Consider the following 114,422-nt stretch of genomic DNA (forward strand, 5'->3'; position numbering starts at 1 on the left):
TACCGGCTCCGGGGGTCGAAGTGCATGCTGTGCAGCAGGTCGCGGGCCGCGGCGCCGCCGCCGAACAGCAGGGCCCGGGTCTTGAGGCCGGCGGACGGCCGGGACCGCCATCGCTCGTACCGCGTGGCGAGCATGTAGAGCAGATTCTCCCCGCCGGTCACAGAAGCACCCTAAGGCGGCAGGAGGGGACGCCGCGCAAGTTTCTGATAATGCTTCGCGTTAACGACCGGCAATTTAGATTCACAAGAGTGGAACTGCGTGACTACCTCCGGGTAGCGAGACGGCAGTGGTGGGTGGTCGCACTCACCGTTGTCGCCGCCATGGGGATAGCGACGCTGTACACGGCCCACACCACGCCCTTGTACGCGTCGGCCGCGCAGTATTTCGTCGCCACCGCCAACGCGGAGGGTTCCAGCGCACTCGAGGGGTCGATGTTCGCCACGAACCGGTTGAAGACGTACGAGGCGGTTCTCAAAGGGGAACGCCTCGCGAAGCTGATCGCCGCCAACGACGACCTGAGCCTGACCCCGGCGCAGATCCAGGACCGCATCTCGGTCGTCACCGATTCGGCCACCGTATTGATCGATGTGACTGTCGAGGACGCCGTTCCGGAACGCGCGCAGGCGGTCGCCGAGGAATTGGCCGTGCAGTTCCCGGCGCTCGTGAAGCAGCTCGAACTGCCCGACAACGGCAAGACCGCGGCGGCCACGATCGAGACGATGGTGCCGCCGAAGCTCGGCGAGAACCCGGTCGTGCCGCGCCCCATGCACAACCTCGCCCTGGGTGTCGCCATGGGCCTGCTGATCGGCACCGCCCTCGGCGTGGTCCGCGAGATCGCCGACAGTTCCGTGCGGGAGCCCGGCCAGCTGCGGGAGCTGGCCGGGGCGCCCGTGCTGGCCTGCATCCCGGTCGACCGCAAGGCGGCCCGGCGCCGCGGCGGCGGCCCGTTCCTGTCCGACCGTGACTCCAGGCGGGCCGAGGCGCTGCGCCAGCTGCGCACCTCGGTGCAGTACGCGAACCGGGACCGGCCGGTGAAGACGCTGGCCGTCACCAGCGCGATGCCCGGCGAGGGCCGCTCGTCCACCGCGTGCGGGCTGGCCATCTTGTTCGCCGAGGCCGGTCAGCAGGTGCTGATCGTCGACGCCGAGCTGCGCCGCCCACGGCTGGCCGCCTTCCTGGGCCGGGAGGGCTCGGCCGGGCTGACCACGGTGCTGGTCGGGGCGGCCTCGCTCGACCAGGTGCTCCAGCCGTGGGGTACGGGGCTGTGGCTGCTCTCCAGCGGCCACCCGCCGCCCAACCCGAGCGAGCTGCTCGGCTCGCAGCGCATGGGCGACCTGCTGGACGAGCTGCGCGCCCGCTTCGACCTGGTCATCCTCGACTCGCCCCCGCTGCTGCCGGTGGCCGACGGGGCGGTCGTCGCGGCCCGTACGGACGGGGCTCTTCTCCTCGTCCGGTCCCGCAAGACCACGAGCGCTCAGGTCACCGGCGCCGTGCGCGCGCTCAAGCAGGTCGACGCGCGCCTGCTCGGCTGCGTCTTCACCATGGTCAAGTCCCGGCAGGCCTGCTATGCAGCCTAGGCCGACGGAAAAGCCCGGCCGTCTTCAGACCGAGGCCGAGCAGCGGGTTCCGCAGCGGATCGCCGAGGTGTTCGCGAACAGCCCGGACGACCTGCCGACCCGGCTCGCCACCATGGCCCGCTACGCGCGCCGGGCCCAGGTCACCCGCTTCGCCGCCCTGTACGAGCTGTTCAAGCTGGCCCTGCCGGTCAAGGGCTCGATCGTCGAGTGCGGCGTCTTCCGCGGCGCCAGCTTCATGACCTTCGCCCAGCTCAGCGCGGCCCTGGAGCCGACCAACCTGACCCGGCGGCTGTACGGGTTCGACTCGTTCGGCGGGTTCCCGTCGGTCTCGGCCGACGACCGCCCCGACCAGACCGGCGCCCGCACCGGCGACCTGGCCGCCGACAGCTACGACGAACTGTCGAAACTGCTGGAGATCTACGACACCGACCGCTTCCTCGGGCATCTGCCCAAGGCCCGGCTGATCCGCGGCGACGTCACCGAGACCATCCCCGCCTTCGTCGCCGACAACCAGCATCTGATGGTCAGCCTGCTCTTCCTCGACCTCGACCTGTACGAGCCCACCCGCACCGCGCTGCGGCACTTCCTGCCCCGCATGCCCAGGGGCGCGGTCCTCGCCTTCGATGAGCTCGACAACCCCTTGTGGCCCGGCGAGACGAAGGCGGCCCTGGACGAGGTGGGCCTGAACCGCCTGGAGGTGCGGCGGTTCGACTTCGACCCGTACATCGGATACGCGGTCCTATGACGAGCAGCGACCTCGCCCGCGCCGTCCGCCAGCACGTGCTCCGGATGACCAACTCGGGCCGCAGCTCCCACGTCGGCTCGGCGCTGTCCTGCGCCGACCTGCTGGCCGTGCTCTACGCCGAGATCCTCGACCTCGACCCGGCCCATCCCGACAAGCCCGACCGGGACCGGTTCATCATGAGCAAGGGCCACGCCGGGGCCGCCCTCTACGCCGTCCTGGCCGAGAGCGGATTCTTCGACACCCGGCTGCTGGCCCAGCACTACCGCAACGGCTCGTTCCTGTCCGGGCACGTCAGCCACGTCGGCATTCCCGGCGTCGAGTTCTCCACCGGCTCGCTCGGGCACGGGCTCCCGGTCGGCGCCGGCCTCGCCTGGCAGGCGCGGCGCACGGACCGGACCTGGTTGACGTACGTCCTGCTGGGCGACGGCGAATGCGACGAGGGCAGTGTCTGGGAGTCGGCCATGTTCGCCGCCCACCACCGGCTCACGAACCTGGTCGCGATCGTCGACTGGAACGGGCTGCAGTCCATGGCCACCACCGAGCAGACCCTGGCGCTGGAACCGTTCGCCGAGAAGTGGCGCTCGTTCGGCTGGGAGGTGGCCGAGATCGACGGGCACGACCACGGCCAGATCCGCCAGGCCGTCCGGCCGGGGCGGGAGCGGCCGAAGGTGGTGCTGGCCCGTACGGTCAAGGGCAAGGGTGTCTCCTTCATGGAGAACCAGGTGCTCTGGCACTACCGGCCGCCGGACGACGCCGAGCTGGCCGGCGCGATGAGCGAGGTGGCGCCGTGAGGAGCCGCTTCTTCGACGAGCTGCTGACCGCGGCCGAGGCCGACCCGAACATCGTCTTCGTCACCGGCGACATCGGCTTCGGCGTGGTCGACGAGCTTCAGCGGACCTGCCCGGGACAGTTCGTCAACGCCGGCGTGGCCGAGCAGAACATGACCGGCCTGGCCGCCGGAATGGCGCTGGCCGGGGCGCGCGTGTTCACGTACTCCATCGCGAATTTCCCGACCCTGCGCTGCCTCGAGCAGATCCGCAACGACATCGCCTACCACCACGCCGACGTCATCGTGGTGGCTGTCGGCGGCGGGCTGTCCTACGGGGCGCTCGGCATGTCGCACCACGCGACGGAGGACCTGGCCATCATGCGGGCCGTCCCGGGGCTGGCCGTGGCCGCGCCGGGCGACGCCGCCGAGACCAGCGCCGTGATGGCCGACCTGGTGGCGAACGGCGGACCGGCGTACCTGCGCCTGGGCAAGGCGGGCGAGCCGATGGTGCACCGCGGGCCGATCCAGCTCTGCCGCGGCGAGTCGATCGCGCTGCGCACCGGCGGCGACATCGCCCTGTTCAGCACGGGCGCCATCCTCGAGTCGGCGCTGCGGGCGGCCGACCTGCTGGCCCAGGCCGGCGTTCGGGCCGACGTGCGCTCGTTTCCGTGGATCGACCCGCTGGACCTGGTGGCCATCCACGACGCCGCCCACCGGTACCCGACGATCGTCACGGTCGAGGAGCACTCGGTCATCGGCGGGCTGGGCAGCGCGGTCGCCGAGATCCTGGCCGAGATGCCGCAGTCGGCGTCGCTGATCCGGGTGGCGCTGCCGCCCCGCTTCTCGTCCCTCGTCGGCGACCAGGACTACCTGCGCGGGGCGCACGGCCTCGACCCCGCCTCGATCACCCACCGGGTGCTGGAACAGATGGAGGTCAACCGTGGACTGGCGAGTCAGGTTCGTTGACTACCCCGAGCAGTGGCGCCGTCAGCGCGACGGCCTGCTGCCGGTCATCGAGGACACGATCGCGCGCGGCGACCTCATGCTGCGGCAGCAGTTGCACGACTTCGAGGAGCACCTGGCGTCGTTCAACGGCTCGGACCGGGCGGTCGGGGTGAGCAACTGCACCGACGGGTTGCGGTTGCTGGCGCACGCGCTCGACATCGGGCCGGGCGACGAGATCGTCACGGTGGCGCACACGTTCGTGGCCACGATGTCGCCGTTCGTGCTGCGCGGGGCCAAGCCGGTGCTGGTCGACATCGGCGACGACCACCTGATGGACACGTCCCAACTGGCTCAGGCGGTCACCGAGAAGACCCGCGTGATCATTCCGGTGCACCTCAACGGCCGCACGGTCGACATGGCGGCCGTCCAGAAGGCGGCCGGCGAGGTGGGGGCGGTGGTGATCGAGGACGCGGCGCAGGCCCTGGGCGCGTCCCTCGACGGGCGCACGTCGGGCACCTTCGGGTGGGCCAGCACGTACTCCTTCTACCCGGCGAAGATGCTGGGGGCGATGGGCGACGCGGGCGCGGTGCTGACCGACGACCAGGCCCTCGCCGACCGGCTGCTGGCGCTGCGCGACCACGGGCGGGTGGCCAAGGCGGAACTCGACGGGTGGGGCTACAACTGCCGCCTCGACAACCTCCAGGCGGCGATCCTGGACTGGCGGCTGGCCCACATGCCGCAGTGGATCACCCGGCGCCGCGAGATCGCGCGGATCTACACCTCGCTGCTGCGGGAGGTGCCGGAGATCGGCATCCCGGTCGGGCCGGACGACGACCCGCGCCGCAACGACGTCTACCAGAACTACCCGATCACGTCCGACGCGCGGGACCGCCTCGTGGCGCACCTGCGCGACGACGGGATCGAGACGCTGATCTCCTGGCCGATCCCGCTGCACAAGCAGAAGGGCCTCGGCCTCGACCACTGGCACCTGCCCCGGACCGAGAAGCTGTGCGACCAGGTGCTGTCCCTGCCGATGCAGGTCGAGCTCACCGACGATCAGGTCTCCTTCGTCGCGGAGAGCGTTCGAAGGTTCTTCGGCCGATGAACGCGCCCTTCGTCAGCGTCGTCGTCCCCTGCTGGAACGAACGGGACTTCATCGAGAGTTTCCTGGCGTCGGTGGAGCGGTTCGACTACCCCGCTGATCGGCGGGAGCTGCTGGTGGTCGACGGCATGAGCAGCGACGGAACCCGAGATGTCCTACTAGATAACGACAAGCTGGTCTTGATCGACAATCCCGGCCGCAGCAAGCCGGTGGCGCTCAATCTCGGCATCCGCGCGGCCAAAGGCGAGATCATCGTCCGCCTCGACGTCCACGCCGACTACCCGCCCGACTACCTGTCGAAATGCGTCCAGGGCCTGCTGGATCATCCGGACGCCGACAACGTGGGTGGCGTCCGGCGCTCCGAGGCCCGCGACGACAGCCTGATCGGCCGGGCCATCGCCCTGTCCACGACCAACGCGTTCGGCGCCGGCAACACGAAGTACCGCATCGGCGCCTCCGAACCGCAGTGGGTCGACACGGTCTTCGGCGGCTGCTACCGGCGCGAGGTCTTCGACCACATCGGCTACTTCGACGAGGCCCTGACCCGCGCCCAGGACCGCGAGCTCAACCAGCGCCTGCGCGCCTCCGGCGGCAAGATCCTGCTGCTGCCCGACATCACCTGCACGTACTACGCCCGCAGCGACTACCGCGAGTTCTGCTCGTGGATGTTCGAGGGCGGCTACTGGCCGTTCCGGGCCAGCCGCGCCGTCGGCCGCTGGATCGGCGCCTGGCGCAACGTCGTCCCGCTCGGCTTCGTGCTCGCCGCCTCCGGCGGCCTCGCCCTCTCCCCCTTCTCCCGCACGGTCCGGCGTCTCACCCTCGCTCTACTGGGTACGTACGGAGCGGCCGCCCTGTACTCGGGGGCGCGCGTGGCCCGCGAACAGCACGACCCGCGCCTGCTGGTCGTCATGCCGATCGTCTTCGCCACCACCCACGTCGTCTACGGCGCCGGCTCCGTGTGGGGCATCCTCGATCCGGCCGGGCGGCGGCCCTCATGACCGAGTTCCTGTACTACCGCGGGCGGGTGGCGCTGCACGCGATCCTGCGCGGCCTCGGCGTCGGGCCCGGCGACGAGGTGATCGTGCAGGCCTACACCTGCGCCGCCGTGATCGAGCCCCTGCAGAGGCTTCAAGCGGTTCCGGTGTACGTCGACATCGACCGCACCACGTACACGATGGACCTCTCCCGGTTGGCCGCGGCTGTCACCGGCCGCACCCGGGCCATCGTCGTGCAGCACACCTTCGGCACCCCGGTCGACCTGGACCGGGTGCTGAAGATCGCCGGGAACGTGCCGGTCGTGGAGGACTGCGCGCACATCACCGAGCCGGCCGAGCGCGGCCCGGTCGGGCGGACCGGGGTGGCCGCCTTCTACTCGTACGAGTGGGGCAAGCCGGTCATCGCCGGGGTCGGCGGCAAGGCGGTCGTCAACGACGAGCGGCTGGCCGCCACGATGCGCGAGCAGTACACCGCGTACACACCCCCGCCGTCACGCCGCGAAGCCGTGATGACCGCGCAGTTCCTGGCGCATCAGGTGGCGACCGAACTCGGTGTGACCTGGCGGCTGCGCGCCCTGTACCGGCGGTTGTCGCGGCTCGGCCTGGTCGTCGGCTCCTACGCGGCCGACGTGGCGGCCAGCCCCGAGTACGAGTGGCGGATGACCCGATCGGTCCGGCGGCGCCTGCCCCGCCGTACGGCCCGGGCCCGCAAGCAGCTCACCCGCCGGGCCACCGTCGCCGCCCGGTACCGGGCGGGCGTCACCCGTCTCGGCTTCGACGTGCCCACGCCGGTCACGCCACCCCTGCGGGTGCCGGTGGCCGTGCCCGACAAGCGCGGCCTGCTCGACGAGGCGGCCCGCCGGCGCCTCGAGGTGGGCGACTGGTTCACCACGCCGGTCCATCCGCTGACCGGCGCCGACCTGGAGGCCGCCGGATACCGGCCCGGATCGTGCCCGAACGCGGAATGGGCGGCCGAGCACGTGGTGAGCTTCCCGGTCCGCGCCGACATCAGCCCGCACGACGTGGAGCGCGGCCTCGACCTGCTGGACTCGCCGGACGCCGGGGAGGGTCCGCGCATCCTGTCCGGCCCGTTCACCGACGCCCAGATCCGGGCCGTGGCCGAGATGCACGCCACGGAGGTGGCCCACGGTTTCCTGTCGTCGCTGGGCGTTCCGGCGCTCGAAGTGCTCTACCGGCACGTCGCCGACAGCCGGCACTGCGCCCTGTTCCTGGCCGTCGACGGCGGCCGCCCGGTCGGCTACATCTGCGGCAGCCTCGACACCGCGGCGCTGGTCCGCGAGTTCATCCGCCGGCGCTGGTGGGTGGCCGCCCCGGCCCTGCTGCCCCGGCTGCTGCGCCCCGGCCGGATCTTCCGGGCCATCGAGACCCTGCGCTACGCCCAGGCCGGCGACGACCTGCCCCGGGCCGAGGTCATCAACTTCGTGGTCCGCCCGCCGGTGCGCGGCGCCGGCCTGGCCCAGGACCTGTTCGAGCGGCTGATGGACTGGTTCTCCGAGCACGGCGAGACAGCGGTCAAGATGGTCACCGGCGAGCAGCAGCGCCGCGCGCACGGCTTCTACCGCAAGGTCGGCGCCGAGCTGCGCGGCCACACCTCCATCCACAGCGGCGCCGCCTCGCGCGTCTACCTCTACCGCACGGCGTTACGCCAGCAAAACCCGCAAACCACCCCTTAGTGGTACGCCGCGCCGATACGCTCACGGTGGAGGGGGAGCCATGGAACTGGCCAAACGCGTCATCGACATCGCCGGGGCCACCGGGATCCTGCTGGCCACCGCGCCGGTCACCGCCTACGCCGCCTGGCGCATCAAGCGCGAGGACGGCGGTCCGCTGCTGTACCGGGGCGAGCGGATCGGCCGGCACGGCAAGCCGTTTGCCATGCTGAAATTCCGCAGCATGGTCCTGGACGCCGAACGCCTGGGCGGCCCCTCCACCGCCGACGACGACCCGCGGCTGACCGCGACCGGCCGCATGCTGCGCCGCTACAAGCTCGACGAGCTCCCGCAGTTCCTCAACGTGCTCAGGGGCGAGATGAGCCTGGTCGGCCCCCGCCCGCAGGTCGCCTCCGACGTGCGCCGCTACACCGACCGTGAGCGCCTGCTGCTGAGCGTCAAACCGGGCATCACCGACTGGGCGTCGATCGTCTTCCGCGACGAGGGCGCCATCCTGGCCGGCAAAGCGGACCCCGACGCCGCGTACGACGAACTGATCCGCCCCCGGAAGATCGCCCTGGGCCTGGCCTACGTGGAGAACCACTCCCTGCGTACGGACCTCAAGATCCTGATCCTGACGGCCCTGGCCATCGCCGGTGTCTCGCGGGTCGACGACCTGATCCCGGCGACTCCCCTCCCAGGCCTTCCGGTTGCCTGAGGCGCTCCGCTCCCTGTTCCGCAGCGTCCCCGCCGTCGTCCGCCGGGACTACGTCTCCTCCACGGCCATCCACTGGCTGACGCTGGCCTCCGGCCTGCTGCTGTTCCACCTGGTGGCGCGGCGCGCCGGCCCCGCCGGCTTCGCCTACTACCAGGTGGCCCGCGGCGTCGTCGCCACCCTCCAGCCGTTCGCGCTGCTGGGCCTGGTCCCCGCCCTGCACCGCTACCTACCGAGGGCCGGGGCCGGCGCCCGCATGCTGGCCCGCCAGTCCTTCCTCACCCAACTGGTCCTGATGGACCTGCTGGGCCTGCTGGGCCTGCTCGTGGCCGACGACCTGGGCCGCCTGCTGGGCATCCCCGGCGGCGCCACGTCGGTCCGCGCCGTCATCATCCTGCTGGCCGGCAACTGCCTCTGCGTGACAGCGGTGGCCGCCCTGCGCGGCTGCGGCCAGGTGACCGCGGCCAACCTGGCCTGGCTCCTCGGCCTGGGCATCCTCCCGGTCGTGGCGTTCGCCCTGACCGACCGCATGGAACTCTTCCTGGCCCTGCAGGGCATAGCCATGGTCATCATCGCGGTGGCCGCCATAGCCGTGGCCCGTCCCCCACAGTCCCACCAGGCCGCGTCCCCGTCGTTCCGCACGGTGGTGACCTTCGGCCTGCGGCGCGCCCCCGGCGACATCGCCCTGCCGGCGCTGTTCTCGTTCCCCACCTTCTACGCCGCCGCCGCGGCCGGCCCCGGCGACCCCGACGCCGGCTACGTCGGCTTCGTCACCTCGGCCATCACCCTGATCTGCTCGCTGTTCGGCATGCTCACCCCCGTCCTGCTCCCCCGCCTGAGCGGCGCCTTCCACACGACAGGCGTCGGAGCCGAACTCGGCCGCGGCCTGAAAACCCTTCCCGTGGCCGCCGCCGTCCTGACGACCCCGGTGACCGGCCTGCTGTTCCTGACGGCCCCCACGATCGTCCACAACTTCCTGGGCCTGGACTTCACCGAAGCCATCCAGGCCCTGCGCCTGGGCCTGCCCGCCGCCATCCCCTTCGCCGTCTTCTACGCGTCCCGCCCCACCTTGGACGCCCTCGCCGACTCCCCCATCGTCAGCCGCCTCTTGCTGGCCTGCCTGGCCCTGCAGATCGCGGCCACGCTCACCCTGGGCACCCTGCTGCCGCCGGCCACCGCGGCGCTGGCCGGCCTGAGCGTCGGCGCGATCACGCTCGGGGCGCTGTCCTACGTCGCACTCCTGCACACCATCCCGGCCCCGAGGATCTCGACGACGTAGGCGGCCTCACTCAGCGGTGCCGGACAATATCGCCAGGCCGTCGGCCGACAGACCACACCGAACCGCGGAATCATCGTGTTCGATCGCCGACTTACCGTCCTTGCCCTTCTTACCGAGGAAGTCGACGGTCTCCTTGCTGCCCTTGACGAGCTCCCGATACTTCAGAATGACTTCCGCGCAATAGCCCGGCGGGGGTGGAGCCGGTGCGTCGTCGGTGATCAGCGATGCTCCGAAAGCCATGACCGAGGCGACGACGGCGCCCGTTCCGGCGATGCAGGCGACCAGCACACTACGATCCGGCCGCGCGTCGAGCGGTGACACCGCGCGCTCGGGCTTGCCCGGCGGCTGCACTCCGGCCCTCCGCCTAGCCATCGGCGGCGTCTCGCCGGGACTGCCGTGCCCACGGCGGCTCGGGCCAGGGCTCATCGTGTGGCTCGTCCCAGGAGTCGTCGGGCCGTGCGAACTCCGGGAAGGAGGCCCCGGAGGAGAAGTCTCTCGACCGCGCGGACGACAACGCCCCATGCAACCTGTCGGCGGCGGCCGCCTCGCCGGATCGGGCCAGCGCATCGCGCACGGCGATTCCGAACTCGATCTCCTCCCGGCTGGGCGAGAGATCCCCGTTCACCGCGTCGTCGAAATGCATGGCCAGCAGCTGAGCGCTGCGGCCGATGCGATAGCGCCGCCCGGCGGCGACCACCAGCGCCCCCAGAGCGACAACAGTCAGAACGATGGCGGCTCCGATGAGCCAGCCGATGCGCTGGTCGGCTCTGAACGCTCCCTTGACCGCCGCATATACGCAAACAAACGCGGTGAGGGCCGCCCCGATCAGGGCCGCACCGTGCGCGGCGATCAAGCCCGGACGCGTGGCCGGCCGCCGGATGCTCCGATTGTCGCCGAACGCTGAGACCGCCGATCGGAGGCCGGACGGAGACCCCGCGCCCTGTTTGTCGCGGCCGACAACGGGTGGCCCTCCGGCGGTGGCCGCAACCGGCGTTCGCTCGAGGCCCGCGACCTCTTCCAGCAGCCTCCGCACCTCAGGAGCGGTGAGGCGTTCTTGGGGGCGATGCCGGAGAAGACCGGCCAGCACCGGCGCCAGCGGGCCGGCTCGCACCGGCGGGTCGGGCGGTTCCGTCGCCAGCGCCGCCAGGGTCGCCATGGCGCTGCCCCGCGCGTAGGGCGAGTGCCCCTCGACCGCCGCGAACAGGGTGGCGCCGAGCGACCACAGGTCCGATGCGACGGTGGACGTGCCGTCCCGGGCCCGTTCCGGCGACACATACTGCGGAGAACCGACGATGAGGCCCGGCCCGGTCACCGATCCGTCGTCGAGGAAGGTGGCGAGCCCGAAGTCGGTCAACTTGGCGTGGCCGTCGTCGCCGATCAGCACGTTGTGCGGCTTGACGTCGCGATGCAGCACCCCCACTCGATGCGCGTCGGTCAGCGCGTCGAGCAGGTCGAGGCCGATGCGGGCGGTCCGGTCCGGCGGGAACGGGCCGTCCTCCGCGATCATCTTCTGCAGGGAACGGGACGGCACGTACTCCATCACGATCCAGGCCAGGGCATCGGTGCTGACCACGTCGTAGACCCGCACCACATGGGGGCTGTTCAGGCGGCCCGCGCTGCGCGCCTCGCGCAGGGCACGGTCCCGCAGCCGGCGCCGCTCGTCGTCGCTCATCCACTCGGGAGGGACGAGTTCCTTGATGGCGACGTCCCGGTCGAGCAACTCGTCGCGCGCCAGCCACACCCGGCCCATGCCGCCGGTGCCGATCAACTCGACAAGACGATAGCGGTCGGCGACGAGCGTCGGCCTGACCGTCATCGAGCCTCCCACTCGTCGGCTGACGACAGGATAGGGGCCGGCGGCCGGTTGCCGGCCTCACGACCACCTTCCGGGCGGCCGATGTCATCGTCTCGGATGACGCGGCGGGTGGAGGACCGGCCCTGGTGCTGCCGAATTCCGGGTGAGTTCTGCAGTGGCGCGAGGACGGCTTCTGACGGGAGCTGAGCGGCCTTCAGCATCGCGCCGAGCTCGACGGGGTCTTCCAGCCGGCCGACGACGAGTGGGTCCGCTGGAGCGGCACCTCCTATCAGCAGGCCCGGGGTGGGCGCGGCCCGGAGCCGACGTGGTGGGTGACCTACGGCGAGCTGACCGGGACGAAGGCGCCGGCCGTCCTGCTCGCCGACGGGCAGCGGCCCGCCGTGCTTGTGGTGGGAATGGTGTGGGCCGCCGAATGGTGGTCCGGCCAGCAGGAGTTCACGATTTCGCAGCCACCGGGGTGAGGGCCGCCTAGCCTCAAAGGCGATGAGCGCGGTGCGGCCCAGTGTTGTGCGGCCCAGTGCTGTACGGCCCAGTGCTGTGCTGGTGGGTGCGGCGTTCGTGGCGACCCTGGCCGGGCATTTCACGCTGGAGCGGATCGGGCTCAGCATCCCCGTTCTCAACGACGTGCGGGTTCTTCTGTTCACCGCCGTCGTGCTCAGCTTTCTGCTCGAGCAGCACCACGCCGGGGAGAAGGGGCGCTGGCTCGACCGTGGGGCCTCCCGCGCGCTCTACCCCGTACTGCTGCTGCTGGGCTATCAGATGTTGTCGGCGTCGTGGGCGCCGCGCGGGGCGATCATCAATGACGTTCTCAGCGACCTGGTCTCGATGGGCGTGCTGCTCGTCGTCTACGCCAATCTGGCCGTCTGGGACCGGGACCGGGTCATCAAGATCACGTTCGCGCTCCTCTACGTCGCGGGATGGCTCTATTTTCTGTACGCGGCGTCGGGGCGCGGCCACACGGCCAGCGGGCGGTGGGCCGCGTTCGGTGGTGGCCCCAACGTCTTCGTCCGGGTCATGGTGCTCGGGATCTTCGCCGCGGCGTACTTCTACTTCCGCTACAACGGCAAGCTCGTCTGGCTGATCGGGGTGCCGCCCTTCCTCGTCGGTGCGCTCGCCTCCGGCTCCCGGGGTGGCCTGGCCGCGCTGGGTATCGCCACGGCCGTGGCGCTGCCCTCGCTGTGGCCGACGATCCGGTCGATGCGGTTCGTCAAGGCCGTCATCGCTCTGGCCATCCTGCTCGGGGTGCTGTGGAGCCTCATCGGGGCGATGGTGACCGACCTGCTGAACAACCGCCTGGTGGCGACCACCCTGCAGAACCGGTACACCTCCGACCGGGACGTCCTCTACGAGAAGGGGGTCGAGGTCTTCACCGAGCGGCCGATCCTCGGCTCGGGGGTGCACGGCTTCTACGCCATCACCAACCTCGGGCCGGGCGAGCGCTACGTGCACAACCTGCCCCTGGCGGTGGCGGCCGAGGGCGGGGCGGTCGGGCTGATCCTGCTGCTGTTCGCGTTATGGGCGCTGCGCACCGAGTACGCCCGGCTGCCGGCGCGGCAGCGCTCCCTGGAGAGCCGCGCCGCCGCCTACGCGGGCATCTTCGTCCTGGGCGCCAGCCTGTTCTCCGGCGACTACTACGACGCCCGCCTGATGTGGATCCTGTGGCTGCTGGCCGCCATCCACCCGGCGAGCGAGATCATCCGGAACGCCGGGTCGACGCCTCTGAAGGCGCGCCACCCGTCGGCGCCATGACCCGGCGCCGCCGCGTCCCGGGGCTGCGACGGGTTGGCGAGATGGTCGCGCCGAGCAGGGTCACATAAGTTTCGGCGTGCGCGGAGAGGGTGTACGGATCCGGCTGTTTCGCGCCGCCTCCACAAGAGCACGAATACGACGAGAATCTGCCTCACGCACGTCCCGCGCGATAGAGCGCCAGGGCTTTTCGCACATTGACACATGCAGTGACGATGTTCGAATTAGTCGCGCTATTGACGCTGACCGGGCGTGTAACAAGACCGAAACGGAGGGTTTCTCAGGTTCCCGCGGGATGGTGGGATGAGACCGCCGCCACACCAGAAGGGAACGACCCCCATGCTCAACCTCTCGATCCTTCTCGAGGACAGCGCCCGCACCTTCGGAGATCGGGCCGCGGTCGTCCTCGGCGAGCGGCGCTTGACGTACGCGCAGGTGAACGCCGCCGCCAACCAGGTGGCCAACCTGCTCGTGAGCCGCGGCATCCGGCCCGGTGACAAGGTCGCGCTCTCCTGCCCCAACCTGCCGTACTTCCCGGTCGTCTACTACGGCATCCTCAAGGCGGGCGCGGTGGTGGTGCCGCTCAACGTGCTCCTGAAGGGCCGCGAGATCGCGTACCACCTGAAGGATTCCGAGGCCAAGGCCTACTTCTGCTTCGAGGGCACGGCCGAGCTGCCGATGGGCGCGGCCGGTTTCGAGGGCTTCGGGCAGACCGCGGGCTGCGAGACCTTCTTCCTGATCACCGCCGACCCGGCCGCGCCGTCGCCGATCGACGGCGCCGAGACGCTCGGCCAGGGCCTGGCCGGCCAAGAACCGGTGTTCGAGGCGGTGCAGCTGCCCGAGACCGACCCGGCCGTCATCCTGTACACCAGCGGCACGACCGGGCAGGCCAAGGGCGCCGAGCTGTCGCATTCCAACCTGCTGCTCAACGCGCTGACCTGCAACCGGCTGTTCGGCAGCCCGGTCGGCACCGACACCCATCTGCTGGTGCTGCCGCTGTTCCACTCGTTCGGCTCCAGCGTCAACATGAACGCCGGCTTCGCCACCGCGTCCACGCTCGTGCTGCTCCCCCGCTTCGACGCGGCGGCCGCGGTCAAGCTGCTCGAGACCGAGAACGTCACCTTCTTCGCCGGCGTCCCGACGATGTACTGGGGCCTGCTCAACGCGCTCACCGACGACGTCGACGTGGCGCGGATCGCCGGCAACATGCGGGTCGCGGTCTCCGGCGGCTCCAGCCTGCCCGTCGAGATCATCAAAGAGGTCAGGGAACGGCTCGGGGTCACCATTCTCGAGGGGTACGGGCTGAGCGAGACCTCGCCGGTGGCCACGTTCAGCGATCCGCACAGCGACCCGCGGCCGGGCTCGATCGGCATCCCGATCTGGGGTGTCGAGGTGAAGCTGATCGACCCCGAGTGGAACACGATCGAGGGCGCCGACGAGATCGGCGAGATCGCCATCCGCGGCCACAACATCATGCGCGGCTACTACAACCGTCCCGAGGCCACGGCCGAGGTCGTCCGGGACGGCTGGTTCCGCAGCGGCGACCTGGGCCGGCGCGACAAGGACGGCTTCTACTACATCGTCGACCGGGCCAAAGACATGATCATCCGCGGTGGCTTCAACGTGTACCCGCGCGAGATCGAAGAGGTGCTGATCACCCATGAGGCGGTGTCGCTGGCCGCGGTCATCGGCGTGCCGCACCCCAGCCACGGCGAGGAGATCAAGGCGTTCGTGATCCTCAAGCCGGGCGCCACCGTCACCGAGGACGAGCTCGTGGCCTGGGGCAAGGAGCAGATGGCGGCGTACAAGTACCCGCGCGTGGTCAGCATCGTCGACGCGCTGCCGATGACCGCCACCGGCAAACTGCTCAAGCGGGAACTGCACTAGAGGTTGCGCCCATGCACCACAGTGGGGGCGCACAACAGCATTCGGGACGGGGGCAAGTTTGAGTACTGCGGTGGTCACCCGGCCCGAGACGGCGGGCCTGCTCACCCGCGTCCGGGGTCTGCGGCACACGTCCCCCGGCCGGCTCAAGCTGCTGCTCGCCACGCTGCTCACGCTCGGGCTGCTGGCCGGCCTGGTGGCGGCCGTGGCCGGCCAGTCGGCCCGGGCCGGCACCCACGACCTGGGCGGCCGGGCCCAGCCGCTGCTCATCGAGGCCGAGACGATCTACTCGGCGCTGGCCGACGCCGACACCACGGCGGCGCAGGGATTCCTCGAGGGCGGGCTGGAGCCGGCCACCCTGACCGAGCGCTACGACGACGATCTGCAACGGGCCTCGACCGCGCTCACGTCGGCCGCACGCCGCACGCCCGCCGAGGGTGCGGCGGCCGACGCGGTGCGCACGCTGAGTGCCGGCCTGGCCGAGTACTCGGCGCTGGTCGCGACCGCGCGGGCGAACAACCGCCAGGGCCTGCCGGTCGGCGCGTCGTACCTGTCGGAGGCCTCGAACCTGAACCGGGAGACCCTGCAACCGCAGGCGCGGGCGCTGTTCCGCACGGCTCAGGGCGAGGTCGGCGACGGGTACGGCGCGGCCGGGGCGGCCGGCTGGATGAGCCTGCTGCTGCTCCTGCTCGCCGGGCTGCTCGTCGCGCTGCTGCTCACCCAGCGCTACCTGAGCCGCCACACGCACCGCACGTTCAACGTGCCGCTGGTGGCCGCCACGGTGGTGACGCTGGGGCTGACCGTCGGCGCTCTCGCCGTGGTCGTCAACCAGCAGAACCATCTCGGCCTGGCCGAACAGGAGGGTTCCGGCCCGGTGGCGTCGATCGCCGAGAGCCGCATCCTGGCGTTGCAGGCGCGCGGCGACGAGGCGCTGACGCTGGCCGCCCGGGGCAGCGGTGCCGCCTACGAGAGCGACTTCGACGCGGTGACCAGCCGGCTCACCGCGGGCGGCGGCCCGCTGGTGAACGAGTACGCCCGGCTCGACCCGCGGCTCGGCACGCTGATGGGCCGGGCCGCCAACTCGTACCGGGCCTACGTGGCCACGCACGACCAGGTGCGGGCGTTCGACGACAACGGCGAGTACGACCGCGCGGTCGATCTCGCCATCGCCCCGACCACGACACAGACCTTCGAGAGCCTGCGCAGCGACCTGAACTTCGCCCTCGAGGACCGCAAGGCGTTCTTCAACGACCAGATCGGCCAGGCGGCGGGCGGGCTGGGCCCGCTCACCGTCCTCGGGCCGCTGCTGGCCTTGCTGATCGCCGGCCTCGCCTACGTGGGCCTGCGGGCACGACTGGAGGAGTACCGCTGATGCGCCGGACCGCCGCGATCACCGCCCTCGTGCTCACCTTCGGCCTGGCCGCGTGCTCGGCCGACTCGTCGCCGCTGTCCGGCGACATGGCCACCCAGCCTCGCGTCGACGTGCCCGCTCCCGCGCCGGCCCAGGGCGCGGGCAAGGCGCCGGCCTGTGATCCCCGCGCCAGCCTGCCGCCGTTGGCCACCCTGCCCAAGCCGGGCGGCGCGATGCCCGCGGGCAGCTACATGGAGAAGATCCAGCGGCGGGACCGGCTGATCCTCGGCACGAGCCAGGACACGCTGCTGTTCAGTTCGCGCAACCCGTTCACCGGCAAGATCGAGGGCTTCGACGTCGACATGGGCCGGCAGGTCGCGGCCGCCATCCTCGGCGACCCGAACAAGATCCAGATCAAGGTCATCGGGTACGACCAGCGGGTCAGCGCCGTGGTGAACGGCGACGTGGACATCGTCGCGGACACCATGACCGCGAACTGCGAACGCAAACGGGACGTGAACTTCTCCACCATCTACTACGAGGCCGGGCAGCGGGTGCTCGTGTCCAGCAGCTCCCCGGCGACGAAGATCGAGGACCTCGGCGGCAAGAAGGTCTGCTCGGTGCGGGGCTCCACCTCGTACGACAACATCGCCAAGGTGAAGTCCAAGGTCAAGCCGGTCGCGGTGGCCCGATCGGCGTTCGGCGACTGCCTGGTGGCGTTCCAGCGCAACGAGGTCGACGCGGTCACCACCGACGACACCATCCTGGCCGGCATGGCCGCCCAGGACCCGTACGCCAAGGTCGTCGGCCCGAAGTTCACCCAGGAGCCGTACGGTATGGCGATGCCGAAGCAGCATCCCGAGTTCACCGCGTTCGTCAACGCGGTGCTGGCCAAGAACCGGGCCGACGGCACCTGGCAGAAGACGTACGACAAGTGGCTGGGCGCCCAGGCTCGATGACCGCTGAGACCTATGCCGCGGCCGAGGCCGAGCTGCTCCGCCTGCAGACGGCGGTCGCGGCCATCTCGACCAACCTGGTCGACCTCGACGACAACCCGGCCCGCAAGGAGCTCGACCGGACCCGGCTGACCGGGCGCACCGCCGCCGCCTGGGCCGGCGCCTCCGACGCGCTGACCCGGCTGTGGGACGGCTACCGGCTGCTGACCGAGCTGATCGGCCGGGCCCGGGCGATCAGCGGCCAGCGCCGCGTCTCCGACGCCGAACGGGCCGAGTTCATCCACCAGGTGCTGGGCGAGTCGATCACCCTGTCGACCGAGGTGGTGCCGCTGGCCCAGCGCGGCCTGCTCGGCCCCGGGCACGTCACCACGGTGTGCACGCCGGCCGAGCTGCTGTCGGCGATGGAGCGGGCCTTCACCACGGCCGTCGCCGTCGCCACCCGGGCCGGTGAGGTGTGGGACAAGATGCTGCCGGCGGCCGCCGACGCCGCGGCCGCCCTCGACCACGTCCGGCGGCTCGGCGGTGACACCGTGGCCCTGGCCGAGGCCGACCGGCTGCTCGGCGCGTTCACGGCGACGCTGGCCGGCGATCCGCTGGGGGTCGACGAGCGGGACCTTCAGGCCGTACGGGCCCTGATCGAGCGCGCCGACGCCGAACGCACCTCGGCCACCGAGCTCCGGGCGGCCCTCGAGCAGCGCCTGGCCGACGCCCGGCGGCTGCTGGCGGATCTCGCCTCGGCCGCGGCCGCCGCCGAGAAGGCGCAGGAGGCGGCGGCCGACCGGTTCCGGGCCCGCGACCTGTTCGTGGTCGGCGGCGGCGACCTGCGGCCCGACCTGGCCGCCATCGAGGCGCTGGCCGCGGCCGGGCACTGGTCGCTGATCAGCCCGAGGCTGGCCGAGTGGACGCGCCGGGCCCGCCAGCGCCTGGCCGCCCTGCGCGAGTCGACGACGCACAACGCCGGGCTGCTGGCCGCCCGCAACGAGCTGCGCGGGCGGCTGGACGCCTATCAGGCCAAGGCGCTGAGCCGTGGGCTCGGCGAGCACCCGTCCCTGGTGCTGCTGCACGACGCGGCCCGCACGGTCCTGTACACGGCGCCGTGCGACCTGACCACGGCCCGCGCGGCCGTCAACGCCTACCAGGATGCGCTCACCGCCACGATCGCGAGGAACGGCCGATGAAGTGCCAGCGGAACTGCCCCGGAACCCTCGAGGACGGCTACTGCGACACCTGCGGGATGGCGCCACAGACCACGCCGGCCACCGCGCCGTCGGCCGTCGCTTACAAGCCCGCCCCGGTGCCGACCTCCGTGCCGCAGCAGCGCACGGCGACCGCGCCCACCACACCGACCACGCCGACCACGCCGACCGGCCCCTCGGCCCGCACGGGGGCGCTCTCCACCCGTACCTCCGGAAGCGGACGGGCCGGCAGTTCCCGCAGCGCCTCCCGGCGCCGCTTCGGCGGCGGCCTGGTCGAGGTCGAGCCGATCGTGCAGGCGGATCCGTCGACGGCGGTGATGGCCCGGGCCGAGGTGCCCGAGGACAAGCGGTACTGCGCCAAGTGCGGGCAGCCGGTCGGCCGGGCCCGCGGCGACCGCGAGGGGCGCACGTCCGGTTTCTGCCCGCACTGCGGCGAGCAGTTCAACTTCACGCCCAAGCTGGTCAAGGGCGATCTGGTCGCCGGGCAGTACGAGGTGGTGGGCCCGCTCGCGCACGGCGGCCTGGGCTGGATCTACCTGGCCGTGGACAAGAACGTCTCGGACCGCTGGGTGGTGCTCAAGGGCCTGCTCAACTCCGGCGACGACGACGCGCTGGCGGCGGCCGTGGCCGAGCGGCGGTTCCTGGCCGAGGTCGAACACCCGAACATCGTCAAGATCTACAACTTCGTCGAGCACGACGGCGCCGGCTACATCGTCATGGAGTACGTGGGCGGCGAGTCGCTCAAGGGGATCCTCAAACAGCGGCGGCCCGAGCCGCTGCCGGTGGACCGGGCCCTCGCGTACCTGCTGGAGATCATGCCGGCCTTCGGCTACCTGCACGACCGGGGCCTGATCTTCTGCGACTTCAAGCCGGACAACGTGATCCAGTCCGGCGACCAGATGAAGCTCATCGACCTCGGCGGCGTGGTCCGCTTCGACGACCTGGACGCCGCCATCTACGGCACGCTCGGCTACCAGGCGCCCGAGATGGCCACCGCGGGCCCGTCGATCGCCTCGGACCTTTACACCATCGGCCGTACGCTCGCCGTGCTCACCACCGACTTCCGCGGCTACCAGAGCACGTTCAAGGAGAGCCTGCCCGACCGCGGCGAGTTCGAGGTGTACCGCCGCCACGAGTCGTTCTACCGGCTGCTGCAGCGGGCCACGCGCACCGACCCGGCCGAGCGGTTCGTCGACGCCGGCGAGATGACCGAGCAGATGCTGGGCGTGCTCCGGCAGGTGCTGGCGGCCGGCGGCACGCCCCACCCGGCCACGTCGCGGCTGTTCACCGGCGAGATGCGCACCGACCTGAAATCGGACCAGCCGCGCTGGCAGGACCTGCCGACCCCGCTGATCGACCTGACCGACCCGTCGGCCGCGTTCCTGGCCTCGGTCACCGTCACCGACCCGGCCGAGGTGCTGGCCCTGCTCAAGGGGGCGCCGGTGGAGACGCTCGAGGTGCGGCTGCGGGCGCTGCGGGCCGAGATCGACCTGGCTCTGCGGCACGGCTACTTCGACGACGCCCGGGCGGCCCGCGACGCGCTGATCCGCAGCGAGGGGGCCGACTGGCGGATCGCCTGGTACGACGGCCTGCTCGCGCTGGCCGTGGAGAACTACGCGTACGCGCGGGAGCGGTTCGACGCCGTCTACTCGGCGCTGCCGGGCGAGCTGGCCCCGCAGCTGGCGCTCGGGCTGGCCCTGGAACTGGCCGGGAACCACCAGGCCGCGGCCGGCTACTACGACGTGGTCAGCCGCACCGACCCGGCGTACACGTCGGCCGCCGCCGGCCTGGCCCGCTGCCGGCTGAGGACCGGCGACCGGGCGGGCGCCGTCGAGGCGTACAACCGGGTCCCGGGCACCTCCGCCGCCTACCGCAGCTCCCAGGTCGGCGCGGTGCTGGCGCTGGTCCAGTCGCACCCGAGCGCGGCGGCCGACGTCGACTCCCTGGCCGCGGCGGCCGCGCTCATCGACCGCCTCGAGGTGGAGGCCGCGCAGCTGGCGGCGCTCCGGGTCGAACTGCTCGAACAGGCCCTCGAGACCATCAAGGGCGGCGCCAAGCTGCCGGCCGCGGTCCTCGGCGCGAGCCACACCGGTGACGTCCGCGAACGGGAGGTGCGCTTCGCGCTCGAGGCCGGATACCGGGAGATGGCGCGGGCGGCGCACGGGCCCGACAAGATCGCCCTCGTCGACCTGGCCAACGCGGCCCGTCCCCGGACCCGTACATGAACGGCGTACTCTCTGAAAATTTGCACCACTACGACGGCGAGGCACGATGACGATGACCGAGTGCGCCTCGTGCGCCGATGAGCGCGCGGCCGGGGCGGCCTTCTGCGAGAGCTGCGGACGGTCGCTGTCCGCCGGCCCGGCCTGCCCGCACTGCGGCGCCGCCGGCGCGGTCGGCGAGGACGGCTACTGCGAGCAGTGCGGGATGCTCGCCATCCGGCCCCGCGACCACCTCGAGGTCGACGGCGGCGAGGTGGCGGCCGCGGCCACCGACCGCGGGCAGCGGCACCACCGCAACGAGGACGCGATGTGGCTGGCCGTGCGCGGCGCCGACGTCGACGTGGTCGTCTGCGACGGCGTCTCCTCGTCGTTCGACCCGGACGTGGCCTCGGCGACCGCGGCCGGCGCGGCCGGTGAGGTGCTGGCCGCCACGGGCGACGTGGGCGAGGCGATCCTGACCGCGAAACAGGCCGTGGCCGACCTGGCCGCCGGCGGCGACCCCCGGCGCGCGGTCTCCAACCCGGCCTGCACGATCGTCGCGGCCGTGGTGCGCGGGTCCGAGGTGTCGTACGGCTGGATCGGCGACAGCCGCGCCTACTGGATCGGTGCGGAGGGACCGGCCGAGCAGCTCACCGAGGACGACTCGTGGGCCACCCACGTGATCGCCCTCGGCGTCGACCCCGAGGTGGCGATGCGCGACCCCAAGGCGCACGCGATCACCGGCTGGCTCGGCGCCGACGCCGGCTCGGTGCAGCCGCGCGCGGCGTCCTTCACCGTCACCGAGCCGGGTCACCTGGTGCTCTGCAGCGACGGGCTGTGGAACTACCTGACCGACCCGGCCGCGTTCGCCGCCGCCGTCCGGACCGGGTTGCACGAGCACGGCACTCTGATCAACGCCGCCCGGTACCTGACCGACTACGCCAACAACGCCGGCGGCGCCGACAACATCACCGTCGCCCTGATCCCCGTCCAGCCGCTCGCAGAGGAGTAGGGATGTCGTACACCGCCGAGGCCTTCCAGAACGAGTACCTCGCGCTCGGCGCGGCCGAGGTCAACGCGATCGTCACCGTCACCTCGTCCGGTTCCGAGGGCGGCCGCCGCACGTCCGGCGCCACCGAGATCATCATCGTCGACGCGTCCGGCTCCATGCAGGCCGAGGGCCGTATCACGGCCGCCCGGCAGGCGGCCAAGGCGGCCGTGGCCTGCATCGACGACGGCGTGCACTTCGCCATCATCGCCGGCGTCGGCACCGCCCAGCAGCTGTTCCCGGCCCCGGGCCAGCTCGCGGTGGCCTCGGCGCAGACCCGGAACGAGGCGTCCTGGTCGATCGACCGCCTGCAGGCCAGCGGCGGCACCGCGATGGGCGCGTGGCTGCTGCTGGCGGCGCAGCTGTTCGCGCAGCGCCCCGGTGACATCTCGCACGCGATCCTGCTGACCGACGGCGACAACGGCGAACGCCAGGGCTATCTGGAGAGCGTGCTCGACTCGATCGCCGGCCGCTTCACCGTCGACTCCCGGGGCGTCGGCACCAACTGGAAGGTGCCCGAGCTCCGCAAGATCGCGGACGCGATGCTGGGCACCGTCGACATCGTGGCCGAGCCGGACGGGCTGACCGCGTCGTTCGAGCAGATGATGACGAACGCGATGGGCAAGACCAGCGCCGACGTGCAGCTCAAGGTGTGGACGCCGGTGAACGCGACGGTCCGGTTCGTCAAGCAGGTCGAGCCGCAGGTGGCCGACCTGACCGGCAAGCGCGTGCCGGACGGGCCGCGGGCGGCGCGCTACCCGCTCGGCTCGTGGGGCCGGGAGAGCCGCGACTACCACATCTGCGTCGACGTGGCGCCCGGCAACGCGGGCGACGAGATGCTGGCCGCGCGCGTGTCGGTCGTCGAGGGCGACACGGTGCACGCGCAGTCGCTGGTGCGGGCGGTGTGGACCGACGACACGGCCCTGTCGACGCGAATCAACCGGCAGGTGGCCCACTACACCGGGCAGGCCGAGCTGGCCGACGCGATCCAGGCCGGCATCGAGGCCCGCAAGGCCGGCGACGACCGTACGGCGACGCTGAAGTTCGGCCGGGCCGCGCAGCTGGCCCACGCCAGCGGGAACACGGCGACCGAGGAACTGCTGGCCACCGTCGTCGAGATAGAGGACGCGGCCACGGGTACGGTCCGGCTGCGCCGCAAGGTGGCGGCGGCCGACGAGATGGCGCTCGACACCCGCTCGACGAAGACCGTGCGGGTGGGGCGCGGCCAGTGACCACGTACGCCTGCCCCAAGGGTCACGCCTCCGAGACCGACGACTTCTGCGACATCTGCGGCGCCAAGATCGGCGGCGTACCGGCGGTCGAGGCTGTCGTCCCTTCGGGCACCATCGACCTTCCCACCGCCTCGCCGGCGCCCACCGGCGGGGCGCCCTGCCCCCACTGCGGCACCCCGCGCGCCGGGACGAGCCGCTTCTGCGAGGACTGCGGTTACGACCACAGCACCGGCCGGGTGCCCACGCTGACCGAGCCGGCCGCCGAGGCCGCGCCGGCGCAGGGCTGGACGGCCACCATCGAGGCCGACCGCAAGTACTTCGAAGAGAACGCCATCGACGGCATCGAGTTCCCCGCGACCTCCGCCTCGCGGACCATCCCGCTGCCACCGCCGCAGATCCGGATCGGCCGCAAGAGCACGTCCAAGGGCACCCATCCCGAGGTGGACCTCTCCGACGACGACCCCGGCGTCTCGCACAGCCACGCCCTGCTGACGCTGAGCGTCGACGGCGTCTGGCTAGTCTCCGACCTGGGCTCCACCAACGGCACCTACATCAACGACGAGCAGACCCCGCTGACCGCCGGCGACTCCCGGGCCCTGAAGGACGGCGACCGGGTCCACGTCGGCGCCTGGACCACCCTGACCCTGCACGCCCCCGCATGAGTGTCGACCCGGTGGCGCACAACCGGGCGGCCTGGGACCGGCAGGTCGATCAGGGCAACGAGTGGTCGCGGCCGGTCTCCACGGAGACGGTCGCCCGGGCCCGGGCCGGTGACTGGTCGATCGTGCTCATCGGCCACCGGCCCGCCGACCGCTCCTGGTTCCCCGCCGACCTGGCCGGGGTGGACGTGTTGTGCCTGGCCTCCGGCGGCGGCCAGCAGGGGCCGACGCTCGCCGCGGCCGGCGCCCGGGTCACCGTGCTGGACAACTCGCCGCGCCAGCTCGAGCAGGACGAGCTGGTCGCCCGGCGTGACGACGTGCCGCTGCGGACGGTGCTGGGCGACATGCGCGACCTGTCGGCGTTCGCCGATTCCTCGTTCGACCTGGTCGTCAACCCGGTCTCGAACGTGTTCGTCCCCGAGCTGGGCCCGGTGTGGCGGGAGTGCTTCCGGGTGCTGCGACCGGGCGGGGCGCTGCTGTGCGGCTTCCTCAACCCGGACGTCTACCTGTTCGACCACGAGGCGCTGGACCAGCGCGGCGAGCTGGTCGTCCGGCACCGGCTGCCGTACAGCGACCTCACCCACGTGCCGGCCGCCGATCGCGAGCGGCTGTTCGGCCTGCACGCGCCCCTGGAGTACAGCCACAGCATGGGCGAACAGCTCGGCGGGCAGCTGGCCGCCGGCTTCGTCATCACCGCGTTCGAGGAGGCGCCGCACCACTCGGACGCCACCGCGGGCTGGCTGCCCGGCTACTTCGCGACCCGCGCCGTGAAGCCGGAGTGACGCCCGGGTGACATGTCTCGCGAGTCGGAGCCGCGGGGCGGGCCGCCCGTGCAGGATGGAGACGTGGAGACGGATCTTCAGCTGGCCCAGCGGGCCGCCCTGACCGGGGCGACGGTGGCCCTGCCCCACTTCGCGGCCCTGGCCGATCTGCCCCGGGAGCTCAAGGCCGACGGGTCGGTGGTCACCGCGGCCGACCGGGCCGTCGAGGCCGCCATCCGCGAGGTGCTGGGCGCCGCCCGGCCCGGCGACAGCATCCTCGGCGAGGAGGAGGGCCAGACCGGCGAGGCCGGCGGCCGCCGCTGGATCATCGACCCGATCGACGGTACGGCGTTGTTCGTGGCCGGCGACACCCGCTGGCTCATCCTCATCGCCCTGGAGGAGGCCGGCGAGATCACCACCGCCGTGGCCGCCCATCCGGCGCAGGGCAGCCTCTGGTGGGCCGCCCGCGGCGACGGCGCCTTCGAGGGGCGCGTCGTCGGCGGGCGGGTGGTCGCCGAGACCCCCGTCCGCGTCACCTCCGACGGCGCCGAGACCCTGGCCGGAAGCCGCTTCGCCGTGGTGCCCGAGGACTGGGGCAAGGAACTCGTCGCGCCCATCAAGGCCCTGACGCCCGCGATCGCCTGGCCCATCCACCCCGCCCTCATGATCGCCCGGGGGGATCTCGACGTGGCGGTGCAGACCGGCGGCCAGATCTGGGACTTCGCCGCCACCTCGCTCATCGTGCGGGAGGCCGGCGGCACCTACAGCGGCATCGACGGCCGCCCCTCCCCCGGCCCCGGCGCCTCGGTCTACGCCCGCGGCGAGCCCCTGAGGCGGGCTGTGGTCGATCTGGTCAGCACGCCGGTGCGATGATCGTCGCATGACGACACCGCAGCCTCCGGATCCCACCGAACAGCCCTCTCCGTGGGCCGCTCCGGACGGTGCCGCGGCACCCGGACCGTACTCACCCGGCCTGTTCACGGATTCGCCCGCGCCGGGCCAGGACCCGCGGTTCACTCCCGTGCCGGCGTACGAGCAGGAGGCGCCGCGCCGCCGTACCGGCTACCTGCCCCTGCTGCTGACCGGCCTCGCCGGGCTGCTGGTGGGCGCCCTCATCGTCGGCGTCGTCTGGGCCGCGAGTGCCAGCCTCGGCGGCACCGAGTCCGACGCGGACGCCGACGCCCGGGCCTCCTGCGAGATCCTCGACCGCCTCCCCGGCACCTGGACCCGGGAGAGCTTCGACCTGGCCACCACGAACCGCCTGGCCGCCGCGTTCGCCCTGGCCGCCGCGGCCGCCAAGCAGGACAGCCGCTACCAGACCCTGGCCGAGGCCGAGCAGAACGCCCACCAGGCGGCCCTCACGTTCCAGTTGGACCTCCTGTCGATCCGCGTGCGGGAGGCCCGGAACGCGTGCGACAAGCTTTAAGACAGACCGATGGCCGCGGCGGCGCGCCCATAGCGCCGGGCTTCGTCCCGCAGGTCGACTCCCGCGCCTCCGGACAAAACGCGCTCGTTGGTCGTGGCCATCCGGAACAGCAGTGCGCGCGCCACCGCCGGTGCCGGCACATCCACCGTCCTCCACAGAGACGATGGTGCGCCGTGCCAGCAGAGCGCGTCGGCCACCACGACCCCCTCGGCGTACGCGGGCGGCCGCCAGTAGGGCGAGATGTCGATGATCGCCGGAGGGAGTCCCGGAGCGAACAACACGTTCCGCGTCAGGTCGGCGTGTACCAGCTGCGGGCGCCCCAACGGCTCCAGCGCGGACTCCAGCCGCCGGGCCAGGGCGGCGAACTCCGGCACGAACCGGACAGGCCGTTCCGCCCAGGCCGCCCTGTCCGCTTGTGCCCACCAGTCCCGTCGCGTGTCGAGGAACGCCGGCCGGCCGAGATCGGCCACCGCCCGGTGGAACGCCCGGCCGGCCGCGAGGATGTCGTGCCACGTCGACACCGCGGAGTAGTCCGGCTCGGCGCCCGGGACCCATCGGGTGGCCGACCACCCCCGTACGCTCCACGCGCCGTCCCGGGCACGGACCGGCGCCGCCAGCCGGAAACCCTGACAGGTGAGGTCGGCGAACGCCTCGGCCAGCCATTCGTGCGGGACGCCCCCGTCCGGCTTGAGTACCACATCGCCCGCGGCCCACGAGGTGCCCTGCCCACCGGTCAGCCGACGGGCGGGCCCGGCGACACCGAAGGCGTGCCGGACGGCCGCTGAAGGGTGATCACGAGACACCCGGTGCACGGTAGACCGCGCCGAGTGTTCCATCGACACGATTAAGCGGCTTCAATCGCTGACATGGATATCCTTTCCGGCCCGGCCGTCATCGATCTGCCGGACCGTCACACGGTCGGCATCCGCGTCACCACCCCGTTCCGCGGCATGTTCGCGGTCCGCGACACCCTGATGCGTGAGCTGTACGCCTGGCTCGACGCCCACGACCTCAAGCACGGCCTCACGTTCTTCCGCCTGCACGTGGTCGACATGAACGCCGACATGGACGTCGAGGTCGGTGTCGTCGTCGACTCCCCGGTCGATCCCGGCGATCCTCGGATCACCGCCGGCCTGCTGCCGGCCGGCCGCTACGCCACCATGACCTATGTGGGCCACGGCCGCCGGGCCAACGGCACCCTCATCGATTGGGTGAACGCCGGCCCCGACACCTTCGACCGCACCGAGGACCCGGCCGGGGACCGCTTCGCCTGCCGCTACGAGGCCTACCTGACCGACCCCCGCACCGAGCGCATGAAGACCCGCTGGCGGATCGAACTGTCCATCCGCCTGCGTGACTGAAAGCCGGGAAAGTCGTATGCTGGCCGACTTTGATCGTCACGGGAGGATGAAGTTGGCCGAGTACCCGCAAGAAGTCCGGGAGCGCTTCGACGGCGCCCCCGAGCAGAACGCCACCGCCCTGGTCCGCGAACCACCCGGGGGCTGGCGGCCGGTGGTCATCGAGGACTACGACCCGGCCTGGACCGACCGGTACGCCGAGGCCCGGTCGTCGCTTCACGAGGTGCTGGGCGACGCGATCCTCGCCCTCGACCACGTCGGGTCCACATCGGTGCCAGGCCTGGCGGCCAAGCCCATCGTGGACATCGACCTCACCCTGGCCGACACCGCCGACGAGTCCCGCTACGCGCCGGCGCTCGAGGCGGCCGGCTACTGGCTCGTCCTGCGCGAACCGTGGTGGCACGGGCACCGCATGTTCGTCGACACGGCCGAAGAGCTCCACCTGCACGTGTGGCCGCCGGGCGCGCCCGAGACGGTCCGGCACCGGCTCTTCCGCGACTGGCTGCGCACCCACCCCGAGGACCGGGAGTTGTACGCCTCGACCAAGCGCCGGCTGGCCCGCGACGCCGGCCACGGTCGCGACTACACGATGGCCAAGAGCGAGGTCATCGACGAGATCTTCGCCCGGATCTTCGCGGCCGAGGGCTGAGCTCAGGACCGTAGCGGGGGTCGATCGCCAGGCGGGGCAGCAGGGCGATCGACCCGCCGTTCTCCACGTGGCCCAGCGCCAGCGAACGACCTCGTCGGCCTCGGCCGCGTCCATCAGGGCCAGGATCTCGCGGGCCCGGCCGGCCAGCAGCACGCCGGCCGCGGTGAGCCGGACCCGCCGGCCGGCGCGCTCGATCAGGGCCGTCCCGGTCTCCCGTTCCAGCGCGGCGCGGGACGGTTCGTGCCGGAGATCATCGAACGGGCCGAGGGCAGCTTCGTCCACACCGCCGGCGGCCGGCGGCTGCTCGACTTCACCTCGGGGCAGATGAGCGCCATCCTCGGTCACTCGCACCCGGACGTGGTCGCCACCGTCCAGCGGCAGGCGGCCACACTCGACCACCTGTTCAGCGGCATGCTCAGCCGGCCGGTCGTCGACCTGGCCCGCGAGCTCGCGGCCACGCTGCCCGAGCCGCTGAGCAAGGTGCTGCTGCTGACCACGGGCGCCGAGTCGAACGAGGCCGCGATCCGGATGGCCAAGCTGGTCACCGGCCGCCACGAGGTCATCTCGTTCGCCCGCTCCTGGCACGGCATGACCCACGCGGCGGCCGCCGCCACCTACAGTTCCGGGCGCAAGGGGTACGGGCCGGCCGCGCCCGGCAATTTCGCCATCCCCACGCCCAACGCGTACCGTCCCGACTTCGTCAGGGACGAGGCGCTGGACTGGGAGCGCCAGCTGGAGTTCTCGTTCGAGATGGTCGACGCGCAGTCGGTGGGCAGCCTGGCCGCCTGCATCGTCGAGCCGATCCTCAGCTCCGGCGGCGTCATCGACCTCCCGCCCGGCTATCTGGCCGCTTTGCGCGACAAGGTGCACGAGCGCGGCGGCCTGCTCATCCTGGACGAGGCGCAGACCGGCCTGTGCCGCACCGGCGACTGGTACGCGTTCGAGCGCGACGGCGTCGTCCCCGACATCCTGACCCTGTCCAAGACACTCGGCGCCGGCCTGCCGCTGGCCGCCGTCGTGACCACACCCGAGATCGAGGAAACAGCCCACGAGCGCGGCTACCTGTTCTTCACCACGCACGTCTCGGATCCGCTCGTCGCCGCCGTCGGGAACACGGTCCTGGACGTGCTCCGCCGGGATGGTTTGGATCGCCGGGCGGCGGAGCTCGGAACGTACCTCAGCAAGGGTTTGGGGGAATTGAAAGAACGCCACGAGGTGATCGGCGATGTACGCGGGCGCGGCCTGCTGGTGGGCCTGGAACTGGTCGCCGACCGGATGACCAAGCAGCCGGCGGACGAGATGGGGCGGGCCGTGACGCGGCGCTGCCTCGACCTGGGCCTGCACATGAACGTGGTGCAGCTGCCCGGCATGGGCGGCGTGTTCCGGATCGCGCCGCCGCTGACCGCGACGACCGGCGAGCTCGACCTCGGCCTGGAGATCCTGGACCGCGCGATCACCGATATTCGGTAGCCGCCCGCCCGGGCGGCGGGGAAGATCTGCGGGTGCCGCTCCACGAAGACGAGATCGCCGTCGACGAGGCGATCGTCAGGTCCCTTCTGGCCGAGCAGTGCCCGCGGTGGGCCTCGCTTCCGCTCTCCCCCGCCGGCGGCGGCACCGAGAACACGATGTACCGCCTCGGCGACGGGCTCCTCGTGCGCCTGCCCCGCAGCGTCTCGCGCGCGGCCCCGCTGCTGACCGAGCAGAGGTGGCTGCCGCGCCTGGCGCCCCTGTTGCCGCTGCCGATCCCGGTCCCGCTGTACGCGGGCCGCCCGTCCTCGTTCTTTCCTGCCGCGTGGTCGGTCCTGGCCTGGATCGACGGTTCCTCCCTGGACACCGCCGCCGTCACGGACTGGGCTGCGCTCGGCCGCGACCTGTGCGGATTCGTCACTGCCCTGCACGGTATCGATCTCAGGGACGCCACCGGCCCGAGGTGGTATCGGGGCGGCGAGCTGGCCGCCTGTGATGAAGACGCCCGCAAGGCGCTCGCCGCCTGCCGCCCCCTGGTCGGCGACACCATCGACGTCGACCGGCTCGAACGGCTCTGGGCGGCCGCGCTGCGCCTCCCCCGGCTCAGCCCGGCCGAGGTCTGGCTGCACACCGATCTGAAGCCCACCAACCTTCTGGTACGCGACGGGCGCCTGTCCGCCGTCATCGACTTCGGCGGCCTGTCGATCGGCTTCCCCGACGCCGAGCACGCCCCCGTCTGGGACCTCCCGGCCCCCGCCCGCGAGGCCTACTGGAACGCCGCCGGCCTGGACGACGTCACCTGGCAGCGCGCCCGGGCCTGGGCCATTCTCATCGCGGCCAGCGGCATCCCGTACTACTGGCACACGTACCCGTCCTTCGTCGCCGAGTGCCGTGCCCGCCTGGAAGCGATCGCCCCCACTTCTTAAGTGGTCGCATATCGGACTTCAGGCACGTTTTCCGGCCGGCGGTCGTATCCTCAGGCGTACGCACGTCTCCGGAGCGTCCTATGCATGAGATCGCTGGTCCGCCGCTGCTGTTGACCGACAACCCGATCAGCGGGCGCGGAGATGACCAATTCGGGTTCGGCACGCACGGCCGCATTCTCTGCGACGCCATTCAGGCCACCGTTCATCTTCCGCTGACCGTCGGCATCTTCGGTCCGTGGGGAACGGGCAAGTCCAGCTTCCTGAACATCTGCCGCGAGATGCTGGACCGGCGCGGCGTTCCCACGATCGCCTTCAACCCGTGGAAATACGACGAGAAGGAGGCGATCTGGCACGCGCTGATCCAGACGATCCTGCAGGAGATCGCCGAGCAGCCCGAGGGGCGGCGCCATGACCTGGCGGCCAAGGCCAAGCGCCTGAGCAGCACCGCCACCTGGCTTCTCATGCGCCACGCGGCCGGTCCTCTCACCGCGGGCCTGGTCACCGGCAGCGACCTGACGACCGCCCGGGACGCCTGGCAGACCACGGGCGTCGAGAACTACCGGCACATCAACCACTTCGAGGCCGATTTCGCCGAGGTGGTGCGGGCCTTCGTCGGCGAACGGGGACGCCTGGTGGTGTTCGTCGACGACTTGGACCGGTGTCACGGCGAGACCGCCATCGCCGTACTCGACGCCCTCAAGCTCTTCCTCGGCGAGGCCAACTGCGTCTTCGTGCTGGCCATGGACCTGGATGTGATCTCGGCGGCCGCCGCCAAACGGATCGGCGGTGATTTCGCGCGGGGACGCCAATATCTGGAGAAATTGATCCACTTTCCCTTCCATCTGCCGGAGGTACGGTTCGAGGCGGTATTCCGGCAACTGCAGGATTTCGTGGTGGCCGAACTCAGCGGCGACCCGGCGCTGTGGCAGCTGGCCGAGAACGCGTTCGGCGACAATCCGCGGCGGGTGCGCCGCTTCGTCTCGGCGCTGAATCTCACCGCGGCGACCCTCCGCCAGCATTCCGAGCCCAGCCGGGACCGGTTGATGCAGGCGGCGATTCTGCTGGCGCTGCGGTTCCGCTTTCCCGACTTCTTCCGGCGGATCCAGACGAACCCGGCGGTGTGGGTGCGGCTGGACGAGGCCGCGCGCACCCAGAACAACGCGGGGCTCCGCCAGGACGAGATCGAGCTGGCCACGTCCGAACCCGGACTGTCGGACCTCCTGTTGGCCGTCACGCCCGGTGAGCGGAGCGGATGCTCGTTCCCCGCCATCCCGACGAAAGCGGAGATCGAGGTCGTCACGCGGGTCCTGATGGTCACCGGCGGCCCGGGGGAACGATCATGACCGCCGAGGCCCGGTACGTGATCGGGCTGGACATCGGCGACGGGGAGAGCTGCCTCGCCTGGGCGCCGCTCGACCGCTCCGAACCGACGCGGATCTACACGCGACAGCTCTCGATGGAGCGCAGCATCGTCACCGCCGTCGCGCAGTCGCCGTCCGGCCGGCTCATCGGCGACGACGCCGTGACCCGGCACGGGGCGACGAACTTCAGCGTCAATTTCAAGGAGGTACCGAACTCCGCGGAGACCCCGGCGGCCGTCGTCTTCGCGCAGTCCCTTCTGGCGGAGTTCCGCGAGTGCCATCCCGAGGTCGTCGCCGACGGTGTGGCGTTCGTCGGCCACCCGGCCGGGTGGCCGGCCGAGGCGGTCGCCTCGTACGGCCGCCATCTCGGCCTTCTGGGCCTGCCGGTGCGGCTGATGCCGGAGTCTCAGTCGGCTCTGCTGCACGTCCGCGACCGCTGTCAGGACGATCGGCGGCTCGAGCGTGTCCTAATCGTCGACGTCGGCTCGTCCACGACGGACTTCACCGTCGTCGAGGACCTGTCACCGAGAAACCTGCCGGTGGGGGCCGCGCTCGGATGCCGCCGGATCGACCAGGAGCTCGCCGGCCGTGTCCGGGCCGCGCTGCGTCACGACACGGCGCTGATGGCGGCCCTGGACGCCGAAGGTGGCCCGGAATTCCTGCTCCTGGCCTGCCGATGGGCCAAGGAGGCGCAGTTCTCCGGCCGGTCGCGGAGAATCATGGACCTGCGTGAGGCGTGCGAGGAACGCTTCCGGCCGATCGTGGCGGCCGCCTGGACCTGGCTCCTGAACCTTGAGATAGCGCCGATGGTGGCCGCGCCCGGCGGCTGGGGTGAGAAGTTCCGTACCGCGCTCGCGGAGGCGGCGAACCTCCTCGGCGACCGGCCCCCGCGCCTGGTCGTGCTCACCGGAGGCGGGTCGCGCATGCCGATCGCCGGACGGCTGTGCCGCGAGGTCTTTCCGGCCTCGGAGCTCGAGCACGACGACGATCCGTCGTTCGCGGTGGCCCGGGGGCTGGTGAGCAACGGGCAGCAACAGGCCGTCGTGCGCCGTTTTCGGCGTGACGTGTCCGGCCTGATGCGAGCCCCGGCGACCGAGGCCACGGTCCGGGCCGAGGCGGTGCTGGCGTTGGACGACATGAAGGCCAGAGTCACCGCCCAGGCGACGGAGGCTCACGGCTCGGCCGCCGATCTCACGCGGCGCATCAAGATCGGCATGTTCGAGGCGGCCTGCGCCCTCTCCGAGTCCCTGGAGTTCCACCTGGCCATGCGGGTGCGAAAGATCTGCCGGAATTACGGGATCCCCGGCGACGATGTGCGGCTCGGGCTGGCCCCCCTCAACGTTTTCGAGGAACAACTCGACCGCATCCTCCACCTCCTCGGCCAGTTTCAGCGGCTCACCGAACACACCTCCCGCGTGGGGTTCGCCGGCATCCCGCAGGACGTGGCTCGACATGCTCTCAGCTCCGGATTCGAGCAGGCGAGGAAGAAGTTCGCGTCACCCCTGATCCCGGGGATGGCGCAGCAGGCGATCAACGCCGCCGTCAGCCATTCCGGGTTGGGGGCCGAATTCGCGGCCCGCGCACGGATCCTCTACATACTCCGCGGCGCCGAATACTCGCCGGAACAACTCGACCAGATCGTCGCCCAGGTGCTGGCGGCGATCACCGCGCAGGTCGACACTCGCGCCGGCGAACTGGAACGCTGGCTGGCCTGACCGGCGCCGTCGCAAGAAACAGACTTTGTCTTGTACGCCGGGCCGTGAACCATGGTGGCCATGCAATGGACGCCCGAGGCAACCATCACGAACCGTGTCGCCCGCGATCGCCTCATCGCCGGCGACGTGGCGGACCACTTCGGATGGGGTACGCGGCCATGACCGTCACCGTGCGGCCGGCCGGCCCGTCCGACCGCGACCTGGTCACCGGCCTGCTCACCCGGTCCTGGGGCTCGCCGATCGTGGTCGCGCACGGCGTCCGCTACGACGCCTCCACCCTGCCCGCCCTGATCGCCCGGCGCGACGGCGCACCGGCCGGCCTGATCACCTATCACCTCGACGGCGACGGCCTGGAGATCGTCACCTTCGACGCTCTCACCCGGCACGAGGGGGTCGGCACCGCCCTGCTCGACGCCGCCGTCGCGACCGCCCGGGACCTCGGCGCCGGCCGGGTCTGGCTGATCACCACCAACGACAACCTGGACGCCCTGCGGTTCTACCAGCGCCGTGGTCTGCGCCTGGTGGCCGTCTCCCCGGGCGCCGCCGACGAGGCCCGCCGGCTCAAGCCGTCCATCCCGCTGGCCGGCGACTACGGCATCGAGATCCACGACGAGCTGGTTCTCGCGCTGCGGCTGAAAGGCGATCCGCAGTCACCCGCAGCCACCTGACCGCGCGGCGTTCCCGGTCGAGCGCGTAGCAGCGCACCGCCGCCGCCGCGAAGGCGCGGCGCGACCAGCGAGAACGCCTCGGCCGGGGCCGGCGCGCCCGCCCGCAGCCACAACGATCAGCGCATGAGCGTGGCCGGCGGGCCGAGGGCCGACCCCGCCCGGAGGACGGCGGCCGCGGTCGGGCCGGCCAGGAACGACGGGCCGGCCAGGGAGAGCCGGATGTCGGCCCGGCGGCGGGCGGCCTCGTTGACCGGGACGGCCGGCGTGAGGGTGACCGGGTCCACGGCCAGGCGGTCAGAAGTGGGCCGGGTCGTGATCCCGTCGCCCGTCCAGCGCGGCCGGGAGATCAGCAGCCTGAGTCCCACCGTCAGGGCGGCCAAGACGATCACGCGCCGCTCCGCGGCGACCCGCCACTGGATTCATGCCCCACGACGTCAGTCGTGTCGATGCTCGTCAAAGGCGTCGGGAAAGCGCTAAAGGGGCCCCGAGGGACCCCTTTAGCAAACGAGCGGACGACGGGATTCGAACCCGCGACCCTCACCTTGGCAAGGTGATGCGCTACCAGCTGCGCTACGTCCGCGCTGAGGAGAACAATACCGGATGCCGTCCAGGGGGTTCACCACCGGGGCCGCTGTGTCCGGCGTGACGTTGAGCGAGGCGGTCCTGTTCTGCGAACATGCGCCGATGGGGACACCTTTCCCGGAGCTCGGGGAGCAGTTCGAGGAGCTCGCGGCCGCCGCTTTCGTGGCGCTCGACGAGGAGCAGTTCGCACGTGCGGTCACGTACGGCCGCCCGCAGCCGGTGCGGGCCGGTGACGTGCTGTTCGACGTCGGCGACGAGAACGGCGATCTCATCCTGATCGAGTCGGGCGGGGCCGACGTCGTGCGCGGCGGCACCGACGATCCGATCCTGCGGGCCGGGCCGCGCCAGTTCGTCGGCGAGCTCAACCTGCTGACCGGCCAGACCCGCATCCTCACCGCGCGGATCACCGCCGACGGGATCGTGCACCGCGTGCCGGCGGCCGGGTTCCGCCGGCTGATGGCCCAGGACACCGAGCTCAGCGACATCCTGCTGCGCGCCTTCCTGGCCCGGCGCCAGCTGCTCGTCTCGCGCGCCGCCCGCAGCCTGGACGTGGTGGCCGACGACGCCACCGCCGAGGGCCTGGCGCTGCGCACCTTCCTGGTGCGGCAGGACCTGCCGTACCGCTGGCTCCAGCCCGGCACCACCGAGGCCCGTCAGGTCACCGCCGACGCCGGCCTCACCCCGGGCGACCTCCCGGCCGCGGTCATGCCCCGGCTGACCCTGCGCAACGTCAACCCGGGGACGCTCAGTCACTCCCTCGGGCTCACCTACCGGCGTACCCCCAAGGGGATCGCCGATCTGACGATCGTCGGCGCCGGACCGGCGGGACTGGCCGCCGCCGTCTACGGCGCGTCCGAGGGCCTGGAGACGGTGCTGCTCGACGCCGTGGCCACCGGCGGTCAGGCCGCCGCCAGCTCCCGCATCGAGAACTACCTGGGCTTCCCGTTCGGGCTCAGCGGCGAGGCCCTGGCCGCCCGCGCCGTCGTGCAGGCGCTGAAGTTCGGCGCCCACCTGGGCAGCCCGTGCGGGGTGGCCTCGCTGGGCACCCGCCCCGACGGCACCCACCTGATCACCTTGGTCGACGGCACCGAGATCCCGACCCGCACGGTCCTGATCGCCACCGGCGCCGCCTACCGCAACCTGCCGCTGGGCCGCTGGGCCGATTTCGTCGGTGCCGGCATCTACTACGCGGCCACCGACCTCGAGGCCAAGGCGGTCTCCGGCCTGCCGGTCACGGTCGTCGGCGGCGCCAACAGCGCCGGCCAGGCGGCGATCTACCTGGCCCGGCACGCCGGTCACGTCACTTTGGCCGTACGCGGCGACAGCCTCACCAAGGACATGTCGAACTACCTCGTCGAGCGCATCCTGGCCGACCCGCGCATCACCGTGCGCACGGCGACGGAGGTGACGGCCCTGGACGGCGGCCACCGACTGGAGGAGATCACCCTGACCGGGCGCGCCACCGGCCTCGGCGACCCGTGCGGCTGCTTCGGCCTGTTCTGCTTCATCGGCGCCGAACCGGCCACCGGCTGGCTGACCGGCGTGGCCCTGGACGAGAACGGCTTCGTGCCGACCGACGTCCAGCTGGCCGGCCGGTGGACCGGCACCACCCGCCCGCCGCTGCCGTTCGAGACGAACATCCCCGGCGTCTTCGCCGCCGGCGACGTCCGCACCGACTCGATGAAGCGAGTGGCGGCCGCCGTGGGTGAGGGCGCCAGCGCGGTCCGTAGCGTCCACCAGGCACTGGCCCACCTGGGCTGACCTCCGGGTAGCATCTGGCGGATGCCGATGGAAGCCACGATCCTCCACGAACCAGCCGATCCCGACGGCCTGGTCGTAGCCTCCCTCTCCGGTGAGCTCGACCTCGACCGCGCCGACGACGTCCGCGACACCCTGGCCACGATCGCCGCCGACCCGGCCTGCCGCTACCTGCGCGTCGACGTGGCCGGCCTGGACTTCATCGACTCGTACGGCTTGGGCGCCCTGGTCAGCGCCCGCAACACAGCGGCCGCCCACGGCGTGACGTTCACCCTGGCCAAGCCCTCACCCCCGGTCCAGAAGGCCATCGAGGTCACCGGCCTGGGCCACGTCTTCGGCCTCTGACCGGCGGTCAGCGTTCCTCGCCGAGCTCGTCGAGTTCCAGAGTGCCCGCGTCGGGGTCGGCGACATAGCGGGGCATATCCGCGTCGAGCACGAACACCACGGTGTCCAGCAGTTCGCTGAGGCGCGGCTTGCGCTCCCACGCGGCGACGTATTCGCGTGTCAGCTCGCTGAACGCTTCGATCAGGCGATGTGTCTGACGGTCGTCCGCGGTCTCCGCCTGCGCCCGCTGAGCCCCGTCGGCGAAACGGGCCACCAGCCGGCCCGAAAGAACGGGCCCACCGGTCCCTTCGACGAGCTCCGGCGCACTGCGGAGGGCGGCGGCGATGGCCGCCAACAGCGTTCCGACGGTGAGCGCCGGAGCCCGGCGCTCACCGTCCGATTGCGCCATCTCGGTGAGGGCCCGGCCGACCGCGTCGGCCGGAACGTCGCCGATGACGTCCGCACCCCGGCCACTCCCGAACCAGGACATGACTACGGCGGGCACTGGCCGAGTCGAGCGACGATGAGCTTGCGAAGCTCGGTCATCCTCTTATTGCTCACCTGTTTGAGCTTGCGGTTCATCACCTTCCACTTACCGTCCTTCACCTCGATATCGATGTTCTTCTGCTCCAGGTACTGGGCCTGCTCCGAGGTCAGCCCCGTCGCTCGCGGGCGGAGCTTCACGCCTTCCATGAATTCGAAGAATTCCTGCTGCTTGGGCGTCATCACACCCTTGAACTGCCGCAGCATACGTCTGGCCAGTTTCCGATGCTGATCTTGTCGGTCGGGGACATCGTCGCTGAGACCGATGTAAATCTTGTCCTTGTATTTTTCGTTGAAACCCTCGTAGACCGAATATCCCCCATAGCCGTAGTTGACCTCACCGGCGTTGTGTACCAGGACGCCGGGGCCCACGAAGTAGTTCGGTATGCCTTCGAGACGAAGATTGAAGGTCGGGTACGAGCCGGTCTCGCCGGCATCGTGGCCTTGCACCTCGGCCGGCGAACCATCGGCGAGCAGCAATAGCATCGAGGGCGCCAGGTCACGGGCACGGACCCAGTCGCGGACCCCCTCGACCCAGAACCGGTGATCGCCGGTGGCGTGCACGACCCGACCGGCCACGGTGACCGCGTAGAACCTGGTGGTGGCATTGTTCAGTACCGCACCGATCACGCTCTCGACGGTTTCGCGCCGCTCGAGATCGTAGGACAGCACCCGGTCGCCGACGGCCAGCGTGTCAATGCGGCGCGGGCCCGATCTCGTCAGGACGGCGGTGTCGGCCGAGAAACAAGGCAGTTCCACGCGTGCGTCGGGATCAAGCTCGCGGGTCAGCTTGTCGATGCGCTTGTTCAGCTTGGCATTCGCTGCCCCGGCCTCGTTCCGGCGCTTCTCGAGGGCGGCCTTCTCCTTGCTGAGCTTGTCAGCCTTCTTCAAAAGTTTCGCGCGAGGCTTTTTGCCCTTGGTGCCAGTACGCTCCTCCAGGATTTCGTTGATCCGGCGACTCAGCGTGTCGATCTCTTTCTGGAGTGCTTTAATCTTGGCTTCGTTGGCCGCCTTCTCCGCCTGCGCCTCGGCCAGGGCTTCCTCGGCCGCCTTGGCGGGTCCTTCCGCAGGCTTGGCGGGTTCCTCCGCAGGCTTGGCCGGTTCCTCCGCAGGCTTGGCGGGCTCCTCCGCAGGCTTGGCGGGCTCCTCCGCAGGCTTGGCCGGCTCCTCCGCAGGCTTGGCCGGCTCCTCTGGAGGTTTGACGGGCTCCTCCGCCACCTTCACCGGTTCTGGGGGCGGTTCCGGCACTTCCACCGGCTCCACCGGCAGCTCCGGCAGGGGCTTCGCCGGCGGCGTGGGCAGATCGGCCGGTCCCGCGGGCACCTCGCCTATGACGGGGATCTCCGGCGCGCGGGGCGGAATCACATGTTCCGGCGGGAGCTTCGGCGTACCGCGCGCCTTCGCGAACTTCATCGGCAGAATGAAGGTCAGCAGGTTGAACAGCCCGCCGCCGAAGCGGTGGCCGGCGTCCTCGACCGTCAGACGGCGCCCATTGACGATGTCGCGGCCGATGATGCCCTCGATCACGTTCGGCAGGCCGACGATGTCCAGGACGCCCACCACGAAGCCCCAGATGCCGCCGTACCACGTATCGGCCGAGCGGACCCGCGCGACGATGCCGGCGACGATCCCGTACACGGCGAAGACCACCACCGCCGCCAGGAGCACCAGCCCGATGATCACCAGGGCGACCGCGCCCTCGATGATGCCGGCCACGATCAGGATGATGGCGATCACCGCCACCAGGATCACGGCCAGCGCCGTCAGAAGCGCCTTGAGAAGGCCCAGGAAGGCGTTCCACAGCCAGCTACCGAGCTTCTTGTACCACGGGGCGCCGTACTTTTTGCGAGCCTCCTCGGCCGCCTTTTCCATGGCCGTCTCGAGGCCGTCGAGGCCCTCGCGGTTCTTCCTGACGGCTTCATCGACCTTGCCGACGAGGGTCAACCGGCCATTCTCGAGCGTGCCGCCGACCTGAGTCCGCAGCCCCTCGACCGCCTTGCCGAATGCGCCGTCGGCCGTGGTCCGGCTTTCGGCCAAGGTGACCGCCCACTCCTTGACGAGCAGGTCGACGGAATCCGTCGCTTTCGAGGCCACGACCGCGAAACCCTCGTCGATCTTCCCGGTGGCGGTCGCCAGCCCGCCGGTAGCGCCGGCTGCGATGTCGGCACAGTGCGCCGCGACCGAATCCTGTTCCTCGACGAACGTCTCCTCCACGAGCAGGGCTACGTCGCCCAGGCCTTCGTCAAGGTCCTGGGCCACTGCCCCGGCCATGGATTCGGTGGCGTGCACCGTGGCCCGCACCCGGTCGAGGTCGGGTCGGTCCAGCTGAAGGACGGCGTCCGTGCAGCGGCTGATCAGCGACCCGAGCGCGGCGATCACCGCCTCGGTCTGCACGTCGATGGCTTCGAGCGTCGAGGCGATCGCCATGTCGAGTTGCCCGGTGAGGTTCGCCTCGAGGCCCGCGAGCTCGGTGGCCACGGCCTGTTCGACGGCGGCCAAGCCGGCCTCGGCCTGTCCCCCGGCATCCGCCATGCCCGTCAAGGCCCGCGTCGCGATCAGGTCCAGATGAGGCGTCAAGGCGTCGCCCTGAGTCGTCAGCGCCTCGCGTATCGATGCGGCCTGCGACGCGAAGGTCCGGATGACCGAGTCCGCGGCGCCGTCGAATCCGTCGGCGAGGTCCTCGCCGCTCTCCACGAGTTGGGAGTGCAGCTTCGGGCCCGGTTCCGCGAGCTTGGCCGCCGTCTCGGCGGCGACTCGGAGCACCGCTTCACGCTGAACGTCACCGCGCTCGTCGGCCGGATAGGTGGCCGCCTTCACCTGCCCGCGGCGCGAGGCCTCGGCCGCCTGCGCGTCGATCGCGTCCTTACCGCGCCGCCCCTCGCTCTTGCCGAGCTCGCGTGCTCGGGTCTGCGCGCCGGCGACGACGTCCTCGGCCTCCTTGGTCCGGGTCTGGGCAGCCTTGTCGACGGCGTCGATTCCGTCTCGGGTGGTGGCGGCCAGGCGCGCCGGTCCGGCGTCGATCGCTCCGGTCACGACTGCGCCGTGACGGCTTTCCGATTTCGTCGCGGCATCTCGCGCCTGCTGCACCTCACCGGCGATGAGGGACGCGACACCACGGATTTCGGCCACCACCGCGGCGCGCACCGTCGCCGCCATGGCCGCCAACTCGCCTTTGCGCGCTTGAGCGGAACCTCGCATCGTGACCGCGAGAGCGGCGCCCGAGGTAGCGAGGGACGACGCCAGGAGTCGTGTCTGCGCGCGGGACTTCGTGGCGTCGTAGCCGCGCGGGCTGGAACGCGATGGTACGGAGAGCCTGCCCGGCGCCAGCAGAGCCGGTGGAAGGGCGAAGTCGAACTGGGGCACGGGAATCGGCGGAGGTGGCGCGATGCTGACCACCGGTGCGGGGCCGAATGATGACGGCGGGCCGGCGGGCGCCATCGAAGCCACGCTTCCGGGCGACTCCGGCTGACGATCGATCACGCTGACGGCGCCGCCGTCCGATGGCGCCTCGAGCGCGTTCGACTCAGATGGCGCAAGCGACGACGGCGCAGACGCCGACAGCGCGAGCGACGGCTCCGCGGCCGAGACCGCAGCCGGTGACGCCGGACCTTCACTACCAGGCGCTTCCATGCCCGCTGGTCCGGTCTCGCCGACGAGCGCCAGGTCCTCGTCGGCCGGCGGGGCATCGACGGGAGCCGAGGCATCCTGGTCGAGATCTGCGAGGCCCTCGGTGCTCGTGGTCCTCGGGCGCAAGGCCATCGAGAAGCCGCGGTTGCCGAGGCGTCTCCGCAGATCGTCCGGCGTTCCTGATACTTGTGCCGGCCGGCCGCGGATGGTTTCCGGTGAAGGCGCGCGGGACTGGCGTGGTTGCCGGCCCGGCGCTGGGCGAGTCGTGGCCATCACTGAGGCTAGGCAGTCGCCGGACTAGGGCCGGCCGCCTTCGGGGTCTGTTCGGTGACCGGCGGGGAGAGCTCCGCGATCTTCGCCTCCAGCCTCTCGAGTCGGTCGGTCACGGTCGTGCACACGGCCTCGGTGGGCTTGACCCAGCGCCGGGCGGAAAGGTCGACGCCGGTCACGCCCTTGTTCTTGTCGAGGTTGACGCGGCCGAGCAGGATCCAGCTGTCGCCGCAGGCGCAGTCGGGGCACGTGGTCAGGGCGTCGCACATCGACGGCGGTTTCTCGCTGGTGCGGCGGCGGCAGACGCAGTCGGTCAGCTGTTCCAGGTCGATGGCGCTGAACGCCTTGACCAGCACGTGGTCGCGTATCCGGCGGCAGTCGAAGGCCGGGGCGTCGACGTCGCAGCCGCACGGGTCGCTCGGCGCCTCCTCCGATGTGAGGCGCCGGACCAGGACGTAGACCTGGTCCGGGGGTTCGTCGCACGAGCAGGCCTCCGGGCTCAGGTCCAGCTCGACCGGCGCGCACAGCTCGACCGGGTGACCCTGGCAGTCGATCGCCATGCCCCGCGCGACGCAGACGACCCACGGCGCGTTCTCCTTCGTGGTCAGCGTGAGCCCGCAGACCACCCCACAGCCCAGGTACGCCCTCAGGACCGCGGTGAGCATCGACACCGGATAGTGCTCGGCCACGTCCAGGTCGTCCGCGGTGACGATCATGCCGTCGTGGAATTTGACGCTTTCGCCCCGCGCGGGTTTGGTCCGCTCGGGCAGTTGGGTGCGCTCGTAGGTTTTCATCGGCTTTCCTCAGCGTGGAATGAGTAGTCGTCCGGGCGCGGCCCGACCTGGAAGACGGAGACGAAGTCCCCGCCCGGCCGGGCCTGGCATCGGCCCGGTCCGCCCACGGGCTGGGCGTCGAGGGTGTGGTCGCACTGGTCGCGCACCAGCTGACCGCGGATCGTCAGTTCGAAGTGGGCGCCGCCGAACAGGTTCGAGTCGTCGCCCTGCAGCTCGGCTTCCTGCCAGTTCGGTGTCGGGACCAGCCGTACTCCCCACGCCAGCTTGCCGTCGCTGTCGATCGGCTGGATCCCGGTCCACTTGTCCCGGCCGCGCCGCAGTGCGGTCGGGACGCGGCGGGCTATCGAGTAGTCGGCGTCGCGGTTGCGGCGGACGGCTTCGAGGTAGACGCTGGCCTCGTGCAGGGTCGCCACCAGCACCGGCCGGGTGAATCGGATCTCGAAGCCGCGCCGGATGTGCGGTTCGAACTCGCTCCACGGCACGGCCTCGGCCCACCCTTTGTCGATCCAGGGCTGCCAGGAGAGGGAGGCGATCCGGGGCGCCGCCACGTCGCAGCACTTCGCCAGCTCGTACAGCAGCGGGTTGCGGTAGACCAGCGGGCGTACCGGGCAGGCGCTCGGCTCGGTTCGGCAGAACCCGTACTCCGGCTCGCATTCCTGTTTCGGCGCCACCGTGTGGTCGTGGTCGCCGGCTTCCCGGTTGGCCAGGTCGCAGACGCGCACGCGGGCCAGGGGCACGGCGACGAGCGGGTCCGGGTCGTACGTCCAATGGCCCTCGTCGGTGGGGCAGAGCTCCCCCGGCCGGGCGGACAGCCACTCCACGTCCTCGCTGATCGGCACGGTGTGCTCGTCGTCTCCGGGAATTGATCCGGTACGCCGGCACATGTACTCGTCATGGCCGACGCAGGAACCGATCGGGTGTTCCGGGCAGCCCCGGTCGACGTCGTGACACCCGTGTCGCAGGGAGAAGACCACGCCCTCGAGCGACCACTGTGCCCGGTCGCCGGGGAAGATGCGGCAACCGTCGTGCAGCGGTGGCCGGCAGGCGAAATGCGCGACGAGCGTGTAGTCGCCCTCGCGGTCCGGCGGCGGGCCGACGAGGTCGTCGATCCGGACGCATCCGCCTTCCCAGTAGAGCATCCGCCCGTGCCGGTCGAGGGCCAGGCCGTCGGTGAGGTCGAGCTGACCCCTGTCGTTGACGGACGGCCCGTACCCGGCGACCACGCCGTAGCCGTGTATCGCCCGGTTCAGCAACTGCTGCCGGCGCATCTCGTCCTCGAGGCCGGCGTTGAGCTGCTTCGCCGTCAGCATCTGCCGGGGGGCGAAGCTGGGCCGGACCGACCATGGTTTCGTGTCCATCGATCGTCCTTTCGTCATTGCAATCGCGGTCCGCTGAGCAGCAGGGGGCCTTGGTCGAGCACGGCGGGGCGCCGGGCCGGTTCGGGTAGCGGCCAGCGGCCGAGCCGGGTGGTGGCGCCCAACCGCCAGTGGCCGTCGCTGTGGAGTTCGGATTCGTCGAGCCGGAAGTCCACGTCCGGCCGGCGGTCGGTCGAGGCGGCGCCGGAGTAGACGAGTCGCACCCGGCAGTGCGCGGGCACGAAGAAGGGCAGCAGCCGGTCGATGATCGGGGCCAGGAGCGACTGGCGCGCGGCGTCGAGGTCGAGGCGGATGGTGACGACGCCGGCCCGCTGGGCCAGCATGAGCGCGGGGTCCGGGCATCCCCGGCCCAGCGGCGTCCGCCCCAGGACCATGGCGCCGGCCCGGGCCGAAGCCGGCCGCTGGGCCAGGGCCCTCGTGTCGCGGCCGAGGCGGGCCGAGGCGCCGAGGAACCAGGCCGACGGCCCACCGGCCGTGTCAGTCACCGTGGCCCGGCCCTCGGTCACCACGTCGAGCATCAGCTCGAGCCCTCGCTGGGTACCGCGGCGGCCGAGGATGTCCCCGGCGTGGGCCAGCAGGTCGCGCCGGCGGTCCGCCGGGAGGTCGTTCAGTGGCGGGAATCCGAGCCAGCTGAGCAGGTATCCGGTCCACTCGTCGGGGGCGGTGCCCGGGTCGAGGCGCTGCGCGAGCCCGGCCAGCGTCTCGTCGAGTCCGTCGAACAGCATTTCGTACGGCGCCAGGATCCGCCTCAGTTCCGGCGCGGACCGCGGATCCTCCCGGTAGAAGGCGGGCAGATGGTCGAGGTAGGACACCGCGGGGTAGCGGACGCGCAGCCGGGACATCTGCGGCGGGGTGCGGCCCGCCGGAGTGTCCAACCGGATCCGCAGCCACAGCGTGGTCTCGGCCACGCCGTCGAGCAGGGCGGCCAGGTGCTCGACGGCGCCGTCCCCGGTGCCGCGGTAGCGGACCGCCTGCTCGGTGCGCCACGGCAGCAACTGGTCCAACTCGTCGGCGAGGCCGGCGGTGGCCGGGCCGTCGATCAGCCGGCCGGCCCGTTCGATGAGCATCGCGTTGCCGGTCGAGGCCCAGGTCACCTCGGCCGCGGTGCCGGACGGCAGGCTCAGGTCGAGTTCCGCGCGGTTCCAGCCCGAGTGCGGGCCTTCGGGCGAGATGAGGGCGGGGGTGATGAAGGTCGACCGGCGGTCGTCGTCCGCGCTGTCCCCGGCCACGATCCGCCCGTTGCCGCGACTGCCGCCGACGAGCGCGCCGGCCAGGGCCGTGGGCCGGCCGAGCGAGCGGGGCACCCGGAGCCGCTGGTGGTCCTCGACGTCGCCGTCGACCACGTCGATCCGCTCGTACAGGGCGGTCTCGTCCTGCTCGGAGAAGCTGAGCAGGACGACGCCGTTGCCCGGCGCCGCCGTGAGCAGGACGGGCCGGTTCCGGTGGGCCGCGTCGAGTCCGATCGTCCCGGCCGCCTGCCCGGTCTCCGCGTCGATGACGACCGCGGTGCCGGCGGTGGCGGGGTCGATCACGACGAGCCGTGTCCCGCCGGCGGTGACCGCCAGCCGACGGGCTTCGAGGCCGGTCACGGCGATCGGCGTACGGCAGGTGAAGCCCCAGCAATCGGCGTGCCGCAGCCGCCACCGGCCGGATCCGTCCGTCTCGGCGAGCCACAGCCCGTCGGCGCCGTCGCCGGCCGCGTCCGAGATCCGCCAACCGGCTCGCGGCGGCACCGGGCTGAGCGGTTGCCGGGTGTACGCGTCGTAGCGGTCGAGAACGCCGGAGGAGGCGAGCACCCAGATGACCGACCGGCCGGCCACCATGAGCCGGGCCGGGCCGGCACCGTGCAGCACGCCCTGTTCCAGGGATCGGCGGATCAGGACCCGTGAGCGGCGTTCCAGCCACAGCGGATCGCCGCGCGGGTCGACGGCCGGGAGCATCGCCGGTCCCGGTTGCCGCTCGACGCGCAGCCGAGCCGGCACGACGAGCCGGTCCCCGGTCAGGGCGAGGCCGTGCCGGACCCCGGCCGCCCACTGGCCGGCCGTTCGGAAGTCGTAGCTCCGTTGCTCGAGAAGGGTCATCGCTCACCTCCGGCCGGCGTGACCCGGATCCGGCCCGCCACGACCATCGCGTCGGGCCGGACCGTCCGCGGCTCGGGCGTCATCCGCACGCCGGGAACGTCGGCCACGCCGGGCGCCGTGGCGGCGATCGTCCGTACGTCGGCCACGGTCAGCCCGCGCCCCAGGGGGGCACGGGCGGGCGACAGCCGATCGCCCAGCGCCCGCTCGGCGGCGGCGACCGCGTCGGCGGCGGTGACGCCGGGCTCGGGCGTGACGGTGAGCCACAGATCGACGGTCACCACGACGGGTCCCCGCACGACCAGCCGCTCCCCGAGGACCCGCCGCGGCTCCAGGCGGGCCGCGACCTCGGCGAGGTAGCGCGCCGCGTGCGGCACGACCACGAGGGTCCGGACGCCGTCGACGCGCCGGCCGGGCAGACGGTGGTCGAAGCCGGCGATCACTTCGGCCCGTTCCACGGCCATGCCGGGCAGGCTCCGCGCCGCCGCCGCCAGTTCGTCATCGGTCAGCACCGCGACGCGGCCGACGGCGGCGTCCCGCGCCATGATCACAGATTCCCGGTCGCCGGCGGCGCCGCGCCCGCCCGCGACCGCCTGCCGGTTCCGGCCGTATTCGCGGCCGTCGGGGCCGAGCGCCGGCACCGACCAGGTGAGGCCGGCGCGCAGATTGCCCTCGGCGCCGGCGGTCCGGGCATATCCGGTGTGCTGGATCGGCGCCCCGGGCCGGGGCCGGCGTCCGTTCACGCCGTTGCCGAACCGGATCCGGCCCGGCTCCACCACGTAGTGCGGATCCCGCGGGCCCGATCGGGAGAAGTCGCCGCGCTCCTGCCAGGGCTCCCCGTCGACCTCGATCGTCAGGGCCGGCTCGGGAAGCAGACCGTCGGTGTCGAGGTCGACCACCTGGTCGGGCTGCCCGGTGCCGGCCGAGGTGAACTGGAGTCCCTGGACGTGCTCACGTTGGACCACGGGCAGCACGTTGACCGAGATGCCGGCGATCCGCGGCAGCAGCGGGAAGTCGAACGAGACCCGCAGCCGGGTCGCCGCGGCCGCCGCCGGCGGGACCGCGAGCACGACGGCCCCGGTCCTGGCCATCCCGGCCGTGCCGTCGTACCGGACCGGGAGGCCGGCCCAGGTGTGCGCGGCGGTCCGGTACGCGTAACGCACCGGCGCCCACGGCTGCTCGGCCGACACCGCGGGGCCCGGCGGCGGCACCACGTCGAACCCGAGCGCGATCTGCGCTCCCCCGGCCGGCGGGCCGAGCGGGCCGTCGAAGTCGAGGTGGCGGACCGCGCCGTCGCCGGTGATCCGGGTCAGCGTCACCGGCGGCAGGTAGAGCGCCTCCGGGCGGTCGAGAGCGAAGCGCAGGTCCCGGTGCGGGCCGCAGGTCATCGCCGAGCCGGGCGGAAGGAAGGTTCCCGTACGGACCGGCCGGGCCGGCCAGATCAGCCCGCGTGCCGGCGCTGGGCCTTCGGGTCGCCGGCCGAGCAGCGCGGCGAAGGCGCGGCGATGCCGGCCACCGACCCGCCCGGTGCGGTAGACCTGCTGGTCGACGATCCAGGCCAGCAGGTCGACGATCGTCATCCCGGGATCGTGCAGGTTGTGGTCGGTCCAATCCGGCGCGTACCGCGGGATGGCGCCGCGGGCGAGTTCGACCAGCTGGCCGAACTCGATGGTGTCGAGCGCGGGGACGACGTCGCTCATGGCGTGACCTCCGAGGGGACGACTGACACACCGATGTCGCCGTCGCCGGCGCTGATCAGCCCGTCCGCCGGCATCCGGCGCGGGACGCCGCCGCCGGCGGCGCTGATCGCCACGCTCTCGACCCGCTCCAGGCCCGGTGCCCGGCTCAGGGCGCGCAGCAGGTCGCTCTCCGTCGGCCATCGGCCGAATCCGGCGTTCGCGATCGGCTCCCGCAGAAGTTCCTTGGCGCGCTGCTCGACCTCGGCCAGCCGGTCGGCGGGGGCGACCAGGTGCGCGTCGACGGTGACGCGGATCCACACCGGCCCCCGCACCTCGATGCCGCGCTCGTCCGGGGCCAGCCCGCCCCAGCCGGCGGCCCGGATCGCGGCCGCGACGGCGTCGCGCTGGGCCAGGGTCGGTGTGCCGTCCCGGACGGCGATGACGATCCGGATCGGCGCGCCCGGGCCGCGGGGGTGGAAGCACCGGGCCCGGACCACCTCGGACGACGAGGTGACCGCCAGGGCCTCGATGTCGGCCACGCTCAGCGCCTGGCCGGCGTGGCGCAGCCGGTCCGGCGCGGAGGCGAACAGCGAATCCGCCGCCGGGGCGCGAAAACCGCCGGCGGCCCCGACCGGCAGGAGGACCGTCTCGACGCCCTCCACCGGCGACGTCAGCCGCAGTTGCGTCCACGCCGGCAGGTTGCCCTGCTCGCCGCCGCCCTGCTGGTAGCTGAAACAGCGAACGTTGTCCCGGCCGGCCGGCGGGATCCGCCCGGCCCGCCCGTCACCGAACCGCAACCGGCCGCTCGCCGGGTCCAGCAGGTACGCCCGGGCCCCGCCGTCGAGCCCGATCAGACTGTCCACCCGGCGCCACAGCACCCAGGATCCGGGCAGCCGCTCGAGGCCGGTGACGACGACCTGCTCGCCCGGCCGCTGCCCGGCGAGCGTGGCGATCTCCTCGTCGCCGAGCTCCTCCCGGATCCGCAGCTCGACGCTCGCGGGCAGCACCGGCGACTCGGCCAGCTGGAGCGTCAGCCCGGGCTCGCCGAGGCTGGAGCCCACCACCTCGTTCAGCACCGTGCGGGCGTGCGTGACGCCGACGGCGTTGACCAGCAGCCGGTGCAGCACGGGCTGCCAGGCGGCGTCCCCCGGCTCGGGCCGCAGCCGCAACCACACCCGCTCGCGGCCGAAGAGGCGGACGAGCACGGGGTCCGCGCCGAGCGACATGGTGATCGTCCCGCGGCGGCGGAGCGCCCGTGTCCGGTCCTCAACGGCCACGCGCCGCCAGCCGTCGGCGGCGCGCTGATCGACGCGCAGTGTTCCGGCGCCGTCCCGGTCGGCGGCGTCGGCCAGGAACGTCACCACGCCACGGCCGATGGGCGCGGTCAACCCGACGTACAGCGCCCGGCCGGCGGCGTCCGGGCCGAGGGCCAGCGCGCCCTCGAAGAGGGTGAACGCGGCGGTGGCGGCGGCCTGGGTCTCGTCGCGCACGTCCAGGTTGTTCTCGACGAGCACCGCCTCCGGCGGGACCCGGTCCTCGAACGTGAACGAGGCCTCGACACTCAGGATCTCGGGCGGGTGCAGGCCGGTCGTGTCGACGCGCACCGTCTGTTCCTCGACCGCACCCACCTGCTCGCGGCTGACGACGTATCTCGGCCGCCCGTAGTCGCCGCCGACGAGCCGGGCCCGGATCCAGTAGTCGTCCTGGCCGCCGATGTCGGTCGTGGCCAAGTCTCCGGGCACGCCGAACGTGATCGTCCCGCTGGTCGACAGGTTGCCGGTGAGATCGATGAAGCGCTTCTCCAGTGCTCGCCAGCCCTGACCGTCGAAGTACTCCCAGGACAGTTCGGGGTTCTGGTAGCCACGGTTGAACCGGCTCTCGGTCCAGACCGGCGGATCGGGCGGCGGCCCGCCGGCCAGGGCGGCCACGCCCCGGTCGGGTGGCGCGGTGACCCACCGGTGGCTCAGCTGGGCCCAGATCGATCCGCCGGCCGGCTGCCGCCGCTCGATCCGCTGGGATTCCGGTCCGGCCGCTGCTCCGAAGAACAAGGTCGTGTCCGGGCCGATCGATGTCGGGGTACGCAGTTCGGCGAGCGTCCGCAGGTGGATGTCGGCCACCTCGACGGTGCCCAGCAGTTCCGCCGGGCGGTAACCGACGGACGGCTCGAGGCCGGGCACGGCGACGCCGAGGGTCACCACCCGAGCGTCGGCGCCGATGATCGGATAGCTGGCGTCACCGATGATCAGGCGCGTCGTGGCCGGGCGGACGACCGTCCGGTCGTTCGCATCCAACCGCAGCACGAACCGGTTGTCCGCGTCCGGGAAGGTAGCGGTGTACGGGCGGGCGTTGGGGTGCGGCAGGCGCAGGAAGTTCAGGGTCGTACCGACATCGAGCGGGTGGTCGATCTGATAGAGGCGCCGATCGCCCTGCTTGATCCGGCGGCTGGCGGCGGGCAGCGGCACCAGCGTGGGCGCGGCCGGCCCGGCGATGACCTCCACATGGTGCGCGACCAGGGGACTCGCCAACTCGACGGCGTCGTGCAGCTCGACCTCGACCAGGGGAAGGTCGAGCGCGGTCCGGAAGAGACGCTCGCCCACCCCGGTGACGGCCAGCTCGGGCGGTTTCCCGGCGGCCGGCCGCAGCAGCTGAGGGCGGGCGTCCGGCGTCTCGCCGGTCAGCGGCACGGCGAGCAGTTCCTCCTCGCCCAGCCAGATCGAGGCCTCGTGCGGTGACACGGCACGGCCGACAGTCACCGGGCGCCCGCCGACGCCGGGCACCGTGGGGTTGGCGTGCAACGGTCCCGGCGCCACCCGGTGACCGGACAATTCGGCGCGGGTCTCGTGGTCCGTGTGCACCAGGCCGCGCAGCCGCCGCTCGCCGGCGTCGGCGTAGCCGACCCAGAGATCGCCGTCGCCGCCGAAGCGGGTGACCGCGGGCCGGACGTCGAGGGCGGCGGGATCGACGTCGTCGAAGCGGTGCCACCGCGGAACCAGTTGCCAGAAGATGCTGAGCATCGCGACGGATCCCAGCCAGATCGCGCCCTTGCCGTCGACCACGACGAGTTCGAAGCGGGCGTCGTCCGGTCGCCGGGGCCACCGGGCGCCCTGCACCGCCACGATCTGCCACTGGTCGCCGAGAATCGGGCCGTCCTCGCCCCGGATCGGCTGCCAGCCGCTCGGGTCCGGGCGCCCCTGGTCGTCGACCTTGAGCGCGTGGAGCACCCCGCCGGCCACGTCGGCCAGGACCGCTGTCACCCCGACGGCGCCCGCCGGCGCGGGCAGCACGGCCGGGCGGGCCGACGGCGCCTTCGGGTTCAGCGCGGGCAGCGTCCGCCACCCACCCGCCTCGAGTTCCGCCGGCGTGGAACCCGTGGCCGGCCGGATCCGGCCGGCCCACAGGCCGCTGTCCTTCTCGCCGGCCACGACCAGGTCGACGCCCTGACCGGGCAGGCCGACGCCGGTCGCCGGCCCGGTCAGCAGCACCCGCCGGCCCTTGTCGTCCACCGCCACCATCTCCTGCCAGCGGAAGCCCCGGGCCTCGTCGAGCGCCAGGATCTCGAGGTAGCCGTTGCGGCCGGTCCCGTACCCGCCGAGAGTCGCGGCGTCGGTGGTGGCGGCGATGTCGAAGGAGGCCAGCGACGCGTCGGAGAGGGAGACCTCGATCGTCACGTCGGCGTCCTTCTTGGAGAGCGCCTCCGGGGCCGCGAGCGCGAAGGTGTCGAAGCGCAACGGCTCGGGACCGAACGGGAAGAACCGTCCGGCGGTGGAGAGCGGGGTGCCGTTGTGCGCGGCGCGGACGATCGTCGGCGGCTGGCCGGGTGGCGCGTCGCCGGGCAGCGAGGCGACACCGAGGCGGACCTGTGACGCCCGGGAGGTGAGTCCGGCCCGGCCCGCGATCGGCGAGCGCAACCGGGCCCGGACCCAGCGGTTCTTCCGGCCGCCGACCTCCACCTCGTCGGCCGCGCCGGCCCAGGACTTGGCCAGGCGGATCTCGTCGCCGTGCACGCCGAGCGGGTCCAGATCGTGCCAGCCCCGCACACCGCCGCGCGTGCCGAACAGCGCATAGTCGATGTCCAGCCGGCTGAGCTGGCGGGCCAGGCCGGCCGGGGCGAGAGACAGCGCGATCTCGGCCCGCTGCTCCAGCTTGAACAGGTCCTTGTGCCCGACCAGGAACGCGTGGTTCTGAAGGTCCCGCAGGCCGAACGCCTCGAACGACCCGATCCGGGTGACCACGGCGTCCGCGGCCACCGCGTCCTCCAGCGGATCGAGCAGCGTGACGAGGCCGTCCGGACCGGCCGCGGCGATCCGGTGGGCCGCCGTCCCGATCCGCAGCAGGTCACCCCCGGCCAGGCCGGCGACCGGGCTGACCTGCAGGGTCCGGCTGCCCGGACCGGCGAAGGTGACCACCCGGTGACCGAGCGGCCCGGTCGGCGGCTCCAGCGATCGGGCCTGGGCCGGCGCCACCTCGATCCGGTCCCGGGACGGATCCACGGCGATCAGGTCGGCGATCCGGCCCGGCACCACGCGCAGAGCGTCGCGGGTCTCGAAGGTGACCTCGCCCGCCACCGCCCGGGTGCGGGCCGGCGCGACCACGGCCGCGGCGGCATCCTCGGCGAGAGTCAGGGTGAGCACGCCTTCGGCGGCCCGGGGCGGGGCCGGCGGCAGGCCCAGGAACTCGAAGAAGGCCATGGCGTCGCGCCGCGCCGTGTGGTCGAGCCGCCGGGTCGTCTCCTCGCCCAGCCGGGCCGCGATCTCCAGCAGGGCCGACCCGACGTCATCGCCGCCGCCGCTGGGCGCCCAGTCCGGGGTCAGCGCCGGTGCCAGCCGGCGCAGGTACGCGCGCAGGGCCGCCGCCCGGCGGGCGTCCGTACCCGGGTGGGCGCCGGCCTGAAGGTTGAAGTTCGCGTTCACCGGCTCGCCGATTCCTGGAAGTAGAAGGGGTACACGTAGTTGCCCGGCTGGTTGGTGGCCCGGATCTCGTAGTCGACGCTGATGTCGAGACGCCCCAGGCTCACCCGGGTGCTGTCGACGCTGACCCGGCGCACCTCGATGCGGGCCTCGTAGGTACGCAAGGCGTCGCGCACCGACGTCTCGATCTCGCCGATGAGCCGGGCCGTGACGACGGCGAACGGCATGTCGTGGATGCCGCAACCGAAGCCGGGCCGCATCACCCGCTCGCCCTTGGCGGTGCCCAGGACGATCCGGATCGACTGCTGGATGTCCTTCTCGTACGACACGAGCGCGATCAGGCCGGTGTCCGGCGCGATGGTCACCGGCGTCGCCCAGCCGGTGCCGAGGAACTCCCGGCCCAGTCCCGCGTCGTCGCGTGCCATCGCGTCAGCCGATCAGCACGGTCGGGTCGCCCAGGGCGATCGCGTTCGGCGGCCCGATCTCGATCACCTGGTCGCCCTGCCGGGCCGCGGGCAGCCCGCCGATCAGCACGGTGGTGCTGCCCCTCGCCACCACCCCGCCGACGTGCGGCTTCGGGCCGTCCGAGAGCGGGCAGGTGTGGGTGTCGGAACCGATCCGCCAGGCCGGCTTCCCGCCGATCAGGACGGTCGGGCAGCCCGGTCCGGGGCTGAGCGGTGTGCCGTGGCTGGTCGTGTCGGCCACCCGCGCGGCTGGCTGTCCCATGTTCGCCGACCCTTCAGTTGATCTGGACTATCGAGCCTTTGAGCGTCAAGGTCCCGGAGGACTTCACGCTCAGGGAGCCGCCCGCCTCGATCGAGACCGTCGGCGCCTTGACCGTGATCTGCTGGGTGGCACTGATCTCGATCGCCCCGCCCGAGCCGGTCAGCTTGACGACGTTCTTGTTCGCGTCGTCGATCGTGATGCCGTCCTTGTCGAGCACCACCCGCTTGCCGTCGGCCAGCCTCACCTCGATCTCCGGCGCCGCGCTGTCGTCGTTGAAGCGGACCGTGTGGCCCGACCGGCTCTTCAGCAACCGCGTGTTGTTGGCCCCGTCGCTGTTGTCGGCCGGCGGCGCCTGCCGGCCGTTCCACAGGACCCCCAGGACGTACAGGTGCCCGGGGTCGCTGCTCTCGGCCGCCACCAGCACCTCGTCGCCGACCTCGGGCAGGAAGTAGAGGCCCCGGCCGCCGCCCGCCATCGGCATGGCGAGGCGAGCCCAGAAGCTGTTGTCGCCGGCTTCGTGCCAGGGCAGCCGCACCCGTACGCGGGCCAGGTTCTGCGGGTCCTTGTTGTCGGTCACCTCGCCGACCGCCAGGCCGGTGAGGACACCACCGGACTCGTCGCCGGTCCGCTGCCAAAGGCTGCTGTCCATCAGAGCGTCGGCTCCTCGATCGTGAACGACGTCCGGTATCCGCCACCGTCGATGCGATGGGTCGCTTCCGAGACGTAGTAGGGCTTGCTGAAGGCCGGACCGAGCCCGGTGATCGTGACGTTGGTGTCCGGCCGAAGCTCGGGCAGCCCGATCGACTCGCCCTCGCCCTCGACGAACTGCCGCGCCCGCTCGTCGAGGATCGCCCGGGCCCGGGCATCGGCCTCGGCCTGGTCACGGACGGCCGCCCGCACGTTGAGCACCTTGTCGGCGGCCAGGGCGGTGAACACCCGGTCGGCGCCGCTGCGGCCCCGGGTGTCCCGCCCCGACTCGTCCCCTCGCCGGGCCCGCCCGGTGATCACCCGGCCGTCGGCGACCGACCAGCCGTGCACCCGGACCTCGGAGATCTGCCGGGCCAGGTTCACCGCGGGCCGGAAGCTCAGCAGCCCCCGGCCCCAGGCCAGTTCGACGCCCTGCGTGGTGTCGTGGCGCCGGGGACCGAAATAGAGGGTCCGGTCCCGCTCGTAGAAGGTGACCGAGGGGTTGCGTTCGGCGAGCTTGTCGATGAAGGCCAGATCGGTCTCGTTGTTCTGATCGACGCGGGCCTTGACCGGACTGGTCACCCGGACATCGGCGTCGACGCCCGGCAACGCGGCCACGATGTCGCGCACGGCCGTACTGTCCGGCTCGTTCTCCCAGTGCTGGGACCGTTTGCCGACGGTGAGCGGGTAAAGGTCGTCGTACCCGCTGATCGACAGTTCCGGCGCGGCGCCGGCGCCGAAGTCGGTGGTGATCTCGGTGATCACCCCGGTCAGCATCGGCGTCAGCTTCGACGGATCGCCGTAGCCGAGCGCGATCTCGACGGTGCTGCCGAACGCGAACAGCTCGAGCAGGTCGACGCGCTCGCGCCGGCGGGTGGCGGCGAACTGGCCGGTGCTCCAGTCGAAGGCGTTGACGACGGTGAAGGCGAAGTGGCCGGCCTTGCGCTCCTTCAGGTCCACGCTGACCGACGAGACCGCCAGGAACAGGTCACGCAGCATGTCCTCGCCGCCCACCTTCACGGTGAAGGTGGGCACGTAGAAGCCGCCGTGCCGCTCCTCAAGGGCGACGAGGTCCATCGCCGGCCTCCCCTCGCTCGCCGGCCGGGATCGGCGGGAGCACCAGCACCCGGCCCGGTTCGATGCGCCGCGGGTCCTCGATGTCGTTGGCCTGGGCGATCAGCCGCCAGTACCGGGGCTCGCCGTACTCCCGGGCGGCCATCAGCCAGACGCTGTCGTGCGATTCCAGGACCCGCCGTTTGGTCTTGTCGGCCGAGTTGCGCCGCGGGTTCTCGAGCTGTTCCGCGATGGTCTGGTACTGCCGGAAGGTGACCGAGAGCGTGGCCCGCACCGGCGTACCGTCGGAGCGGAACATGGTGAACCGCTGCGAAATCTTCTCGACGACCGCGACGAAGTGGAACCAAGCCCAGCGGAACTCCACCCGGCGGGGCGCGTGCAGCGAGCCGTCGATCGCCACCAGGTCGGTGAACGACGAGGTCAGCTCGGCCACGTTCCGGCCGCCACCGTCGGTGTAGGTGTCGAACAGCAGGTCCATGGTCAGCACCTGGGCGTTGCCGTTGACGAACTGGAGGATCGGGCTGGAGAGACCGGGCGGCGCCGTCTCCTGGAAGCTGGCCGAGTATTCGACGTTGTACTCGGCCGGGTTGAACAGCACGTCGATGGCCGTTCCGGCGCCCCGGCCGTCGAGCGGGGTCACGGTCGCCTTCGCCAGTTCCTGTGCCATCGTCCTCACCCCCGCCCGCTGCGTTCCCGCTCGATCCGGATCTGCCTCTCGAAGCGCCGCCACAGGTCACGCCCGAGCCCGTCGAGGTCGAGGGGCGGCGAGGTGGGTGGTGACGCTGTCGTCGTCCGGTGCGGGTTCGCTTGCCGTACGGGGTCACGCCCCGCCGCGGGCTCGGTCGTTCGACGGTGCACGCGATCGACGGGGCGGCGCGCCGGTCCGGGTGCCGCCTCGGCCGGGCGCGGGGTCGCGGCGCCGGCCAGGACGAGCGGGACCGGGGCCCGGACGGCGTCCGGCCGGAGAGCGGCGGAGCCGGTACGGAAGACCGGGGATGCCGGCCGGGGCCGCGGCACACGCGCCGGTACGACGGCGTAGCGCAGGCCGTGATCTCGCCGGGCGCCGGAGACGTAGGGGTGTCCTATCCGATCCGGGCGGCGGCCGGCCGTCTCCGCACGGCGGTTCGCCCGTGGCGGCAGCGGAACCGCACTCCTCCACGGCGTCGCCCGCCGTTCCGGCGCGGGCGCCGTCGCCGCAAAGGCCGGCGCCGCGGTGGGTGGCCCCGTTGGCGCCGGTGGCGGCGCTGATGCCGGCCGCCGCATGAATACGGGTGACGCGGTCGGCAGCGTCGGGGCCGGTAGAGGCGCTGATGCCGGTAGGGGCGCTGACGCCCACAGCGGCGCTGATGCCGATGGGGGTGCTGATGCCCATAGCGGCGCTGACGCCGATTGGGGTGCTGATGCCCATAGCGGCGCTGACGCCGATTGGGGTGCTGATGCCCACAGCGGCGCTGACGCCGATGGGAGTGCTGATGCCCACAGCGGCGCTGACGCCGATTGGGGTGCTGATGCCGATGCGGGCGCTGATGCCAGCCGCAGCAACGCCGATGGTCGCGCGAACGCCGCGGAGCGCACCGACGCGGGTGAGGGAAGCGACGCCGACGAGAGCATCAACACGGGTGAGGGCATCGACGCCGGCGAGGGGACCGAGGACAGGAGGGGCGCCGGTGGCCGCACTGACGCGAGCGGCCGCGCCGATGCCGATAGCCGTGCCGGCACGGGAAAGGCGGTCACGTGTCCCGCCAGGAGGCGCGCCGCGGTTCGGGCGGCCGCGTCCGGCCGCACGAGGGTGTGGTGATGGACAGGCGCGCCACGCGCACGCCGGACCACGGAGGTCAGCCGGACGGCAAGCTCCAGCCGCAGGGCCAGGCGCAACGTCAGCTTCACCGGCGTACCAGTGGCCGAGCGCAACGACGGCCGGCCCACCGGCCCCGGCGGCCGCCGGAACACCAGCGACAGCGGCCGATGGGCCATCGGCGAGCGGCGCGGCGACGCCTCGTCCCGGCGGCCCCCCATGGGCGCCGGGCGCGACGGCAGGCGGCCGAGTCTCATTGCCGGGTTATCCCGTGATGAACGAGCTCGACGGTCTCGGTCGCCACGGCGTCCGCGGTGGCGTCCAGCTCGGCGCCGGTCCACTTGGCCGGGTAGGCGCCGACGCAGATCCAGCGCCACGCCTCCTGCCCGGCGGTGTCGATCAGGAGCACCGACACGACCCGGCGCCGGATGTTCCCGGCGATCACCTGCTGATGCCAGTCCCACAACCGGGTGTCGGTCAGGCCCCGCTTCAGCACCAGCGCCGGGTAGGTCGTCTTCACCACGAGCTGATGCTCGAAGTCGTTGACGCCGCCCTCCCGGAACGGCTCGACCTCGGTCCGCCGTTCGAGGCCCGCCACCGACTGGAACCCGCCGGCCACCGTGCCGTCGAACTCGACGACGAAGCGGAAGACCCGGAACGGATCGGTACGGGTCATCGGTCACCTCCTCAGGCGATCTCGAACGGGTTCCCGGGCGCCCCGTCGAGCTCCCGGTTGATCTGCGAGATCTCCTCGCACCAGCGCCGCCGCTCGCGGTGCTCCAGCGCCATCAGCTCGTCGCGCGACCAGTGGAAGTGGTAGGCGATGAAGGCCATCTCCTGGTAGAGCTGGTCCACCGGATAGGCCCTCATGCCGGTTCCCCCACCAGCGCGTCCTCCTCGGCGTTGAGCCGTTCGTAGAGCTTCTGAAGGTGGTTCAGGTCCCCCGCGAACAGGCCCTCGACCACCTTGGTGTTGACGTCCGGCAGCGAGCCGAGCCGGGTGATGACCCGGGCCAGCACGATGACCGTCAGGTAGGCCGGGTTCTGCTGCACCCGCGGGTCGCGCAGCGGCAGGATCTCGTCGGCGGCGGTGGCCAGCCGCATCACGCCCTCGGTGTGCAGGACGCCGTCCTGGTCGAGGTAGCCCTTCGGCAGCGTGAAATTCACTTCGGTGGCGAACATCTGTGGCTCCTCCTACTGGGTCCGCCGGATGCCCTCGTTGGACAGCTCGAGGGTGTCGATGGCGACCTCGTTGCCGGTGCCGTTCAAGGGGCTCGGGGTGTACTTGGACGGCCAGGCCCGGGTGATCTCCCACGTCGCCCTGTCCTGTCCGGCCTCGTCCTGCACCCGGACGACGACGTTCTTGCGGATCTGTTCGAGGAGCGTGGCGCCCTCGGTGACCTCCCGGTACCACTCGGACAGGGCCATCGACTCCGTGATGCCCCACTTGAGCGTGACGTTGCCGTACTTGGTCAGGCTGCTGAGCTTGCGGACGGTCGGGATCTCGTCGCCCTCCCGGTACTCGATCGGCTCGGTGGTCGATTCGCCGACTGTGGCCTCGGCGAACCCGGCCTGGTCGATGTTGTCGATCTCCAGGCGGAATCGGAAGTTGCGGAGCGGGTCCGGGCGGGTCACGACTTCGCCTCCTGCGTCTTCTGGAAGATCCGGAACACGACGAACTCCGCGGGATGCACCGGAGCCACGCCGATCTCGATGATCAGCCGGCCGCTGCGCCGGTCGTCCTCGGTCATCGTCTCCGGGCCGACGGCCACCGAGAACGCCTCTTCCTCCTTGACGCCGAACAGGGCGCCCTCGCGCCACTGCGTCCGGAGGAACAGGGTGACGGTCTGCTTGACGCGGGCCCACAGCCTCGTGTCGTTGGGTTCGAAGACGACCCACTGGGTGGAGTTGTAGATCGACGCCTCGAGGAAGATGAACAGCCGCCGGACGCTGACGTACTTCCACAGCGGGTCGCTCGACATGGTCCGCGCTCCCCAGACCCGGATGCCGCGGCCGGGGAACCGCCGCAGGGCGTTGACGCCGTTCGGGTTGAGCACGCCCTGAGTCGCCTGGTTGATCTCGTACTCGAGGTCGATGGCGCCGGCGACGACCTCGTTGGCCGGCGCCTTGAAGACGCCGCGGTTGGTGTCGGTCAGCGCGTAGATGCCGCAGACCGCGCCGCCCGGCGGGATCTTCTTGCGGGTGCCGCTGCGCGGGTCGCTGACATAGATCCACGGGTAGTAGAAGGCGCCGTACTTGGTGTCGGTGACGATGTCGCGGGGCGAGATGCCGGCCGCGTTGGCCTGGTTCGGCTCGGAGTCGACGACCGCGAAGCGGTAGCGGTTGCGTTCGCAGTGCCGGACGACGGCCTGAGCGGTCGTGTAGTCGCATCCGGGCGCGTAGACGATCGCCACCGACCGGAACTGGTCGAGATCGAGTGCGGCCAGACCGGTCGGCCGGCGCAGATCGGGGCTTCCCTCATAGCTGGCGGAGGTGACCGCGCCGCCGTCCTCGGTGCCGTCGAGCCGCGCGGCGCCCTCGGCGGGCAGCGGGATGCCCTCGTCGGCGGTCACCTCGACCAGCACCGAGTTGAAGTTGTTGATCCGCTTCCCGAAGTAGGCCGGTGAGGCCGGATCGACGCTCAGGTCGTCGAAGTCCTCCGACCACGTGGGCAGCGGCTGCGCGGTGTCGATGCCGGCCGCGTCGTCCGGCACGTGCGCCGGGTTGGCCCAGTAGTCGAGTCGCAGCCGGAATCCGACCGGCTCGCCGTTCGCGCCGCGCGTGCTGCCCGGGAGGATCCGGGCCCAGACCTGGCGGTACGCGGCGCCGGGGCCGAGCGCGGTGATCGTCAGTCCGGACAGTTCGACGGCCGGTGGCTGCGCGCCCTCGCCGACGATCCGGGTGACGTAGCAGCGGATGCCGCCGTTGTCGAAGAACGTCTTCACGGCGTACGGCATGTAGCGGTCGGCGGCGAAGATGTCGCCGTAGAGCCGCAGGTATTCGCCGTAGCTCGTCACCAGGCGCGGCAGCAGCGGACCACGCTCGGTCTCACCGAGGAAGGCCGCCGTGCTCGTGGCCACCCCCTCGATGGGCTTCGGGCCGCGCTCGATCTCCTCGATGTAGACGCCGGGCGCCAGGTACTCAGGCATGGCTCACCGCTCCTCGTGTCGCGTCACCGGCCGGTGGCAGCGTCTCCAGCTTCTTGCGCAGCGCGGCCTCGCCCTTGGCCCGGTGCTCGTCGCGGTCCTTGACGGCCTGGGCCAGGGCGGCCCGCAGTTCGACGACCTTCGCCTCGTCGCCGGCCAGGGTCTTCTCCGACGTCGCCTGCGCGTCGAGCGCCGTGACCAGCGCGCGCGGCAACTCGCCGGGGTCGATGATCTTCGGTTCGGCCCGCAGGGCCGCGAGGTAGTCCCCGCGATGGGCCAACAGCCAGTACGCGACCGCGTACTTGCCCGCGTCGCGCTCCTTGGTGATCTCGTCGTACCGGGTCTTGAGGACGCCCATCCGGGCGGTGATCGTCGCGGCCAGCTTCTTGTACTCGGTGACGCGCGCGGTCTTGTCCTTGACGTCGGCTTTCGCGTCGTCGCGGGTCTTCTCGGCCTTCCGCAGGGCGGTCTCCGCTTCCTCGGCGCCCGTGTCGAGCTCGGCCTGCTTGGCTTTGAAGGCCTCGGACTCCGTCTTCACCCTGCCGGCCAGCGGGCCGAGCAGCTTCTCCAGGCTCGCCTTCTCGGACTGGTAGAACTCCTCGTAGTCCTCCTCCTCGCGCTCGAGCTTGTCGTGCGCGTCCTCGTACGCCTTCTGGTTCGCGTCCAGGTCGTTCTTCGCCCCTCGCAGGGCGGTCAGCCGGTTCTGTTTGTCGGCGAACTTGCTGTCGGCGAGCTCCTTGGCCGCCCGCGCCTCCGCGGTCTCCCGCGCGTACTTGTCGATCTCTTTGTCGATCGGATCCGGCTCGGGGGGCGGTGCTGCTCCCGCCGGTGATCCGCTGCCGCCGCCGGCGGACACTTCGGAATCGCTCACGGCCGCGTGCTCCTCTCCTCAGGGCGTTTCGTGGACGAACGGGGGACGGTCGGCGCCGTCCAGATCGATGACCGCCGAGAACACGTGCACCCGGCCGTGCTCGAGGTTCACGTTCAGCTCGCGCGCCGGCAGGCCGGCCTTGGCGAAGCGCAGCGTCGCGGTGACCGGGCCGGGCTCGGGGATGCCGATCGTCCGGATGCCGACGGCCAGGGCGAAGTCGCCGTTCGCGTCGGTGGTGGCCGGGAACTGATGACCGGCACGCGGGGACGGAAGGCGCGCGCTCACCGTGAGGCCCGGCACCGGCGCCCGCGCGTCCGGGCGGCCCACCGTCCCCCGGACCAGGGTCGCGACGTCGCCGTACGAGGCGTCGGGCCGCCGCTCCAGCGGCACCACCCGGCGGAGGCCGTCTCCCGCCGGGTTGTAGGTGACGAACACCGGCCCCCGGTAACCGGCCCGGTCGGCGGTGATCCGGAACGTCAGGTCCGGGCCGGGCGGCACGTTGACCAGCACGAGGTGGCCGCTGAGGTTGCGGATCAGACGGTTCGGCCGGGCTCTGTCCCACTCCCGGTCCCAGAGCTGGGCGTCGACCCCGCTCCGCACGATCCGGCGCGTGATGCCGTCCATCGGGATCAGCACGGCGCTGACCGCGTCGGCCCGGTCGGGCTCGAAGGCGATGGGCGGCCGCATCACGACTCCACCGGCGCGTCGAGGAGACGGCCCGGCCGGTCGGTGCGGTGCACGACCGGCGCACCGGCGGTGACCGGGACCGCCGTCACGGCGACCGGGCTCACCAGGTAGACCATGGAGGTCCGGTACGAGGTCTGCGGGAACAGGCCCCACACGCGGCTCATCTCCTCCATCGGGTACGGCTCGGGGGTCACCCGGGCGTACTGGCCGGGCAGCTCGACGAAGGGCCGCTCGTGCAGGGCCCGGACGGCCCGGCCCAGCGTGAGCAGTTCGTCCGGGTCGGCCACGCCGCCGTTCCCCGCGCCGGCCGAGCGGAACACGCTGAGCAGGAACCGCAGGTCCAGCGGAAGAGCGTCCGCCTCGGCCAGCGGCTCGCCGGGATCGGCGGAGCGGGCCACGTAGTGCGGGTCGTTGCGCATCGCCTGGTTGACGACGATGTGGAACAGGAACAGGCACAGCGTCCGCTCGCCGACGTCCTCGGCGTTGGGCGGCCCGACGTAGACCGGCCCGCCGACGGCGGCGGCCAGCCGCGCCCCCAGGACGGCGGTGACGTCGAAGATGGCTTCCGCGGTCACGATGCCACCAGCTCGTCGTCGGCCAGCCCGCGTTCGGCGGCCAGCATGCCGATCTTGGTGAGTTCGCGCCGGGCCGCGGTCAGCACGTGCCCGGCCTCGATCCGGCCGCCCTCGGCGGCGGCGAGGAAGGCGGCGTGCAGGGCGATGTTCTGGATGCTGCCGCCGGGAATCTGCAGGCGCGCGGCCAGACCGGCGATCGTGGCGTCCGCCGCCAGCGGCGCGCCGGCGGGGAACGCCCGCCGCCAGATGCGCTCACGCTCGGCGGCGTCCGGCAGCGCGAAGGTGACGACGAAGCGCAACCGCCGGACGAAAGCATCGTCGATGTTCTGCTTCACGTTGGTGGTCAGCACGGCCAGGCCGCGGAAGGACTCCATGCGCTGGAGCAGGTAGGCCACCTCGACGTTGGCGTGCCGGTCGTGGGCGTCCTTGATCTCGGTGCGCTTGCCGAAGATCGCGTCGGCCTCGTCGAAGAGCAGCACGGCGCCGGACCGCTCGGCGGCCTCGAACGTCCGCTCGAGGTTCTTCTCGGTCTCGCCGATGTATTTCGAGACCGTCTTCGACAGGTCAACCTGCAGGAGCTCGACGCCGAGGTCGCCGGCGACGATCTGGGCCGCCATCGTCTTGCCGGTGCCGCTCGGGCCGCTGAACAGCGCGGCGACGCCCTGCCCGTACGGCATCCGGCCGGCGAAGCCCCACTCCTGCAGGACCCGTCCGGCGTGCAGAACGTGCAGCGGAATGGCTCGCAGCAGATCCTTGCGGGACTCGGCCAGCACGATGTCGTCCCACCCGTAGGCCGGCACGATCCGCCGCACGCCGGGCGGCAGCGCGACCGGTGCGACATCGCGGGCCGCCTGCTGGACCAGCGCCACATCGGCGCCACCGGCGGCCAGGCTCCGGGTCATGTGTTCCGGCTCGATCGGCGCGGTGGCGGCCAGACGCCGGATGTCCTCGTCGGTGAGGGCGACGCCGGTGCGAGCGGCCGCGCTGCTCCACCAGGCCGCACGCTGGGCGACCGTGACGGCCGGGGCCCGCAGCAGAACGCCGGAACCCGGCCACGCCGCATCGGTCGCCACCAGCCGCAGGTGCCGGGCCGCCCGTACCAGCCCCTCCGTCACCTGCCGCCGCTCGACCGCGCCGAGCCCGTCGAGTCCGAGGACGAGCAGCCCGCTGCCGGCCAGCCGGCTGAGCACGGCCCAGTCGGCGGCCGCCGCGACCCGGGCCGGGCCGGCGTCCACCTGCTCGAGGTCGCCGATCACCAGGGGCACCCCGGACGCCGAGGCCAGCCGCCGAAACCAGCCCTGCCCGGAGTCGCCGCCGGTCAGATGCAGCATCGCGGGGCGCCGGAGCCGCCCCGCCAGCTCGGTCTCCGCCGCCGAGAGCGGGGGTTCGTCCGCCGGCCTCGGCCGGCACAGCACGGCCCCCGTCGCGGCGACCGCCTGCTCGATCGAGGCGGCCACCAGGTGGGCGACGACCGAGCCGGTGGGCGCGTAGCCCGCGTCGACCGGCGGGGCATCCGGCTCGGCCACCCGCACCAGTCCCGCCGACGCCACCGAGCCGGCGGCGTGGACCGTACGCCGCAAGTCCCAGGCACTGACCTCCGTGTGCGACATCAGCTCGGCCAGCAGGGTGAGGCCGGGGCGCCGCCGGGTCAGGTCGTCCTGCAACACCCCGACGGCCAGGCCGTACCGGCCGTCCAGCTCGGGCGCCAGGACCAGGCAGAGCAGGCGCAGCTCGAGGCCGGTCAGACTGAACTGCTCAGCGAGCCGGGCGAGCGGCCGCGGCAGCGTCGTGCGGGATTCGGCCAGCGCCTCGTCGGCCGCGCTCAGGCGCTGACGCACGCCGGCCGCCTCGGTGCCGGCCCCGCCGGCGCCGAACCCCAGCAGGTGCAGGGCCTCGCTGGGCGCGACGGACCATCCCGGCACGCCGGCCGGGACGCCCGGGCCGATCCGGCGCAGCAGGCAGCGACCGAGGCTGAGGTTCAGCCATTCGGTCAGCGGCGCGAGCGCGACCGCATCGGCGCCGTGCGGCGCCGTCGGTGAGATCGTCTGCATGGTTCCCGCTTCCGGCTCATTCGGATGCGAGAACTATCGGCGGCACCGCCCGGCCCCGCCCATGGACCGACGGATCCAGAAGGGATTCAGACCTGGGTACGGCAGAACCAGGAAGCGGCGTCGGCGCGGCTGGCCAGATGCAGCTTCTCCAGGATGTTGTGCACGTGGTTCTTCACGGTCGAGACCTCGATGAACAGCCGCCGGCTGATCTCCCGGTTGCCCAGTCCCTCGGCCAGCAGGCCGGCGATCTGCCGCTCGCGCGGCGTCAGCGGCTCGGCCGGGGTGACGCCGCGGCGCTCCTCGGCCAGCACGGCGAGCCGGCGGAACAGGCCGCCGATGACCGCCGGAGGGCAGACCACGCCGCCGTGGACGACCTGCCGGAGCGTGTCGAGCAGCCGGGTCAGATCGTCGTCGCGCGGCACGTACGCCGCCATGCCGGCCTCCAGGCAGGCCAGGATGTCGTCGTCCGACTCGAGCACCCCGATCGCCACAACGATCATGCCCGGCAAGCCGGTGGTCAGGTCACGCAGCGAACCGGCCTGGGTCACGTCCACCAGCACGACGTCCGGCCGAAGGTGGCGGATCCGGCTGACACCGGCGGCGTCCGGGCAGGCGTCGCCCAGCACGGTGACCTCCGGCCGCCGGCGAAGTGCCTCGCCGATCGACTCGCGATAGACACGGACGCGGCCGAGGAGGGCTACCCGCATCCCCGGAGTGTCTCCCCCGCCCGGCGGTGGCCACAATGGGCCACCGGATCCAGATCTGTACCCTCCCGGTCCGGTCTGACCAGGCCGAGACGCTGAGCCCGCAGCACCGTGTTGAGCCGGTCGGTCGTCGCCAGCTTGCGCTGCAGGTTCTCCTGGTGCTTGGCGACCGTCCGCGGCGAGATACCGAGGCGGCGCCCGGCCGCGGCCACGGTCAGACCCTCGGCGAGCAGGCTGAGCACGGCCAGCTCGCGCGGCGTGAGACCGTGCCCGGCGACCCGCTCGCCGGCCTGCGGCAGGTCGGTCGCGCACCCCGCGCGCCAGGCGAGGACGACCTGCTGGTGCCGGTCGAGCGCGGTGAGAATCCGCTGGAGCCGGCCCGCGTACTGCAGCTCGGTGGCGGTGAAGTTGCCGCCCGGGCGGGCGATGCCGAAGAGCCGGACGGATCGGGCGGTTCGATGCAGCGGAAGCATGAGATGCCGGCTGGCCCCGCCGAATTGACGGCGCATGCGGTCGAAGCGTGCCGCCGTACGCCACCGATAGTCGTCGAGAACGTCGTCCAGGGTGCGAGGGGCCGCGTCGCTGCGGCGGACGTAGTGCCGGATCAGCGGGTACGCCCGGTTCTCCTCCTCGGTCACCTCGATCTCCGCGGCCCAGTCCGGCCACACGGCGACGGCCCGCACGTCCAGCCCCTGCCCGTGCACGTCGACGACGCCGCCCAGAGTGACACCGAGCTGAGAGGTCAGTTCGGCGAACAGGCGCGGCCAGACCTGATGGCCCTCCTCCAGGTCGGACATCGCCGCCATCACCAGGTCCAGCACGCGGCCGTCGAGCGCGGCCGCCGTCGCCACAGCCATCACTCCATCCTCGTCCGGCGGCCGAGGGGAATCCACCGACTGATGGGTGCTTGACACAAGTCGTGCTACGTCACACCGCGTATGTCCTCCTCCGCGACCGGACGGCACTATGAGAAAGGTCCCGTCGTGCGCCGTTGGAGAGGCGACGGTCATGAGAATAGTGATCATCGCCGCGGTACGTCTCTATCGTGAAGGACTCGCGGACGTCCTGCACGACATCGGCTCGTTCGCCGTGGCCGGCACCGCGGACAGTGGGCCGGCCGGCGTCGCCTGCGTGCTGCGCCATCGCCCCGACGTGGTCCTGGTCGACACCGCCACTCCCGGCGGCACCGACATCCTGCTCGCGCTGCGGGCCGCGGCGCCGCTGGCCCGCGCCGTGGCCCTGGGCGTGCGGGAGAGCGGAGACGAGATTCTGGCCTGCGTCGAGGCCGGCGCGGTCGGGTACGTGCCGCGCGAGGGCTCACTCGACGACCTGGTGCGAACGTTGGAGCGGGCCGGCCGCGGCGAAGCCGTCTGCCCGCCACCCATCCTGACCGAGCTCCTGCGCCGGGTCTCCGAGCTGGCCGGCGGCGCCTTCACCGCCGGGGGCGGCGAGCAACTGACGAGCCGCGAACTGCAGGTGATCCGGCTGATCGAGAACGGGCTCACCAACAAGGAGATCGCGGACCACCTGGACATGGCGCTCTCCACGGTCAAGAACCACATCCACAACATCTTCGAGAAGCTGGGCATCCGCCGCCGGGCCGAGGTGGCCGCCTGGGCCCGGCGGCAGCGCAGCAGCGTCTAGGTCCCGATCTGGATCCACCGCTTCATGGCGCGCCGCTTCCGGCGTCGCGGACACTGCGAGGACACCTTCGGCAGAACAGGACCGGCGTGCGGCACGTCACCGTTCTTCTCGATCTCCGCGGCGTCCTCGGCGACGTCGTAGCCACGCTGCTGCGCGAGAAATACGGTGATCCGGCCGTGCGGGTGGTGCCGGAGGGCGTCGCGCTCGAGGCGGCCGTCGCCCGGAGCCGCCCCCAGATGGTGATCACCGTGTTCGAGAACGAGCCGGACCCGGCCGTCGTGCCGCCGGGTCTGGCCCGGCTTCTCCGCGACCATCCGCGGCTGCGGGTCCTGGTGGTCGAGGGCGACGGCCGGTCCGGCTCGATCTGGGAGCTGCAGCCCCGCCGCATCCCGCTCGGCGAGCTCTCGCCCGGCCAACTGATCCGCGCGGTCTCGGAGCGCGTGCCACCTGACTTCTGCTAGATTCCACTGAGGAACCGTGCTGGTCTCCACCGGTTCCGTTCAGCGATATGTCTACGGCGGTTGCCCACGAGGGGAACCGCTCCGTGGCAGCCGGGTCTCCCGGCCCCGCCGGGAGATTCTGACGGTCAGCGCTGGCGTCCAATCGACCTTCATGGGGATTGGACTGCGACCGCCGGTGCGGCATAGTGGCCGAAGTGATGCTCTTCTGGCAGTCCGTGCTGATCGACGAGCGCGCCGACCGCCGGGGGCTGCGCTGGCCACCCGCCTGGGTGGCCGGCCGCGACTACCTTCATCGCTGCGGCCCGGTACGCCTGCGCGCTTCGCGCGGCCGTGAGTACCTCTCCAGCGACGTCGTGTACGCGGATCTCGCCAATATGCTGTCGGTGGCGCCCCGAAATCGGGAGAGTCCGCTGAAGGGACGCCCGGCGCAGGTCGTGAAGCGCCTCCATCCACTGGATGCCGACAATCGCACCTTCGCCCTGACCGTCGCTTTCCGCCTCCACGCCGACCCGTGGCTCGCCTTCTCCCCCACGAATGAGCCACCGTGGGTCATGCAGGCGTACGGGCGGTGGGCGGCCGGGCTGAAGGTCACGCTGAACCCGACCGGCCAGACGCATGACCTGCATGAGCTCGGCGCCGCCGTCGGAACCCATGTGGGCCAGGCGACGCGGGGCACGGCGAAGCCCCGGCCCGGCGAGCGCATCTCGCCGGCCGGGAACGCCATGTTCCTCAGCGCGCGGATCGACTGGTTCGGTTTCGGCGAGCGCACTCCGGAAGTCGTCCTCGACAAACCGCCGGAGGTTCGCGGCAGACCGTTCATCGCACTCACCGAGGCGCGGGGAACGGCCGCCGCTCGCCGGAGACTTCGCACCTACGTGTTGCGGACGCTGGCCGAGGTGGACATCGCCAACCACCTCGCCGGGCGCCTCGCCGCCCAGCCGGCCGACCGTCCCGCCTGGATGGAGAGCCGCGCCCGAGGCGCCCTCGACTTCCTGTCCCGGCCGGCGCCGTACGGCTTTCCCGCCGACCGGCAACGCCGTATCTGGCAGATGTCGATCAGCCGGCACGGCGTCAAGGCCGGAGCGATGCGCCGCCTCGCCGTGGAACGCCTGTCCTCGCTGTTGGCTTCTTCCGCGCCGGAGCGCTCCGGCGCTAAGTTCGTCTTCATGTCGGACAACTACACGTTCAACGGGCCGGTCGGAGCGGCCGGACGCCACGCCCAGGGCGTCGTCAACGTGAACGGCACGACAGTCGATCACTCGGCGCTGGTACGCGAGCTCACCACGTTGAGCGATCTGCTGCGCCGGCGGGACGTGGACGACGCCGACGCCGCGGTGGTCGCCGACGCCGCCCAGGACCTTCAGGAAGGCCGGACCGGCTCCGCCGAGGGCAAGCTCCGCCGCCTCTCGCGCCACACCTTGTCCGTGGCGAAGGAGCTCGCCCTGGGCGTGGCGGTCGCGGCGATCACGCATTCGGCCGGGCTGGGCTGACGCGCGTCAGGGATGGGCGAAGGCGGCCGTACGGGCGTACCCCTCAAGGGTCTTGATCTCGGAGGCCGACAGGCCGATCTCGGTCCGCGCGACGGCGTATTCACCGGAGAGGGTGATCGCTGAGGCTCGTGGGTCGTCGGTGGCCAGAGCGACCGGTACGCCGGCGGCGAGCAGGCGGCGCAGGGGGTGTTCGCGGTAGCTCGGGGCGACACTCGTGTGCAGGTTGCTGGTCAGGGCCACCTCGAGGGTGATCCCGCGCGCGGCCAGGTGCTCCAGCAGGGCCGGGTCCTCGACCGAGCGGACGCCGTGCCCGATGCGCTCGGCGCCCAGGTGGTTGATCGCGTCCCAGACGCTCTGCGGGCCGGCGGCCTCCCCGGCGTGGACCGTGACGCGCAGGCCGGCGTCGCGGGCCTTGGCGAACGCGGGCGCGAACTCGGCCGCGGGCACCCCGGCCTCGTTGCCGGCCAGGTCGGCCGCGCAGAAGGTGTCCCGGCGCGACAGCAGGGTGTCCACCTGGGCGGCGCCCCGCCCCGGGCCGAGGTCGCGCAGCAGGATGCCGATCAGGGCCACCGGCAGTCCGGTCTCCTTCGACGCCGTTCGGACGCCCGAGGAGACCGCGTCGATGACGGCCTCCGGAGCCAGGCCGGTCTCCTGGCGGATGAACCAGGGACTGAACCGCAGCTCCAGGTAGCCGAGGCCGTCATCGGCGGCGTCCCGCACCACCTCGGCGGCCGCCCGCTCCCAGTCCTGGGGGCGCGGGAGAGCGGACGGCGCGGCGTCGACCTTGTCGAGGAAGGGGACGAGGCCGCCCAGAGGGCCGCGGGCCACGAGCAGGTCCTCGGGGTCGGCCGCGACGGCCAGGGGGTGCCCGTCGCGGTGAGCCAGCTCGAGGACGGTGGCGACTCGCAGGGAGCCTTCCAGGTGGCGGTGCAGGTCGATCAGGGTCACGAGCTCAGGAGCTTAGCCCAGCCACGTGGCGAAGCTGACGGCGCCGACGCGCGCCCCGTTGCCGGGGGCGGGGGCCAGCGACTCGACCTGGGCGCCGAAGTAGCCGGCGGCCGGGTCGTCGAGGACCGTACGGGCGTCGCCCTTGGCCTCGAGGTAGCGGCGGACGAACGACGCCAGCGTTCCCGCCTCGGGGCCGGCCAGCTCGACCACGCCGTTGGTGGCCGGCTGCTCCACGAGGCCGGCCAGCGTCGCCGCCACGTCGTCGGCGGCCACCGGCTGGAAGCGGGCCGTGGAGGCGTGCACCACGCCGTCCTTGGTCGAGAAGTCGGCGATGCCGGCCAGGAACTCGAAGAACTGGGTGGCCCGCAGGATCGTGAACGGCACCCCGGCCCCGCGGATCTCGCGCTCCTGGGCGACCTTGGCCCGCATGTAGCCGCTGTCGGGGATCTGGTCGCAGTTGACGATCGAGACGGCCAGGTGGTGGGTCACACCGGCCGCCTTCTCGGCCGCGCCCAGATTGGCGGCCGAGGTCCGAAAGAACTCGAGCACCTCGTCGTCGCCCCAGGACGGCGCGTTGGTCAGGTCGACCACGGTGTCCGCGCCCTTCAGCGCGTCGGCCAGGCCCTCGCCGGTCACCGAGTTCACGCCCGTGGAGGGTGACGCGGCGACGGCGGTGTGCCCCGCCTCGGTGAGCAGCGGGATGAGCTTCTTGCCGATGAGCCCGGTGCCGCCGATGACCACGATCTTCATTACCGTCCCCTAACTCGGATATCTCTTGTCCGGGATGACTCTACTCGGACAATATGTGTCCGAGTCAAGTAGGATGTGACCATGAAGATGTCCGGCGGTGTCGAGTGGGCGCTGCACTGCACCGTCGTGCTGAGCGCGGCCGAGCGCCCCGTGCCCGCCGGCCGGCTGGCCGAGCTGCACGACGTTTCCGCCAGCTACCTGGCCAAACAGCTCCAGGCGCTGTCCCGCGCCGAGATCATCCGGTCCGTTCAGGGCCACGCCGGCGGCTACGAGCTGGCCCGCCCGGCGGCCCGGATCACGGTCCTCGACGTGGTCGAGGCGGTCGACGGGCCCCAACCGGCTTTCCTCTGTACGGAGATCCGGCAGCGCGGCCCGCTGGCCACCCCCGCCGAGGCGTGCGAGAAACCGTGCGCGATCTCCCGGGCGATGAGCGCCGCCGACCAGGCCTGGCGGGCCGCCCTGCGCGCGGTCACCATCGCCGACCTCGCGGCCCAGGTGGTCGAGGACTACGACGGCGACGTGTTCGCCGGCGTACGCGCCTGGCTGTAAATCTTCTCAAGCAAGGCGCGGCTCAACCGATCTCAGGGGCACGACCGAGGGTCCGGACGAGCGCAACCGGGCCGCACCGTCACGGGCACCGGTCACGCACCGGACGCCCTGGAATCTCTTCTCATGCCCGGCCGACAACGGCCGGACAACAGGGGGAGATTAGATGCTGCGGAAGTCCATGTACTCGCTGGCCGCGCTCGTCGCGGGCCTCGGTGCGGCGCTCGCCGGGCCGATGGCCGCGCAGGGCGCGACGACGCCGGCGGCCGCGCCGGCGAGCAAGTGCGTGACCGACGCCAAGCTCGTGCCGACCTGCGGCGTGCTGTGGGGCGCGGCAGCCGGCGGGTTCAGCACCCTGCCGCGCGACCAGGAGCTCAAGACCTGGGAGCAGAAGTCGGGCCGTACCTCCTCGATCTTCCACGTCTACCACAAGGGTGACGAGAAGTTCCCCACCGCGTCCGAGATCGCCATGGTGCGCGACAAGGCCAAGCCCCGCGTGCTGCTGATGAACTGGCGGGTCGAGTACGGCTCGACCTGGGCCAACGTCGCCGCCGGCAAGCTCGACGCGCGCATCGACGCGTTCGCGGCCCGGATCAAGGCGACCATGCCGGAGAAGTTCTTCCTCGTGCTCAACCACGAGCCGGAGGACGACGTCCGTACCGACGCCAAGCTCGGCATGACCGCGAAGGACTTCGCCGCCTCGTACCGTCACGTGATCAAGCGCCTGAAGTCCAAGGGTCTGGACAACATGGTCAACGTCGTCGCCTACATGGGCAACGAGAAGTGGATGGCGCAGTCCTGGTGGAAGGACCTCTACCCGGGTGACGACGTCGTCGACTGGGTGGGCCTGGACTCGTACGTCTCCTCGGAGGCCGACTACTACCACGCCGGCGTCTTCGCCGACCTGCTCGACCGCAAGGCCAAGGGCGGTCAGGGCTGGTACGACTGGGCCGCCAAGAACCACCCCACCAAGCCGATCATGGTGGCCGAGTGGGGTGCCTACCACCGCGTGGGCCAGGTCGTCGACAAGTCCAAGCAGTTCAACTCGGTGCTGCCGGAGCTGGCCAAGCGCCCCAAGGTGAAGGCGATCGTCTACTTCGACACGAAGAAGGACCTGTTCGGCGACCGCGACATCAGCATCGACAGCTCGCCGGCCTCGCTGGCGGCGTTCCGCAAGCTGGCCAAGTCGCCGAAGTTCAGCGTGGCCCTGCGCCTTCGTTGATCGTCACCGGCAGGGCGTCCAATCCGAAGACGATGGACGCCCTGCGGTATGTCAGCTCCCGGGCCGGCACGGCCAGCCGCATGTCCGGGAAACGCTCGAACAGCCTCGGGTACGCGATGCGCAGCTCCATGCGGGCCAGTTCCGCGCCGATGCACCGGTGAATCCCGTACCCGAAAGCCAGATGTGACCTCTTCATCGGCCGCGCCGGGTCGAGCCGGTCCGGCTCCGCGCCGGCCGCCGACGGATCGCGGTCGGCGCCGCTCAGCGAGCAGATCACGATGTCGCCGGCCCGGATGTCGCAGCCGCCCACCTTGTGGTCGCGGATCGCCACGCGCGGGAACGCCACCTGCACCACCGTCATGTAGCGCAGCAGCTCCTCGACGGTGTCGTCGAGGTTGTCCGCGAGCCGCGCCCGCAGCCCGTCGTCGGTCATCAGCGCCAGCGCGCCGAGCGCGATCATGCTGGCCGACGTCTCGAGGCCCCCGGTCAGGACCCCGTCGGCCAGACCGGCCAGTTCCCGGTCGTCGATGTCGTTGCCATGGGTACGGATGAGCGAGCCCAGCAGGCCGTCACCGGGCTCCCGGCGCTGCCGCTCGATCAGCCCGCCGAGGTACGTCAGCGACTCCCCCACCGCGTCCAGCGACGCGCCGGCCCCGTCCGCCAGGTCGAACCGGGCCGTGCTCAGCTTCTGGAAGTACTCCCGGTCCTCGTACGGCACACCGAGCAGCTCGCAGATCGTCAGCGCCGGCACCGGCAGCGCGTAGTCGTTCCACAGGTCCACGTCCGTCTTGCCGGCCATCTCGTCGAGCCGGCCCTGGACGATCGCCTCGATCCGCGGCTGCAGGCGGGTCAGGCGCCGCATGGTGAACTCCGGGGTCAGCGCCTTGCGCAGCCGGGTGTGCACCGGCGGGTCGGCGAAGCCGAGCCCACCGGGATCCTGGGTCACGTTGATGCCCACGCGCCCCGCGAACTTGCCGAAGTCGTTGCTGTAGCCGTCGAGGCTGCCCAGCACCTCGCGCACCGGCTCGAACCCGGTGATCAGCCAGCCGCGCATGCCCAGCGGGAGCGGAAGCCGGCTGACCGGCTCGCGGTCGCGGCGGCGGGCCATCTCGGCCACCGGGTCGAGCCCGTCGCGGTGCAGCGGCCACAGCAGCTTGTCGGGCAGCATGGCCAGCCCCGCGTAGGGGCCGTTGCCGCCCGCGAACCTGCGTGCGAGCAGCCCGAACACCTGGGACCGCACCGCCGACACCAGCGAGGTCATCCCCACCCGGTTTCCTCCCCATCCTGGAATTCGCAGAAGATGATCACATGGATGCCGCCGGAAAAGGCGTACCGGGAGGTGAATTTTCATATGTACAGACGTACACATCGTATGTACGCTCGTACGTATGACGCTCCTCGCGCCGGCCGCGCCCTCCCTCCAGGCCCGCCGGGCCCGCCTCGCCGTGGCCGCGGTGTTCCTCACCAACGGTGCTCTGTTCGCCAACGTCGTGCCCCGCTATCCCCAGATCAAGGCGGATCTCGGCGTCACCAACGCCGTCCTCGGCACGGCCATCGCGGCCATGCCGCTCGGTGCGCTGCTGGCCGGTCTGCTGGCCGCCTCGGCGATCCGCCGCCTCGGCTCGGCCCGGGTCGCCGCCCCCGGCATCGTCCTGCTCGCCGCCGCGACTTTTCTCCTGCCTTTCGCCCCGACGTGGTACGCGTTCGCCGGCGCCCTGTTCCTCGTCGGCGCCCTCGACGCGATCGTCGACGTCGCCCAGAACGCCCACGGCCTGCGCGTGCAGCGACTGTACGGCCGCTCGATCGTCAACTCGTTCCACGGCGTCTGGAGCATCGGCGCCGTCCTGGGCGGCCTCATGGGCTCGGCGGCGGCCGGCCTGGGGTTGTCCCTCACCGTCCACCTCGGCTTCTCGGCGGTCCTGTTCAGCGCGGTCGCGCTGGCCGCGTTCCGCTTCATGCTCCCAGGCGGTGAGGACGCGGAGCGATCCGTTACCCCGTCCGATACCGTCTCGCCGAGACGCGCGGTCACCGGCACGGCCGTCCGCATGCTGGCGATCCTGGGCATCCTGGCCGCCTGCGGCGCCCTGGTCGAGGACGCCGGCTCGTCGTGGGGCGCCCTCTACCTGAGCGGCGACCTGCACACCAGCGCCGCCACGGCCGGCCTGGCCTTCGTCGCCCTGCAGGTCGCGATGACCCTGGGCCGCCTCACCGGCGACCGGGTCGTCGACCGCTTCGGCCAGCGCACGGTGGTCCGCGCCGGCGGCGCCCTGGCCGCCCTGGGCATGGGCGCGGCCCTACTACTGCCGTCGGTGCCGACCGCGCTGGCCGGCTTCGCCCTGGCCGGCCTGGGCGTGGCCACCCTGGTGCCGGCGACCATGCAGACCGCCGACGAGATCCCCGGCCTGGCCTCCGGCACCGGCCTGACCATCGTGAGCTGGCTCCTGCGCGGCGGCTTCCTGCTGTCACCGCCGCTGGTCGGCCTGATCGCCGACCAGACCAGCCTGCGGGTGGGCCTGCTGAGCGTCGTCCTGGCCGGCGCCCTCACCTTCACCCTGGGCCGCGTCCTGAGCAACGGCAAATGATCCGCCGGGCCGCCGCCGCCGACCTCCACGCCGCACTGGCCTGGCCACCCAGGGACCGACGGTGAACTACTGGTTCGTGCTCTCCGGCGATGGGATCTTCGGTCAGTCGGTTGACCGATGACGCCGCCCGCGCGCCGATCGAGTCTTGGGGCAAGCAAGTCACGGGGTGGAACATGATGACGACTGCTGCCCATCGCCTGGTGGAGGTCCTGGAAGCGCAGGGTGTGGAACGAGTTTTCGGGGTTCCCGGCGCGAAGATCGACGCGTTGTACGACGCTCTCGTCGACGGTGGTGCATCGTGACGGTGGTGTGCCGGCACGAGCAGAACGCCGCGTTCATCGCCTGATGGCCTACCAGTACCGTGCCCGGGTGCCACTCTTCGATGCGGTCAAGATCTACGGGCGGGATGTCGCTGCGGTGCTGGAGGACGGTGAACGGCTGCTCGCCATGGGGCTCGTGCACGCGCACCTGAGCGGCGACACCAGCGAGCTGGCGTCCGAGGGTGGCGAGCCGGGTCGCCCGGCGGGGCTGGTCGACGGGGTCGACTGGACCGGGGTTCAGTACAGCCAGGACCGCGTGAACCGGTTCCTCGGTGGCTCGTCGGGGTCCGGGTTCGCCGGCTCCTGGGGCGACCGCACCTGGCAGGCCCTCAAGGCGCGCGCCGTCAAAGGCACCACCGAATGGGCCGTCACCGACCGGCGGCTGCTTCTGCTCGACAGCGACCACGGCAATCCGGCGACCTTCACCGTCCTGTTCCAGGTGCCCCGGGCGGCGATCCACGCCGTACGGCGGCGAAGCAAGATCTTGTTGCAGTGGGGGCGGGTCGAGGTCGGCTTCGCCGACGGGTCGAGGATCGCCATGGTTCTCGCTCTTCTCGATGTCGGCGCCGCCACCAACTTCGTCCGCGCCCTCCGCGCCCGGTAGCCGTCAGAACGGGAAGCTGGCAGGCTGGCTCCGGACCGTGACCCAGCGCGTGTCGGTGAAGGCCTCGATGTTGGCCGCCGCGCCGCCGAAGCGGGAGCCCGTGCCCGAGGCCCCGGTGCCGCCGAACGGGGCGTTGGCCTCGTCGTTCACCGTCTGGTCGTTGATGTGGGCTATGCCGGTGGGGATCCGGTCGGCCAGTTCCACCCCGCGCATCGCGTCGCGGGTGACGATGCCCAGCGACAGGCCGTACTCCGAGGTCGTGGCCAGGGCCACCGCCTCGTCGAGGCTGCCGAAGCGGGCCACCGGGGCGACCGGCCCGAAGATCTCCTCGGCGAAGGCGGGCGTGGACGGGGTCACCCCCGCGATGACCGTCGGACGGTAGAACAACCGGTCGTACTCGCCGCCGGCCGCCACCCGGGCGCCGTCGCCGGTGCTGGCCGTGACCAGCGCGTGGATCTTGTCGCGCTGGCCGGCGTCGATGACCGGGCCCAGGGCGACCTGCTCGCGGGCCGGGTCGCCGACCGGCAGTTTGGCCGCCTTGTCGGCCAGGCGCTCGACGAAGTCGTCGTAAAGCCGTTCGTGCACCAGGTGCCGTCCGGTCGTCATGCAGATCTGGCCCTGATGGAAGTAGCTTCCCCAGGCGGCCAGATTGACCGCGGCGTCGACGTCCGCGTCCTCGAGGACGATCAGCGCCGAGTTGCCGCCCAGCTCCAGGTGGGCCCGCTTCAGGTGCTGACCGGCCAGGGCGCCGACCTGGCGGCCGGCCGAGGTCGAGCCGGTGAAGGAGATGACCGAGACCTCGGGCGCGGTCACCACCGCCTCGCCGACGTCGCGGCCGCCCGGCAGGACCTGCAGCAGGCCGTCGGGCAGCCCGGCCTCCTGGAAGATCCGGGCCAGGACCAGGCCTCCGGTCACGGCCGTCCGGGGATCGGGCTTGAGGAGTACGGCGTTGCCCAGCGCCAGCGCCGGCGCGACCGACCGGATGCCCAGGATGATCGGCACGTTGAACGGCGAGATGACGCTGACCACCCCGACCGGGTAGCGGCGGGTCATCGACAGGCGCGGCTCGCCGGTGGGGATCAGCTCGCCGTACGGGCGGCCGGGCAGGGACGCGGCCTCCCAGCACTCCTGTTCGGCCGTGTGCACGGCGAAGCCGGCCATCCCGGGGACGGCGCCGACCTCGCGCACGTTCCACCAGGAGATCTCCTCGGCGTGCTCGGCCCACAGGGCGGCCGCCCGGCGCAGCACGGCGGCCCGCTCGGTGTGCGGGGCCGCGGCCCACGCCACCTGGGCCGCGGCGGCCGCCCGGGCCGCGGCGCGCACGTCGTCCGGGGTGGCCAAGTTGATCCGGGCCAGGGTGCCTCCGGTCGCGGGTTCCAGCACGTCCATCGACGCGCCGCCGCCGGCCCGCCAGCCGCCGTCGATGTGGAGCAGGTCATGCCAGCGGTCCTCGCTCAAAAGCACCATGCGGGCGACCCTAGGCCGAGTGTTTCCGGGCAATCAACACGGTGTTTCACATATTCGAATCGGCCCGGTATCCGAGTTGGTGGGAGATGTCGGCCGCCGTCCGCAGGAGCGGGCCGGACAGGCGCGCGATGACCGACTCCACCGACGCGGTCCAGGTGGTCAGGTGAACGGCGATGTTGATCGCGGCCACCACCTGGCCCGAGCGGTCCCGCAGGGGCGCGGCGATCGAGCGCAGCCCGGGCGCGAGCTCCTCGTCGTTGACCGCGAGGCCGCCCCGGCGTACGGCGGCCAGCGCGCCGGCCAGTTGCTCCCGCACCGTGATGGTCTTGGGGCCGCGACGTACCAGGTCCATCCGGTCGAGCAGCGGCCGCAGCGCCGCCGGCTCCCGGTAGGCCAGCAGGACCTTTCCCATGGCGGTGCAGTACGCCGGTAGCCGCGAACCCACGTGCAGGTTCAGGTCGACGTGCACACCCGTCTGCCGCCGGCTCCGGCGCCGCTCGACGTAGACGATGTCGGCGCCGTCGAGCACCGCCATGCTGGCCGCGTACCCGGTCTCGTCGGACAGGTCCTGCAGGTAGCTCGCGGCCACCCCGGTGATCTCCATCGAGCTGATCGCGGCGAAGCCCAGGTCGGCCACCCGCGGGCCGAGCGAGTACTTGCGCGTGTCCGGGTCCTGCTGGAGGAAGCCCAGCCCGGCCAGGGTCGCCACGTACCGGTGGGTGGTGCTGCGGTTGAGGCCGACCTCCCGGGCCAGGTCGGCGATGCCGAGCACCGGGCCGTTCTCGGCGAACTCGGTCAGAATCCGCAGCCCGCGTTCGAGCGACTGCGACGTGGAGGGGTTCACCGGCACTCCTTCGAACGGTGTTCCGGGTATTCGAACACGACCGGCGCCAAGCCGCCGCTTTCCGTGCTGAACCTTGAGCGGCCCGTCCCCGTACTGCTGGTCGTGCTCTTGACGAAGATCCGCCGCGCGCTCGGCCCCCTGGTCACCGTCCTCGCGGCCGTCCTGATCGTGGCGGCGCTCGTGGTGCCCGACACGATCGCCCGGCCGGCCGACGGCGCCTTCATCCCCGGGGCGTTCCTGCGCCTGCCGATGGAGCTGATCGTCGCGGGCGCGGTGGTGCTGGCGGTGTCCCCCCGGTGGCGCCGGCCGGTGGCGGCGCTGACCGGCCTGGGCATCGGCGTCCTGGTCATCCTCAAGATCGCCAACGCGGGCTTCCGGACCGTGCTGGGCCGCAAGTTCGACCCGGTGCTCGACCCGCCGTTGCTGCACGACGGCTACAACGCGCTGACCGAGACCGACGGCCGGACGACGGCCAACCTGGCCGTGGCCGGGGCCATCCTGCTGGCCGTGCTGATTCCGGCGGTGATGGTCCTGTCGGCGGTCCGGCTCGCCTCGGTCACCGGAAGGCATCAATTGCCGGTACGCCGTACGCTCGTCGGCCTGAGCGCGGCGTGGCTGGCGTTGGCGCTGAGCGGCCTCACGCTGTACCCGAACAACCCGGTCGCCTCCGACTCGGCCGCCGCCATGGTCAAGACCCTGGCCAGGCAGGTGCCGGCAACCATCCGCGACGAGCGCCAGTTCGCGGCCGCGGTGGGCCACGACCCGTACGCGGGCGTCCCCGCGACCGACCTCGTCTCGGGCCTGAAAGGCAAGGACGTGGTCATCGGGGTGATCGAGAGCTACGGCCACAGCGCCCTGACCGATCCCGGCATGAACGCGGTGCTGACCCCGGCCCTGACCAAGGCGGAGGGCCAGCTGGCGACGCGCGGCTTCCACGCCCGTACCGGATGGCTGACCTCCTCCACGTACGGCGGCGGCAGCTGGCTCGCGCACGGATCGTTCCAGTCCGGCCTGTGGGTGACCAGCCAGAGCCGCTACGACGAGATGGTCAGCGGCAACCGGCTCACCCTGACCCGCGCCTTCCACGACGCCGGCTGGGAGACCGCCGGCGTCGAGCCCGGCAACACCGAGGACTGGCACGAGGCCGGCTTCTACGGCTACGACAAGGTCCTGGACTCCCGGAACATGGGATACAAGGGCCCGAAGTTCGGCTGGTCCCGCATGCCCGACCAGTACACGATGGCCGCCTTCCAGCGCGAGGTCTACGCCAAGGCCCAGGGCCCGCTGATGGCCGAGGTCACCCTGACCTCCAGCCACGAGCCGTGGACCCACGTCCCGTCCATGGTCGACGAGAACGCCCTCGGCGACGGCTCGATCTTCAAGTCGATGGAGGGCACCGCCCAGGAGCGGACCACCCTCTGGAGCGACAAGACGAAGACCCAGGCCGAGTACGCCAAGTCGGTCGCCTACTCGGTGGACAGCCTCATCACGTGGGCGACCAAATACGGCGACGACAACCTGGTCCTGGTCATGTTCGGCGACCACCAGCCCATGTCCGTCATCACCGGCCCCAACGCCAGCCGCGACATCCCGGTGACCATCATCGCCAAGGACAAGACGGTCCTCGACCGCATAGCCGCCTGGCGATGGGCCGACGGCCTGCACCCCACCGACACCACCCCGGTATGGCGGATGGACGAGTTCCGCAACAAGTTCTTCGAGGCCTACGGCCGGACACCCGGAGTCGCCTTGGGCGGCCGGTGACCAGGCCGGGAGGCGTTTCATCTGGCACGGAATGTCTCGTTGAGCGCTGCCGGGCCGAGAGGGCCGAGAAAAGATTGATCGCCGCGGTGGAGAGCGAGAGGAGCGCAGCGACCACGGTCGCTATGTCGGCAGTGGTTCGCATCCTGGAGCCCGTCCTTTGCTGTAGCTATGACCTTGTGGGATCGAGGATGGACGGCCGCCGAGCGTGGACGGTGTGTGCTCCTGTGTGCTGTGCTGGTGGAGTGGCTCTGAGCTGCTCGGAGGGTCGGCGTAAGAACACACTGAGCACACACTTGTTCGTTGCCGGGGGCGGTGATGGCGCAGAGTCGGAAAGGACGCGGCAAACCGATCAATCGCGAACGTTGGCCCAGTTCCGGTCCGCGGTTCGATTGGTTGAGTTACTGCGATCGGCTGCATCGCGCCAATGGCATGCCCAGTCAGCGGGCGATGGCGACCGCCATGCACCTGAGCCAGCCGGGCCGGGTGGGTGCGATCCTGCGGGGTGAGGCCTGGCCGGCCGATGAGATCCAGGCCCGGGCGCTTCTCGAGGCGCTCGGTGCGGCCGGATCGGAGCAAGATCGCGGGTTGCGCCTGTACACACTCGCGCGGGCGCATGCCGTTCCGGAGGCGCCGGAATGGTGGCGCAGCTCCGGCTATGTGGCGCAGTTGCGCGACATGGCCCCGCTGGAGCTGTATGACAGGGAGCCGGAGCTGGCGGAGCTGACCCGCTGGTGCACCGACGGCGATGATCGGTATGTGTGGTGGCAGGCCGAGGCGCGGGCGGGCAAGTCGGCGCTGATGGCCTGGTTCGCCCTGCGGCCACCCGGCCGGACGTGGATCATCTCGTTCTTCGTTACCGGTCGATACGCCGGGCACGCCGACAATACGGCTTTCACCAGCGAGTTGCTCGACCAGTTGAGTGTGATGACCGGCGAGCAGCTGCCCGTGCTTGCTTCCCCGCCGGCCCGCGATCGCCTGCGGCGTCAGCTGCTGACAGCGGCGGCGCAACGCGCGTCTCAAGCAGGCTGTCAATTGGTTCTTCTGGTCGACGGCTTGGACGAAGATCGGGGAGCGGCGCCCGGTACCGGTCTGCCCAGCATCGCGTCGTGCCTGCCGAAGCACCTGCCCGCCGGGTTACGGGTCGTGGTGGCTGCTCGCCCCGACCCGCCGATCCCACCCGATGTCGATCCCGATCATCCTCTGCGTACGTGCCGCATCCGGCGCCTTGACCCGTCGCCACACGCGGCACTGATTACGGCTCAGGCACAACGCGAGCTTGATGAGGCGCTGGCCTTCCGCGACCGGCTGGGCTACGAGGTGCTGGCCTTGACCACGGCCGGCGGCGGCGGACTGGGCCACCGCGACCTTCAACAGTTGACCGGTCGTCCGGCGTTCGAGATCGACCACCTGTTGTCCGGAGTTTTCGGCCGGACGATCGCGGGCCGGGCAGATGCGTACAGCGGAGACCGGATCGTCGCCTTCACCCACGAGACGCTGCTCGCGGAAGCCATGGGACGGCTCGGCCCGGATACGCTCGCCGGCTTCCGAACCCGGATCCACTCCTGGGCGGAGACCTACCGTCGCCGGGGATGGCCACAGGACACGCCGCCCTACCTGCTCCGAGGCTACGCGAACATGCTCGCCGAGACGGGGAATCTGGACCGGCTGGTGGCGCTTGCCACCGACACCGCACGCCAGAAGCGTCTACTGGATATGACCGGCGGCGACGCCATCGGGCTGGCCGACATCGCCGCCGCCTTCTCGCAGTTGCTGGCCCGCGACACACCCGACCTGGTGGCCGCCGCCCGGTTGTCCTGGCATCTGGAGCGGCTCACCGAGCGCAACTTCGATCTTCCCGAGTCGTTGCCGGCAGTGTGGGCGAGAATCGGGCAACCCCACCGCGCCGAAGCGCTCGCTCGTTCCGTCGACCCCACTCGGCGGGCTCGGGTCCTCGCCTCGCTGGCATATGCCTTCGCCGACAACGGAGACACCGATCAAGCACACCGATGTGCCCGGTCCCTCCCCGAGGCGGATGAACGAGACGATGTGCTGGCCCGACTGGCCGTCTCCGCGACCAGCGGACGGGAACATGAGTTCGCGTCGGCCGTCCTCCGATCCATCGCCGACGAGGTCCGCCGACAGCAGGCGTTGTCGTCCTGCGCTGCCGAGGCCGCGAGATCTGGCGACCTGGCACGCGCCGAGGCGATCACCGCGACCATCACCGATCCCGGATGGCTGCCGCCGGCTCTGGCCGCACAGGCGGAAGCGGCCGCCGGCCACAAGAACTTCGACCGTGCCGAGTCGGCCGCGTACGCCATCACGGAGCCGGGCTGGCAGGCGACGGCATGGGCGTACGTCGCCGACGCATTGATCGACGCCGACCAGGTCGGCCCGGCGTCACGTGCTGTCGAGAACGCCGTGGAGGCCGCCCGGTCGATTCCCGAACCGGATCGCAAGGCTGTCGCGATGGCGGGCCTGGTGACGCGGATGGCCCTGACCAAAGGCGTGAGCGACGCGGTGGACTTGGCGACGTCCGTCCCCGAGAACGGTCTACAAGCGTGGGCACTGTGTGAAATCGCCGGTCTCGCCGGTGTGGCCGGCCGAGACCGTACGGCTGCCATGCTGGATCGAGCCGAAGCTGTGGCGCGAGCGAGCGCCGATCCCGGGGAGCGAGCGACGGCGCTGGTCTCGGTGGCGCAAGCGATGGCCGCACTCGGCCGAGAGGACCGCGCCGCGGCCCTCATCGAGACCGTCGTGGATGACGCCGGCACTCTGTCCGACACCGGCACCATGCTGGAACACTTGCGAATGATCGCCGAGGCTGGATACCCGGAACGGGCCGAGGCCGCTGCTGACTCTCTCGACCCCTTCGCCCGTGATTACGCACTTGAGCGAACTGTCGCGACCGTTTGGGCGGCCCGAGATCACGAGAAGGCCATAGCGGTGGCCCACTCGATCAATTCCGAGTTTTCCCGGAATCACGCCTTGCTCGCCGTCGCGGAATCTGCCGCGGCCCAAGGGGACCACCATCGCGCCGTACAGATCGCCGACTCGATGACCCTCGCCGGCGAGCGGGCCGCGGCGCTCACCGCCGTAGCCTATTCCGCGGCCGAGAGTGGAGATTCGGATCGGGCGCGGGAACTGGCGCTGCTGGTCGAGCAAATCGTTCGGTCCCGGCATGATCCGAGCCGGGAAGCCCACCGGATCAGCGAACTGATCGCAGCCGCCTTCAAAATCCGTCAACACGAGCGCGCGGCTGCTCTCGCCGGCCAGGCCGAAACGCTGATCAATCAGGTCACCGGCCCGGGGTCCCTAGCGTATGCCTGGACCAAGTTGCTCACCACGGTCGCGGCATCCGGTCCGCACGACCGGATCAACGGTCTTGTTGACGCGGCGCAGGTGGCCGCGGATGCGATCACCGACCGGGAAGAGCGGGCCGCAGCCTTCGCTGAACTGGCCGAAGCCGTGATGATGATCGGTGGCCTCGACCGTGCCTATGCGGTGATCGAATCCATCACCGATGAACATCGCCGATTCCCCGCACTGATCAACCTGGCGGGTTCGCCCTCGACGCCGGGGACACCGAAAGGGCGAACGACGCACTTGCCAAAGCCGAGGCGACCGCGAAGTTCGGCCCGAGCATCAGGAAGGTGCAGATCCTGCTCTGCGAATCGCTGATCGCCGACGCCGGAGGTAACCGCGACCGTGCCCTCACCGTGGCGCGGCACGCCGAATTGGCCGCCACATCCATGACCGACCCCTCCATGCGGGCGGGAGCATTCGCCAGACTGTCGAGATTGGCCGCCGAGCTAGGAAATCCAGAACAGGCCTCGGCTCTTGCCGCACAAGGGTGAGGTCGCCGCGGATTCAATTGCCGACCCGGCAGAACGCACCCAGACGCTGACCGCTTTCCTGCGAAACGCAGTCAGCCGCGGCGACCAACGCCATGCGGCTACCCTCATCGACGCGATCGAGGCCCATGCCCGTTCTCTTCTTTCCGCGGACGAACGCTTGCCGGCTCTCACCGAACTGGTCGGGGCCACCGCTTCGGCCGGGCAACTGCGACGAGCCGAGGTGTTGACCGATCTCATCGACAGCCCCGCCTACCAGGGCACAGCGCTGATCGAGATCGTGAAGGTCGCCGCCGCAGCCGGCGACCTCAGGCGGGCCGAACGCCTATCGGAGCGGATTCATCAGATAGCCTCAGTAACGAGCAGTCCCACCTATCGGGCGCAGATGCTCGTCGCTCTCGCCGAGGTGACCGGACTGACCAACACCCGCCGCCTGCTCGCCGAAACCTTGGCGCTCGGCCACTGGAACTATGCGGTCGACGCGCTGGCCGATCAAGAGCCGGGCGCTGTCTCGGCCCTCATCGACGAATACTTGACGTCTCACATGCGGGGGCCGGACCCCCATTGAGCCGGGGAGCCTCGCCGACGGAGTGCCGGCCCTCTGTACGACGGCAACATGAAGGCGCCACCAGCTCGAACAAGCGCTCGAGCTGGTGGCGGTCAATGCCGTCGACGGTGGCCCGTCAGACCTTGTAGACGGCGATGGCGCGCTTCATCTCGGCGGCCATGCCGGCCAGCTCCTGGGCCGTCGTCTGGGTCTCGGTCGCGCCGGTCGCGGTGGCGCCCGCGGCCTCGGCCACGCCGGCGATGTTCCCGGCGATGTTGTCGGCGCTGGCCGACGCTTCGGCGACGCTGCGGGCCATCTCGTTGGTGGTGGCGGTCTGCTCCTCGACCGCGGCGGCGATGGTGGCGGCGTGGTCGTTGATCCGAACGGTGACCTCGGCGATCTCGCCGATGGCGAGGACCGCCTCCTGGGTCTCCGACTGGATCGCGCCGATCCGGCGGGAGATGTCGTCGGTGGCCCGGGCGGTCTCCTGTGCGAGATCCTTGACCTCGGAGGCGACCACGGCGAAGCCTTTGCCCATCTCACCGGCGCGGGCCGCCTCGATCGTCGCGTTCAGGGCGAGCAGGTTGGTCTGCTCGGCGATGGCGGTGATCGTCTTGATGACGTTGCCGATCTCGGCCGAGGAGTCGCCGAGCTTCGCGACGATCTCGTTGGTACGCGCGGCCGTCTGCGCGGCCTGCGAGGCGACCGAGGCGGCCTCGGTGGCGCTGGTGGCGATCTCGCGGATCGCGACACCCATCTCGTCGGCGCCGGCGGCCACCGTGGACACATTGGCCGACACCATGCCGGCGGCATCCGAGACGGTGCCGGCTTGCGCTGAGGTCTCCTCGGCGGCCGACGACATCTGTACCGAGACGCTGGAGAGTTCCGCCGAGGCGGCGGCGACGTGATGCGCGTTGTCGGCGACCTGGCGCACCATGGTGGCCGTCGCGGCGGTCGAGGCGTCAAGGGCCTCGGCGAGCTGACCGACCTCGTCCTTGGCGACCAGGTTGGTACGGGCGGTCAGGTCACCGTCGCGGATCGACTTCAGCACCGCCACACAACGCGCCAGCGGTTTGGTGATCAGCCGGGCGATGCCCAGAGCCGCGAGCACACCGATCAGCAGACCCGCCACGATCAAGGCGATCACCAGCTTGCTGGCGGTCGAGTAGGCTGCCGCGGCGGCCGCCTGGTCCTCGTTCGCCACCTTGACGGTCTGCGCGGACAAGGCGTCCATGGCCTTACGGGCCCGCGCCACCAGCGGGTCGATCTCGGCCTGACGGACCGAGGCGACCTGGTCGTCCTGGCCGGCCCGGCTCAACGGCAGAAGCTTGCCGTTGAGCACGGACACGTACTTCGACCAGGCGGCGTCGAAGTCAGCCAGCGCCGCCACCCGGACCGGGCCCAACTCGAAGCTCTTGTAGCGGTCCTCCGCGTCGGCCAGCGTCTTGAGGTCGACGGCGAGTGACTTCTCCGCGTCGGCCCGCACCGTCGCGTCGTCGGTGAGGAAGTGATTGAGGGAGTCGATGCGCACGCGGTTGAAGGCGTTGCGGACCTCGGCGATCGTCTCGAGCTGAAGGCTGCCGTTGTAGACGTCGATGGTGCTGCGGTTGATCTGCGCCATCTCGGCCACCGCGAACGACGAGACGCCGGTCCCGATCGTGGCCACGACCAGCACACCCCCGAGGATCTTCGTGCTGACCCGGCGATCGTTCAACCAGCCGATCAGCCCACCGCGCCGCTCCGGCGTCTCCAACGGCATCGACGACTCCATGCGTTCCCCTCCCCGACATGACAGCTTTCAGACTTTCCGGCTGCGACCGGTTCTTCGTCGCGCCGGCAGCGGAGTGAAGCGGTCGGCCCCCAGGAACCCCAAATGCAACGAGTGCGCACCGCGGAGCCACTTCCGCCGTCAAGCACCGAAGCGCCACCACGTTCTGGGCCGGGCCGGCGGACATCGCCTGGCGAGAAATCGACGCGACATCGCATCTGGCGCCGCCGTCTGGTCGAAACAGCGAGTATGACCACTCACCGCGCCGACGGGCCGGCGTGGCGCCGTACCGTCAGATCCAGGTTCCCCTTTCGCTCGTGCACATCGGCTTCGTCGCCTGGCTGATCGCCGCGGGGTCCGAGCTGAAATGGCTCACGGTTCCGATTTTCGCGGGCATGCTGACCGGTCTGGTCTGGTGCCTTCGGCGAGTGCTGGCCCCGCTGCCGGCCGGCGAGCGCGTCAGCCGGAAGCTGCTCGGTGTCGTGCTGGGGGTGTACGCCGGCTGGTCCACCGCGGCCATCTGAATCAACACCGCCACACTGCTCCCGGACCAGGCACTGGCCGGTGACACGGGAGTCATCCGGCAGGGCGCGTTCGTTCTCGCGGCGGCCGGCGCGGCCGGCGTCGGCGTCTACACGTTCCGGGGGCAGATCCCGTACGCCCTGACCACGGCTTGGGCTCTGCTCGGTGTCACCGTCAGCGCCGCCATGGCCGATCTGCCGCTGCTGGCCGCGACCGCGGCCGCCGGGTTGGTGGCGGTCGCCGCCGTCACCGTGCTACGCCGCCGCCCGGCCGGAACCTCGGTCCGCTGCCCTCCGGGCCGAGCATGACCACGCGGTCGCGGCTGCGATCATCGCGATGTCAACGGCGACGACCGCGCGCTCGGCGAGACCCAGCGGGATGACAGCGGCGAGGCTGCCGTCGCGGAAGGGGACCGTGAGGACGCCGGCGGGAACTGGGCTACGACCTGAGTCGGCGGAGCCGCCCGATCGGCGCTCGGGAAGGACCGGCCGTGTGGGCTCGGGCGAATCGGCCCGCCGGCGTCGGCGTCCGGGGGATGATGACGTGGTGGGCCGGGGTGGTGGATCGAGCCGGGCGGCGGTCGGTGCGGTGAGCTCCGGGCCGGGCACGGCCGCCTTGGAGCTGTCACCGGCCGGGTCGACGCAGAACGCCGCCGACCGGATGGCCGCGGTTCTCGCGCGGGCCGCTCGCGTCCGGTGCGCGATGATCCATGTCTTCGACGGGCAGCATGTGCGCCTCCTCGGCGGTCACGGAGTGCCGGCGGGGTTCGCGCACCGGCGGTCCGCACCGGTGACGTCGACGCTGGCCGGGCTGGTGCTGCACAGCGGGTTCCCGGTCGTCATCGGCGACACGCGGACCGACATCCGGGTGCCGATGGACGCGCCGGTGAGAGCCACCGGTCTGCGCTGCTACGCCGGGTTCCCGATACGCGACCCGGACGGGCTCATCGTCGGTGTGTGCGCCGTCGCGGACACCGAGTGCCGCGACTGGTCGCCGGAAGAGCTGGCCGGTGTCGACGACGCCGCGCAAGCCTGTACCGCGTTCGCCGCCGAACACCTGGCCCGGGATCGCGAACACCAGCAGCGGATGTTTCTGGACACGCTGCTCGACAGCCTCGACACCGGTGTGGCCGCCTGCGACGCCGACGGGCGGATGGTGCTGGTGAACCGGTCGCTGCGAACGATCCTCGGCACCGGCACCGTGGACGGTACCGCCGACGACTGGGCGGCCCGGCTGCCCATCACCGACCCGGAAGGCACCCCGGTCCGCGCGGCGGAGTCGTCGCTCCTGCGGGCACTGCACGGCGAGTCGGTGCGCGGCGCGGAGCGCCTGCTGCACGTGCACGGGCAGCGCCGCCTGTTCCGGGTCAACGGCCACCCGATCACCAGCGAGCATGGGCAGCCCCTCGGCGCGGTCGCCGTCTTCCACGACATCACCGCCGCACACCACGCCGACCGGCTGCAACAACTGCTCAACCGTACGAAGGACGACTACCTCAACCTCGTCGGGCATGAACTGCGCACCCCGCTGTCGATCATCGGCTTGTACCTGGACGAACTGCACGGTGCCGACCCGCGCACCCCGGCCGCGGAACTACAGCCCATGATCAGCGGCGCTCGGCGGAGCAGCGATCGCCTGCGCCGCCTGGTCGACCAGCTCCTCGACCTGTCCGCCCTCGACGCCGGGCGCAGCCCGCTGCGCATGGCCGACATCGACCTCAGCGCCGAGGTGACCGACACCGTCCGTGGAGCCACCGCGCAGGCCGCCGCCAAGAACATCACCCTCACCTGCCACACGCCGGACGGCGTGCCGCAGCATGCCGACCGGGCCCGCATGCGGCAACTGGTCACCGTTCTGCTGGACAACGCGCTCGCCTACACCCCCGACGGCGGCACGGTCGCCGTCACGCTGACCTGCACCGAGGCCACGGTTGATCTCACCGTCGCCGACACCGGCTACGGCATACCGGACCACGAGCTCCCGCACGTGTTCGAACGCTTCTTCCGCGGGGCCATCGCCACCGAGCTGGCCATCCCCGGCACCGGACTGGGCTTGACCATCGCCCAACTGATCACTGAACGCCACCACGGCACCATTAACGCCGGCCCGAACCCCGACCACCGTCGCGGAACCACTCTGCGCGTCAGTCTGCCCCGCTAAGAGGCCATCTGATGCTCTGGACTCACCGCGTGCGATCGGCAGCGGGCATGATCTGAGAGTGCTGGTCGAGGTTGAGAAGGTGCTCCGGTTCGACCGGAGTCCCTTCCCGATAGTGCAGGTCCGAACTCCGGTAGGCCGGACGGTGGTGCCGTGGTGTGGTGCACCGGATGCCGTCCCGGGGCGGTATGACGTCGAGTGGACGATCGACATGAAGATCAGCTGGGGCCTGGACGCCAAGCTTGCCGCCGATCCTGGACCGGCGATCTCGGCGGGTGGCCATGGCGTGGTCTTGCGCGGGCGCTTGGCATTGACTCCCGATGGCGCCGGCGTCCTGGATCTGGACGGGTCGATGATTCTGCTGGACTTCGTTGAGCCTCCGCCGGCCGAGGCGGATGCCAGCTGGGTGCAGATCCACGTATCTCGCAAAGACGTTCAGTTGCATCCGTTCGAACTGTAGGCCAATCGGATGAAGCCGTTGACCGGGCACGGTCGGCGTCAGGGGCCGGGTGGTGGGTTCAGGATGGTGGCCACCGTCTCGGCCAGTTGGCGGAGCAGGGCGGGCTGGGTGGCCGCCTTGGTGGCGCGGAACTCGAATTCGGTCTTGCCGTCCTTGCGGCTGACCTTGATGTCGATTTTCGTCTGCAGCCAGGCGACCAGCGCCCCGAGCACGACCGCGGCCGCCACCGCCAGTTCCACGCTCATCTGGTCGTCGCCGGGCGGGTCGGCCAGGATCTCCGCCGCCGGGGCCCCGGTGTCGGGGTCGCGCAGCGCCTGCCCCAGGAGTCTGCGGCCGGCCTCCACCGCGGCGCCCTCCTCGCGCAGCGCGGTCGCCGGCGCGGGCGGCAGGCCGGTGCTCGCGAGCAGCGCCGCCAGCAGGTCGGCCGCCTCCTGCTCGTCCGGGGCGATCTCGCCCACGTCGTGTCCCACCGTCTCGGCGAGCTCCTGCAACGACAGCAGGACCGAGCGGTCGCTGAGACGGTCGACGGCGGATTGATCCACTGTCATCTCCAATCACCGGTGAGAGCCAGGGGCGCCCAGTGGTACGGGTGGCGCATCCAGGTCCGGGGGTCGGCCAGGGCCCGCCGCTGGGCCTCCCCCAGCGCGCGCCACAGTGGCTCCCCGGCGCGCCAGCCCGCGTACACCCATCCGAGGAATTCGGCCGAGCTGTGCTGGTCGACGTTCCACAGGGAGGCCAGGGTCGCCGCCGCGCCGCCGCGCAGCAGGGCCCGGTTCAGGCCGGTGAACTCGTCGCCCCGGTGGTCGCCGGACTGCCAGGCGCTGGAGCAGGCCCGCAGGGTCAGCAGCCGGACCGAGGTCAGGGCCACGGCCAGGTCCTCGGCGCGTAACACGGTGGCCCGCCGCTGCGAGATCGACAGTCGCCCGACGTACTTCGTCGGCCGGTCGCCGTCGGACAGGACCAGGCCCGACTCGCCCGGGCTGGCGTCGTCGACGTACCCGTGGCAGGTGACGTGGGCGATCTCGTGGCGGCCGAGCGCGGCCAGGGTGGCCTTGGGCGTCGCGGCCGGACCGGCGAGCACCGTGACCGGCCAGCCGGCGGCCCGCAGGATGCCGGCGTCCTCCTCGAACACCAGCGGGTCGGGATCCTCCCGGGCGGCCACCGCGGCCACCAGCACGCTCTCCGGGTGGATCACCGGGCGGCTGAGCGTGTGGGCCAGCAGGCTCAGGCTGGGCGCGTACGTCACCGCCACCCGCGCGGCCAGCGGGGCGCCGGAGCTGTCGGGCAGCGCGTGCAACGGGGTCAGGTGCAGCGGGCCGTGCGGCACCGCGCAGAGCAGCGGCCGGCCGGCCAGCAGGCCGGTGAACCGCAGCAACGGTTCGCCGAGCGCGGCGAGGAAGTCGAGCTCGCGCCGGTGCGGGCGGCGCGGGTGGATCGGCGCCACGGGCGGGAACGCGCGCGCGTTCCCGTTGAACGTCGCCCGCAGCCGGTCGACGACGGCGGTGACGGCTTCGGCGCCCAGGGGTACGCGGAAGCTGTGCAGCGCGCCGCCGGGTTCGACCACGAAGTAGGTGGTGGTCTCACGCCCGCAGAAGTACGACACGAGCAGCATCCCCTCGGCCGGCGCGTGCCGGTCGAGCAGGTCCCGCACCACCGCCAGGGTCACCGGCCGGCCCTGCCGGTGGCGGGCGTAGTCCGGCGCATACGCGGCGACCTCGCGGTAGACGCCGTCCAGCCGGCCGGTCAGCTCGGCCAGCTCGTCGAGCCGCCGCCGGCGCCCGTCGCCGGTCAGCAGCGGGAGGGACGTGAGCAGGGTGCGCCGCCGAGCGCGGAGATCCGCCTCCCGCTCCGAGAGATCGGAGGGCACGCTTGCGGGTACGGGCGTGGGCAGCTCGGCGAGCTCGGCCAGCAACGTCCGGGACTTCGCCTCCTCGTGCAGGTCGAAGGCGAGTTCGGCGGCCGGGCGCCGGTCCGGCAGCGGCAGTCCGGTACCGCCGTCGAGCAGCAGGTCGAGCAGCTGTTCGTACAGGCTGATGAACTCGCTCACGATCTCGGCCCGCCGGGCCGGGTCGCCGGCGGCGTCCACCCACGACAGCACGTCGGCCCGTACCGACCAGAGCAACCGGAACGCCTCCGCCCGCCCTCGCGGATCCCGCGCCAGGAGCCGCGCCAGCGACTGTCTCACCTCGGCGACCGCCCGGGCGTCCCCGAGCCGCTGCGCCTCGGCCAGGAGCTCACGGGTCGCCTCGACGGCCGCCTCGACCCGGTCGTGCCGGGCGAGGTAGTCGGCGAGCGCCGAGGCCGTGGCGTGGCGGACCCGCCACCGCGAGCTGCCGCGGTGGTTCTCCGCCAGCTCCCGCAGGACGCCCTCCGTCTCCGGGTCGTCGACGTCGGCGATCCGCCCGGCGAACAACATGGCCGTCTGCTCCGCGTCCCCCGCCCGTATCCCCGTGACAAGGGCCATCCGGTACATGGTGGCCGCGCTTGCGAGGTCGCCGCGCCGGCGCAGCACGTCACCGAGGCCGAACAGGCTGTGCGCCACTCCCCGGCTGGCCTCGTCGGCCGGCCGCATCGCCAGCACCGCCCCGAAGTGTCCGGCCGCCGCGTCCAGGTCGCCGGCCTGCATGTCGGCCTCGGCCAGGTTGTTCGACGCGGCGGGGATCAGGTTCGGCACTCCCCAGCGCGTCACCAGCTGGTGGACGCGCTCGAAGGCGCGCCGGCCGGCGCGGACGCGGCCGGCCTTGAGAAGCGACGCCGCCGCGTTGGTACGGGCGTCGAACTCGTGACCGCGATCGCCCATCCGCACCGCGATCGCGATCGCCTCCTCGTACGCGGCGCTGCCGTACTCGTACTCGCCGACGTCCTCATGCAGCAGGCCGCGCAGGTTGACCAGGCCGAAGCGGAACTCGTCGAGCATCGGGTCGTCACCGAGCAGCGCCAGCGCGGCGTTCACGTGATCCAGCGCCTCCCGGGTCCGGCCCAGCTCGCGCAGGTCCTCGGCGAGCCCCCGGTGCAGCGGCTCGCGGGTCAGGCCCTCGGCGCCGTCGAGCGCGTCGGTGAGCGTCGCGATCCGGCCCGTCAGGTCGCCGGCCAGGCCCTGGATGCCGGCCGTCAGGCCCTGCAGCAGGACACGCTGCTGGTCGTCCGCCTCCCGCTCGGCGCGCCGGCTGTGGAACAGGGCGCGCGGCAGGTCGCCGCGCCGGCGCAGGGTGGCCGCCCAGGTGGCCCGGCTCTGGACCCGCACCTCCCGCCGGTCGCAGTGGAGCCCGAGAACCGCGTAGAGCAGCGCCGACCGTTCCCGCTGCCGGCCGGGGAGCCGGGACGCCGCGACGAGCTCCCGGGCCCGGTTCAGCGCCTCCGGCGTCCGCAGGGCCTCCTCGGCCCGGTACAGCCGCAACAGCGCCAGCGGGTCGTCGAGATCGAGCGCCGCGGCGACCGGATCGCCGGACCGGTGCCGGGCCCATTCCGGCAGCGCCTCGTCGAGCAGCGGGGCGAGGAAACGCAGGAACTCGGCCTCCGCGGTCCGGCCGGCGGCCGCCCGCTCGGCCGCCAGCCGCTCCACAGTGGCCCGCAGCTCGTCGCCGCCGACGGTCAGCTCCTGCCGGAGCACGGCCGGCAATTCGGTGATCCGGTCGACGAGCAGGAGCCGCTCGATCAGCTCCTCGGTGGCGCTCACGCCCCGCAGCCCTTCTCCTCGAGCGAGGCGCGCAGCCGCGCCGCTTCCGCGCGGTCCTGGGCGTCGGCCGCGGTCCGGTCGGCGAGGTCGAGCTGGCGCCGGGCGTCGGCCAGCCGCCCGGCCCGCCAGTACACCTGGGCCATGTTGTAGTGCAGGGAGTGGCCCGGATCGTCGAGCGCGGCGAGCTGATCGGCCAGGCGGACGGCCGCGTCCAGGTCGCCGTGCGCCATCTCGGCGAACATGAGCAGGTTGGCGCGCGTCCGGTCGCCCGGGTTGCGGCGGCACTGGCCGCGCAGCGTCTCGATGGCCTCGGCGTCGCCGCTCAGGGCCCGCTGGGTGAGCACCTGCAGCAGGTCGTTCTGGTCCCGGTCGAAGACCTCGACGTCCCGGTCGCGCTGGTCGCCGAGCAGTTCCACCACCTGCGAGTGCGGCGCCACCTGCTCGAGCTCGCGCAGCGCCCGGTGCCAGTCCTCGGTCCGCCCGGCGTGCAGATAGGCCATGGTGAGCAGTTCCAGGGTGCGCTCGTGCCGCGGCGCGGCCCGCCGGGCCGTCTCGAGGACCGCCGTCGCCTCGTCGTTCCTTTCCAGCAGCAGCAACGAGTACGCCCGGGCGGCCTGCGGGTCGGCGCCGGCCGAGCCGGCCTCGGCCCGCTCCCGGAACGCGGCCACCCGCAGTTCGTGGAATCGCAGGTGCAGCGTCATCCACCGGCGCCAGGCGGCCAGGCCGTCGATCCGGCGCCGGATCTCGTGCCGGGCGCCGGGCAGCTCCCCGGCCAGCCCGGCCGCCGTCGTCAACTGGGCGGCCGCGTCGTCCAGGAACCCGACGGCGATGTCGGCCCGGGCGAGATCGACCCGGGCCGGCACGTCGTCCGGGTGCGTCTCGGTCAGCCGGTGCAACACGCTCACCGCCTGATGCGGGCGGTCGGCGGCCAGCAGCCCGGCCGCGTAGACCCGGATGGTCGCCGGATCACCCGAGCGGCACTGCGCGGCGACGTCGTCGAGCGTCGCCGCCAGCAGGGCGGGATCGGACTCGGCGATCCGCACGTAGAGCCGCTGATACCGCTCGTCGAGGTCGGCCAGGTCGCACGGCACGGGCCAGTCGAGCACCGGCTCGTTCAGCGACGACAGCTCCTCGGACCGCATGGTGACGTCGACTCTAGTGGCTCGGCCCCGCCCCGGACGGCCCGTAACCCGGTCGGATCACCGATTCCCCCGTACGGCATACCAGGCGTTCGTGGGGCTCGACGATGCCTACGCACTGGCCTTCGACGGCCTGCGCGCGGAGGTGATCGGCCCGCGGTGGGCCGAGCTGTGCGGGTGGCCCGTACCGGACCGGACGGCGACCGGACGGCGGCGCTCTATCCGATGGCCCAACCCGGCGAGCGTGTTCGCCTGGGGCGGCCACGAATCGCGGGGTGCCGGCCGGCGTCGCCGCGTCGAGTTCGCGCCACGGCGGGTGGCGCGCGGTCCGGCTGCCCGCCCGGCACCGGTCCACCCGGCTCACGATGCTGCTCGACCTTCCGTTCCCGCCCTCGATCGACGCGCTGGCCGCCGCCGATCCGGGCCCGCGGTACACGGTGGCCCAGGTGTGGGTCGACCTGCCGCTCATGGTGCGGCATCTGGTGTGCGACGGGTCGTCCATCGAAACGGCGTCCTGACCCCCGATCGGCGGCCAGGAATTCAAAGACGGTGAAGCCGAACGAGGCGAGGCCGCAGAACGCCGCGCCACCGGCGATCACCGCGTTCGGCGGGTTGGCCCCGCCGAACCACGACAGGATCCCGGTCACGGTGGCCGGGACCAGCGCGCCCACCATGATCACCGCCGCCCACCGGCCGCGCATCAGCCCGGCCCGCCCGCGACGTACAGCCAGCTTGTGATCGGTGTGCCCTTGGCCCGGTAACGGGCCGGCCGGAAGGCTTCGCGGGCGGCCACGTGCCGGACGACCGCTTCGTAGACGTACGTCGAGACCATGACCGCGAGTTCCACTCCGGAACCGGCCACCGCGCGCCGCAGCGGCCTCGAGTCGAGCATCCGGGTGGCGTGGATGATCGACGCGCTCGGATATCCGGTGCCGTCCGGAAGGACCGGGCCGACGTGCAGGGCGCACCGTAGCCGGATCCGGAGCGGGTCGTCCGCCGCCTCGTTGTACCGCCCGAGCCGCTCCGCGAGCCGGGACAGCAGCGGATCGACCAGCGGGGTGGTGGAGATCGTCGGCGGCGCCACGGTGAGCAGCCCGTCGCCGCGGTCCTGATGCCGGCAGCGCCGCCAGGGCACCCCGGCGTCGGCGAACGCGCCGGCGAGCACACCCAGCAGGCCGGCCCGCAGCCGGAGGCGGTCGTGGTCGTCGCGACGAGGATCGCCGAACCCGGCGATGTCGGTCACCAGAATGGAGCAGTTCAGCGGGGCCGTGACCGCGCGCGGCGCGGCGGCCTTGGATTCCTGTGCGATGGTGGACATGCGGTCAGCCTGCCCAAGCGGACCGGGTCCGGCGACGGCCGTCCGGCGCCGGACGGCGGTGCCCAGCCCCGTGACCAGGGGACGGGGCCGCGGATGTCCGGCGGAACTCGTCCGGCGGGGGGAGGTGCCGGGCATGGTGACAGCCGCGGAGCGTTTCCGGTCCGGCGTTCGGAAGGCGGTCACTCACCTCGGCGGCGATCGGACGGCGGCGGCCCGCAGCGGGGTCAGCAAGGCGATTTGGTACGACGCCAAGACCGGCCGTTCCGTGCCGGGTGACCAGCGGTGGCCGGCGATGCGGGCCCTGCTGGAGTCGGTTCCGGCCGGGCTGACCGGCGTACCGGACTGGGAGACCCTGTATCGGCAGGTCCTGGCCGGACAGGGACGGCGCCCGCCCCGGCCCGCCCTCCACCAGCTTCCGCCGGGGACGCTGCCGTTCGTCGCCCGCGAGGCCGAGTCGCGCCGGATCAGCGAGCTGCTGGACACGTCCGGCGGCCGGTCGACCTCCATGGTGGTCATCACCGGGCCGCCGGGAGTCGGCAAGACCGCCCTCGCGGTGAACTGGGCGCACCAGGCCCGCGACCGGTTCCCCGACGGCGTCCTCTACGTCGACCTCCAGGGCTGGGGACCGGCCCGCGAGTTGACCGCGGCCGAGGTCCTTCCCGGCTGGCTGCGGGCGCTGGGCCTCGACCCGGCCGCCCTGCCCGGCGACGTGGCCAGCCGGACGGCGGCCCTGCGCGACGCCGCCGCCGCCCGGCGGATGCTGTTCGTCCTCGACAACGCCGGGTCCGAGGAGCAGGTACGGCCGTTGCTCCCGGGCTCCCCGGCCTGCGCGGTCCTGCTGACCAGCCGGCACGAGCTCAGCGGGCTGGGCGTGCACCACGGCGGGCGGACCGTGACGCTGGCCCCGCTGTCCGCCGCCGACTCGGCCGGGCTCGTCCGCGAGATCGCCGGCGCCGGTCTGGCCGGGCACGCGGAGCGGATCGCCCGGCTCTGCGGCCATCTGCCGCTGGCCCTGCGCGTCGTGGCCACCTCCCTGCCGGCCTCGTCCCACGAGGAGGTGTCGGCCCTGGTCGAGGAGCTGGAGAGCCGGGGACGACTCGACCGCCTGGGCAGCGACGACCCCCGTACCGACGTGCGTACCGTCATCTCCTGGTCGTTCCACCGGCTCCCGGAGCCGGCCCGGGACACGGTGCGGCTGCTGGGGCATTTCCCCGGCCGGGTCTTCAGTACGGCGGTGGTCAGCGCCCTGACCGGCGGCCGGCGCGCCCAGACGCTGGCTCACCTGCGCGTCCTCACCCGGGCCAGCCTGGTGCACCGCGAGCCGGACGGCCGGTACGCGATGCACGACCTGGTCCGCGACTACGCGGCCGAACTCGCGGCGGCGAACCCGGACGACGGCGCGCTGACCCGGGTGTACGGCTACTACCTGCACGTCTGCCGCCGCGCGGACGCGTGGATCGCACCGCGCCGCTATCAGATCGACCTTCCGGACGGCGACGATCCCCCGCCGGCCCCGTTCGACGACTACGACGGGGCGCTGAGCTGGCTGGAATCGGAGAGCGGCACCATGCTCGCCCTGTGTCTCGGCTCGGCCGGCCCGGAGCGGGCCGACCCGCTACGCTGGCGGCTCGCCTTCCAGCTCAAGAGCTACTACTTCCTCAGCAAGCGCACTCAGGAATGGCTGCTCAGCCACGAGGCCGCGCTGGCCGCCACGATCCGGATCGGCGACCGCCGGGCCGAGGCGATGACCCGCAACAATCTCGGCCTGGCCTGGCACGAGCTGGGCGACGACGACCGGGCCCGGCCGCAGTACGAGCGGGCCGAGCAGCTGTTCGCCGCCGTGGGCGATCCGCACGGGGTCAGCAACGCCGTGGCCAGTCAGGCCGTCGTGCACCGCCGCCGGGGTGATCTGCGGCGGGCGCTGGAACTCAGCGAGCGGGCGCTCGGCCGGTACCGCGAGGCGGCCGCCGACCACCCGGACGCCCGCCGCTACATCGCCATCACCCTGCGGTCCCTCGCGCTCGCCGAGACCGAGGCCCGCGACTACGAGAAGGCCGAGGTCCACCTGCGCGAGGCGGCCGGCCTGTGCGCCGAGCTCGGCATGACGATGGATCTGGCCCGCAGCTGGAACGCCCTGGGCCGGGCGCTGGTGCTGGCCGGCCGGCACCCGGACGCGGTCGAGGCGTACCGGGCCGCCGCCCGGGCCGCCGCGGAGTGCGGGAGCCGCTACGAGCAGGCCCTCGCCGACCGCGGGCTGGGAACGGTGGCCGCCGCGGCCGGTGACACCGGCGAGGCCCACGCCCGGTGGACGCGGGCCTACACCGTCCTGGCCGCGCTGGGCTCCGCGAAGGCGGCGGAGGTGCGGGCCGACCTCGACGGTCAGTCCTCCTGATCGGCGGCCAGACCCCGTACCCAGTCCCGGATCGTCGTGGCGATCTCCAGGTCGGCCGCGTCGGCTCGGCCGGCGTCGACGGCGTCCGCGATCCCGGGCCAGCTCGCCTCGACCTGATCGAGCGCCCAGCCGACCTGCCCGTCGAGGTGGTCGGCGGCGGCCAGCGAGTAGGCGAGCCAGCACGTCGCCGTCAGGCTGCGCGGGTCGTCCGGCCCGAACCGGACGGTGCACGAATCCTGCCAGTCCATGGCCAGCTGCTGAAGGTCGATCTCGTCGTCGACGTGGTCGCCGTCCAGCCGGACCGCGCCGGGCGGGGCCGCCGCGGCCTCGGCGCCGGTCACCGCGCGGGCCCGGAGCTCGGACTGGTCCCGTTCGGACCGGATCAGGTTGGCCATCGTCACCCCGACCCTCGGATGGCCCGGCCCCTGGGTGCGCAGCCGGCCGAGCAGGACGTCGCGCAATCCCGTACTCACCGGCTCACCGAGATCGGCCCGGACGATCAGCGCGTTCTCCGCGGTGCCCAGCGTGTCCGGATGCTCCGGCCCGAGCAACGTCTCGCGGCGGTTTCGCAGGTCGTCGAGGACGGCCAGCGCCCGGTCGGGCCGGCCGATCGCGCGGTAGCTGAGCCCGAGCCCGTTGCGGACGTCGAGGACGTACTGGTCGCCGGGCCGGGCCACGCGGCGCCATCTCTCGTCGGCGCCGAGCCAGATGCGGTGGGCGGCCCGGCGGCTCCGGTCCCGTTCGGCCGCCGTGGCGCCGAGATGACCGCGGACGAGGGCCACGCCGTTGAGGGCCAGCAGGGTCTCCCGGTGCAGCGGCCCGAGCCTCGGATGGTCGCGGCGGGCCTCGTACGACGCCCGGACGAGCTCGTAGCCCCGGTCGGCCCGCCCGGCGGCCAGGCAGGCCAGCCCGAGGTTGTGCCGGGCGGTGATCGCGTCCGGATGGCCCGGCCCGAGGCTACGGCCCAGCTCGGCCACCGCTCCTTCCAGCAGACCGAGCGCGGTCGTCCGGTTCCCCTGTTCGGCGTGGGCGGCGGCCAGGGCGGTGACCACCGCGTACCGGGTCTCGGCGTCGGCACCGGATCCGTCCCGGCAGGCGTCGTGCAGCGCCTGAAGCAACTCCAGCGCCGCCCCAAACCGGCCCGCCTCGATCTCGGTCCGGCCGGTCTCGTGGAGCAGGTACCGCTCGTCCGGTCCGACCGGCCACGCGTCACCGCCGGGCCGGAGGCCGGTCACCGCCCGGACGTGCGGCAGGTGGTGGGCGATCTCCCGGTGCCGGTAGGTCTCCCGGGTGGCCTCGACGGCGGTGGTGAGCGCGCGCAGGGCCGAGTCCCGGAACCGCGCCCGGACCTCGGCCGGGAACGTCCGCACCCGCAAGGCCCGGGCGGTGAGCGCGTGCATCAGGCAGCCACCCGCCCGCAGCTCGACCAGGCCCCGGTCGGCGGCGGCCCCGAGCGCGGACGACGAGGCGCCGGCCATCGCGCCGAGCAGGTCGTCACCGACGAAGGTGGGGCTCAGGACGCTCAGCGCGGTCAGCGCCTCCCGCGCCGGGCCCGGCAGCGCCGCGAACCCGCGCAGCAGCGCCACCGCGAACGGCTTCGCACAGCCCGCGGGAAGGTCACCGGCCAGTCCGGCCGCGACCGCCTCGAGCCGGTCCGGTTCGGCCGTCGTCAGATCGTCCCGGAGGGCTCGATAGCCGGCGAAGTCCGCCGGCGTGCTCAGGCCGGAGGCCAGGGTCAGCCCCAGCGGGTGACCGCCCAGAAGGTCGACGATGCCGTCGACGGCCGCCCGCTCGCCGGGGGCGGCGGGCCGGCGGCTGGTCAGGACCCGGCCGCCGATCGTGCGGGTCAACGGTTCGAGGACCACTGTCGCCTGGTCGGGACGGTCGACGCGCCCACGGCTGGTGATCAACGTGAGGCCCTCCGCGGTCGGCGCGCACAGCTCGTCGATCAGCTCGCCGGGCACGTCCACCGGGAGATCGTCGATCAGCCAGAGGTACGGGGTTCCGCGAGCCTCGAGGGCGGGCGCCAGCGCCTCGGGGCCGCGCAGTCCCCAGCGATCGGCGAGCGCCGCCAGCTGATGCCGGAAGGCCGACCGGAGCGAGCTCTCGGTCCGGCCGCCGCCGAGCTCGAAAAGGAACACGCCGCCGGGATGCTCCTGGGGCAGCCACCGGGCGTACTGCAGGCAAAGGGCGGTCTTTCCGAGCCCGCCCGGCCCGGTGACGACGACGACCGGATGGCCGCGGTCCGAGTTCCGCGTCCGGGCGCGCAGGCCGTGCCGGATCTGCCAGAGCTCGTCCCACCGTCCCCGGAACCGCGTCGTGCCGGGCAGCTCGCGGGGATACCACCGCGGGTCCGGTACGGGTGGCGCGTCGCCGAGAAGACCCTCGTACCGGCCCACCACCGCGGCGATCCGGCGGGCCAGACCGGCGTCCGGTGCCGCCGTCCGGGCAAGTCGCAGGCGGGTGAGCTCCGGCGGCCAGACGTCGTCCGGGGACATGTCGAGCACGACCGCCATCACCCGCGCCTCGTCACCCAGCCGGGCCGCCGCCGACAGCGCCAGATGCAGTTCCTCCCGGCAGTGCGGGCTGTCCTGCAGTCGCGGCGACATCAGCGCGACCAGCGTCCGCGACCGGTTCAGCGCCTCGACGACCGACTCGCCCAGCGGGACGTAGAGCTCGCCCTCCACCCTGTCCTGGAACACCGACAGGCCGGCGTCGACCAGGGCGTCGTGCAGCGCGCCGGCCGCTTCCCCGTCGGCCCAGGAGTAGCAGAGGAAGACGTCGTACGAACCCGCCTCGTCGTCCATCGCGCCAGCCTGCCACACGCAGTACGGTGAGGCGCGTGGCCGACCATCTGGCGGCGCTGTTCGCCACCACCGAGGGCGGCGGGCGGGGCGCGTACGTACCGGGGCGCTACGACCTGTGGCTGCACGGCGCCGACGCGTCCACCGACCGGCTGATCCATCATCATGAGGCGCAACACGTCATCCTCAACTCGGCCAGCGCGTGGGGCGCGGCCCTGCACGCCGCGGCGGCGATGCCCGGATGGCAGCCGGTGTTCGGCCGGCTTCTCGACCGCTGCCGCACGACCCACGAGTCGTTCGCGACCTACCTCGGCCGGGACGCCGCCGATGCGGAGACGGTCTTCGGCGAGTACGCGCCTCTGCTGCACGCACTGAACGAGTTCGTCGAGCCGTTCGAGGGCTCGCAGCGCCGGGCCCTGGCCGTGACGGCGCTGGCCCAGGCCTGCATGCAGACGCCGATCCTCGACCAGATGCTCGCGGCCTGGCCGGAGCCGCTCTCCCTCGGCGTGCCGCTGCGCACCGACCAGCCCGACGAGCGGTTCGCGTTGCTGTGCCGCACACCGGGGCTCGCCGCCACCGCCGCAGCCGCAGCCGCAGCCGACGCCTCCTGGGCGCTGTGGGAGGACACCGTCTTCCAGCATTTCGCCGAGGAACTGCGCCGGGCCGGAGCAACCGTCCTGGACGGGAACGACGGGCATCTGGCCGCCGCGGCCGAGCTGTTCGCCCGGGTGGCCGGCGTCGTGCCCGGCAGCCGCCTCGCCGTGGACGCCACCCCGGGCGCCGACCGCCGCCTGATCGGAATGGTGCTCAACCACGCCCGGCTCTGGCTGCACGGCCGGCGCCGGCCGGGCCGCTTCATCACGGTCGGTGCCGACGTGGATCCCGCCGAAGTGGTCCGGGTCGCCGAGGCCACCTCCCAGATCGGCGGCCGCCCCTCCCTCGTGATCAGCGCCCGGCTGCCCGGCCGTCTGCTGGCCGGATACGACTATCCGGACGACGGGGCCGCCACCCTCGAGGACCGGCGAGAACCGGTCGTCGGGGTCCGATCGCCGGCCGGCGACGGCGACGGGGGCGACGCGGTCTGGTGGGCCGAACTCCCCACCACCGCCGAGGCCGAAGCACTGGTCACCGCCTGGGACGGCCGCGGTGACCTGACCTTCTGCGTAGCGGCCAGCTGCCTCCCCCATCCGGCCTGGCGGTCGGCGTGGCTGCCCGTGATGCGCTCGGCCGGGCCGCTGGTGTGGCTGATCGACGTCGGCGTCTCCGCGCTGGCCGGCGAGTTCGGGCGCGGCCCGGTGCACGGCGTCTACCTCGACCTCGGACGGGCCCCGGCCGGCGCCCGGAAGGGGGTCGCCTTCAAGGTGGACGGGGTGGCCGGCACCTGGGTGGCCGTCGCCGACGAGCTGGGCATTCAGCTGATCACGCAACAGGTGGACGAGCTGGGTGCCGACCTGCGGATGACCGGGCGCGACTGGTCGGCGGACCTGCCGGCCCTCCAGCTCGTGCTGATCGAGCTGCTGCACGCGGAGTCCTACCTGGATCTGCGCGGCCGGATCGACGGGACGCCGGCATGACCGGGGTCTTCCTGGGCTACCGCGGCATTCACCATTCGTACGCGCCCATGCTCGTGCACTGGGTCCTGCGGGAGCGCTTCGGCGACGGCCTGGTCTTCGAGGCCGGTTACGTCAACCAGCCGGGCATCCACTTCGCCGATTCGATCGCCGCGTGGCTGGAGCGCTGCGCGGTACTGGTCGTGATCATCGACCGGTACTGGCTGGACCGGATCAACCTCCTGCACGACGAGTCGGACTGGGTCCGCAAGGAGATCCAGTACTTCCTCGATCGCGACAAGAAGATCCTCCCGCTGTTGCTCGACGGTGCCGGCATGCCGGCCCGGGACGAACTGCCCACCGAGCTGGCCGGCCTGACCAGGTGGATCGGGCTGCCGCTGAACAGCGCGACCGCACACGCCGATCTCCAGCGGCTGGCCGGGCGCCTCGAGCAGGAAGTGCCCGACCTGGTTCTCTCGGCACTGCGGCAACCGGTTGCGGCGTACGCGACCCCGGCCGCGCTTCTCCGGCCCGAGTACGAGGTGTTCCCGTTCCGCGCCATCCCGCAGCTCAACGACCTGCGGGCCTGGGTGACCGCGCCCGACGGCCCGCCGTTTCATCTGCTCGCCGGCCCGTCCGGCGCCGGCAAGACGCGCCTGGCGTTGCGGCTCTGCGCCGAACTGGCCCCGAACCGGCCGGCGGTGATGCTTCCCCGGTCGGCCACGCCGGCCGCGCTCGACCGCTTGTCCGAGACCACCACGCCGTTCCTGGTCGTGATCGACGACGCCGAGTCCCGCCCCGAGGTGGTCGTGGCCGCCGCGCAGGCGATCGCGGCCGGTGGCTCGGCGTCCCGGGTCCTCCTGCTGGCCCGCTCGGCGGGCGAATGGCTCGACGACCAGGTCTCCCTGCTGCTCGGCCGAGTGGAAACCACCCACCTGCCCCTACTGCCCGCCGAGGAGGGCGACTTCGCCGTCGCCCACGCCGCCTTCGCCGACCGGCTCGGCCTCTCCGGCCAAGCGGCCCCCACGACGACGGCCCCCGCGATGACGCTGGTCGAGGCGCAGGCGCTGGCCCTGGCCACCCTTCAGTCGGCCCCGGAGGGTGGAGGCGGCCCCTGGACCCGCCTGGCCGCCGCGGAACGGGACCGGTGGATCACCACGGCGGCGGCCTGGGATCTGCCCCGGCTGCGCCCCCGCGACGCCACCGAGATCCTGGCCGCCGTCACGATGTTCGGCGCGCCGGGCGAAGCCGGCGCGCGGCGACTGCTGGCCGCCCTGCACGCCCTCGACGGCTGGCGGGCCGGCGATATCGACACCGCCCTGGCCCTGGTCCGGACCATGCTGCCCGGCCCGCTGGCCCTGAACCCGCTGCAGCCGCAGCCCCTCGCCGACGAGGTCATCGCCGACCATCTCCGCCGCGGCGCCCGGACGGCCGGCGTCGTCGGCATCCTCTCGGACGACCAGGCCCGCACCGCGGCGGTCGCCCTGGGAAACTGCCTCGCCGCCCACCCCGGTCTGGTCGACGCGGCCAGTCCCCTTCTCGTGGCCGGGCACGGCCGGCTGACGGCGGCGGCGATGACGGCCCTGCCGGAGCTGGCCGACCCGGAACCGCTCGTCGCGGCGATGAGCCGGGCCCTCCCCCAGGTGGCCGCCGGCGATCTGGTCGGGCTGGTCGACGCGCTGCCGCTGCGCAGCGAGGCGCTGGCCGCGTTCGCGACCGATCTGACCCGCAGGGCTTTGCCGGTACGGCCGGACGGGGCCGGCTCCGCACGTCTGCACCGGCTGCTGGCCATCCGGCTGGTGTTCCAGGGCGGCCCGGCGGACGAGGCGGTGCGGGCGGCCGAGGCAGCCCTGCTCGGGTTCGGTGCGGACGGGGTGGACCGCGCCGAGGCGTACGCCACTTTGGCCCAGGCCCTCGACATCGCCCACTCCCCCGGCCCGGCCCGGGAGGCCGGTGACCGGGCGATCGCGATGTTCCAGCGGTTCGCCACCGACGAGCGGGCTCGTGCCGCCCTGGCGACCGCGCTGATCAGCCAGGCCCACCGCGACGAGACGCGGAGCGGGCCGGCCGTCACGGCGTACGAAATCCTGCGTGACCTCGACGCCGCCCGGCCCCGTCGCTACCGTTCGCTGCTGGCCGACGCCCTCGACCTGCTCGTCGCCCGCACCGGCCGCCAGGACTACGCGCGCGCGGCCGTGGCCCTGCGCCGGACCCTCGCCGCGGCCCGGCCCGACGCCTACCGGCCGGCGCTGGCCGCCGCGTTGTTCAATCTGGCTGTGCTGCTCGGATCCGGCGCGGAGGCGGCGGGTCTGGCGCGGGAATCCGAACGGATCTACGCCGAGCTCGCGGCGACGGCCCCCGAGCGGTACGGGTCGTCGCTCGATCGGGTGCGGCGCCGGTGGGAGGGCCGGGATGACTGACCATCTGGCGCGGCTGTGCGCCGAGGGCGCCGGCAGCACCGGCCACTACACGCCGCACTCGTTCGACCTGCGCCTGCTCGGCACCCGGCAGGCCGCCGACCACATCGTCTACCTGCACGAGGTCCACCACGCCGCCCTGAACGACGTGACCGCGTGGGGAACCGTGCTGCACGTCTTCGCCCGCCTGCCCGGCGCGGCGGCCCCGTTCGCCCGCCTGCTCGACCACTGCCGGACCACCCACGAGACCCTGGCCACCTTCGCCAGCGTGCAGATCGCCACCGCCCGGCACGGCCGCCTGGACGACGTCCTCGACGCGTACCCGCGGTACGTCCCGCTCCATCGGGCCGCCACCCGTCTCACCGCCGGGGTCGCCGGCCCCAACCGGCGCCAGCAGGTCGCCACCGCCCTGGCCCGGCTCTGCATGCAGACGCCGATCCTGGACGCGGTCACCGCCGCCGGCCCCTCGGCTTTCCGCCTGTCCGCGGTCCGCGCGATCGACCGTCCCGACACCCGCTGGAACTGGTTCCAGCGGCAGGGTCCCGGCCTGGTCACCGCGGCCGCCGGCGCCGCCGACCGGGTCGTCGCGCGCGAGTTCGGCCCGGCCGTGCTGACCGGCGACGGACCGGACGGCGACCTGTACACGGCGACCGGCCGCGAGCACGACGATGCCTGGGACCGGTGGGAACTCGCGGCGTACGACCATCTCCGGACGGCCCTGGCCGCTACCGGCGCCCGCTGCCTCGACCTGAACGGGCATCAGGCGGGAACCGCCCGGCTGCTGGACCTGGCCCGGGCCGAGCACGGCGACCTGGGCCTGCGCGCCGCGATGAGCGCCGAGCAGCGGCGCAGCGACGCCGACATCGCCTCCTCCGTTCTGCAGCAGGTGCGGCACAACTTCGCCGGAGAGGCACCCCATCGCGCGGTGCCGGTCCCCATGACCACCGAGGACCTGGTACGGGTGCTGGCGGAGCGGCCGGTCCTCGACGGCCGTCCTGCGATCGTCGTGAACGCCCGGCCACCGAGCCGGCTGGCCGCCCTCTACCGGTGGCCACCGGCGGCGAACCCCCCTCCGGTCGCGGTGCGGCTGATCGTCGAGGACGACGAGGGCCCGGCCGTCGGCCACGTGCCGGTCACCGGCCCGGCCGCCCTGACCGAACTCGTCGGGCTGTGGGACGGCCGCGGCGCCGTCGCGTTCTGCGCCGGCGCCAGCTGCCTCGCCGATCCCGGGTTCGCCCGTGAGTGGCTGCCGTCCGCGCCGCGCCCGGCCTTCGTGCTGGTCGATGTCGAGCTCGACCGGTTCGTCCCCCGCTGGGCCGCGAGCGGTGATCCGGTCGTCGCGGTCGAGGTGCGGGTGAGCGACACCGGCGGCGACCGGACCGCGTTGCTGATGACCACCGGCGACAGCGGCGTCTGGTGGCTGGTGGTGGCCGACGACGTCACCGTCCGCCTCGTCCTGGAGTACGCCCGCCACCTGCTCGGCCCGGCCTTGCGCGTCGACAGCGGCGCCTTCGCCGCCATCCGCGAGCCCGCTCGCCTGGTCATCACCGACGTCCTGGCGACCGAGTCCTTCACCAGCTTCGACGCCCTGGGGAGCAGCCATGCCTGACGACGACCTCGACGCGGTCTTCCGCTCCGCCGGCGTCGACCCGGCCCACCTGGGCCCGGAGGAACTGGCCCGGCTCGCCGGCCAGGCCGCCTCCCCGGTGGCCGGCCTCATCCTGCACCCGCCCCGCGTGGCCGGCCTGTTCGACGCGGAGAACCGCCCACCGGACTTCCTGGAGATCCACGACCGCGAGTGGTGGCTCGACGCCACCGACCCGGACGGCCGCCGCTATCTGCGCACCGTGCTGGCCGCCGCCGCGATCACGGACGCCCTCGGCCTGTTCCACACCCTCACCTGGGTGACCACCGTCCTGCCGGCCACCGTGACCGTCGAGGCGGTCACCGCCGACGATCGGGGCGTGCACTTCGTCCTGCGCCGCCTGCCCGCCCCCGGCCTGCCGCCGGAGCTCGCGGACGACATCAACCGGCAGGACTTCGACGAGTTCGCCGCGACGCTCGCCGGCGCCGATCCGACCGTGCCCCTATCGACCGGCGGCACCGTGACCTTCGCCGACGACGCTCTCCTCGGCGACGATCCGGCTGAGCACTGACCGAGCCGCCGCCGGGGATCTCACCACCAGGCCCAGATCGTCCGGCTCCCGCCCGCCGGTACGCTTCCCGGTCTGGATGCGGAGGGCGGCCGCCCGGGTCATCGAGCAGGGCAGCGTCAACGGCGGAAACCCGTCGACCGAGCAGACGTACGCCCACAACCCCGTACCGTCGAGAAGCGGTTCGATCGCGTAGCGGAAGCCGGTCGTGCCGGACAGCAGGGCGTCCAGGCTCTCGCCGAAAGGCGTGTCGATGAGCAGGAACACGTCCGCCACCCGGTCGAAGGCGTCCTTCCAGCGCTCCGCCCACGCCGCATCCCGGGCACAGGTGAGCGCGATGCTGGCGAGGCCGGCCGCCGGCAGCGCGCCGGGCGACCCGACCCGCTCGATCAGCACTCCCGCACCCGAGCGACGGCGCAGCGCCACAACCGGTTCCTCACCCGGCGGCAGCGGATCGGCGCCGAGCGCGTGCTGGCGGCGCCACACGCTCGCCCGCCGGACCACCACCATCGGATCGCCGGTCATCGAGCCCCCGAACTCGGTCACCGTGGCCGGCCGGGGCGCACGCAGCCGCAGCGACTCCAGATCGAACAGGTTGGCCGGATCACGGTCGATGGTCACCGGCGAGTCGGTGACCTGTTCCGCGATGCGCGGCAGCGCGCCGAGAACGGCCGCCGTGTCCAGCACCGGGCGTCCCATCGCCCGGAACCGCTCGGCCACATAGGCCGAACAGAGCGCGCTGAGCCGGCGGCGTTCCCCAGCGCCGACCTCGTCGCGCAGGCCCACCTCGCTCAGCTCGGCCCACCGGCCGCGCCCGAACTCGTCCGCGGCCATCCGGTCCCAGCCGTCCCAGAAGGTGGCGCCGAGACCGAGAACCGCCTTCAGCAGACTGTCCGGATAGTTCCGGGCGTTGACGCGGCTCGCGGTGAACCCCTCCAGCGAGACATCGAGAACGTCGGCCTGCATGCATCCGGCCAGCACCGAGTCGGCCGCCACGGCCCGCACCAGATTGTCGGGCCGGGCATGCGGGCCGGCCTTCAGCGCGTGGTCGAGATGCGTCCCGTACGACGGATAGCGGGCCCGGATGCCGGCCACGGACGGCGCGTCGGCCCGCCCCAGCACACCCATGACGGCGCTGTGCGTCGCGTACGCCTCGTGGGTCGCCACGCACGCCTCGACCAGCACGGAAACCGCGCGTCTGGGCCCCGGCCGCCGCCACATCGCGCCGAGAAGCTGCCCCCACGCGGTCGCCCCGTTCAGCCCGGCGTGCGCCGCCTCGTGCAGACTGACGAACGCCGACAGCCACGTGTCCCCGGAAACCCCCGCCACAATCCAGCCGTCCGCGCCGTACCGTCCCGTCGGCACCGGCCCGAAATTGAGGACGTGGCCCACCCCGGGATCCTGACCTCGGTCCGCCGTCATGCGGAACCTCCTCCCTGAGGACCATTCGATGCCCCGATGCCGACGTGTCTAGCTGTCCCGCATCCGGGAGCGGAGGACGTCGAACTCGCAGCCCGGCGCGTCCGGGTCGAAGCCGTGCTCGATCAGCCAGCGGGACGCGACCAGGCTGCGCAGCGACCACCAGGCCCGGATCACGTCGCGGTCGGCGCCCGGGCCGTACCCGGCGAGCAGGTCGTCCAGCCGTTCCTCGTGGCCGAGGGTCAAGGTGGCCAGGTCGGACATGGGGTCGCCGGGCGCCGCCTCGGACCAGTCGATGACGCCGGTGACCTCGTCGCCGTCGACGAAGACGTGGGTGATCTGGAAGTCGCCGTGGATGAACGCGGGTCGCCACGGCCGCAGCGCCGCCTCGGCGATCTCCCGGTTGCGGGTGATGACCTCGGGCGGCAGTACGCCGTTGGCGAGCAGCCACGCGCACTCGCTGTCGAGTTCGGCCGCCACGTCCTCGAGCTTTTCGCCCGGCCACGACGGCAGCGGCGCGTCGTGCAGCCGCCGGATGGCCGCGCCGGTCGCGGCCCACGCCGCCGGCGACGCGGCCGACGGTTCGCCGAGGACCCCGAGGGCTTTTCCCGGTACGGCGGCGATCGCCAGCACCGGCGGCTCGTGCCAGAGCACGGCCGGGGTCGGCACCGGCACCATGGCCATCGCCCGCACCTCGATGGCGGCGTGGGCCGGGTCGCCGTCGACCTTCAGGAACACGTCGCCGACGCGCAACGTCGCGCGCTGGCGGTGGGCGACGACGACCTCCACATCTTTCATACCGGCCATCGTGGCGAAGAAGACGGCCGATGTCGCCGCATTTAGAAGGGCAGCTCGCCGTTCTCGTCCCGCAGGGTTCCCGTCGGGCCGTCGGCACCGATCGTGGCCAAGCCGACGACGACGCGGGCGCTCTCCTCCGGGGGCCGGCCGATGCCCCAGGCCGCGGTCATGTCGGTGGCGGTGGGCCCGGGCTCGACCGCGTTGAACTTGATGCCGGGCTCGGACTTGGCGTACTGGACGGTGAGCATGGTGGCGGCCGCCTTGGAGGCCGCGTAGAGGGCCAGCGGCAGCCCGTACTCCGGCCGGTCCGGGTTGGTGACCGCCCAGAACGATCCCATGCTGCTGGACACGGTCACCACGACCGGGTTGGCCGACTTGCGCAGCAGGGGCAGGGCCGCCTCGGTGACCCGGACCAGGCCGACCGCGTTGGTGTCGAACGCCCGCAGGGCGGCCGGCCCGTCCACCGGGCCGTCGGCCAGGATGCCCGCGTTGTGCACCAGCACGTCGAGCCGGCCCTCGGCCTCCCCGATCGTGGCCAGGGCGGCGCGCACCGACGCGTCGTCGGTCACGTCGAGCTGGACGAAACGGGCACCCAGCGCGGCCGCGGCTTTCGCCCCTCGTTCCGGGTCGCGCGCACCGGCGTACACAATGTGCCCCCGCTCCTGAAGTTGTCTGGCGGTCTCGAATCCGAGGCCCTTGTTGGCCCCGGTGATCAACGTGACGGTCATGCCACGAACGCTAGGCACGGCCGCCGGCGCCAACCAGATCCCTGCCGTGCCAGGGGAACGACAGGACCCCCTCTGTTTCCGGTACGGCGAATTACGCTGGCCGGGTGAGCGACACGACGAACCCGCTCGGGGCGTTCCTGCGCGCCCGGCGCGAACTGGTGACGCCCGAGCAGGCGGGCATCCCCGACGGCGGCGTCCGGCGGGTGCCGGGCCTGCGCCGCGAGGAGGTCGCCATGCTGGCCGGGATCAGCGCCGACTACTACCTGCGGCTCGAGCGCGGCCGCAACCGCAACCCGTCCCTGCAGGTGCTCGAGGCGATCGCCCGGGTGCTGCGCCTCGACGAGGACCATTTCGCCCACCTGCTGACGCTGGTGTCCGAGGCGTCCCGGCGGCACAAGCACCGGCCGCGCAAGCAGGCCCCACCGCCGGGCGCGCTCAAACTCCTCGACTCGCTGATCCAGCCCGCGTTCATCGAGGACCGGTACTTCGACATCCTGGCCTCGAACAGCCTGGCCCGCGCCCTGTCCCCGGGCCTGGCCGCGGGCGGCAACCAGCTGCGCGACCTGTTCCTCGACCCGGCCGAGCAGGCGCTGCACCCGGAGTGGGAGAAAGTGACCGAGTGCTTCGTGGCCAACCTGCGCCAGGCCGTGGGCAACGACATCGACGATCCTCGCTTCATCGAGCTGACCGGCGAGCTGACCCTGGCCAGCCCTCGTTTCCGCCGCCTGTGGGCCCGCCATGAGGTACGCGGCCAGACCGGCGCCCCGATCAAAATCAACCACCCGCAGGTCGGCGAACTCACCCTCAACCGCGAACGCCTGGCCATCAGCGGCACCGACGACCTGATGCTGGTCGTCTTCCACCCGGACCCGGCTTCCCCCGACGCCGACAAACTGTCCCTGCTGGCCTCGGCCAGCCTGCCCGCATCGAGCACGGCCGGACCGGGCCGTCGGCAACCTCGCGGCCGCGATGAACCGGATCCGGCCACGGCGCCCGCCGTCTCCACTCGTGGACCCGGAACTTCGCCGACAATGGACGGAGAGCGCGCGGCTTAAGCCCCATGGGTGAAGCGGATCCTCCCGCACGATGAGGACGCGGACGACCTGGAACACTTCGGTGCGCCGCCGCTGTCGGCGTCTGCTCGCTGCTGCCCGGAGTGGAGCGGACCACCGGAGCCACCTGGCTGTTCGCCTTCGAGAACCTGCTGGCGGCGCGGGTCGAGGACATGGCCCACGACCTGGAGCCCAGGATTGCGGAACCCCAGCTGAGTTCAACGGGCTGCGCCCTCGGGTGTTCCCGGGCGCACGGCGTCCGAGAGGAAGGGCGCCGACCGCGACCGGGCGGAAGCGGCCGGCCTGGCCTTCACGCTCGCCCGGGCGATCTCCATCGACACCGCCATCGGCCTGATGGCCCGGGCCGGCGTCAAACCCTTCTCATCCGCGCCGGGCCGCGCTGACCGCGCCTCGGTCAGGCCGCCAGCGCCGGTTCCCGCTCCGGACTGGCGTTCTTCGGGGCGCGGGCCAGGGCGGCCGCCGTCGCCATGACCGCGAGGCCGGCGACGGTGATGGCCGCTCCCGCCCACAGCGGCGACGCGTACCCCCAGCCGGACGAGATGGTCAGGCCGCCGGCCCAGGCGCCCAGCGCGTTGCCCAGGTTGAAGGCGCCGATGTTGGCGCCCGAGGCCAGGGTCGGCGCGCCCGCCGCGTAGTGCATGACGCGGGTCTGCAGGCCGGGGACCGTGGCGAAGCCGAAGGCGCCCATCAGCAGCAGCCAGACGATGGTGGCCCACCGGCTGTGCGCGGTCAGCGCGAAACCGGCCAGCACCACGGCCAGGCCCACCAGCACGATCAGCAGCGTGCGGTCGACGCCGCGGTCGGCCGCGCGGCCGCCGAGGACGTTGCCGATGAACAGGCCCACGCCGACGATGACCAGCAGCCACGGGACCGTGCCGGAGGAGAATCCGGCCACGTCGGTCAGGGTGTACGCGATGTAGGTGAACGCGCCGAACATGCCGCCGAAGCCCAGCACCGTCACCGCGATCGACAGCCAGACCTGCACCGACTTGAAGGCGCTCAGCTCACGGCGTACCGACGAATTGTTCGCTCCGGAGGCGTCGGCCGGCACCAGGGCCAGGATGCCCAGCCAGGCCACCACCCCGACGGCCGTGATGGCCCAGAACGTCGAGCGCCAGCCGGCCGCCTGGCCGAGCAGCGTGCCCAGCGGGACGCCGAGCACGTTGGCCGCGGTCAGGCCGGTGAACATCGTGGCCACGGCGGCCGCCTTGCGCTGCGGGGCGACCAGGCCGGCGGCGAGGACGGCGCCGATGCCGAAGAACGCGCCGTGGCACAGCGCGGCGACGATCCGGCCGGCCAGCATCACCCCGTAGGTCGGCGCGACGGCGGACAGCAGGTTGCCGGCGATGAACAGCAGCAGCAGTCCGAGCAGCACCGGCTTGCGCGGCAGCCGGGTCGTGGCGACGGTCAGGCCGAGCGCGCCGACCACCACGGCCAGCGCGTATCCGCTGATGAGCCAGCCCGCCGCCGAAGTCGAGACGCCGAAGTCGGCCGCCACTTCGGGCAGCAAGCCCATGATCACAAACTCGGTCAGGCCGATACCGAAGCCGCCGATGGCGAGAGCCACCAGTCCGAGAGGCATTGGATCCACACCCTTTCTTGCGTACGCTGATAGTTGCGCACGCGTCATAAAAACTAGGCGGACGCAAATATAAAGCGCAAGCAACAATCCTGTGGCGGCCAACACCTACTTGCGCCGATCGGTTGGCAATGGAAACCTATTGGCATGACGACGAACCCGATCTCCGCCGACGGCGACCCGCGCCGGATGCTGGCCGAGGTGCGCGCGCTGTCCCGCCGCGTCCGCGTCGACCAGCGCATGACCTGGGCCGCGCTGCTCGTGCTGGGCGCCACCACGCTGCTCGCCATCCCGTTCGACTGGTTCGGCATGCGGGTCGACTGCCATGCCGACGGCAGCTGCGAGTTCGCCCGCAACGGCATGCTCTACTTCTGGCCGGCGGCCATGCTGCTGGCGTACGCGGTCATCGCCGTCTGCTACGTCCGGGCCGCCCGGGCCCGCGGGGTGGGCGCCCGCGTGCTGCCGTACGCGATCACCGGCGCCGTCACGGCCGTCGTGTTCCCCGCCGCCTGGCTGGCCGTCTTCCTCTACTTCCGCAGCCACCCGTACCCCGACGGCCCGCTCCCGTACTGGTATCTCGTGCTGGACCGGCTGGTCATGCCGTGGGGCATGATCGGGGTGGCGCTGCTCGTGCTGGTCTGGCTCGAACGCAACCTCGCGCTGCTGGCGTTCACCGCCGGCTACCTGGCCCTGGTGCTGCTGATCCTGCCGATGAACGACGGCTTCGCCTCACCACATTTCAGCCTCCGGGCCGGCATGGCGCTCCCCCAGCTCCTCATCGGCCTGGTGCTGCTGCTGGGCGCGGCCGGCTTCGCCCGGGCCGGACGGCGGCAGTGAGCGCCCACCCCTCCCTCGGCCTCGACGACGTGGTGCACCAGCGGGTCCGGCTCGGCATCCTCACGGTCGCGCACGAGGCCCGCCGCGTGGAGTTCGGCTACCTGCGCGACCAGCTCGACCTGACCGCGGGCAACCTTTCCAAGCACCTGACCGTGTTGGAGACAGCGGGCCTGATCGAGGTCGAGAAGGGGTACGAGGGCCGCCGCGCCCGCACCTGGATCACCCTCACCCCGGCCGGCACGACCGCCCTGGCCGACGAGATCGGCCGCCTGAAGCAACTCATCGCCCGAGTGGAGACCACCCCGGAGGACAGATGACCCTCGCCCTGACCCGCCGCCGCCTGCTCACCACCGCCCTGGCCACGGGGGTGGCGACGCAGTTCGCCGGCCCCGCCTCGGCCGCGCGCCCCCGCCTCACCCTGCCCGCGCCGACGGGACCCCATCGGATCGGGATGGTCGACCGGCACCTGGTCGACCGCGCCCGGCGCCGGGAGCTGATGACCAGTGTCTGGTACCCGGCGGCGGCCCGGCACCGCCCGCCGGCGCCGTGGATGCCGGACGCGCCGATGCGCGCCCTGCTCGCCGGCAACGGCCTTCCGGCCGACGCCGCCGCGGCCCCGCTGACGGCCGCGCGGTACAACGCACCGGCGCTCAAGACCCCGGGCCGGCGGCCGGTCGTCGTGTTCTCGCACGGCGCCGACGGTCACCGCTCCGAGACCACGATCATCGTGCAGGAGCTGGCCAGCCACGGCTACGTCGTCGTCACGGTCGACCACACCGACGCCTACACCGAGTTCCCCGGCGGCCGCCTCCGGGTGCCCGACGACAACGTGTCGGTCACCCCGTACGACCACGCCGCCGACATCACCTTCGTGCTCGACCGCCTGGAAGCAACCCGCAGGTTCGGGCCGGTCGGCATGTTCGGATTCTCCAAGGGCGGCACGGCGACCGCCCTCGTCATGATCGGCGACCGGCGGGTACGGGCCGGCCTCAGCCTGGACGGCCCGATGGAGTGCCAGCCGCCGATCACGGCCGACCTCGACCGCCCGTTCCTGATGATGACCGCGAACTTTCCCGCCGACGACTTCTGGGATCACCTGCGCGGCTGGCGCCGCCGCCTGCACCTCGACGGCGGCACCGAGCTCTCGCTCTCCGACGCGGTCTGGCTGTTACCGCAGCTGGCCCGCCTCACCGCAATGAGCGACGAGGACCTGGCCGGCTGGATCGGCACGTACGACCCGGCCCGCGCCGTGCGGCTCCAGCAGACGTACCCGCTGGCCTTCTTCGATCAGCACCTGCGGCCCTAGGCCAGGATCACGAGCTGCTGCGTGGCCCGGGTCATCGCGACGTACCGGTCCACCGCGCCGTCGAAGCCGGCGGGGTCGATCAGCACGACGAGGTCGAACTCCAGGCCCTTGGACAGCTCGGGCGTCAGCCACGTGATTCGGCCGCCGCCCCGGGACACCGTCCGGCTGATCACGCAGGCCACGCCCTCGCCCTCGGCATGGGACGCGAGCCACGAGGACAGAATGCCGTCCAGTTCGCCGACGGCGCCGTACACGACAGGCAGGCCGCTGGCGCGGATCGAGACCGGGACGTTCGCGTCGGGCAGCGCGGCCCGGATGACCGGGGCGGCCACGGCCATGACCTCCTCCGGCGTCCGGTAATTGATCGTCAGCGAGGCCAGCTCGACGTGAGTGAGGCCCACGCGCGCCAGCCTCTCCCGCCACGATTCCGTGAACGGGCGGCGCGCCTGGGCCCGGTCCCCCACGATCGTGAAGCTGCGCGACGGGCACCGCAGCAGCAGCATCTGCCACTCGGCGTCGGTCAGCTCCTGGGCCTCGTCGACCACGATGTGCGCGAACGGCCCGGCCAGCAGATCCGGATCCGCCGCGGGCAGCACCGACTCGTCGACCAGCACGTCACGCAGATCCGGTTGGACCAGCATCTTCATCAGGCCCTCGCCGTCGTCGTACCGCGCCGAGTCGATCAGATCGTCGACCACCCGGTCCATCCGCGCGCGCTGGCCGGCCACCGCCGCCTCGCGCCGCCGCCGGCGCCGCGATTCCTCCGGATCACCGACGCGCTGCCGGGCCGCGTCCAGCAGGGGAAGATCGGCGGTG

Annotated in this window: 101 protein-coding genes, 1 tRNA gene and 1 pseudogene (2 of these 103 running past the window's edge); 57 read left to right on the forward strand and 46 right to left on the reverse strand. The window is 72.2% G+C overall.

What is annotated here, in order from left to right; translation table 11 throughout:
* On the reverse strand, nt 1-161 hold the 5' portion of the coding sequence (locus tag ACGFJ7_RS12130) for a polysaccharide biosynthesis protein (protein WP_392642189.1). 1,294 nt of this gene lie to the left of the window's left edge; only the first 161 of its 1,455 coding nucleotides appear in the window; the start codon lies at nt 159-161; its stop codon lies off the left edge, out of view.
* An 87-nt stretch (nt 162-248) separates the two neighbouring features.
* On the opposite strand from ACGFJ7_RS12130, the gene ACGFJ7_RS12135 reads away from it, so the two are divergent.
* The 9 genes from ACGFJ7_RS12135 to ACGFJ7_RS12175 are packed head-to-tail and all read left to right on the forward strand — an operon-like array spanning nt 249 to nt 9,797.
* Nucleotides 249-1,577: a polysaccharide biosynthesis tyrosine autokinase gene (locus ACGFJ7_RS12135; RefSeq protein WP_392642190.1), complete on the forward strand. Its 1,329-nt coding sequence runs from the start codon at nt 249-251 to the stop codon at nt 1,575-1,577.
* Nucleotides 1,567-2,322 carry a TylF/MycF/NovP-related O-methyltransferase gene (locus ACGFJ7_RS12140; RefSeq protein ID WP_360248939.1) on the forward strand — a complete coding sequence of 252 codons (756 nt, stop codon included), beginning with the start codon at nt 1,567-1,569 and terminating at the stop codon, nt 2,320-2,322. The genes ACGFJ7_RS12135 and ACGFJ7_RS12140 overlap by 11 nt, the downstream gene beginning before the upstream one ends.
* Nucleotides 2,319-3,113: a transketolase gene (locus ACGFJ7_RS12145; protein ID WP_392642191.1), complete on the forward strand. Its 795-nt coding sequence runs from the start codon at nt 2,319-2,321 to the stop codon at nt 3,111-3,113. Before ACGFJ7_RS12140 ends, ACGFJ7_RS12145 begins: the two co-directional genes overlap by 4 nt.
* Entirely contained in the window at nt 3,110-4,057 is a 948-nt protein-coding gene (locus ACGFJ7_RS12150) for a transketolase C-terminal domain-containing protein (protein ID WP_360248933.1), read from the forward strand. The genes ACGFJ7_RS12145 and ACGFJ7_RS12150 overlap by 4 nt, the downstream gene beginning before the upstream one ends.
* A complete protein-coding gene (locus ACGFJ7_RS12155) occupies nt 4,032-5,141 on the forward strand; it encodes a DegT/DnrJ/EryC1/StrS family aminotransferase (protein WP_360248930.1) in 1,110 nt (369 codons plus the stop codon). Before ACGFJ7_RS12150 ends, ACGFJ7_RS12155 begins: the two co-directional genes overlap by 26 nt.
* Nucleotides 5,138-6,136, forward strand: coding sequence for a glycosyltransferase family 2 protein (locus ACGFJ7_RS12160; protein ID WP_360248927.1), 999 nt, complete (start codon nt 5,138-5,140; stop codon nt 6,134-6,136). The genes ACGFJ7_RS12155 and ACGFJ7_RS12160 overlap by 4 nt, the downstream gene beginning before the upstream one ends.
* Entirely contained in the window at nt 6,133-7,827 is a 1,695-nt protein-coding gene (locus tag ACGFJ7_RS12165) for a GNAT family N-acetyltransferase (RefSeq protein WP_392642192.1), read from the forward strand. The genes ACGFJ7_RS12160 and ACGFJ7_RS12165 overlap by 4 nt, the downstream gene beginning before the upstream one ends.
* Nucleotides 7,828-7,867: 40 nt before the next feature.
* Nucleotides 7,868-8,521 carry a sugar transferase gene (locus tag ACGFJ7_RS12170; protein ID WP_360248921.1) on the forward strand — a complete coding sequence of 218 codons (654 nt, stop codon included), beginning with the start codon at nt 7,868-7,870 and terminating at the stop codon, nt 8,519-8,521.
* Nucleotides 8,514-9,797 carry a lipopolysaccharide biosynthesis protein gene (locus tag ACGFJ7_RS12175; protein ID WP_392642193.1) on the forward strand — a complete coding sequence of 428 codons (1,284 nt, stop codon included), beginning with the start codon at nt 8,514-8,516 and terminating at the stop codon, nt 9,795-9,797. The genes ACGFJ7_RS12170 and ACGFJ7_RS12175 overlap by 8 nt, the downstream gene beginning before the upstream one ends.
* A gap of 6 nt (nt 9,798-9,803) precedes the next feature.
* On the opposite strand, the gene ACGFJ7_RS12180 is transcribed toward ACGFJ7_RS12175, so the two are convergent.
* The gene (locus tag ACGFJ7_RS12180; protein WP_360248915.1) at nt 9,804-10,148 is read right to left on the reverse strand and encodes a hypothetical protein; all 345 of its coding nucleotides are present in this window, start codon (nt 10,146-10,148) and stop codon (nt 9,804-9,806) included.
* Nucleotides 10,149-10,800: 652 nt separating this feature from the next.
* Nucleotides 10,801-11,613: pseudogene (locus ACGFJ7_RS12185) on the reverse strand (serine/threonine-protein kinase); the annotation flags it as partial.
* Between the two features lie 311 nt (nt 11,614-11,924).
* Between ACGFJ7_RS12185 and ACGFJ7_RS12190 the strand changes: the two are divergent.
* The 13 genes from ACGFJ7_RS12190 (at nt 11,925) to ACGFJ7_RS12250 (ending at nt 26,073) form a co-directional block, all read left to right on the forward strand.
* Nucleotides 11,925-12,074 (forward strand): hypothetical protein, encoded by a 150-nt coding sequence (locus ACGFJ7_RS12190; RefSeq protein ID WP_360248912.1) that lies wholly within the window; start codon nt 11,925-11,927, stop codon nt 12,072-12,074.
* Nucleotides 12,075-12,096: 22 nt separating this feature from the next.
* On the forward strand, nt 12,097-13,362 hold the full coding sequence (locus tag ACGFJ7_RS12195; protein ID WP_392642194.1) for an O-antigen ligase family protein: 1,266 nt from the start codon (nt 12,097-12,099) through the stop codon (nt 13,360-13,362).
* A gap of 336 nt (nt 13,363-13,698) precedes the next feature.
* The gene (locus tag ACGFJ7_RS12200) at nt 13,699-15,246 is read left to right on the forward strand and encodes a long-chain fatty acid--CoA ligase (protein ID WP_360248906.1); all 1,548 of its coding nucleotides are present in this window, start codon (nt 13,699-13,701) and stop codon (nt 15,244-15,246) included.
* Nucleotides 15,247-15,304: 58 nt separating this feature from the next.
* Nucleotides 15,305-16,615 carry a hypothetical protein gene (locus ACGFJ7_RS12205; protein WP_392642195.1) on the forward strand — a complete coding sequence of 437 codons (1,311 nt, stop codon included), beginning with the start codon at nt 15,305-15,307 and terminating at the stop codon, nt 16,613-16,615.
* Nucleotides 16,615-17,553: a glutamate ABC transporter substrate-binding protein gene (locus ACGFJ7_RS12210; RefSeq protein ID WP_360248900.1), complete on the forward strand. Its 939-nt coding sequence runs from the start codon at nt 16,615-16,617 to the stop codon at nt 17,551-17,553. Before ACGFJ7_RS12205 ends, ACGFJ7_RS12210 begins: the two co-directional genes overlap by 1 nt.
* Nucleotides 17,550-18,728, forward strand: coding sequence for a hypothetical protein (locus tag ACGFJ7_RS12215; RefSeq protein ID WP_392642196.1), 1,179 nt, complete (start codon nt 17,550-17,552; stop codon nt 18,726-18,728). The genes ACGFJ7_RS12210 and ACGFJ7_RS12215 overlap by 4 nt, the downstream gene beginning before the upstream one ends.
* Nucleotides 18,725-20,971 carry a tetratricopeptide repeat protein gene (locus tag ACGFJ7_RS12220; RefSeq protein WP_360248894.1) on the forward strand — a complete coding sequence of 749 codons (2,247 nt, stop codon included), beginning with the start codon at nt 18,725-18,727 and terminating at the stop codon, nt 20,969-20,971. The genes ACGFJ7_RS12215 and ACGFJ7_RS12220 overlap by 4 nt, the downstream gene beginning before the upstream one ends.
* Before the next feature lie 46 nt (nt 20,972-21,017).
* Nucleotides 21,018-21,959 (forward strand): protein phosphatase 2C domain-containing protein, encoded by a 942-nt coding sequence (locus ACGFJ7_RS12225; protein ID WP_360248891.1) that lies wholly within the window; start codon nt 21,018-21,020, stop codon nt 21,957-21,959.
* Nucleotides 21,960-21,961: 2 nt separating this feature from the next.
* Nucleotides 21,962-23,227, forward strand: a complete 1,266-nt coding sequence (locus ACGFJ7_RS12230) for a VWA domain-containing protein (protein ID WP_360248888.1) — start codon at nt 21,962-21,964, stop codon at nt 23,225-23,227.
* Nucleotides 23,224-23,889: an FHA domain-containing protein gene (locus ACGFJ7_RS12235; RefSeq protein WP_360248885.1), complete on the forward strand. Its 666-nt coding sequence runs from the start codon at nt 23,224-23,226 to the stop codon at nt 23,887-23,889. Before ACGFJ7_RS12230 ends, ACGFJ7_RS12235 begins: the two co-directional genes overlap by 4 nt.
* Nucleotides 23,886-24,668: a class I SAM-dependent methyltransferase gene (locus ACGFJ7_RS12240; protein WP_360248882.1), complete on the forward strand. Its 783-nt coding sequence runs from the start codon at nt 23,886-23,888 to the stop codon at nt 24,666-24,668. The genes ACGFJ7_RS12235 and ACGFJ7_RS12240 overlap by 4 nt, the downstream gene beginning before the upstream one ends.
* Before the next feature lie 63 nt (nt 24,669-24,731).
* Complete coding sequence (locus ACGFJ7_RS12245) at nt 24,732-25,520, forward strand: inositol monophosphatase (RefSeq protein ID WP_360248879.1); 789 nt, start codon at nt 24,732-24,734, stop codon at nt 25,518-25,520.
* Nucleotides 25,521-25,527: 7 nt separating this feature from the next.
* Complete coding sequence (locus ACGFJ7_RS12250) at nt 25,528-26,073, forward strand: hypothetical protein (RefSeq protein ID WP_360248876.1); 546 nt, start codon at nt 25,528-25,530, stop codon at nt 26,071-26,073.
* Here the strand turns inward: ACGFJ7_RS12250 and ACGFJ7_RS12255 are convergent.
* Nucleotides 26,070-26,876 (reverse strand): TIGR02569 family protein, encoded by an 807-nt coding sequence (locus ACGFJ7_RS12255; protein ID WP_360248873.1) that lies wholly within the window; start codon nt 26,874-26,876, stop codon nt 26,070-26,072. The genes ACGFJ7_RS12250 and ACGFJ7_RS12255 overlap by 4 nt on opposite strands.
* 63 nt (nt 26,877-26,939) lie before the next feature.
* Between ACGFJ7_RS12255 and ACGFJ7_RS12260 the strand changes: the two genes are divergently transcribed.
* The 7 genes from ACGFJ7_RS12260 to ACGFJ7_RS12290 all read left to right on the forward strand — a co-directional run bounded on the left by ACGFJ7_RS12260 (nt 26,940) and on the right by ACGFJ7_RS12290 (nt 34,217).
* Complete coding sequence (locus tag ACGFJ7_RS12260; RefSeq protein ID WP_360248870.1) at nt 26,940-27,434, forward strand: GyrI-like domain-containing protein; 495 nt, start codon at nt 26,940-26,942, stop codon at nt 27,432-27,434.
* 46 nt (nt 27,435-27,480) lie between these two features.
* Nucleotides 27,481-28,080: a GrpB family protein gene (locus ACGFJ7_RS12265; RefSeq protein ID WP_360248867.1), complete on the forward strand. Its 600-nt coding sequence runs from the start codon at nt 27,481-27,483 to the stop codon at nt 28,078-28,080.
* 240 nt (nt 28,081-28,320) lie between these two features.
* Nucleotides 28,321-29,550 (forward strand): aspartate aminotransferase family protein, encoded by a 1,230-nt coding sequence (locus ACGFJ7_RS12270; protein WP_392642197.1) that lies wholly within the window; start codon nt 28,321-28,323, stop codon nt 29,548-29,550.
* 32 nt (nt 29,551-29,582) lie between these two features.
* Entirely contained in the window at nt 29,583-30,473 is an 891-nt protein-coding gene (locus ACGFJ7_RS12275) for an aminoglycoside phosphotransferase family protein (RefSeq protein ID WP_392642198.1), read from the forward strand.
* Between the two features lie 80 nt (nt 30,474-30,553).
* Complete coding sequence (locus tag ACGFJ7_RS12280) at nt 30,554-31,816, forward strand: P-loop NTPase fold protein (protein ID WP_392642199.1); 1,263 nt, start codon at nt 30,554-30,556, stop codon at nt 31,814-31,816.
* Nucleotides 31,813-33,549 (forward strand): Hsp70 family protein, encoded by a 1,737-nt coding sequence (locus ACGFJ7_RS12285; protein WP_392642200.1) that lies wholly within the window; start codon nt 31,813-31,815, stop codon nt 33,547-33,549. Before ACGFJ7_RS12280 ends, ACGFJ7_RS12285 begins: the two co-directional genes overlap by 4 nt.
* 158 nt (nt 33,550-33,707) lie before the next feature.
* Nucleotides 33,708-34,217 carry a GNAT family N-acetyltransferase gene (locus ACGFJ7_RS12290; RefSeq protein ID WP_360248849.1) on the forward strand — a complete coding sequence of 170 codons (510 nt, stop codon included), beginning with the start codon at nt 33,708-33,710 and terminating at the stop codon, nt 34,215-34,217.
* A 116-nt stretch (nt 34,218-34,333) separates the two neighbouring features.
* Here ACGFJ7_RS12290 and ACGFJ7_RS12295 read toward each other — a convergent pair whose 3' ends face one another.
* Both ACGFJ7_RS12295 and ACGFJ7_RS12300 read right to left on the reverse strand, forming a co-directional pair.
* On the reverse strand, nt 34,334-34,606 hold the full coding sequence (locus tag ACGFJ7_RS12295; protein ID WP_392642201.1) for a hypothetical protein: 273 nt from the start codon (nt 34,604-34,606) through the stop codon (nt 34,334-34,336).
* Nucleotides 34,607-34,724: 118 nt separating this feature from the next.
* A tRNA-Gly gene (locus ACGFJ7_RS12300) sits at nt 34,725-34,797 on the reverse strand.
* A 104-nt stretch (nt 34,798-34,901) separates the two neighbouring features.
* Between ACGFJ7_RS12300 and ACGFJ7_RS12305 the strand changes: the two genes are divergently transcribed.
* Both ACGFJ7_RS12305 and ACGFJ7_RS12310 read left to right on the forward strand, forming a co-directional pair.
* On the forward strand, nt 34,902-36,560 hold the full coding sequence (locus ACGFJ7_RS12305) for an FAD-dependent oxidoreductase (RefSeq protein ID WP_392642202.1): 1,659 nt from the start codon (nt 34,902-34,904) through the stop codon (nt 36,558-36,560).
* A 21-nt stretch (nt 36,561-36,581) separates the two neighbouring features.
* The gene (locus ACGFJ7_RS12310; RefSeq protein ID WP_360248841.1) at nt 36,582-36,902 is read left to right on the forward strand and encodes an STAS domain-containing protein; all 321 of its coding nucleotides are present in this window, start codon (nt 36,582-36,584) and stop codon (nt 36,900-36,902) included.
* A 7-nt stretch (nt 36,903-36,909) separates the two neighbouring features.
* Here ACGFJ7_RS12310 and ACGFJ7_RS12315 read toward each other — a convergent pair whose 3' ends face one another.
* The 24 genes from ACGFJ7_RS12315 to ACGFJ7_RS12430 form a co-directional block, all read right to left on the reverse strand.
* On the reverse strand, nt 36,910-37,386 hold the full coding sequence (locus ACGFJ7_RS12315; RefSeq protein ID WP_392642203.1) for a hypothetical protein: 477 nt from the start codon (nt 37,384-37,386) through the stop codon (nt 36,910-36,912).
* Entirely contained in the window at nt 37,374-41,324 is a 3,951-nt protein-coding gene (locus ACGFJ7_RS12320) for a polymorphic toxin-type HINT domain-containing protein (RefSeq protein ID WP_392642204.1), read from the reverse strand. Before ACGFJ7_RS12320 ends, ACGFJ7_RS12315 begins: the two co-directional genes overlap by 13 nt.
* A gap of 8 nt (nt 41,325-41,332) precedes the next feature.
* A complete protein-coding gene (locus ACGFJ7_RS12325; RefSeq protein ID WP_360248829.1) occupies nt 41,333-42,115 on the reverse strand; it encodes a hypothetical protein in 783 nt (260 codons plus the stop codon).
* A complete protein-coding gene (locus ACGFJ7_RS12330) occupies nt 42,112-43,473 on the reverse strand; it encodes a hypothetical protein (protein ID WP_392642205.1) in 1,362 nt (453 codons plus the stop codon). The genes ACGFJ7_RS12325 and ACGFJ7_RS12330 overlap by 4 nt, the downstream gene beginning before the upstream one ends.
* 14 nt (nt 43,474-43,487) lie before the next feature.
* On the reverse strand, nt 43,488-45,572 hold the full coding sequence (locus ACGFJ7_RS12335; RefSeq protein ID WP_392642206.1) for a hypothetical protein: 2,085 nt from the start codon (nt 45,570-45,572) through the stop codon (nt 43,488-43,490).
* The gene (locus ACGFJ7_RS12340; RefSeq protein ID WP_392642207.1) at nt 45,569-47,269 is read right to left on the reverse strand and encodes a hypothetical protein; all 1,701 of its coding nucleotides are present in this window, start codon (nt 47,267-47,269) and stop codon (nt 45,569-45,571) included. Before ACGFJ7_RS12340 ends, ACGFJ7_RS12335 begins: the two co-directional genes overlap by 4 nt.
* Nucleotides 47,266-52,158, reverse strand: coding sequence for a baseplate J/gp47 family protein (locus ACGFJ7_RS12345; protein WP_392642208.1), 4,893 nt, complete (start codon nt 52,156-52,158; stop codon nt 47,266-47,268). The genes ACGFJ7_RS12340 and ACGFJ7_RS12345 overlap by 4 nt, the downstream gene beginning before the upstream one ends.
* Entirely contained in the window at nt 52,155-52,580 is a 426-nt protein-coding gene (locus ACGFJ7_RS12350; protein WP_392642209.1) for a GPW/gp25 family protein, read from the reverse strand. The genes ACGFJ7_RS12345 and ACGFJ7_RS12350 overlap by 4 nt, the downstream gene beginning before the upstream one ends.
* 4 nt (nt 52,581-52,584) lie before the next feature.
* Entirely contained in the window at nt 52,585-52,881 is a 297-nt protein-coding gene (locus ACGFJ7_RS12355) for a PAAR domain-containing protein (protein WP_360248811.1), read from the reverse strand.
* A gap of 13 nt (nt 52,882-52,894) precedes the next feature.
* Nucleotides 52,895-53,530 carry a phage baseplate assembly protein V gene (locus tag ACGFJ7_RS12360; RefSeq protein ID WP_392642210.1) on the reverse strand — a complete coding sequence of 212 codons (636 nt, stop codon included), beginning with the start codon at nt 53,528-53,530 and terminating at the stop codon, nt 52,895-52,897.
* Nucleotides 53,530-54,645 (reverse strand): contractile injection system protein, VgrG/Pvc8 family, encoded by a 1,116-nt coding sequence (locus ACGFJ7_RS12365; RefSeq protein WP_360248805.1) that lies wholly within the window; start codon nt 54,643-54,645, stop codon nt 53,530-53,532. The genes ACGFJ7_RS12360 and ACGFJ7_RS12365 overlap by 1 nt, the downstream gene beginning before the upstream one ends.
* Entirely contained in the window at nt 54,626-55,309 is a 684-nt protein-coding gene (locus ACGFJ7_RS12370) for a hypothetical protein (RefSeq protein WP_360248802.1), read from the reverse strand. The genes ACGFJ7_RS12365 and ACGFJ7_RS12370 overlap by 20 nt, the downstream gene beginning before the upstream one ends.
* A gap of 5 nt (nt 55,310-55,314) precedes the next feature.
* Complete coding sequence (locus ACGFJ7_RS12375; RefSeq protein ID WP_392642211.1) at nt 55,315-55,500, reverse strand: hypothetical protein; 186 nt, start codon at nt 55,498-55,500, stop codon at nt 55,315-55,317.
* 1,190 nt (nt 55,501-56,690) lie between these two features.
* Nucleotides 56,691-57,113: a phage tail protein gene (locus ACGFJ7_RS12380; RefSeq protein WP_360248796.1), complete on the reverse strand. Its 423-nt coding sequence runs from the start codon at nt 57,111-57,113 to the stop codon at nt 56,691-56,693.
* Nucleotides 57,114-57,124: 11 nt separating this feature from the next.
* A complete protein-coding gene (locus tag ACGFJ7_RS12385; protein ID WP_360248793.1) occupies nt 57,125-57,307 on the reverse strand; it encodes a DUF6760 family protein in 183 nt (60 codons plus the stop codon).
* Complete coding sequence (locus tag ACGFJ7_RS12390; protein ID WP_360248790.1) at nt 57,304-57,618, reverse strand: hypothetical protein; 315 nt, start codon at nt 57,616-57,618, stop codon at nt 57,304-57,306. The genes ACGFJ7_RS12385 and ACGFJ7_RS12390 overlap by 4 nt, the downstream gene beginning before the upstream one ends.
* A gap of 12 nt (nt 57,619-57,630) precedes the next feature.
* Nucleotides 57,631-58,071, reverse strand: coding sequence for a phage tail protein (locus ACGFJ7_RS12395; RefSeq protein ID WP_360248787.1), 441 nt, complete (start codon nt 58,069-58,071; stop codon nt 57,631-57,633).
* Nucleotides 58,068-59,585: a phage tail sheath family protein gene (locus ACGFJ7_RS12400; protein WP_392642212.1), complete on the reverse strand. Its 1,518-nt coding sequence runs from the start codon at nt 59,583-59,585 to the stop codon at nt 58,068-58,070. The genes ACGFJ7_RS12395 and ACGFJ7_RS12400 overlap by 4 nt, the downstream gene beginning before the upstream one ends.
* Nucleotides 59,578-60,453, reverse strand: a complete 876-nt coding sequence (locus ACGFJ7_RS12405) for a hypothetical protein (protein ID WP_392642213.1) — start codon at nt 60,451-60,453, stop codon at nt 59,578-59,580. The genes ACGFJ7_RS12400 and ACGFJ7_RS12405 overlap by 8 nt, the downstream gene beginning before the upstream one ends.
* Nucleotides 60,454-60,471: 18 nt before the next feature.
* Complete coding sequence (locus ACGFJ7_RS12410; RefSeq protein WP_392642214.1) at nt 60,472-61,140, reverse strand: hypothetical protein; 669 nt, start codon at nt 61,138-61,140, stop codon at nt 60,472-60,474.
* Nucleotides 61,140-61,715, reverse strand: coding sequence for a Pvc16 family protein (locus tag ACGFJ7_RS12415; protein ID WP_392642215.1), 576 nt, complete (start codon nt 61,713-61,715; stop codon nt 61,140-61,142). Before ACGFJ7_RS12415 ends, ACGFJ7_RS12410 begins: the two co-directional genes overlap by 1 nt.
* Complete coding sequence (locus ACGFJ7_RS12420) at nt 61,712-63,766, reverse strand: ATP-binding protein (RefSeq protein ID WP_392642216.1); 2,055 nt, start codon at nt 63,764-63,766, stop codon at nt 61,712-61,714. The genes ACGFJ7_RS12415 and ACGFJ7_RS12420 overlap by 4 nt, the downstream gene beginning before the upstream one ends.
* An 86-nt stretch (nt 63,767-63,852) precedes the next feature.
* Complete coding sequence (locus ACGFJ7_RS12425; protein WP_360248769.1) at nt 63,853-64,473, reverse strand: response regulator transcription factor; 621 nt, start codon at nt 64,471-64,473, stop codon at nt 63,853-63,855.
* Nucleotides 64,464-65,327 carry a response regulator transcription factor gene (locus ACGFJ7_RS12430; protein WP_392642217.1) on the reverse strand — a complete coding sequence of 288 codons (864 nt, stop codon included), beginning with the start codon at nt 65,325-65,327 and terminating at the stop codon, nt 64,464-64,466. Before ACGFJ7_RS12430 ends, ACGFJ7_RS12425 begins: the two co-directional genes overlap by 10 nt.
* A 151-nt stretch (nt 65,328-65,478) precedes the next feature.
* Here ACGFJ7_RS12430 and ACGFJ7_RS12435 point away from each other — a divergent pair, with 151 nt between their 5' ends.
* The 3 genes from ACGFJ7_RS12435 (at nt 65,479) to ACGFJ7_RS12445 (ending at nt 68,065) form a co-directional block, all read left to right on the forward strand.
* Nucleotides 65,479-66,114, forward strand: coding sequence for a LuxR C-terminal-related transcriptional regulator (locus ACGFJ7_RS12435; RefSeq protein ID WP_392642218.1), 636 nt, complete (start codon nt 65,479-65,481; stop codon nt 66,112-66,114).
* An 86-nt stretch (nt 66,115-66,200) separates the two neighbouring features.
* Complete coding sequence (locus ACGFJ7_RS12440; RefSeq protein WP_392642219.1) at nt 66,201-66,575, forward strand: hypothetical protein; 375 nt, start codon at nt 66,201-66,203, stop codon at nt 66,573-66,575.
* Between the two features lie 194 nt (nt 66,576-66,769).
* Nucleotides 66,770-68,065: a hypothetical protein gene (locus tag ACGFJ7_RS12445; RefSeq protein ID WP_392642220.1), complete on the forward strand. Its 1,296-nt coding sequence runs from the start codon at nt 66,770-66,772 to the stop codon at nt 68,063-68,065.
* Between the two features lie 6 nt (nt 68,066-68,071).
* On the opposite strand, the gene add is transcribed toward ACGFJ7_RS12445, so the two are convergent.
* Nucleotides 68,072-69,013: an adenosine deaminase gene (gene add / locus ACGFJ7_RS12450; protein ID WP_392642221.1), complete on the reverse strand. Its 942-nt coding sequence runs from the start codon at nt 69,011-69,013 to the stop codon at nt 68,072-68,074.
* A gap of 12 nt (nt 69,014-69,025) precedes the next feature.
* On the reverse strand, nt 69,026-69,763 hold the full coding sequence (locus tag ACGFJ7_RS12455; RefSeq protein WP_392642222.1) for an SDR family oxidoreductase: 738 nt from the start codon (nt 69,761-69,763) through the stop codon (nt 69,026-69,028).
* 81 nt (nt 69,764-69,844) lie between these two features.
* Between ACGFJ7_RS12455 and ACGFJ7_RS12460 the strand changes: the two genes are divergently transcribed.
* Together ACGFJ7_RS12460 and ACGFJ7_RS12465 are read left to right on the forward strand one after the other, a co-directional pair.
* Complete coding sequence (locus ACGFJ7_RS12460; RefSeq protein WP_360248748.1) at nt 69,845-70,312, forward strand: Rrf2 family transcriptional regulator; 468 nt, start codon at nt 69,845-69,847, stop codon at nt 70,310-70,312.
* A 163-nt stretch (nt 70,313-70,475) separates the two neighbouring features.
* Entirely contained in the window at nt 70,476-71,531 is a 1,056-nt protein-coding gene (locus ACGFJ7_RS12465; protein ID WP_392642223.1) for a glycoside hydrolase family 26 protein, read from the forward strand.
* Here the strand turns inward: ACGFJ7_RS12465 and ACGFJ7_RS12470 are convergent.
* The gene (locus ACGFJ7_RS12470; protein ID WP_392642224.1) at nt 71,506-72,792 is read right to left on the reverse strand and encodes a cytochrome P450; all 1,287 of its coding nucleotides are present in this window, start codon (nt 72,790-72,792) and stop codon (nt 71,506-71,508) included. The genes ACGFJ7_RS12465 and ACGFJ7_RS12470 overlap by 26 nt on opposite strands.
* 127 nt (nt 72,793-72,919) lie before the next feature.
* Here ACGFJ7_RS12470 and ACGFJ7_RS12475 point away from each other — a divergent pair, with 127 nt between their 5' ends.
* The 3 genes from ACGFJ7_RS12475 to ACGFJ7_RS12485 all read left to right on the forward strand — a co-directional run bounded on the left by ACGFJ7_RS12475 (nt 72,920) and on the right by ACGFJ7_RS12485 (nt 75,037).
* Nucleotides 72,920-74,113 carry an MFS transporter gene (locus tag ACGFJ7_RS12475; RefSeq protein WP_392642225.1) on the forward strand — a complete coding sequence of 398 codons (1,194 nt, stop codon included), beginning with the start codon at nt 72,920-72,922 and terminating at the stop codon, nt 74,111-74,113.
* 110 nt (nt 74,114-74,223) lie between these two features.
* Nucleotides 74,224-74,415, forward strand: a complete 192-nt coding sequence (locus ACGFJ7_RS12480; protein ID WP_392642226.1) for a thiamine pyrophosphate-binding protein — start codon at nt 74,224-74,226, stop codon at nt 74,413-74,415.
* A gap of 67 nt (nt 74,416-74,482) precedes the next feature.
* On the forward strand, nt 74,483-75,037 hold the full coding sequence (locus tag ACGFJ7_RS12485) for a hypothetical protein (protein WP_392642227.1): 555 nt from the start codon (nt 74,483-74,485) through the stop codon (nt 75,035-75,037).
* A 3-nt stretch (nt 75,038-75,040) separates the two neighbouring features.
* On the opposite strand, the gene ACGFJ7_RS12490 is transcribed toward ACGFJ7_RS12485, so the two are convergent.
* Together ACGFJ7_RS12490 and ACGFJ7_RS12495 are read right to left on the reverse strand one after the other, a co-directional pair.
* A complete protein-coding gene (locus tag ACGFJ7_RS12490; RefSeq protein WP_360248730.1) occupies nt 75,041-76,504 on the reverse strand; it encodes an aldehyde dehydrogenase family protein in 1,464 nt (487 codons plus the stop codon).
* Between the two features lie 46 nt (nt 76,505-76,550).
* Nucleotides 76,551-77,348: an IclR family transcriptional regulator gene (locus tag ACGFJ7_RS12495; protein WP_392642228.1), complete on the reverse strand. Its 798-nt coding sequence runs from the start codon at nt 77,346-77,348 to the stop codon at nt 76,551-76,553.
* A 63-nt stretch (nt 77,349-77,411) separates the two neighbouring features.
* Here ACGFJ7_RS12495 and ACGFJ7_RS12500 point away from each other — a divergent pair, with 63 nt between their 5' ends.
* The 4 genes from ACGFJ7_RS12500 to ACGFJ7_RS12515 all read left to right on the forward strand — a co-directional run bounded on the left by ACGFJ7_RS12500 (nt 77,412) and on the right by ACGFJ7_RS12515 (nt 83,531).
* On the forward strand, nt 77,412-79,112 hold the full coding sequence (locus tag ACGFJ7_RS12500) for a sulfatase-like hydrolase/transferase (protein WP_392642229.1): 1,701 nt from the start codon (nt 77,412-77,414) through the stop codon (nt 79,110-79,112).
* A gap of 300 nt (nt 79,113-79,412) precedes the next feature.
* Nucleotides 79,413-82,790: a hypothetical protein gene (locus ACGFJ7_RS12505; protein WP_360248721.1), complete on the forward strand. Its 3,378-nt coding sequence runs from the start codon at nt 79,413-79,415 to the stop codon at nt 82,788-82,790.
* Complete coding sequence (locus tag ACGFJ7_RS12510) at nt 82,763-82,966, forward strand: hypothetical protein (protein WP_360248718.1); 204 nt, start codon at nt 82,763-82,765, stop codon at nt 82,964-82,966. The genes ACGFJ7_RS12505 and ACGFJ7_RS12510 overlap by 28 nt, the downstream gene beginning before the upstream one ends.
* On the forward strand, nt 82,950-83,531 hold the full coding sequence (locus tag ACGFJ7_RS12515) for a hypothetical protein (RefSeq protein WP_360248715.1): 582 nt from the start codon (nt 82,950-82,952) through the stop codon (nt 83,529-83,531). The genes ACGFJ7_RS12510 and ACGFJ7_RS12515 overlap by 17 nt, the downstream gene beginning before the upstream one ends.
* 115 nt (nt 83,532-83,646) lie before the next feature.
* Here ACGFJ7_RS12515 and ACGFJ7_RS12520 read toward each other — a convergent pair whose 3' ends face one another.
* Nucleotides 83,647-85,269 carry a methyl-accepting chemotaxis protein gene (locus ACGFJ7_RS12520; RefSeq protein ID WP_360248712.1) on the reverse strand — a complete coding sequence of 541 codons (1,623 nt, stop codon included), beginning with the start codon at nt 85,267-85,269 and terminating at the stop codon, nt 83,647-83,649.
* Between the two features lie 287 nt (nt 85,270-85,556).
* Here ACGFJ7_RS12520 and ACGFJ7_RS12525 point away from each other — a divergent pair, with 287 nt between their 5' ends.
* The 4 genes from ACGFJ7_RS12525 (at nt 85,557) to ACGFJ7_RS12540 (ending at nt 88,417) form a co-directional block, all read left to right on the forward strand.
* Entirely contained in the window at nt 85,557-85,802 is a 246-nt protein-coding gene (locus ACGFJ7_RS12525) for a hypothetical protein (protein WP_360248709.1), read from the forward strand.
* Between the two features lie 183 nt (nt 85,803-85,985).
* Nucleotides 85,986-86,108 carry a hypothetical protein gene (locus ACGFJ7_RS12530; RefSeq protein ID WP_360248706.1) on the forward strand — a complete coding sequence of 41 codons (123 nt, stop codon included), beginning with the start codon at nt 85,986-85,988 and terminating at the stop codon, nt 86,106-86,108.
* Nucleotides 86,109-86,388: 280 nt separating this feature from the next.
* Nucleotides 86,389-87,960, forward strand: a complete 1,572-nt coding sequence (locus ACGFJ7_RS12535) for an ATP-binding protein (RefSeq protein WP_392642230.1) — start codon at nt 86,389-86,391, stop codon at nt 87,958-87,960.
* Between the two features lie 58 nt (nt 87,961-88,018).
* Nucleotides 88,019-88,417: a hypothetical protein gene (locus ACGFJ7_RS12540; RefSeq protein WP_392642231.1), complete on the forward strand. Its 399-nt coding sequence runs from the start codon at nt 88,019-88,021 to the stop codon at nt 88,415-88,417.
* Between the two features lie 38 nt (nt 88,418-88,455).
* Here the strand turns inward: ACGFJ7_RS12540 and ACGFJ7_RS12545 are convergent, their stop codons facing one another.
* The 3 genes from ACGFJ7_RS12545 to ACGFJ7_RS12555 are packed head-to-tail and all read right to left on the reverse strand — an operon-like array spanning nt 88,456 to nt 93,235.
* On the reverse strand, nt 88,456-88,959 hold the full coding sequence (locus ACGFJ7_RS12545; protein ID WP_360248697.1) for a hypothetical protein: 504 nt from the start codon (nt 88,957-88,959) through the stop codon (nt 88,456-88,458).
* A gap of 2 nt (nt 88,960-88,961) precedes the next feature.
* Nucleotides 88,962-92,093: a CHAT domain-containing protein gene (locus ACGFJ7_RS12550; RefSeq protein WP_392642232.1), complete on the reverse strand. Its 3,132-nt coding sequence runs from the start codon at nt 92,091-92,093 to the stop codon at nt 88,962-88,964.
* Nucleotides 92,090-93,235 carry a tetratricopeptide repeat protein gene (locus tag ACGFJ7_RS12555; protein WP_392642233.1) on the reverse strand — a complete coding sequence of 382 codons (1,146 nt, stop codon included), beginning with the start codon at nt 93,233-93,235 and terminating at the stop codon, nt 92,090-92,092. Before ACGFJ7_RS12555 ends, ACGFJ7_RS12550 begins: the two co-directional genes overlap by 4 nt.
* Before the next feature lie 272 nt (nt 93,236-93,507).
* On the opposite strand from ACGFJ7_RS12555, the gene ACGFJ7_RS12560 reads away from it, so the two are divergent.
* Nucleotides 93,508-93,750 (forward strand): hypothetical protein, encoded by a 243-nt coding sequence (locus ACGFJ7_RS12560; protein WP_392642234.1) that lies wholly within the window; start codon nt 93,508-93,510, stop codon nt 93,748-93,750.
* A gap of 182 nt (nt 93,751-93,932) precedes the next feature.
* On the opposite strand, the gene ACGFJ7_RS12565 is transcribed toward ACGFJ7_RS12560, so the two are convergent.
* Nucleotides 93,933-94,550: a hypothetical protein gene (locus tag ACGFJ7_RS12565; protein ID WP_360248685.1), complete on the reverse strand. Its 618-nt coding sequence runs from the start codon at nt 94,548-94,550 to the stop codon at nt 93,933-93,935.
* 133 nt (nt 94,551-94,683) lie between these two features.
* Between ACGFJ7_RS12565 and ACGFJ7_RS12570 the strand changes: the two genes are divergently transcribed.
* Entirely contained in the window at nt 94,684-96,942 is a 2,259-nt protein-coding gene (locus ACGFJ7_RS12570) for an ATP-binding protein (protein ID WP_392642235.1), read from the forward strand.
* On the opposite strand, the gene ACGFJ7_RS12575 is transcribed toward ACGFJ7_RS12570, so the two are convergent.
* A complete protein-coding gene (locus tag ACGFJ7_RS12575) occupies nt 96,930-99,749 on the reverse strand; it encodes a TIR domain-containing protein (protein ID WP_392642236.1) in 2,820 nt (939 codons plus the stop codon). The two genes, ACGFJ7_RS12570 and ACGFJ7_RS12575, sit on opposite strands and share 13 nt — an antisense overlap.
* 35 nt (nt 99,750-99,784) lie before the next feature.
* On the opposite strand from ACGFJ7_RS12575, the gene ACGFJ7_RS12580 reads away from it, so the two are divergent.
* Genes ACGFJ7_RS12580 through ACGFJ7_RS12595 form a run of 4 tightly spaced genes read left to right on the forward strand, consistent with a single transcriptional unit; the run spans nt 99,785 to nt 105,869 of the window.
* Nucleotides 99,785-101,320 carry a hypothetical protein gene (locus ACGFJ7_RS12580; protein WP_392642237.1) on the forward strand — a complete coding sequence of 512 codons (1,536 nt, stop codon included), beginning with the start codon at nt 99,785-99,787 and terminating at the stop codon, nt 101,318-101,320.
* Nucleotides 101,317-103,716, forward strand: coding sequence for a hypothetical protein (locus ACGFJ7_RS12585; protein ID WP_392642238.1), 2,400 nt, complete (start codon nt 101,317-101,319; stop codon nt 103,714-103,716). The genes ACGFJ7_RS12580 and ACGFJ7_RS12585 overlap by 4 nt, the downstream gene beginning before the upstream one ends.
* A complete protein-coding gene (locus ACGFJ7_RS12590) occupies nt 103,709-105,322 on the forward strand; it encodes a hypothetical protein (RefSeq protein ID WP_392642239.1) in 1,614 nt (537 codons plus the stop codon). The genes ACGFJ7_RS12585 and ACGFJ7_RS12590 overlap by 8 nt, the downstream gene beginning before the upstream one ends.
* Complete coding sequence (locus tag ACGFJ7_RS12595) at nt 105,315-105,869, forward strand: hypothetical protein (RefSeq protein ID WP_360248667.1); 555 nt, start codon at nt 105,315-105,317, stop codon at nt 105,867-105,869. The genes ACGFJ7_RS12590 and ACGFJ7_RS12595 overlap by 8 nt, the downstream gene beginning before the upstream one ends.
* Here the strand turns inward: ACGFJ7_RS12595 and ACGFJ7_RS12600 are convergent.
* The 3 genes from ACGFJ7_RS12600 to ACGFJ7_RS12610 are packed head-to-tail and all read right to left on the reverse strand — an operon-like array spanning nt 105,801 to nt 108,811.
* The gene (locus tag ACGFJ7_RS12600) at nt 105,801-107,288 is read right to left on the reverse strand and encodes a hypothetical protein (RefSeq protein WP_392642240.1); all 1,488 of its coding nucleotides are present in this window, start codon (nt 107,286-107,288) and stop codon (nt 105,801-105,803) included. The two genes, ACGFJ7_RS12595 and ACGFJ7_RS12600, sit on opposite strands and share 69 nt — an antisense overlap.
* A gap of 48 nt (nt 107,289-107,336) precedes the next feature.
* The gene (locus ACGFJ7_RS12605; protein WP_392642241.1) at nt 107,337-108,083 is read right to left on the reverse strand and encodes a phosphotransferase family protein; all 747 of its coding nucleotides are present in this window, start codon (nt 108,081-108,083) and stop codon (nt 107,337-107,339) included.
* A gap of 41 nt (nt 108,084-108,124) precedes the next feature.
* Complete coding sequence (locus tag ACGFJ7_RS12610; protein ID WP_360248658.1) at nt 108,125-108,811, reverse strand: SDR family NAD(P)-dependent oxidoreductase; 687 nt, start codon at nt 108,809-108,811, stop codon at nt 108,125-108,127.
* Between the two features lie 104 nt (nt 108,812-108,915).
* On the opposite strand from ACGFJ7_RS12610, the gene ACGFJ7_RS12615 reads away from it, so the two are divergent.
* Entirely contained in the window at nt 108,916-109,866 is a 951-nt protein-coding gene (locus tag ACGFJ7_RS12615) for a helix-turn-helix domain-containing protein (protein ID WP_392642242.1), read from the forward strand.
* A gap of 412 nt (nt 109,867-110,278) precedes the next feature.
* On the opposite strand, the gene ACGFJ7_RS12620 is transcribed toward ACGFJ7_RS12615, so the two are convergent.
* Nucleotides 110,279-111,466, reverse strand: coding sequence for an MFS transporter (locus ACGFJ7_RS12620; protein ID WP_392642243.1), 1,188 nt, complete (start codon nt 111,464-111,466; stop codon nt 110,279-110,281).
* A 144-nt stretch (nt 111,467-111,610) separates the two neighbouring features.
* Here ACGFJ7_RS12620 and ACGFJ7_RS12625 point away from each other — a divergent pair, with 144 nt between their 5' ends.
* Genes ACGFJ7_RS12625 through ACGFJ7_RS12635 form a run of 3 tightly spaced genes read left to right on the forward strand, consistent with a single transcriptional unit; the run spans nt 111,611 to nt 113,606 of the window.
* Nucleotides 111,611-112,300, forward strand: coding sequence for a hypothetical protein (locus ACGFJ7_RS12625; protein WP_392642244.1), 690 nt, complete (start codon nt 111,611-111,613; stop codon nt 112,298-112,300).
* A complete protein-coding gene (locus tag ACGFJ7_RS12630; RefSeq protein ID WP_392642245.1) occupies nt 112,297-112,617 on the forward strand; it encodes a transcriptional regulator in 321 nt (106 codons plus the stop codon). Before ACGFJ7_RS12625 ends, ACGFJ7_RS12630 begins: the two co-directional genes overlap by 4 nt.
* Nucleotides 112,614-113,606 (forward strand): alpha/beta hydrolase family protein, encoded by a 993-nt coding sequence (locus ACGFJ7_RS12635; RefSeq protein WP_392642246.1) that lies wholly within the window; start codon nt 112,614-112,616, stop codon nt 113,604-113,606. The genes ACGFJ7_RS12630 and ACGFJ7_RS12635 overlap by 4 nt, the downstream gene beginning before the upstream one ends.
* Here the strand turns inward: ACGFJ7_RS12635 and helR are convergent.
* Nucleotides 113,603-114,422, reverse strand: the 3' end of a protein-coding gene (gene helR / locus ACGFJ7_RS12640) for an RNA polymerase recycling motor ATPase HelR (protein WP_392642247.1). The gene runs 1,307 nt beyond the window's last position; 820 of the gene's 2,127 nt are visible here — the last part of the coding sequence; its start codon lies beyond the right edge, outside the window — the gene reads right to left on this strand; the stop codon is at nt 113,603-113,605. The two genes, ACGFJ7_RS12635 and helR, sit on opposite strands and share 4 nt — an antisense overlap.

It is taken from the genome of Actinoplanes sp. NPDC048988, from assembly GCF_043197815.1.
Taxonomy (GTDB): domain Bacteria; phylum Actinomycetota; class Actinomycetes; order Mycobacteriales; family Micromonosporaceae; genus Actinoplanes.

Bases quoted from the DNA above. Each gene is read 5' to 3' on its own strand.
- ACGFJ7_RS12140 (WP_360248939.1), top strand. From the start codon at position 1,567: ATGCAGCCTAGGCCGACGGAAAAGCCCGGCCGTCTTCAGACCGAGGCC.
- ACGFJ7_RS12145 (WP_392642191.1), top strand. From the start codon at position 2,319: ATGACGAGCAGCGACCTCGCCCGCGCCGTCCGCCAGCACGTGCTCCGG.
- ACGFJ7_RS12160 (WP_360248927.1), top strand. From the start codon at position 5,138: ATGAACGCGCCCTTCGTCAGCGTCGTCGTCCCCTGCTGGAACGAACGG.
- ACGFJ7_RS12165 (WP_392642192.1), top strand. From the start codon at position 6,133: ATGACCGAGTTCCTGTACTACCGCGGGCGGGTGGCGCTGCACGCGATC.
- ACGFJ7_RS12170 (WP_360248921.1), top strand. From the start codon at position 7,868: ATGGAACTGGCCAAACGCGTCATCGACATCGCCGGGGCCACCGGGATC.
- ACGFJ7_RS12195 (WP_392642194.1), top strand. From the start codon at position 12,097: ATGAGCGCGGTGCGGCCCAGTGTTGTGCGGCCCAGTGCTGTACGGCCC.
- ACGFJ7_RS12200 (WP_360248906.1), top strand. From the start codon at position 13,699: ATGCTCAACCTCTCGATCCTTCTCGAGGACAGCGCCCGCACCTTCGGA.
- ACGFJ7_RS12210 (WP_360248900.1), top strand. From the start codon at position 16,615: ATGCGCCGGACCGCCGCGATCACCGCCCTCGTGCTCACCTTCGGCCTG.
- ACGFJ7_RS12215 (WP_392642196.1), top strand. From the start codon at position 17,550: ATGACCGCTGAGACCTATGCCGCGGCCGAGGCCGAGCTGCTCCGCCTG.
- ACGFJ7_RS12220 (WP_360248894.1), top strand. From the start codon at position 18,725: ATGAAGTGCCAGCGGAACTGCCCCGGAACCCTCGAGGACGGCTACTGC.
- ACGFJ7_RS12225 (WP_360248891.1), top strand. From the start codon at position 21,018: ATGACGATGACCGAGTGCGCCTCGTGCGCCGATGAGCGCGCGGCCGGG.
- ACGFJ7_RS12230 (WP_360248888.1), top strand. From the start codon at position 21,962: ATGTCGTACACCGCCGAGGCCTTCCAGAACGAGTACCTCGCGCTCGGC.
- ACGFJ7_RS12240 (WP_360248882.1), top strand. From the start codon at position 23,886: ATGAGTGTCGACCCGGTGGCGCACAACCGGGCGGCCTGGGACCGGCAG.
- ACGFJ7_RS12250 (WP_360248876.1), top strand. From the start codon at position 25,528: ATGACGACACCGCAGCCTCCGGATCCCACCGAACAGCCCTCTCCGTGG.
- ACGFJ7_RS12260 (WP_360248870.1), top strand. From the start codon at position 26,940: ATGGATATCCTTTCCGGCCCGGCCGTCATCGATCTGCCGGACCGTCAC.
- ACGFJ7_RS12265 (WP_360248867.1), top strand. From the start codon at position 27,481: ATGAAGTTGGCCGAGTACCCGCAAGAAGTCCGGGAGCGCTTCGACGGC.
- ACGFJ7_RS12280 (WP_392642199.1), top strand. From the start codon at position 30,554: ATGCATGAGATCGCTGGTCCGCCGCTGCTGTTGACCGACAACCCGATC.
- ACGFJ7_RS12285 (WP_392642200.1), top strand. From the start codon at position 31,813: ATGACCGCCGAGGCCCGGTACGTGATCGGGCTGGACATCGGCGACGGG.
- ACGFJ7_RS12290 (WP_360248849.1), top strand. From the start codon at position 33,708: ATGACCGTCACCGTGCGGCCGGCCGGCCCGTCCGACCGCGACCTGGTC.
- ACGFJ7_RS12305 (WP_392642202.1), top strand. From the start codon at position 34,902: ATGGGGACACCTTTCCCGGAGCTCGGGGAGCAGTTCGAGGAGCTCGCG.
- ACGFJ7_RS12310 (WP_360248841.1), top strand. From the start codon at position 36,582: ATGCCGATGGAAGCCACGATCCTCCACGAACCAGCCGATCCCGACGGC.
- ACGFJ7_RS12320 (WP_392642204.1), bottom strand. From the start codon at position 41,324: ATGGCCACGACTCGCCCAGCGCCGGGCCGGCAACCACGCCAGTCCCGC.
- ACGFJ7_RS12325 (WP_360248829.1), bottom strand. From the start codon at position 42,115: ATGAAAACCTACGAGCGCACCCAACTGCCCGAGCGGACCAAACCCGCG.
- ACGFJ7_RS12330 (WP_392642205.1), bottom strand. From the start codon at position 43,473: ATGGACACGAAACCATGGTCGGTCCGGCCCAGCTTCGCCCCCCGGCAG.
- ACGFJ7_RS12335 (WP_392642206.1), bottom strand. From the start codon at position 45,572: ATGACCCTTCTCGAGCAACGGAGCTACGACTTCCGAACGGCCGGCCAG.
- ACGFJ7_RS12340 (WP_392642207.1), bottom strand. From the start codon at position 47,269: ATGAGCGACGTCGTCCCCGCGCTCGACACCATCGAGTTCGGCCAGCTG.
- ACGFJ7_RS12350 (WP_392642209.1), bottom strand. From the start codon at position 52,580: ATGGCACGCGACGACGCGGGACTGGGCCGGGAGTTCCTCGGCACCGGC.
- ACGFJ7_RS12355 (WP_360248811.1), bottom strand. From the start codon at position 52,881: ATGGGACAGCCAGCCGCGCGGGTGGCCGACACGACCAGCCACGGCACA.
- ACGFJ7_RS12360 (WP_392642210.1), bottom strand. From the start codon at position 53,530: ATGGACAGCAGCCTTTGGCAGCGGACCGGCGACGAGTCCGGTGGTGTC.
- ACGFJ7_RS12365 (WP_360248805.1), bottom strand. From the start codon at position 54,645: ATGGACCTCGTCGCCCTTGAGGAGCGGCACGGCGGCTTCTACGTGCCC.
- ACGFJ7_RS12370 (WP_360248802.1), bottom strand. From the start codon at position 55,309: ATGGCACAGGAACTGGCGAAGGCGACCGTGACCCCGCTCGACGGCCGG.
- ACGFJ7_RS12380 (WP_360248796.1), bottom strand. From the start codon at position 57,113: ATGACCCGTACCGATCCGTTCCGGGTCTTCCGCTTCGTCGTCGAGTTC.
- ACGFJ7_RS12385 (WP_360248793.1), bottom strand. From the start codon at position 57,307: ATGAGGGCCTATCCGGTGGACCAGCTCTACCAGGAGATGGCCTTCATC.
- ACGFJ7_RS12390 (WP_360248790.1), bottom strand. From the start codon at position 57,618: ATGTTCGCCACCGAAGTGAATTTCACGCTGCCGAAGGGCTACCTCGAC.
- ACGFJ7_RS12400 (WP_392642212.1), bottom strand. From the start codon at position 59,585: ATGCCTGAGTACCTGGCGCCCGGCGTCTACATCGAGGAGATCGAGCGC.
- ACGFJ7_RS12410 (WP_392642214.1), bottom strand. From the start codon at position 61,140: ATGCGGCCGCCCATCGCCTTCGAGCCCGACCGGGCCGACGCGGTCAGC.
- ACGFJ7_RS12420 (WP_392642216.1), bottom strand. From the start codon at position 63,766: ATGCAGACGATCTCACCGACGGCGCCGCACGGCGCCGATGCGGTCGCG.
- ACGFJ7_RS12425 (WP_360248769.1), bottom strand. From the start codon at position 64,473: ATGCGGGTAGCCCTCCTCGGCCGCGTCCGTGTCTATCGCGAGTCGATC.
- ACGFJ7_RS12430 (WP_392642217.1), bottom strand. From the start codon at position 65,327: ATGGCTGTGGCGACGGCGGCCGCGCTCGACGGCCGCGTGCTGGACCTG.
- ACGFJ7_RS12435 (WP_392642218.1), top strand. From the start codon at position 65,479: ATGAGAATAGTGATCATCGCCGCGGTACGTCTCTATCGTGAAGGACTC.
- ACGFJ7_RS12455 (WP_392642222.1), bottom strand. From the start codon at position 69,763: ATGAAGATCGTGGTCATCGGCGGCACCGGGCTCATCGGCAAGAAGCTC.
- ACGFJ7_RS12460 (WP_360248748.1), top strand. From the start codon at position 69,845: ATGAAGATGTCCGGCGGTGTCGAGTGGGCGCTGCACTGCACCGTCGTG.
- ACGFJ7_RS12465 (WP_392642223.1), top strand. From the start codon at position 70,476: ATGCTGCGGAAGTCCATGTACTCGCTGGCCGCGCTCGTCGCGGGCCTC.
- ACGFJ7_RS12470 (WP_392642224.1), bottom strand. From the start codon at position 72,792: ATGACCTCGCTGGTGTCGGCGGTGCGGTCCCAGGTGTTCGGGCTGCTC.
- ACGFJ7_RS12475 (WP_392642225.1), top strand. From the start codon at position 72,920: ATGACGCTCCTCGCGCCGGCCGCGCCCTCCCTCCAGGCCCGCCGGGCC.
- ACGFJ7_RS12490 (WP_360248730.1), bottom strand. From the start codon at position 76,504: ATGGTGCTTTTGAGCGAGGACCGCTGGCATGACCTGCTCCACATCGAC.
- ACGFJ7_RS12520 (WP_360248712.1), bottom strand. From the start codon at position 85,269: ATGCCGTTGGAGACGCCGGAGCGGCGCGGTGGGCTGATCGGCTGGTTG.
- ACGFJ7_RS12530 (WP_360248706.1), top strand. From the start codon at position 85,986: ATGGCCGATCTGCCGCTGCTGGCCGCGACCGCGGCCGCCGGGTTGGTG.
- ACGFJ7_RS12555 (WP_392642233.1), bottom strand. From the start codon at position 93,235: ATGCGGTCCGAGGAGCTGTCGTCGCTGAACGAGCCGGTGCTCGACTGG.
- ACGFJ7_RS12565 (WP_360248685.1), bottom strand. From the start codon at position 94,550: ATGTCCACCATCGCACAGGAATCCAAGGCCGCCGCGCCGCGCGCGGTC.
- ACGFJ7_RS12570 (WP_392642235.1), top strand. From the start codon at position 94,684: ATGGTGACAGCCGCGGAGCGTTTCCGGTCCGGCGTTCGGAAGGCGGTC.
- ACGFJ7_RS12575 (WP_392642236.1), bottom strand. From the start codon at position 99,749: ATGGACGACGAGGCGGGTTCGTACGACGTCTTCCTCTGCTACTCCTGG.
- ACGFJ7_RS12585 (WP_392642238.1), top strand. From the start codon at position 101,317: ATGACCGGGGTCTTCCTGGGCTACCGCGGCATTCACCATTCGTACGCG.
- ACGFJ7_RS12590 (WP_392642239.1), top strand. From the start codon at position 103,709: ATGACTGACCATCTGGCGCGGCTGTGCGCCGAGGGCGCCGGCAGCACC.
- ACGFJ7_RS12595 (WP_360248667.1), top strand. From the start codon at position 105,315: ATGCCTGACGACGACCTCGACGCGGTCTTCCGCTCCGCCGGCGTCGAC.
- ACGFJ7_RS12600 (WP_392642240.1), bottom strand. From the start codon at position 107,288: ATGACGGCGGACCGAGGTCAGGATCCCGGGGTGGGCCACGTCCTCAAT.
- ACGFJ7_RS12605 (WP_392642241.1), bottom strand. From the start codon at position 108,083: ATGAAAGATGTGGAGGTCGTCGTCGCCCACCGCCAGCGCGCGACGTTG.
- ACGFJ7_RS12610 (WP_360248658.1), bottom strand. From the start codon at position 108,811: ATGACCGTCACGTTGATCACCGGGGCCAACAAGGGCCTCGGATTCGAG.
- ACGFJ7_RS12620 (WP_392642243.1), bottom strand. From the start codon at position 111,466: ATGCCTCTCGGACTGGTGGCTCTCGCCATCGGCGGCTTCGGTATCGGC.
- ACGFJ7_RS12625 (WP_392642244.1), top strand. From the start codon at position 111,611: ATGACGACGAACCCGATCTCCGCCGACGGCGACCCGCGCCGGATGCTG.
- ACGFJ7_RS12635 (WP_392642246.1), top strand. From the start codon at position 112,614: ATGACCCTCGCCCTGACCCGCCGCCGCCTGCTCACCACCGCCCTGGCC.